This window comes from Peribacillus sp. NPDC096622 (assembly GCF_044762665.1).
GTDB lineage: Bacteria > Bacillota > Bacilli > Bacillales > DSM-1321 > Peribacillus > Peribacillus frigoritolerans_B.
The window spans coordinates 1-115,343 of record NZ_JBIWES010000008.1 but is presented as its reverse complement, the minus strand read 5'-3'; the positions used below and the strand labels follow the sequence as shown (position 1 = coordinate 115,343).

The 115,343-nt window shown below is 41.1% G+C and carries 110 protein-coding genes (1 of these 110 running past the window's edge); 106 read left to right on the top strand and 4 right to left on the bottom strand.

Annotation, left to right across the window (positions count from 1 at the left end):
* The 72 genes from trmFO to ACIQYG_RS15490 form a co-directional block, all read left to right on the top strand.
* Positions 1-1,107 carry the 3' portion of an FADH(2)-oxidizing methylenetetrahydrofolate--tRNA-(uracil(54)-C(5))-methyltransferase TrmFO gene (gene trmFO, locus ACIQYG_RS15845; RefSeq protein WP_063576889.1) on the top strand. Its footprint begins 201 nt before the window's first position, so only the last 1,107 of its 1,308 coding nucleotides appear in the window; its start codon lies off the left edge, out of view; it ends in the stop codon at positions 1,105-1,107.
* A gap of 59 nt (positions 1,108-1,166) precedes the next feature.
* On the top strand, positions 1,167-2,069 hold the full coding sequence (gene xerC, locus ACIQYG_RS15840) for a tyrosine recombinase XerC (protein ID WP_402839529.1): 903 nt from the start codon (positions 1,167-1,169) through the stop codon (positions 2,067-2,069).
* Positions 2,070-2,089: 20 nt separating this feature from the next.
* Positions 2,090-2,617, top strand: coding sequence for an HslVU peptidase proteolytic subunit (gene hslV / locus ACIQYG_RS15835; RefSeq protein WP_402839527.1), 528 nt, complete (start codon positions 2,090-2,092; stop codon positions 2,615-2,617).
* Positions 2,618-2,629: 12 nt separating this feature from the next.
* Positions 2,630-4,039 carry an ATP-dependent protease ATPase subunit HslU gene (hslU, locus tag ACIQYG_RS15830; RefSeq protein WP_402839525.1) on the top strand — a complete coding sequence of 470 codons (1,410 nt, stop codon included), beginning with the start codon at positions 2,630-2,632 and terminating at the stop codon, positions 4,037-4,039.
* 107 nt (positions 4,040-4,146) lie between these two features.
* Positions 4,147-4,926: a GTP-sensing pleiotropic transcriptional regulator CodY gene (gene codY / locus ACIQYG_RS15825; protein WP_034313657.1), complete on the top strand. Its 780-nt coding sequence runs from the start codon at positions 4,147-4,149 to the stop codon at positions 4,924-4,926.
* Between the two features lie 753 nt (positions 4,927-5,679).
* Positions 5,680-6,075: a flagellar basal body rod protein FlgB gene (gene flgB, locus ACIQYG_RS15820; protein WP_402839522.1), complete on the top strand. Its 396-nt coding sequence runs from the start codon at positions 5,680-5,682 to the stop codon at positions 6,073-6,075.
* Positions 6,075-6,533: a flagellar basal body rod protein FlgC gene (gene flgC, locus ACIQYG_RS15815; protein WP_402839520.1), complete on the top strand. Its 459-nt coding sequence runs from the start codon at positions 6,075-6,077 to the stop codon at positions 6,531-6,533. Before flgB ends, flgC begins: the two co-directional genes overlap by 1 nt.
* A 22-nt stretch (positions 6,534-6,555) precedes the next feature.
* A complete protein-coding gene (gene fliE, locus ACIQYG_RS15810; RefSeq protein ID WP_402839518.1) occupies positions 6,556-6,864 on the top strand; it encodes a flagellar hook-basal body complex protein FliE in 309 nt (102 codons plus the stop codon).
* A 92-nt stretch (positions 6,865-6,956) separates the two neighbouring features.
* Entirely contained in the window at positions 6,957-8,555 is a 1,599-nt protein-coding gene (fliF, locus tag ACIQYG_RS15805; protein WP_402839516.1) for a flagellar basal-body MS-ring/collar protein FliF, read from the top strand.
* Positions 8,556-8,585: 30 nt separating this feature from the next.
* A complete protein-coding gene (fliG, locus tag ACIQYG_RS15800; protein WP_402839762.1) occupies positions 8,586-9,587 on the top strand; it encodes a flagellar motor switch protein FliG in 1,002 nt (333 codons plus the stop codon).
* Positions 9,571-10,344 carry a flagellar assembly protein FliH gene (fliH, locus tag ACIQYG_RS15795; RefSeq protein ID WP_402839514.1) on the top strand — a complete coding sequence of 258 codons (774 nt, stop codon included), beginning with the start codon at positions 9,571-9,573 and terminating at the stop codon, positions 10,342-10,344. Before fliG ends, fliH begins: the two co-directional genes overlap by 17 nt.
* Before the next feature lie 2 nt (positions 10,345-10,346).
* Positions 10,347-11,666 carry a flagellar protein export ATPase FliI gene (gene fliI / locus ACIQYG_RS15790; RefSeq protein WP_402839512.1) on the top strand — a complete coding sequence of 440 codons (1,320 nt, stop codon included), beginning with the start codon at positions 10,347-10,349 and terminating at the stop codon, positions 11,664-11,666.
* A 2-nt stretch (positions 11,667-11,668) separates the two neighbouring features.
* The gene (gene fliJ / locus ACIQYG_RS15785) at positions 11,669-12,115 is read left to right on the top strand and encodes a flagellar export protein FliJ (protein ID WP_402839759.1); all 447 of its coding nucleotides are present in this window, start codon (positions 11,669-11,671) and stop codon (positions 12,113-12,115) included.
* Between the two features lie 4 nt (positions 12,116-12,119).
* On the top strand, positions 12,120-12,728 hold the full coding sequence (locus ACIQYG_RS15780) for a MotE family protein (protein WP_402839510.1): 609 nt from the start codon (positions 12,120-12,122) through the stop codon (positions 12,726-12,728).
* Positions 12,729-12,753: 25 nt separating this feature from the next.
* The gene (locus ACIQYG_RS15775; protein ID WP_402839508.1) at positions 12,754-14,058 is read left to right on the top strand and encodes a flagellar hook-length control protein FliK; all 1,305 of its coding nucleotides are present in this window, start codon (positions 12,754-12,756) and stop codon (positions 14,056-14,058) included.
* Between the two features lie 8 nt (positions 14,059-14,066).
* Positions 14,067-14,702 (top strand): flagellar hook assembly protein FlgD, encoded by a 636-nt coding sequence (flgD, locus tag ACIQYG_RS15770; RefSeq protein WP_402839506.1) that lies wholly within the window; start codon positions 14,067-14,069, stop codon positions 14,700-14,702.
* 10 nt (positions 14,703-14,712) lie between these two features.
* Positions 14,713-14,850 carry a hypothetical protein gene (locus ACIQYG_RS15765; protein WP_402839504.1) on the top strand — a complete coding sequence of 46 codons (138 nt, stop codon included), beginning with the start codon at positions 14,713-14,715 and terminating at the stop codon, positions 14,848-14,850.
* A gap of 123 nt (positions 14,851-14,973) precedes the next feature.
* Positions 14,974-15,087, top strand: coding sequence for a hypothetical protein (locus ACIQYG_RS15760; protein ID WP_402839502.1), 114 nt, complete (start codon positions 14,974-14,976; stop codon positions 15,085-15,087).
* A 72-nt stretch (positions 15,088-15,159) separates the two neighbouring features.
* The gene (locus ACIQYG_RS15755; RefSeq protein WP_402839500.1) at positions 15,160-16,425 is read left to right on the top strand and encodes a flagellar hook protein FlgE; all 1,266 of its coding nucleotides are present in this window, start codon (positions 15,160-15,162) and stop codon (positions 16,423-16,425) included.
* 26 nt (positions 16,426-16,451) lie between these two features.
* Positions 16,452-16,688: a flagellar FlbD family protein gene (locus tag ACIQYG_RS15750; RefSeq protein WP_402839498.1), complete on the top strand. Its 237-nt coding sequence runs from the start codon at positions 16,452-16,454 to the stop codon at positions 16,686-16,688.
* Positions 16,685-17,113 carry a flagellar basal body-associated protein FliL gene (gene fliL, locus ACIQYG_RS15745; protein WP_402839496.1) on the top strand — a complete coding sequence of 143 codons (429 nt, stop codon included), beginning with the start codon at positions 16,685-16,687 and terminating at the stop codon, positions 17,111-17,113. Before ACIQYG_RS15750 ends, fliL begins: the two co-directional genes overlap by 4 nt.
* A gap of 53 nt (positions 17,114-17,166) precedes the next feature.
* Positions 17,167-18,165 (top strand): flagellar motor switch protein FliM, encoded by a 999-nt coding sequence (gene fliM / locus ACIQYG_RS15740; protein WP_402839494.1) that lies wholly within the window; start codon positions 17,167-17,169, stop codon positions 18,163-18,165.
* Positions 18,155-19,369 carry a flagellar motor switch phosphatase FliY gene (gene fliY, locus ACIQYG_RS15735; protein WP_402839492.1) on the top strand — a complete coding sequence of 405 codons (1,215 nt, stop codon included), beginning with the start codon at positions 18,155-18,157 and terminating at the stop codon, positions 19,367-19,369. The genes fliM and fliY overlap by 11 nt, the downstream gene beginning before the upstream one ends.
* Before the next feature lie 21 nt (positions 19,370-19,390).
* On the top strand, positions 19,391-19,753 hold the full coding sequence (gene cheY, locus ACIQYG_RS15730; RefSeq protein WP_323598855.1) for a chemotaxis protein CheY: 363 nt from the start codon (positions 19,391-19,393) through the stop codon (positions 19,751-19,753).
* 15 nt (positions 19,754-19,768) lie between these two features.
* Positions 19,769-20,425: a flagellar biosynthetic protein FliO gene (locus ACIQYG_RS15725; RefSeq protein ID WP_402839490.1), complete on the top strand. Its 657-nt coding sequence runs from the start codon at positions 19,769-19,771 to the stop codon at positions 20,423-20,425.
* The gene (gene fliP / locus ACIQYG_RS15720) at positions 20,422-21,087 is read left to right on the top strand and encodes a flagellar type III secretion system pore protein FliP (RefSeq protein ID WP_063596265.1); all 666 of its coding nucleotides are present in this window, start codon (positions 20,422-20,424) and stop codon (positions 21,085-21,087) included. The genes ACIQYG_RS15725 and fliP overlap by 4 nt, the downstream gene beginning before the upstream one ends.
* A 14-nt stretch (positions 21,088-21,101) precedes the next feature.
* Positions 21,102-21,371, top strand: coding sequence for a flagellar biosynthesis protein FliQ (gene fliQ / locus ACIQYG_RS15715; RefSeq protein WP_101224658.1), 270 nt, complete (start codon positions 21,102-21,104; stop codon positions 21,369-21,371).
* Positions 21,372-21,374: 3 nt separating this feature from the next.
* Complete coding sequence (fliR, locus tag ACIQYG_RS15710; RefSeq protein ID WP_402839488.1) at positions 21,375-22,151, top strand: flagellar biosynthetic protein FliR; 777 nt, start codon at positions 21,375-21,377, stop codon at positions 22,149-22,151.
* A 1-nt stretch (position 22,152) separates the two neighbouring features.
* Positions 22,153-23,235: a flagellar biosynthesis protein FlhB gene (gene flhB / locus ACIQYG_RS15705; RefSeq protein WP_402839486.1), complete on the top strand. Its 1,083-nt coding sequence runs from the start codon at positions 22,153-22,155 to the stop codon at positions 23,233-23,235.
* Between the two features lie 41 nt (positions 23,236-23,276).
* Positions 23,277-25,313, top strand: coding sequence for a flagellar biosynthesis protein FlhA (gene flhA / locus ACIQYG_RS15700; protein WP_402839484.1), 2,037 nt, complete (start codon positions 23,277-23,279; stop codon positions 25,311-25,313).
* Positions 25,310-26,467 (top strand): flagellar biosynthesis GTPase FlhF, encoded by a 1,158-nt coding sequence (gene flhF, locus ACIQYG_RS15695; protein WP_402839482.1) that lies wholly within the window; start codon positions 25,310-25,312, stop codon positions 26,465-26,467. The genes flhA and flhF overlap by 4 nt, the downstream gene beginning before the upstream one ends.
* Positions 26,451-27,317, top strand: coding sequence for a MinD/ParA family protein (locus ACIQYG_RS15690; protein WP_402839480.1), 867 nt, complete (start codon positions 26,451-26,453; stop codon positions 27,315-27,317). The genes flhF and ACIQYG_RS15690 overlap by 17 nt, the downstream gene beginning before the upstream one ends.
* 10 nt (positions 27,318-27,327) lie before the next feature.
* Complete coding sequence (locus tag ACIQYG_RS15685; RefSeq protein ID WP_402839478.1) at positions 27,328-28,425, top strand: protein-glutamate methylesterase/protein-glutamine glutaminase; 1,098 nt, start codon at positions 27,328-27,330, stop codon at positions 28,423-28,425.
* Positions 28,426-28,446: 21 nt separating this feature from the next.
* Entirely contained in the window at positions 28,447-30,489 is a 2,043-nt protein-coding gene (locus ACIQYG_RS15680) for a chemotaxis protein CheW (RefSeq protein WP_402839476.1), read from the top strand.
* Between the two features lie 105 nt (positions 30,490-30,594).
* Positions 30,595-31,050: a chemotaxis protein CheW gene (locus tag ACIQYG_RS15675; protein WP_402839474.1), complete on the top strand. Its 456-nt coding sequence runs from the start codon at positions 30,595-30,597 to the stop codon at positions 31,048-31,050.
* 4 nt (positions 31,051-31,054) lie between these two features.
* Positions 31,055-31,687 (top strand): chemotaxis protein CheC, encoded by a 633-nt coding sequence (locus ACIQYG_RS15670; protein ID WP_402839472.1) that lies wholly within the window; start codon positions 31,055-31,057, stop codon positions 31,685-31,687.
* The gene (locus ACIQYG_RS15665; RefSeq protein ID WP_402839470.1) at positions 31,684-32,187 is read left to right on the top strand and encodes a chemotaxis protein CheD; all 504 of its coding nucleotides are present in this window, start codon (positions 31,684-31,686) and stop codon (positions 32,185-32,187) included. Before ACIQYG_RS15670 ends, ACIQYG_RS15665 begins: the two co-directional genes overlap by 4 nt.
* Before the next feature lie 110 nt (positions 32,188-32,297).
* Positions 32,298-33,062 carry a FliA/WhiG family RNA polymerase sigma factor gene (locus ACIQYG_RS15660; RefSeq protein ID WP_402839469.1) on the top strand — a complete coding sequence of 255 codons (765 nt, stop codon included), beginning with the start codon at positions 32,298-32,300 and terminating at the stop codon, positions 33,060-33,062.
* Between the two features lie 262 nt (positions 33,063-33,324).
* Positions 33,325-33,954: a DUF6115 domain-containing protein gene (locus ACIQYG_RS15655; RefSeq protein ID WP_402839467.1), complete on the top strand. Its 630-nt coding sequence runs from the start codon at positions 33,325-33,327 to the stop codon at positions 33,952-33,954.
* Positions 33,955-34,108: 154 nt separating this feature from the next.
* On the top strand, positions 34,109-34,822 hold the full coding sequence (gene rpsB, locus ACIQYG_RS15650) for a 30S ribosomal protein S2 (protein ID WP_034313644.1): 714 nt from the start codon (positions 34,109-34,111) through the stop codon (positions 34,820-34,822).
* Positions 34,823-35,130: 308 nt separating this feature from the next.
* Entirely contained in the window at positions 35,131-36,015 is an 885-nt protein-coding gene (gene tsf, locus ACIQYG_RS15645) for a translation elongation factor Ts (RefSeq protein WP_402839464.1), read from the top strand.
* 125 nt (positions 36,016-36,140) lie between these two features.
* Positions 36,141-36,863, top strand: a complete 723-nt coding sequence (pyrH, locus tag ACIQYG_RS15640; RefSeq protein WP_034313639.1) for a UMP kinase — start codon at positions 36,141-36,143, stop codon at positions 36,861-36,863.
* A gap of 3 nt (positions 36,864-36,866) precedes the next feature.
* Entirely contained in the window at positions 36,867-37,424 is a 558-nt protein-coding gene (gene frr, locus ACIQYG_RS15635; RefSeq protein WP_252280415.1) for a ribosome recycling factor, read from the top strand.
* Positions 37,425-37,823: 399 nt separating this feature from the next.
* On the top strand, positions 37,824-38,597 hold the full coding sequence (locus ACIQYG_RS15630; RefSeq protein ID WP_402839461.1) for an undecaprenyl pyrophosphate synthase: 774 nt from the start codon (positions 37,824-37,826) through the stop codon (positions 38,595-38,597).
* A 25-nt stretch (positions 38,598-38,622) separates the two neighbouring features.
* Positions 38,623-39,420 carry a phosphatidate cytidylyltransferase gene (locus tag ACIQYG_RS15625; protein ID WP_402839459.1) on the top strand — a complete coding sequence of 266 codons (798 nt, stop codon included), beginning with the start codon at positions 38,623-38,625 and terminating at the stop codon, positions 39,418-39,420.
* A 43-nt stretch (positions 39,421-39,463) separates the two neighbouring features.
* The gene (gene dxr / locus ACIQYG_RS15620; protein WP_402839457.1) at positions 39,464-40,624 is read left to right on the top strand and encodes a 1-deoxy-D-xylulose-5-phosphate reductoisomerase; all 1,161 of its coding nucleotides are present in this window, start codon (positions 39,464-39,466) and stop codon (positions 40,622-40,624) included.
* Positions 40,625-40,631: 7 nt separating this feature from the next.
* Entirely contained in the window at positions 40,632-41,900 is a 1,269-nt protein-coding gene (rseP, locus tag ACIQYG_RS15615) for an RIP metalloprotease RseP (RefSeq protein ID WP_034313629.1), read from the top strand.
* A 267-nt stretch (positions 41,901-42,167) separates the two neighbouring features.
* Complete coding sequence (locus ACIQYG_RS15610) at positions 42,168-43,868, top strand: proline--tRNA ligase (protein ID WP_402839454.1); 1,701 nt, start codon at positions 42,168-42,170, stop codon at positions 43,866-43,868.
* Positions 43,869-44,033: 165 nt separating this feature from the next.
* Positions 44,034-48,356, top strand: coding sequence for a PolC-type DNA polymerase III (locus ACIQYG_RS15605; RefSeq protein ID WP_402839452.1), 4,323 nt, complete (start codon positions 44,034-44,036; stop codon positions 48,354-48,356).
* Positions 48,357-48,549: 193 nt separating this feature from the next.
* Positions 48,550-49,023 carry a ribosome maturation factor RimP gene (gene rimP, locus ACIQYG_RS15600; protein ID WP_063231836.1) on the top strand — a complete coding sequence of 158 codons (474 nt, stop codon included), beginning with the start codon at positions 48,550-48,552 and terminating at the stop codon, positions 49,021-49,023.
* Positions 49,024-49,066: 43 nt separating this feature from the next.
* Positions 49,067-50,197, top strand: a complete 1,131-nt coding sequence (gene nusA, locus ACIQYG_RS15595) for a transcription termination factor NusA (RefSeq protein ID WP_048684764.1) — start codon at positions 49,067-49,069, stop codon at positions 50,195-50,197.
* Positions 50,198-50,213: 16 nt separating this feature from the next.
* On the top strand, positions 50,214-50,489 hold the full coding sequence (rnpM, locus tag ACIQYG_RS15590; protein WP_061462443.1) for an RNase P modulator RnpM: 276 nt from the start codon (positions 50,214-50,216) through the stop codon (positions 50,487-50,489).
* A 4-nt stretch (positions 50,490-50,493) separates the two neighbouring features.
* Entirely contained in the window at positions 50,494-50,799 is a 306-nt protein-coding gene (locus tag ACIQYG_RS15585) for a YlxQ family RNA-binding protein (protein ID WP_034313614.1), read from the top strand.
* 19 nt (positions 50,800-50,818) lie between these two features.
* Positions 50,819-52,969 (top strand): translation initiation factor IF-2, encoded by a 2,151-nt coding sequence (gene infB, locus ACIQYG_RS15580; protein WP_402839448.1) that lies wholly within the window; start codon positions 50,819-50,821, stop codon positions 52,967-52,969.
* A complete protein-coding gene (locus ACIQYG_RS15575; protein ID WP_034313609.1) occupies positions 52,966-53,247 on the top strand; it encodes a DUF503 domain-containing protein in 282 nt (93 codons plus the stop codon). The genes infB and ACIQYG_RS15575 overlap by 4 nt, the downstream gene beginning before the upstream one ends.
* A 17-nt stretch (positions 53,248-53,264) precedes the next feature.
* Positions 53,265-53,633, top strand: a complete 369-nt coding sequence (rbfA, locus tag ACIQYG_RS15570) for a 30S ribosome-binding factor RbfA (protein ID WP_034313607.1) — start codon at positions 53,265-53,267, stop codon at positions 53,631-53,633.
* Between the two features lie 154 nt (positions 53,634-53,787).
* Positions 53,788-54,708: a tRNA pseudouridine(55) synthase TruB gene (truB, locus tag ACIQYG_RS15565; RefSeq protein ID WP_402839446.1), complete on the top strand. Its 921-nt coding sequence runs from the start codon at positions 53,788-53,790 to the stop codon at positions 54,706-54,708.
* Positions 54,709-54,741: 33 nt separating this feature from the next.
* Entirely contained in the window at positions 54,742-55,692 is a 951-nt protein-coding gene (gene ribF, locus ACIQYG_RS15560; protein WP_402839444.1) for a bifunctional riboflavin kinase/FAD synthetase, read from the top strand.
* A 136-nt stretch (positions 55,693-55,828) separates the two neighbouring features.
* A complete protein-coding gene (gene rpsO / locus ACIQYG_RS15555) occupies positions 55,829-56,098 on the top strand; it encodes a 30S ribosomal protein S15 (protein WP_034313598.1) in 270 nt (89 codons plus the stop codon).
* 319 nt (positions 56,099-56,417) lie between these two features.
* On the top strand, positions 56,418-58,535 hold the full coding sequence (pnp, locus tag ACIQYG_RS15550; protein WP_402839442.1) for a polyribonucleotide nucleotidyltransferase: 2,118 nt from the start codon (positions 56,418-56,420) through the stop codon (positions 58,533-58,535).
* Between the two features lie 157 nt (positions 58,536-58,692).
* Positions 58,693-59,652, top strand: coding sequence for a polysaccharide deacetylase family protein (locus tag ACIQYG_RS15545; protein WP_402839441.1), 960 nt, complete (start codon positions 58,693-58,695; stop codon positions 59,650-59,652).
* A gap of 46 nt (positions 59,653-59,698) precedes the next feature.
* On the top strand, positions 59,699-60,925 hold the full coding sequence (locus tag ACIQYG_RS15540) for a M16 family metallopeptidase (RefSeq protein WP_402839439.1): 1,227 nt from the start codon (positions 59,699-59,701) through the stop codon (positions 60,923-60,925).
* 159 nt (positions 60,926-61,084) lie between these two features.
* Positions 61,085-61,354 (top strand): YlmC/YmxH family sporulation protein, encoded by a 270-nt coding sequence (locus ACIQYG_RS15535; protein ID WP_402839438.1) that lies wholly within the window; start codon positions 61,085-61,087, stop codon positions 61,352-61,354.
* Between the two features lie 226 nt (positions 61,355-61,580).
* Positions 61,581-62,483: a dipicolinic acid synthetase subunit A gene (gene dpaA / locus ACIQYG_RS15530; protein ID WP_402839756.1), complete on the top strand. Its 903-nt coding sequence runs from the start codon at positions 61,581-61,583 to the stop codon at positions 62,481-62,483.
* Entirely contained in the window at positions 62,480-63,082 is a 603-nt protein-coding gene (locus tag ACIQYG_RS15525; RefSeq protein ID WP_402839436.1) for a dipicolinate synthase subunit B, read from the top strand. Before dpaA ends, ACIQYG_RS15525 begins: the two co-directional genes overlap by 4 nt.
* Positions 63,083-63,294: 212 nt before the next feature.
* Positions 63,295-64,350: an aspartate-semialdehyde dehydrogenase gene (gene asd / locus ACIQYG_RS15520; RefSeq protein ID WP_402839434.1), complete on the top strand. Its 1,056-nt coding sequence runs from the start codon at positions 63,295-63,297 to the stop codon at positions 64,348-64,350.
* Between the two features lie 104 nt (positions 64,351-64,454).
* Positions 64,455-65,681: an aspartate kinase gene (dapG, locus tag ACIQYG_RS15515; protein WP_402839432.1), complete on the top strand. Its 1,227-nt coding sequence runs from the start codon at positions 64,455-64,457 to the stop codon at positions 65,679-65,681.
* A gap of 47 nt (positions 65,682-65,728) precedes the next feature.
* Positions 65,729-66,598, top strand: a complete 870-nt coding sequence (gene dapA, locus ACIQYG_RS15510) for a 4-hydroxy-tetrahydrodipicolinate synthase (protein WP_402839430.1) — start codon at positions 65,729-65,731, stop codon at positions 66,596-66,598.
* 281 nt (positions 66,599-66,879) lie between these two features.
* Positions 66,880-68,550, top strand: a complete 1,671-nt coding sequence (locus ACIQYG_RS15505) for a ribonuclease J (protein ID WP_402839428.1) — start codon at positions 66,880-66,882, stop codon at positions 68,548-68,550.
* A gap of 122 nt (positions 68,551-68,672) precedes the next feature.
* On the top strand, positions 68,673-69,419 hold the full coding sequence (locus ACIQYG_RS15500; RefSeq protein ID WP_034313566.1) for a ClpP family protease: 747 nt from the start codon (positions 68,673-68,675) through the stop codon (positions 69,417-69,419).
* Positions 69,416-69,643 (top strand): YlzJ-like family protein, encoded by a 228-nt coding sequence (locus ACIQYG_RS15495; protein WP_402839426.1) that lies wholly within the window; start codon positions 69,416-69,418, stop codon positions 69,641-69,643. The genes ACIQYG_RS15500 and ACIQYG_RS15495 overlap by 4 nt, the downstream gene beginning before the upstream one ends.
* 237 nt (positions 69,644-69,880) lie before the next feature.
* On the top strand, positions 69,881-72,211 hold the full coding sequence (locus tag ACIQYG_RS15490; RefSeq protein WP_402839424.1) for a DNA translocase FtsK: 2,331 nt from the start codon (positions 69,881-69,883) through the stop codon (positions 72,209-72,211).
* Positions 72,212-72,241: 30 nt separating this feature from the next.
* Here the strand turns inward: ACIQYG_RS15490 and ACIQYG_RS15485 are convergent, their stop codons facing one another.
* Entirely contained in the window at positions 72,242-72,541 is a 300-nt protein-coding gene (locus ACIQYG_RS15485) for a DUF6509 family protein (protein WP_402839422.1), read from the bottom strand.
* A gap of 303 nt (positions 72,542-72,844) precedes the next feature.
* Here ACIQYG_RS15485 and ACIQYG_RS15480 point away from each other — a divergent pair, with 303 nt between their 5' ends.
* The 26 genes from ACIQYG_RS15480 (at position 72,845) to mutL (ending at position 104,502) form a co-directional block, all read left to right on the top strand.
* Positions 72,845-73,570, top strand: a complete 726-nt coding sequence (locus ACIQYG_RS15480) for a GntR family transcriptional regulator (protein WP_402839420.1) — start codon at positions 72,845-72,847, stop codon at positions 73,568-73,570.
* Positions 73,571-73,727: 157 nt separating this feature from the next.
* Entirely contained in the window at positions 73,728-74,816 is a 1,089-nt protein-coding gene (locus ACIQYG_RS15475) for a BMP family lipoprotein (protein ID WP_402839418.1), read from the top strand.
* Between the two features lie 204 nt (positions 74,817-75,020).
* The gene (locus tag ACIQYG_RS15470) at positions 75,021-76,556 is read left to right on the top strand and encodes an ABC transporter ATP-binding protein (RefSeq protein ID WP_402839417.1); all 1,536 of its coding nucleotides are present in this window, start codon (positions 75,021-75,023) and stop codon (positions 76,554-76,556) included.
* Positions 76,549-77,592 carry an ABC transporter permease gene (locus tag ACIQYG_RS15465; protein ID WP_402839415.1) on the top strand — a complete coding sequence of 348 codons (1,044 nt, stop codon included), beginning with the start codon at positions 76,549-76,551 and terminating at the stop codon, positions 77,590-77,592. The genes ACIQYG_RS15470 and ACIQYG_RS15465 overlap by 8 nt, the downstream gene beginning before the upstream one ends.
* On the top strand, positions 77,593-78,552 hold the full coding sequence (locus ACIQYG_RS15460) for an ABC transporter permease (protein ID WP_402839413.1): 960 nt from the start codon (positions 77,593-77,595) through the stop codon (positions 78,550-78,552).
* A gap of 209 nt (positions 78,553-78,761) precedes the next feature.
* Positions 78,762-80,042 (top strand): EF-P 5-aminopentanol modification-associated protein YfmF, encoded by a 1,281-nt coding sequence (gene yfmF, locus ACIQYG_RS15455; protein WP_402839411.1) that lies wholly within the window; start codon positions 78,762-78,764, stop codon positions 80,040-80,042.
* The gene (gene yfmH / locus ACIQYG_RS15450) at positions 80,042-81,328 is read left to right on the top strand and encodes an EF-P 5-aminopentanol modification-associated protein YfmH (protein WP_402839409.1); all 1,287 of its coding nucleotides are present in this window, start codon (positions 80,042-80,044) and stop codon (positions 81,326-81,328) included. The genes yfmF and yfmH overlap by 1 nt, the downstream gene beginning before the upstream one ends.
* A gap of 19 nt (positions 81,329-81,347) precedes the next feature.
* A complete protein-coding gene (gene ymfI / locus ACIQYG_RS15445) occupies positions 81,348-82,073 on the top strand; it encodes an elongation factor P 5-aminopentanone reductase (RefSeq protein WP_048684725.1) in 726 nt (241 codons plus the stop codon).
* 82 nt (positions 82,074-82,155) lie between these two features.
* The gene (locus ACIQYG_RS15440) at positions 82,156-82,413 is read left to right on the top strand and encodes a DUF3243 domain-containing protein (protein ID WP_402839406.1); all 258 of its coding nucleotides are present in this window, start codon (positions 82,156-82,158) and stop codon (positions 82,411-82,413) included.
* Between the two features lie 242 nt (positions 82,414-82,655).
* Entirely contained in the window at positions 82,656-83,447 is a 792-nt protein-coding gene (locus ACIQYG_RS15435; protein ID WP_034313530.1) for a DUF3388 domain-containing protein, read from the top strand.
* An 8-nt stretch (positions 83,448-83,455) separates the two neighbouring features.
* Positions 83,456-84,364: a helix-turn-helix domain-containing protein gene (locus tag ACIQYG_RS15430; protein ID WP_402839404.1), complete on the top strand. Its 909-nt coding sequence runs from the start codon at positions 83,456-83,458 to the stop codon at positions 84,362-84,364.
* A gap of 165 nt (positions 84,365-84,529) precedes the next feature.
* On the top strand, positions 84,530-85,114 hold the full coding sequence (pgsA, locus tag ACIQYG_RS15425; protein WP_402839402.1) for a CDP-diacylglycerol--glycerol-3-phosphate 3-phosphatidyltransferase: 585 nt from the start codon (positions 84,530-84,532) through the stop codon (positions 85,112-85,114).
* A 22-nt stretch (positions 85,115-85,136) separates the two neighbouring features.
* A complete protein-coding gene (locus ACIQYG_RS15420) occupies positions 85,137-86,369 on the top strand; it encodes a competence/damage-inducible protein A (protein ID WP_402839400.1) in 1,233 nt (410 codons plus the stop codon).
* Positions 86,370-86,716: 347 nt separating this feature from the next.
* Complete coding sequence (gene recA / locus ACIQYG_RS15415) at positions 86,717-87,763, top strand: recombinase RecA (RefSeq protein WP_098370967.1); 1,047 nt, start codon at positions 86,717-86,719, stop codon at positions 87,761-87,763.
* 353 nt (positions 87,764-88,116) lie between these two features.
* Positions 88,117-89,676, top strand: coding sequence for a ribonuclease Y (rny, locus tag ACIQYG_RS15410; RefSeq protein WP_402839397.1), 1,560 nt, complete (start codon positions 88,117-88,119; stop codon positions 89,674-89,676).
* A gap of 152 nt (positions 89,677-89,828) precedes the next feature.
* Positions 89,829-90,626, top strand: a complete 798-nt coding sequence (locus ACIQYG_RS15405; RefSeq protein ID WP_402839395.1) for a TIGR00282 family metallophosphoesterase — start codon at positions 89,829-89,831, stop codon at positions 90,624-90,626.
* 174 nt (positions 90,627-90,800) lie between these two features.
* Complete coding sequence (gene spoVS, locus ACIQYG_RS15400) at positions 90,801-91,061, top strand: stage V sporulation protein SpoVS (protein ID WP_029281188.1); 261 nt, start codon at positions 90,801-90,803, stop codon at positions 91,059-91,061.
* 132 nt (positions 91,062-91,193) lie between these two features.
* On the top strand, positions 91,194-92,126 hold the full coding sequence (locus ACIQYG_RS15395) for a dipeptidase (protein ID WP_402839393.1): 933 nt from the start codon (positions 91,194-91,196) through the stop codon (positions 92,124-92,126).
* A 215-nt stretch (positions 92,127-92,341) separates the two neighbouring features.
* Complete coding sequence (locus ACIQYG_RS15390; protein ID WP_034313511.1) at positions 92,342-94,099, top strand: 2-oxoacid:acceptor oxidoreductase subunit alpha; 1,758 nt, start codon at positions 92,342-92,344, stop codon at positions 94,097-94,099.
* Complete coding sequence (locus tag ACIQYG_RS15385; protein ID WP_096338178.1) at positions 94,086-94,952, top strand: 2-oxoacid:ferredoxin oxidoreductase subunit beta; 867 nt, start codon at positions 94,086-94,088, stop codon at positions 94,950-94,952. The genes ACIQYG_RS15390 and ACIQYG_RS15385 overlap by 14 nt, the downstream gene beginning before the upstream one ends.
* A 680-nt stretch (positions 94,953-95,632) precedes the next feature.
* Positions 95,633-96,673 carry an L-threonine 3-dehydrogenase gene (tdh, locus tag ACIQYG_RS15380; RefSeq protein WP_402839753.1) on the top strand — a complete coding sequence of 347 codons (1,041 nt, stop codon included), beginning with the start codon at positions 95,633-95,635 and terminating at the stop codon, positions 96,671-96,673.
* Between the two features lie 308 nt (positions 96,674-96,981).
* A complete protein-coding gene (miaB, locus tag ACIQYG_RS15375; RefSeq protein ID WP_402839390.1) occupies positions 96,982-98,526 on the top strand; it encodes a tRNA (N6-isopentenyl adenosine(37)-C2)-methylthiotransferase MiaB in 1,545 nt (514 codons plus the stop codon).
* A 1-nt stretch (position 98,527) separates the two neighbouring features.
* A complete protein-coding gene (locus ACIQYG_RS15370) occupies positions 98,528-98,956 on the top strand; it encodes a YlbF/YmcA family competence regulator (protein WP_034313499.1) in 429 nt (142 codons plus the stop codon).
* Positions 98,957-99,169: 213 nt separating this feature from the next.
* Positions 99,170-99,709 (top strand): outer spore coat protein CotE, encoded by a 540-nt coding sequence (locus ACIQYG_RS15365; protein ID WP_034313495.1) that lies wholly within the window; start codon positions 99,170-99,172, stop codon positions 99,707-99,709.
* A gap of 217 nt (positions 99,710-99,926) precedes the next feature.
* Entirely contained in the window at positions 99,927-102,551 is a 2,625-nt protein-coding gene (gene mutS, locus ACIQYG_RS15360) for a DNA mismatch repair protein MutS (RefSeq protein WP_402839387.1), read from the top strand.
* Positions 102,552-102,573: 22 nt separating this feature from the next.
* Positions 102,574-104,502 carry a DNA mismatch repair endonuclease MutL gene (mutL, locus tag ACIQYG_RS15355; RefSeq protein ID WP_402839385.1) on the top strand — a complete coding sequence of 643 codons (1,929 nt, stop codon included), beginning with the start codon at positions 102,574-102,576 and terminating at the stop codon, positions 104,500-104,502.
* Between the two features lie 1,020 nt (positions 104,503-105,522).
* Here the strand turns inward: mutL and ACIQYG_RS15350 are convergent.
* Positions 105,523-106,176 (bottom strand): cupin domain-containing protein, encoded by a 654-nt coding sequence (locus ACIQYG_RS15350; RefSeq protein ID WP_402839383.1) that lies wholly within the window; start codon positions 106,174-106,176, stop codon positions 105,523-105,525.
* Positions 106,177-106,508: 332 nt separating this feature from the next.
* Here ACIQYG_RS15350 and ACIQYG_RS15345 point away from each other — a divergent pair, with 332 nt between their 5' ends.
* From ACIQYG_RS15345 to ACIQYG_RS15335, 3 genes are all read left to right on the top strand, one after another.
* On the top strand, positions 106,509-108,401 hold the full coding sequence (locus tag ACIQYG_RS15345; protein WP_402839381.1) for an OPT family oligopeptide transporter: 1,893 nt from the start codon (positions 106,509-106,511) through the stop codon (positions 108,399-108,401).
* The gene (locus ACIQYG_RS15340) at positions 108,391-108,750 is read left to right on the top strand and encodes a PqqD family protein (RefSeq protein ID WP_402839379.1); all 360 of its coding nucleotides are present in this window, start codon (positions 108,391-108,393) and stop codon (positions 108,748-108,750) included. Before ACIQYG_RS15345 ends, ACIQYG_RS15340 begins: the two co-directional genes overlap by 11 nt.
* Positions 108,751-109,059: 309 nt before the next feature.
* A complete protein-coding gene (locus ACIQYG_RS15335) occupies positions 109,060-109,668 on the top strand; it encodes a methyltransferase domain-containing protein (RefSeq protein WP_402839377.1) in 609 nt (202 codons plus the stop codon).
* Between the two features lie 405 nt (positions 109,669-110,073).
* On the opposite strand, the gene ACIQYG_RS15330 is transcribed toward ACIQYG_RS15335, so the two are convergent.
* Positions 110,074-110,790, bottom strand: a complete 717-nt coding sequence (locus tag ACIQYG_RS15330) for a GntR family transcriptional regulator (RefSeq protein ID WP_402839751.1) — start codon at positions 110,788-110,790, stop codon at positions 110,074-110,076.
* Between the two features lie 287 nt (positions 110,791-111,077).
* On the opposite strand from ACIQYG_RS15330, the gene ACIQYG_RS15325 reads away from it, so the two are divergent.
* Genes ACIQYG_RS15325 through chbG form a run of 5 tightly spaced genes read left to right on the top strand, consistent with a single transcriptional unit; the run spans position 111,078 to position 115,172 of the window.
* Positions 111,078-111,386 (top strand): PTS sugar transporter subunit IIB, encoded by a 309-nt coding sequence (locus tag ACIQYG_RS15325; RefSeq protein ID WP_402839375.1) that lies wholly within the window; start codon positions 111,078-111,080, stop codon positions 111,384-111,386.
* 4 nt (positions 111,387-111,390) lie between these two features.
* Entirely contained in the window at positions 111,391-112,740 is a 1,350-nt protein-coding gene (locus tag ACIQYG_RS15320) for a PTS sugar transporter subunit IIC (RefSeq protein ID WP_402839373.1), read from the top strand.
* Between the two features lie 16 nt (positions 112,741-112,756).
* On the top strand, positions 112,757-113,104 hold the full coding sequence (locus ACIQYG_RS15315) for a PTS sugar transporter subunit IIA (RefSeq protein WP_402839372.1): 348 nt from the start codon (positions 112,757-112,759) through the stop codon (positions 113,102-113,104).
* Positions 113,101-114,444 carry a 6-phospho-beta-glucosidase gene (locus tag ACIQYG_RS15310; protein ID WP_402839370.1) on the top strand — a complete coding sequence of 448 codons (1,344 nt, stop codon included), beginning with the start codon at positions 113,101-113,103 and terminating at the stop codon, positions 114,442-114,444. Before ACIQYG_RS15315 ends, ACIQYG_RS15310 begins: the two co-directional genes overlap by 4 nt.
* Positions 114,441-115,172, top strand: a complete 732-nt coding sequence (chbG, locus tag ACIQYG_RS15305) for a chitin disaccharide deacetylase (protein ID WP_402839369.1) — start codon at positions 114,441-114,443, stop codon at positions 115,170-115,172. Before ACIQYG_RS15310 ends, chbG begins: the two co-directional genes overlap by 4 nt.
* 78 nt (positions 115,173-115,250) lie before the next feature.
* Here chbG and ACIQYG_RS15300 read toward each other — a convergent pair.
* Positions 115,251-115,343, bottom strand: a 93-nt coding sequence (locus tag ACIQYG_RS15300) for a hypothetical protein (protein WP_225989706.1), incomplete at its 5' end; no start/stop codon positions are given.

Genomic DNA, 115,343 nt, shown 5'->3' with positions numbered 1-115,343 from the left:
GTATTAAAAGAAGAAATGCGTATACTGGATTCGGTCATCATGTCCGCAGCGGATGCTTGTGCTGTACCGGCTGGCGGTGCATTAGCTGTCGATCGTCATGAATTTGCCGGTCTTGTTACGGAAAGGGTCAAAAATCATCCTAATGTGACGGTTATAAATGAAGAAGTGACGGAAATTCCGGAAGGTCCTACCGTCATTGCAACCGGCCCGCTTACAAGTCAGTCACTATCTGATAGCTTAAAGCAAATCATGGATGAAGAATACTTGTACTTCTATGATGCTGCCGCACCAATTCTTGAAAAAGACAGCATCAACATGGATAAAGTATATTTGAAATCCCGTTATGATAAAGGTGAAGCAGCTTATTTAAACTGTCCGATGACGGAAGAAGAGTTTGACCGCTTTTATGATGCATTGATTGCTGCTGAAACAGTCCCGCTTAAAGAATTCGAAAAAGAAATCTTTTTTGAAGGCTGCATGCCGATTGAAGTGATGGCATCACGTGGGAAGAAAACGATGTTATTTGGTCCATTGAAGCCTGTTGGCTTAGAAGATCCAAAAACGGGAAAACGTCCTTTTGCCGTAGTTCAATTGCGTCAGGATGATGCAGCAGGAACACTTTACAATATTGTTGGTTTTCAGACACATTTGAAATGGGGGCCGCAAAAAGAAGTATTGCAGCTCATACCAGGATTGGAAAATGCAGAAATTGTCCGTTATGGGGTCATGCATCGAAACACTTTCATAAATTCACCTAATGTTTTGAAGCCAACGTACCAATTCAAGAATCGGGATGATTTATTCTTTGCCGGTCAGATGACTGGTGTCGAAGGGTATGTTGAATCGGCTGCATCGGGACTTGTTGCAGGTATCAATGCTGCAAGGATCGTCCAAGGTTTGGAGCCTATCATTTTCCCTGCGGAGACTACGATGGGCAGCATGGCAAGGTACATAACATCGACGAATGGTAAGAGCTTCCAACCGATGAATGCCAACTTTGGATTGCTTCCAGACCTAGAAGTGAGAATCAAATCCAAAAAAGAACGGAACGAAACGCATGCTAAACGCGCTTTGGACACAATTCAGAACTTTGTGAAAAATTTGTAAAATATTTGCCTGCTGTTTTAAAGTATGATACTATTTATTAGCCTTTGCGAGGTGTTTCCATGATTAATCAAAAAAAGGCATTATCATCCTTCATCGAATATTTGCAAATTGAAAAAAACAGTTCACAATACACCATTGAAAATTACAAACGTGATATACACGAATTTTTTCTGTTCCTTAATGAACAGGGCATTGAGGATATCACGTCCGTTGAATATTTTGATGTCCGGTTATATTTAACGAGTTTATATGAGAAAAAACTTTCTAAGCGCACTGTAGCAAGAAAAACTTCTTGCTTGCGGAGCCTTTATAAATTTTTACTGCGTGAAGGTGATGTGAAGGATAATCCTTTTTCTCTGGCTTCTTTACCTAAAAAGGATCAAAGACTGCCACGTTTTCTTTATGAGAAGGAAATGAATCAGTTGTTTTCTACTTTAAAGAAAGATTCACCGATAGGAATAAGGAACAATGCCTTACTGGAATTATTGTATGCTACAGGCATTCGCGTAAGCGAATGTTGTGAGATTAAACTTCAGGATATTGATCTTTCCTTAGGGACAGTACTGATCCATGGAAAAGGAAAAAAGGATCGCTACGTTCCGGTTGGTAGATATGCACAGGAAGCAATAGATTTATACATACGTACAGCCAGGATGGATTTGACTTCGTCTGAAGCCAAGGCGCATGTTTATTTATTTGTTAATTTTCGTGGAGACCCTTTGACACCTAGGGGAGTTCGCTATATATTGAATGAATTGATTAAAAAGTCAGCCGCAGATGGAAGTCTTCATCCCCATATGCTAAGGCATTCGTTTGCTACACACCTATTGAATAATGGGGCGGACATTCGCACGGTTCAGGAATTGCTTGGTCATTCTAAAATTTCATCAACGCAAGTGTATACGCATGTTACAAAAGACCAATTGAAAAAAGTCTATAATGCATCACATCCGCGGCCTTAAATGTTGAAAGGGGACACTTTATGACAACGATATTTGCAGTGCATCATAAAGGTGAATGTGCCATGTCCGGTGATGGGCAGGTTACTTTAGGAAATTCAGTAGTGATGAAGCATACAGCGAGGAAAGTAAGAAAAATCTTTAATGGTAATGTTCTTGCAGGTTTTGCTGGTTCCGTTGCAGATGCATTCACTTTATTTGAGATGTTTGAAGCCAAACTTGAGGAGTATAATGGCAATCTTCAGCGTGCTGCCGTCGAAATGGCAAAACAATGGAGAAGTGACAATGTATTGAGAAAGCTGGAAGCCATGCTAGTCGTGATGGATAAGAACCATTTGCTGCTCGTTTCCGGTACCGGCGAAGTAATTGAACCGGATGACGGAATTCTCGCCATAGGATCGGGAGGGAATTATGCACTGGCTGCCGGCAGGGCATTACTGCGGTTTTCCAGTGACCATTTAACGGCAAAGGAAATCGCTCAATCATCTTTACAAATTGCAGCGGAAATTTGTGTATTTACGAATACGAATATAATCGTGGAAGAGTTGTAAGGAGGAGCGCAAATGTCAAAAAAAGCTAATTTAACACCGAGGCAAATCGTTGAAAAACTGGATCAGTATATCGTTGGGCAGCGTGAGGCAAAACGGGCAGTGGCAGTGGCTCTTCGGAATCGCTACCGACGTTCCCTTCTCTCGGATCAACTTCGTGATGAAGTCGTTCCGAAGAATATATTAATGATTGGACCGACAGGTGTTGGGAAAACAGAAATAGCTCGGAGAATGGCTAAATTGGTAGGTGCTCCTTTTGTAAAAGTTGAAGCAACGAAATTTACGGAAGTCGGGTATGTCGGCCGGGATGTAGAGTCCATGGTTCGTGATTTGGTGGAGACTTCCGTCCGCCTCGTGAAGGAAGAAAAGATGGCCAGCGTAAAGGAACGGGCAGAAGAAAATGCAAATCGCCGCTTAATAGAGCTATTAGTGCCATCAACAAAAAAACAGAGTAATTTCAAGAATCCTCTTGAAGTCTTTTTTGGAGGCAATAACAATCAAGACGATCAGGATTCGGAAGAAAATTCCGAAGATTTAAGTTTGCAGGAAAAAAGAAAAATCGTCGCTGAAAAGCTGGCTAATGGTGAGTTGGAAAGTGAAATGATAACGGTCGAAGTGGAAGAACAGGCTGCTTCGATGTTTGATATGCTCCAAGGTTCGGGAATGGAACAAATGGGGATGAATATGCAGGACGCTTTAGGAAGCTTGATGCCGAAAAAAAGCAAGAAGCGCAAATTGAAAGTAAGTGAAGCGAGAACCGTTTTAACAAATGAAGAAGCGGCAAAACTGATTGATATGGATGAAGTAACTTCAGATGCAGTATACGGGGCTGAGCAAAATGGGATTATCTTCATAGATGAAATAGACAAAATTGCCAGTAAGCAATCTGGAAGTTCATCAGCGGATGTGTCGAGAGAGGGTGTCCAAAGGGATATTCTGCCAATAGTTGAAGGTTCAACAGTAGTGACTAAATATGGTTCAGTTAAAACGGATCATGTCCTATTCATTGCAGCAGGGGCCTTTCATATGGCTAAGCCATCCGACCTTATCCCTGAATTACAAGGTAGATTCCCAATTCGTGTAGAATTGAACAAACTGACCGTAGACGACTTTGTACGGATTCTTCATGAACCGGATAATGCCTTATTAAAACAATATGTTGCTTTATTGGAAACTGAAGGTATAGAAATTGAATTTTCTGACGATGCTGTTCGTAAGATAGCAGAAGTGGCCTTCGAAGTAAATCAAAACACAGACAATATTGGTGCAAGAAGACTTCATACCATTTTGGAACGGTTGCTTGAAGACTTATCTTTTGAAGCCCCGGAAATAACGATGGAGAAGATTACAATTACGCCCCAATATGTCGAAGGTAAGCTTGGTTCTATCGCCCGGAACAAAGATTTAAGCCAGTTTATCCTTTAATTAGAAACAATTTTGGCAATGATTTGCCTACGCAATGAACATAAAATTACGGAAATACAACTTCATAGTTATTGTGAACCATGGTATTTTTAGGAGGAACAAATCAAATGAACTTATTAGCAAAAACAAGAAAAATCAATGCAATGCTCCAAAAAGCAGCAGGTAAAGCAGTTAACTTCAAGGAAATGGCTGAGAGTTTAAGTGAAGTTATCGAAGCGAATGTATTCGTCGTCAGCCGCCGCGGGAAATTACTTGGCATAGCGGTAAGTCAGCAAATTGAAAACGAACGCATGTACAAAATGTTAGAAGATAAACAATTCCCTGAAGAGTACACAAAAAACCTGTTCAATATTCCTGAAACCTCTTCGAATCTTGATATCGAAAGCGAATATACTGCTTTCCCAGTCGAAAACAAAGAGCTTTTCTCAACTGGATTAACAACCATCGTACCGATTATGGGTGGGGGAGAACGTTTAGGAACATTGGTTCTTGCCCGTTTACAAGAAAAATTTCACGATGATGATTTAATTTTGGCTGAATATGGTGCCACTGTAGTCGGTATGGAAATCCTTCGTGAAAAATCAGAAGAGATAGAAGAGGAAGCTCGTAGTAAAGCTGTCGTACAAATGGCGATTTCCTCGTTATCTTACAGTGAATTGGAAGCAATAGAGCACATCTTTGAGGAGCTTAAAGGTAATGAAGGTCTGCTTGTAGCATCAAAAATTGCGGACCGTGTTGGCATCACCCGTTCAGTTATCGTAAATGCCCTAAGGAAACTGGAAAGTGCAGGAGTCATTGAATCACGCTCCCTTGGAATGAAAGGTACTTATATCAAAGTATTGAACGATAAATTCCTTCTTGAATTAGAGAAGCTTAAAAATAATTAACATATAGAAAGGCAGCCCTTGAAAAAGGGCTGCCTTTTTTGTGATATTTGGATGTGTTGCTGTCTGGGACTAACAGGCCAATGCGGGTGAATGACATGGGTATTAAGTGAAAAGAGGTAATTCGGATTAAATGGAATGTGAATATAGGCATGTTTTCTATTAGAAGCAGAAAAAATAGTTAAATATTTCTTGAAAAGGGTAATTATATTATTATAACTGTCGAAATGATGTAAATGAACGTTGTTGCAATTTTTTAATTTTTTAAAAGTCTATTGATAACCGTTTTCCCCACTGGAGAATTTTGTCGAAAGGTTCACCGCTTTGAAAAAAAACGTTTTTTTTAAAAAAAGAAAATAAGCAATTATCTGTTGTTTTCTTATGAATCCTTTATTTTAAAGGGTGAAATCAACTAAAATAAAATAAATATTTGAAAGTAAATTTGAAAATTAGTTCTAAAGTATCAGGTATATGGATTGGTTTTTCGGTATGATATAAAAGCTAATGGAAGTAAAATTTGGTTAATATGTAGAATATCATATTAAAATGTAAAATTACGTAATTTAATCCTATAATCATACTAAGAAAAGCGACAAATTTGAGCAATATGTGACAATTTTCGACGATAATAGGTCTAAAGTCTATGTATTGTTTATGGACATAGTTATAATGTTTCTTTAAAATTAAAACGTAAATGCACTGGGTTAATTTATTGATAAAGTGATTATCTGTTAATTATAGAAAGAGGTGATCGATGTGGAATTATTTTCAAATACTTTTCAATCACTAGAAAATGCCCTTGATTATTCTAATGCAAAACAAAAAGTCATTTCACAGAACATAGCCAATTCGGATACGCCTAATTATAAAGCTAAAGAGGTCGACAAAACACATTCCTTTAAGGCAGAGCTGGAATCTTCCCTCGAGTCATATCGTACCGATGAAAGACATTTTACCTTCAAATCAGAGGGGGGGCATGATTCTCACATCGTTACGCAGAAAAATGTCCGATATAACAACAATGGAAATAGCGTGGACGTTGATAAGGAAATGACGGATCTTGCTGCCAATCAGATTTATTATAATGCAGTGACCGACAGGCTTTCAGGTAAGTTTCAATCATTGCAGAATGTAATTAGAGGAGGTAAGTGATGGGAATCTTCCAAAGTATAAACATGACTGGATCTAGCCTGACGAGTCAAAGGGTAAGGATGGATGTAATCTCTGCTAATATGGCTAATGCCGATACGACCAGGGCGGAATATGACGCCGGATCGAAAACATGGAAGCCATACACAAGAAAATCGGTTGTGCTGCAAAGTAAGGAAAACGGTTTTTCGGGTTTCTTAAACGCAGCATCCGGAAAAACGAGAGAGGTAGGGAATGGAGTGAAGGTGACTGGAATCGTAAAAGATAAAACACCTTTTGAACTGGATTATAATCCCGAACATCCTGATGCCAATGAAGATGGTTATGTTGAAATGCCAAATGTCGACCCGCTTAGGGAAATGGTTGATTTAATGAGTGTCACACGTTCATACGAAGCGAATGTGACAGTTTTAAATGCATCAAAGGGAATGATGATGAAAGCTTTGGAAATCGGAAAATAAAATTTTGAAAGGAGATGTTGTTATGGAGGGGATTTCTCTTTCGGCAGTGACCAATGCAAATAATGTACTGAAAAAAGATCAAAGCAATACTAATACACCATACGAAGCACAGCGGAATTTTGCGTCGGTATTAAAAGAATCAATGAATAAAGTCAACGAAACACAAGTGGCATCTGATGACCTTACAACCAAATTGGTTAATGGAGAGGATGTTGAGCTACATTCGGTGATGATAGCTTCACAAAAAGCCAGTGTTACCATGCAGGCTACATTAGAGGTTCGGAATAAGGTTGTCGAAGCCTACCAGGAAATGATGAGAATGAGTATATAGCATTCATTTTTTAACCTCATAATATAGAGAAAAGTGACTAGGGGGAATAGAATCCCCCAATCATAAATTCAGAGACTGACCGGGGGATTTAAATGAATGAAGTACTAGTGAATTTTAAGAACAAGATAACTGCTTACTGGACAGGCCGCAGTAAAAACCAAAAAATCATGATGGTTGGTTCAGCGGCATTAATTATCATCATCATTACGGCAGTTTCAATTTTAACCACGCGTACGACGCTGGTGCCCTTATATTCCAACTTAACTCCATCGGAAACGGGGAGCATTAAAGAAAATTTAGACAGTCAAGGGATTATGAATGAAGTTTCTGAAAATGGAACGACCATAAAAGTTCCTGAAGAAAGACTGGATTCACTTAAAGTGGAACTGGCAGCTGAGGGAATTCCGGAATCAGGCAGTATTGACTATTCCTTTTTTAGTCAAAGTGCCGGTATCGGAATGACTGAAAATGAATTCAATGTCATTAAATTGGACTCGATGCAAACGGAATTGGCCAGTTTAATAAAAAAGATTGATGGTGTGGAAGATGCCAGTGTAATGATCACTCTTCCTGATGAAGGAGTTTTTGTCAGTGATTCAGTTGGGGAAGCGTCAGCATCCATTGTATTGAATACGAAACCCGGTTATAAATTTGAAGAAAGTCAAATCAATTCCCTTTATCATCTTGTCTCAAAAAGTGTTCCGAATCTCCCTACAGATAATATCGTCATTATGAACCAAGAGTTTGAGTACTTTGATCTTGAAAATCAAAATTCTTCTTTTGCGTCCGCATTTGCTACCCAAAACGAAATAAAAAAAGAAATAGAACGTGATATTCAAAGACAGGTACAAAATATGCTTGGAACGATAATGGGAAGAGACAAAGTTGTTGTTTCAGTCACGACAGACATTGATTTCACTCAAGAAAATCGGGAAGAGAATTTAGTTGAACCGGTCGATGAAGAAAATATGGCTGGGATTGAGATTTCTGCGCAAAGAATCAATGAATCGTATAGTGGTGACGCAGCAGGTGCAGGAGGCGTTCCGCAAAGTGAGGATTCCTCAGATTCATTGGGAACCCAATATGTTGAAGGCACAAACGGTTCCGGTGATTATGAAAAAGTGGATGAAACGATTAATAGTGAAGTAAACCGAATCAAGAAAGAAATAGTCGAAAGCCCATATAAAGTTAAAGATTTAGGTATTCAAGTCATGGTCGAACCGCCCACAGCTGACGATCCGAATTCTTTATCTCAACAGAGTGTGGATGATATTACACAAATCCTAGGTACGATAATACGCACGACAATCGAGAAAAAAGCTGAAGGGGAAGAACTGACGGAAGAGGAGCTTAATAATAAAATTGCGATTTCAGTTCAGCCGTTTAACGGAAAAATGAAGTTGCAAAAAGATGAAACGAATCCTTCTTTACCAATATGGGCATACATCGTCGGCGGAGTGCTGATACTTGCCATTATCATTCTATTAATCTTATTCCTCCGGTCCCGAAAACAAGCTGAAATGGAAGAGGAGTACGTGGTTGAAGAGGAAGAAGTCGTATTCGATGTTCCGGATTTGAACAAAGAGAAGGAAACGGAAGCATCTTTAAAAAGAAAACAATTGGAGAAGCTTGCAAAAGAAAAGCCGGATGAATTTGCAAAATTATTAAGAAGCTGGATAGCGGAAGACTAGGAGGCTTGGAAAGTGACAGAAAGAAAAAAAATGGCCGGATTGACTGGCAAACAGAAAGCTGCCATCCTCCTTATTTCCTTAGGCCCGGATGTTTCTGCATCCGTATATAAGCATCTTACTGAAGAGGAAATTGAGAGATTGACCCTTGAAATTTCTGGAGTGAGAAAAGTGGACTCCCATGATAAAGAAGAAATCCTGGAAGAATTCCATAATATTGCTTTGGCACAGGATTACATCTCGCAAGGCGGGATAGGATATGCGAAGCAGGTACTTGAAAAGGCATTAGGCAGTGATCAGGCAACCGCCATCATTAACCGTTTAACATCATCGTTACAGGTTCGTCCATTCGACTTTGCCCGAAAGGCAGACCCTGGACAAATCTTGAATTTCATCCAGAACGAGCATCCGCAGACCATTGCATTAATCCTGTCTTACCTTGATCCCACACAGGCTGGACAAATATTGTCTGAACTTCCGCAGGAGGTGCAGGCCGATATTGCAAGAAGGATTGCATTAATGGATAGCACTTCTCCGGAAATCATCAATGAAGTGGAGCAAATACTCGAAAGGAAACTTTCTGCGACCGTAACCCAAGATTATACACAGACTGGTGGAGTTGAAGCTGTTGTAGATGTGTTGAATGGTGTTGACCGTTCAACGGAAAGAACGATTTTGGACGCACTTGAAATCCAAGATCCGGAGCTTGCTGAGGAAATCAAGAAACGAATGTTTGTTTTTGAAGATATCGTGACCCTTGATGGCAGAGCGATTCAGCGAGTAGTCAGGGAATCTGATAACGAAGACCTTAAACTTTCCCTTAAAGTGGCTAGTGATGAAGTGAAGGAAATCGTTTTCCAAAACATGTCAAAACGTATGGTGGAAACGTTCCAGGAAGAAATGGAATATATGGGACCAGTACGTTTGCGTGATGTGGAAGAAGCACAATCAAGAATTGTCGCCGTCATCCGGAAACTGGAAGAAACTGGTGATATTGTGATTGCCCGCGGTGGAGGGGATGATATCATTGTCTAGGATTATCAAATCCCAGCAGGCTAACCAGGAGAAAAGCAAAAAGATTGCAATAAAAGTTCGCCCTTTCGACTTTCTTCAAAATGATGATGCAGATGAGCGGAAAAACCTTCATTATATTCAATCTGATGAATTTCTCAATGATGCTAAACAGGAAGCGGAAACGTTATTGCTCGAAGCTAAACAAAAAGCCCAAGCGATTGCTGCTGAAATCCAGCAAGACCGAGAAAAATGGGAGAATCAAGAAAAAGCGAAGTTTATCGAACAAGCTCAAAAAGAAGGCTATCAGCAGGGAGTCGAAGATGGGATTCAAAAGGGTTATAACGAGATTGCAGCGGAAATAGCCTTCGCAAAAGAAGTGGTAGAGTCTTCTAAAAAAGATTATCGGGACCACATTGAATCATCTGAAACGGTTATTTTGAATCTTGCCATGAAAGTGGCAGAGAAAATTATCGGGCAACAGCTTGAAAAAGATGAAGATTCTTTTTTATCCATAGTCAAAAGAGCCATCAAAGAGGTGAGGGATTACCGTGAAGTGCAATTACATATCCACCCGATCCAATATCAATCGATTCTTTCTCATAAAGATGAGTTGATGGCAATCTTTCCGAAAGATACCGAGTTGTATATCTTTCCGGATGATGATCTTGAAAAAAGCAGCTGTATCATTGAATCCGAAAACGGAAGGATGGAAGCCAGTGTCGACAGTCAGCTGCAGGAAATAAAAGTGAAACTAACTGAATTGCTGGAAGGGGAGTAAAGATGAAAACTAGAGACCTATTGCCCTTGGTTGATGAAGTTGATCCTTTCAAGCATTATGGACGGGTCAAACGTGTCGTGGGGTTAATGATAGAATCTCAAGGCCCTGAAAGCTCTGTAGGTGATGTTTGTTATATCTATACAGGTATACAAAAAAAGAAAAATCGAATCTTAGCTGAAGTTGTCGGATTCCGTGATGAAATGGTTATTTTAATGCCATTTACAGCAGTTAGTGATATTGCACCGGGGTGTATTGTGGAAGGGAGCGGACGGAGCCTTGAGATAAAGGTGGGAAGTGGGCTGATTGGCAAAGTAGTCGATCCAATGGGACATCCCATTGATGACTCAATGCTTCCCAAAGGTCTCGCGACAATTTCCGTGGATCAAGATCCGCCAAATCCGATGAAACGACCTCCCATTAATGAACCGATAGATGTAGGAGTTCGGGTGATTGATAGTTTATTAACAGTTGGAAAAGGACAACGTGTCGGTATCTTTGCAGGGAGCGGTGTCGGGAAAAGCACGTTGCTTGGTATGGTGGCAAGGAATACGACGGCGGACTTAAACGTAATCGGTCTTATTGGGGAACGTGGCCGTGAAGTTCGAGAATTCATTGAGAAAGACCTTGGACCAGAAGGGCTGGCACGATCAATCGTTGTAGTGGCGACATCTGACCAGCCAGCATTGATGAGGATAAAGGGTGCTTTGACGGCAACTGCCATCGCGGAATATTTTCGTGATAAAGGATTGAATGTGATGCTGATGATGGATTCTGTTACGAGGGTTGCGATGGCCCAAAGGGAAATTGGGCTTGCCATCGGGGAACCGCCGACGACCAAAGGGTATACGCCATCCGTTTTTGCCATCCTTCCAAGGTTACTCGAAAGAACGGGAACAAATCAGCTCGGTACCATTACAGCTTTTTATACGGTTCTCGTTGACGGTGATGACATGAATGAACCGATTGCTGATGCTGTCAGGGGAATTTTGGATGGTCACTTCATACTGGACCGCAACTTGGCCAATAAAGGACAGTTTCCAGCGCTCAATGTATTAAAGAGCATTAGTCGTGTCATGAACAATATTGTTGGTGAAAAGCATAAAAACGCCGCAGAAATATTGCGGGCAAGTTTATCAACCTATATGGAGTCGGAAGATTTGATAAATATAGGAGCTTATAAGAAGGGTTCTTCCAAACAAATTGATAACTCAATTACACGCTATCCAGAAATCATTTCATTTTTAAAGCAAGGAACCCATGAAAAGGCTTCTAAAGATAATAGTATCAACGCTCTTGTCGAATTGATGGAGAAAGGTGATTAATGATGATTTATCAATATAAATTCGAGAAGATCCTGTCCATCAAAGAAAAAGAAAAAACCGATGCACTAGCTAAATATAATGCTGCTTTAAAAAAATTTGAAGAAGTGGCAGAAAAATTATATAAGCTTTTAAAGAAAAAAGAAGAGTTGCTTGAGTTTCAACAGGAGAAGCTGCGAAATGGATTATCCGTTCAGGATATTCGTCATCATCAGTTATTTATGGACAACTTGGAAAAACTCATAACCCTCTGTCAAGAGGAAGTCATTGAAGCGCGATACAAGATGAATATTCAACGGGATATATTAATGGAAAGAAATATCGAGGTTAAAAAGTACGAGAAAATGAAAGAAAATGATTTTCTTGAATTTCTCGATGTCATTAAGGAAGCTGAGAACAAAGAAATGGATGAAATATCTATCCGGCAATTCTTAAGTAAAGGCGTAAGGTGATGGAATGCGTAAAAAAAGTGAATCTAATGGATTGGAAGAAAGGAAGATAAGTAAGTTTCAATGGTTTCTTGTCATCTTCATTCCATTAATCTTTGCGGTAACTGTAGCGTTGATCGTTTTTACAGTTGCAGGGGTGAATGTAGTGGAAAAGGCAAAGGAAATGTCTGCGAAAATACCCTTCATTGAATCGGATCAAAAGGATGAAGAGAATGGTAAACCAGCGAAGAATGATGAGAAAGTTTCCATGAAGCTCGAAAAATTAGAAACCGAGATTGAAAATAAGGAAAAAGAGATAGAAAAGCTTGAGGGCATCATTGATAAACGTGACAAGGCCATTGCGAAGGCAGAAGCGGAAAAACAGCAGTTTCAAACAGAAATGAATCAACTTAAGGATAGTCAGAATAATAGTAAACAAGCGTTCAAAGATATAATCCGTACTTATGAAACGATGGCTCCCAAGAGAGCTGCACCTATCATTACAGAAATGAATGATGAAGATGCAGTGGAAATTCTCTCAAGTATGAAAGCAGCCACTTTAGCTAAGGTTTTGGAGCAAATGACAACGGCTGATGCTGCAAGATTAACGAAGAAACTAACGGAACAAAGTTCTTAAGTGGAAAGAGTGAGGAGGTGGATATATGAATTCAGCCATTAATTCTTTACTTCCCTTGGCATCATTAAGTCTAAAGGTACCAAATAAGGCAAATCAGCCAACTAATTCAAGGTTCGGTTCCATCCTTCAGTCAGCCATGGGGGCAGAACCCTCCATTCCACCGGATATGACTGGCATCACTGAAGGAAGTGTGTCTGTAATAAAGGATTTGCTTGGTTTCTTGAAACTTGAAAGATTGAGTGACACAGGGGGAGATAGTGTTGAAGCTCTTACAGTAAACCAACAAGACAACAGCCTTATTTTACAGATCCTAACGAATGTAGCTGGAAATGATGAGGGTGCCCTTGCTGATTTCTTTGCGAGCATCGAGGAACTGGATTTAGAACAAGAAGTGGATGACTTCAGCCTGGATCCACAAAGCTTGTTATCAGCTAATGTCATGGAACTGTATACAATCCTGAAAAAAGTTACTGTTTTGAGCGAAGGAGAATGGCATGACCTCCCCTTATCTGGTGTGGTGAATCTTTTGAAACTGGTGAAAATTCAAGATCTTCTCTCGGAGAATAAGGATATGACACAAGATGAAGCGGCCATCCAGAAACAAATGAAACACCTGCTTGAAGGGATAACGGGAAAGCTGGAGAAATGGCTGTCCAATCAGTCAATATCAAAAACAGATGCTGACCGATCCACCACTTTGGAGAAAGGGCAAACCAAAGCGATAGAAATATTGAAAAGCGCATTCTCGACATTATCCGGGAGTGACAAGGTAAATAAAGACGGGACAATGGGCAGTGGTGTGACTTTGCAAAGTCCGGATAGCGGTACACATCAAGGGTCTGGTATGCCTTTACTCATGACAAAGCTGGAGCAATTCGTCTTGGCAGCTTCCAAAAGTGTGCAAACCGTCAATCAAGAAGAGTTTGTTAAGCAATTTGAAAATATTTTAAGTAAGGCTAACTTTAGCGGAACTAACGGTGTAAATAAACTGTTGATCAGATTGACTCCTGAACATTTAGGGTCCCTAAGAATCGAGTTGATTCAAAAGGATGGTATGCTGTCAGCCAAGATTCTGGCCACTACTGCCCAGGCCAAAGATATGCTGGAGAATCAGATTCATGGTTTAAAACAAGCCTTTAGCGGACAAAACATTCAAATTGAAAAAATTGAAATATCACAGGCCTTCAATGCTTTTAACTCTGAGAAATTCAGCCAGAAAGATGCGGATGAACATAATGAACAACAGGAGAGTAAGGAAGAGAGCAATGATGAGACGGAAAGCGAGTTTACGGGATCCCTTGTCGATGCTCTGTTAAATCTGGAAGTGTAGGTGAAAAAATGACGACCATCGATACGTCGCTATTATTATCAAAATCTCAAACTGAAAACAGAAAAACCGGGGATGCATTGGGAAAAGATGATTTCTTGAAATTGTTGCTTACCCAGCTTCAAAACCAAGATCCGTCAAGTCCGATGGACAATACGGAATTCATCGCCCAAATGGCCACTTTTTCTTCTCTGGAACAGATGATGAATATGGGAGCCCAAATGGAAGAGATAATCGGGATCAATCAACAAAATAGTTTAATGAACTATAACTCTTTTGTAGGGAAGGAAGTCACTTGGCACAAGTTGGATGAAGGCGATGATGACCTTGCGATAGAAGCAGGGACAGGCATCGTTAAATCCATTCAATATAAGGGTGATGGTGTTTATTTTCTTTTAGAAGATGGGACAAAGCTTGAACCCGCAAATATTTCGGCAATGAAACAAACAAGTTCCATGTCGAATAGCCTGACGGCGGCAAGTGAATTAATAGGCAAGCGCGTTTCCTGGATGGACGAAAAAAATGGGGAGTCGTCCGCAGTCGTAATCTCGGTATCCATGAATAATGGCAAGCTGCAAATTGAAGTGGATGATGAAAACAAAACCAAATTATCATCAGAGCAATTGATGAAAATCGCTGAAGCTTAAGGGGCAGGATATGAATAAACTTGATTTTCAAGCAAATTCCGCTCAGCTGATGTCACAAACCATATTTCCGTTTAGGCAAGGGCAGATTACCCAACGAGGCTTTCAACAGCATTTTCAAGCTGCTCTGTCTCCACAAATCAAAAATTGATCATTAGTAAACATGCTCAATTACAGATGAGTCATAGGAATATAGATATAGCACCGCAAACCTGGGGCAAAATAGCCCATAAAGCCAATGGGGCCAAAAAGATGGGTGTAACCGGTAGACAATGTGGCACTCATAGTAAGCACGGTAAACAACAAGGTCATCACGGTCATGGACAGGGATGAAGCAACATCACAAATTTTCACGAACATCAATGAAACCATAATTTTAGATAAATAGGCTGGACTTGTAAAAGGAAGCCTGGACTGTGGAATGACGGAAGCAGTCGTTATATGAAAGGGGAGCTTTTACATGCTTCGTTCAATGTATTCGGGAATAAGCGGATTGAAAAACTTACAAACAAAATTGGATGTTATCGGTAATAACGTTGCCAATGTCAATACATATGGTTTCAAAAAAAGCCGTGTGACATTCAGCGATGCGATGAACCAAACGGTATCTGGTGCAAGTGCAGCAACAGCCAATAAAGGCGGAACCAATTCTAAACAAATTGGATTAGGCTCCACGATTGCTACAATCGATACGATCCATACACAGTCAAGCCTGCAAACCACCGGCCGCGATCTTGATTTAGGAATATCCGGTGATGGCTATTTCGTCGTCAAGCAAGGTGATTCGCTTTCATATACACGTGCAGGTAACTTTTATCTGGATGATAATGGTACGCTTGTTAACGCGAATGGTTTGAAAGTACAGGCTTACAAGATTGATGAAAACGGGAAACGATCAAAAACGATTGGCGACGTTGCTGTTAACGTCAATGCGATTTTACCTGCCATTACCACTACTAAAATATCAGTAAGTGGAAATCTAGCTTCTGACGCAATTGATGGTACCGTATTTAGCCAGCAAATGAAAGTTGTGGATGAAAAAGGAAAGGAACAAACGGCAACTATCTATTTCCAAAAAAACGGAAATGATAAATGGGAGCTTTTTGATGAAGAACCTGCTGCTTTGGGGGATACATCAACAACTAAACCAAAACCGTTCACTTCGGTGAAGTTCGATGCTAATGGTCAGATAGTGGCAGCTGATAAAACCCAGGCAGGTCAAACCATAAACATTTCAAGCGGCAAAGAGGATGACTCGGATACAGCAGTTGATGAAAGCATTCAAAAAGTTAATTTGGATTTTGATTTCTCGAATCTTACTCAAGTTAAAGGTTCCACTACTGCTCTTGTCAATCCGGATGGTAATAAAGAAGGGAAACTGGAAAGCTTTAACATTGGTTCATCAGGAGAAATAAATGGCGTTTATTCCAACGGACTTATCACAACCTTAGGCCAGCTGGCCGTTGCCAAGTTTTCCAATGCATCAGGCTTGACGAAAACGGGTGGTAACACTTTTCAGGAATCAATCAATTCAGGTACTGCAAACATCAATATCGCAGGTGAAGGGCGCGGAGTGATTGCATCAGGTTCATTGGAAATGTCCAATGTGGATTTATCCGAAGAATTTACTGAAATGATCGTTGCTCAACGTGGTTTCCAGTCGAATTCAAGGATCATAACGACGTCGGATGAAATTTTACAGGAATTGGTTAACTTAAAACGATAGGTTAAGGGAGGGAGGAGCCAGGTCTTTTGCTCTGGCTCCTAAATATCATTATCAAAGTCAGAAGGCTCAATGGAAAATGCTTTCATATAAATGCATTGTACATAGACACAGTCGAGACATTGCCAGATACGACCATTACTTTTACAAATGGTAAGAAAATCGTTGTGCTAGAGAAGGAAGAGGAACTGGTTGAAGCCATTATACGATTTTATCGTACCGTTAATATTCTCGGTTTTCGTAAGGATGTGGAGGAAAGCTCATGAAAAAAAATCTATTGACTATAATGTTGATTATACTCGTGGCTATAACGCTTGTTGGTGTCATAGCGGTCGTGGTTGTGACAAAGTTATCTGATCCCATATCTGCCGAAGACAAACCTAGCATTGACGAAATTGTCAAATCATCAGTTGAGGTTCCTGAAATTACTACGAATCTTGCTGGCAATGATTATATTAAAATCTCATTTATGGTCCAAACAGAAAATAAAAAAGCAAAAGAAGAGTTGGGAAAAAGAAATTTTCAAGTGAAGAATATCATCATTACCGAACTATCCGAAATGAAAGCGGAAGAGTTAACCGGTAAAAAAGGCAAGGAAAAGCTTCAAGAAGCCTTAAAGACAAGAATGAATGAATTAATGGAAGAAGGAAAAGTTGAAAAGGTTTATATAACTTCCTCGATTCTGCAATAAGAACATCCTTGCTTCATTAAATAAGAAGGGGAAGCTTTTGGAGGTGAGTGTTAATGTCCGGGGAAATATTATCGCAAAATGAAATCGATGCTTTGTTATCGGCCATTTCCACAGGTGAAATGGATGCAGATGATTTAAAAAAAGAAGAATTAGAAAAAAGAGTGAAAGTATACGACTTTAAAAGGGCGCTTCGGTTTTCAAAGGATCAAATCCGGAGTTTGACTAGGATACACGAGAACTTTGCAAGGCTGCTGACCACATACTTTTCTGCTCAGCTTAGAACATATGTCCAAATTTCCGTTGCTTCGGCAGATCAAATACCATACGAAGAATTTATCCGATCGATTCCGAAAATGACCATCATGAATGTTTTTGAGGTACCGCCCTTGGATGGCCGAATCATTCTTGAGGTCAACCCGAATATCGCCTATTCCATGATGGATCGTGTTTTGGGCGGGCGGGGCATAAGCGCGAATAAGGTAGAAAGTTTAACGGAAATAGAAACGAAAATCATGTCGAATTTATTCGAGAAGGCTTTTGAAAATTTACAGGAGGCTTGGGGAACGATTGTTGAAATCGAACCGGTGATGACTGAGTTCGAGGTGAATCCACAATTCCTGCAACTGGTTTCGCCCAATGATACAGTTGTGGTCATTTCCTTGAATACACAAATAGGAGAAACGAGCGGAATGATTAATGTTTGCATTCCTCACGTCGTATTGGAACCGATCATACCAAAGTTGTCTGCTCATTATTGGATGGAGAATTCCCAAAAGGAAAAAATCCCAGAGGAAATCATGATTTTGGAAAAACGTATCCGAAACGCAGACCTTCCCATTATTTCCGAACTTGGTTCTACGGATATCACCATCCAGGATTTTTTGCTGCTTGATGTTGGCGATGTCATCGATTTAAATAAGGCAATCGATGAACCTTTGACGATTACAATTGGAGGGATCCCAAAATACAGTGGGCAGCCAGGAAAAGTAGGAAAAAAACATGCTATCCAGATTCTTGATATTTTGAAAGGGGGAGACGAAGATGGTAAGTGATGAAATGCTTTCACAAGACGAGATAGATGCCCTTTTAAAAGGTACAAGTGATATAGAAGATGAGGTGATCCCTCTCTCGATTGACGATTATTTATCAATGATGGAACTCGACACCCTCGGTGAAATTGGTAATATCTCCTTCGGAAGTTCGGCCACTGCCCTATCCACGTTGTTGAATCAGAAAGTGGATATCACTACCCCGACGGTTACTTTAATTGAAAGGGGACAGATTGCGGAAGAATTCCCGCATCCGTATGTAGCGATTCAAGTGCAATATACAGAAGGTTTTTCAGGTATAAATATGCTGGTAATCAAGCAGAGCGATGCAGCTATCATTGCAGATTTGATGCTTGGCGGAGATGGGGAGAATCCGTCTGACCTGCTTGGGGAAATTCAATTGAGTGCTGTCCAGGAAGCCATGAACCAAATGATGGGTTCTGCTGCGACATCGATGTCGACCATTTTCACTAAAAAAGTGGATATTTCACCACCCAGCGTAGATTTACTTAATTTTTTAAATGGTGTAGGTGAAAATGCAATACCTGACGAGGATTTATTTGCAAAAATCTCATTCCGCCTCCGTGTCGGCAACTTAATTGATTCCAACATTATGCAATTGTTGCCATTAGAGTTTGCTAAAGGGTTAGTTTCTGAATTATTAAGTGGGACGAGCGAAAGCCAACCTGCCGATATGAAAACCCAAATAGCACAAAGTGATCCAGTAATGAACATTCCAACTCACGAGCCGGCATACCAGAATAACCGGTCTGATCGTTCGGCAAGTGAAACTCATGGACAAGGCGGTCACCAAACCCAACCTACGAACCAAATACCGAATGTACCACAACATTTTGGAGTTTCATCCGTACCAACAGGACAGCCGGTTAATGTTCAGCCTGCCAGTTTCACTAGTTTTCAGCCTTATCAGCTTCAGGAGCCTGAAACGAAAAATCTCAGCATGCTGATGGATATCCCCTTGCAAGTGACTGTGGAACTTGGAAGAACGAAACGCTCCGTAAAGGATATTTTGGAGCTGTCCTCCGGATCGATCATCGAATTGGATAAATTAGCAGGAGAGCCAGTGGATATCCTTGTAAACAGCCGCTTGATAGCAAAAGGCGAGGTAGTGGTGATTGATGAGAACTTTGGGGTACGTGTTACGGATATCATGAGTCAAAGTGAACGATTAAATAAAATAAAATAAAATAATTTGGGGGACGAAAAAATGGCTAATAAAATTTTAATTGTGGACGATGCAGCATTTATGAGAATGATGATAAAGGATATCCTTTCTAAAAATGGTTTTGAAATAGTCGGGGAAGCAGCAGATGGCGCTCAAGCAGTGGAGAAATATAAAGAAACCCATCCGGATCTTGTAACGATGGATATTACCATGCCCGAAATGGATGGAATTACAGCGTTAAAGGAAATTAAAAAGATAAATCCTCAAGCTAAGGTCATCATGTGTTCAGCGATGGGGCAGCAAGCCATGGTCATCGATGCGATCCAGGCCGGTGCAAAAGACTTTATCGTGAAGCCATTCCAGGCAGACCGTGTTTTGGAAGCCATAAATAAAGCATTAAGTTAAGAGGGTGTCTTCATATTGTTAATTAAAAAATGGCTTCAGGTCTCACTGATGATAGCAATATTCTTCTCTGGGGCCATACAGGCCCATGCGGAAGATCTTGAAAAATCAGTGAAGGATGTTTATGAACAGCCAGATGATTTAAAGGTGGATAAAGGTGAATCAATAGACTCGAAATCTACCAAACAGGAAACGAATCCTGACAAAGTGGGGATAACCGTCTGGGAGTTTCTGAGGATGATATTTGCTACTATTTTTGTAGTGGCCCTTCTATATAGCCTATTAAAGTTCATCAATAAAAAAAGTAAATCGTATCAAAAGGCAAATTCAGTGGAGAATTTAGGCGGTACGGGCCTTGGTGCAAACCGTTCTGTTCAGCTTGTTAAAGTCGGCCGGCGAATATTGGTGATCGGGGTCGGCGAAAACATTCAGCTTTTGAAAGAAATAGATGATCCCGAGGAATATGAACAGCTTTTGAAAGATCACAACGATAAGATCGATCAAATGATTCAGCCTGGGGAACTTGCAATGAAGTTGAAAAATAAGTGGTTGAAGAAAAGCGGATCCGAAACCGGTAGTTTCTCTGCAGAGTTCAAAAATCAACTTGATCAAATGTCTGATAGCAGAAAAAAGCTGTTAAAGGAGCTTGATAGGAAAGGAAGAGACAATGAATGAATGAGTTCATGGAGTTTTTTAATAACAGTGATCCCACTAATGTCTCTACTTCCGTCAAACTTGTTCTTCTGATGACTGTCTTATCGTTGGCTCCAAGCATATTGATCTTGATGACCTGTTTTACAAGAATCATCATTGTCCTGAGCTTTGTGAGAACATCGCTAGCTACACAGCAGATGCCGCCGAATCAGGTGTTGGTCGGCTTGGCGCTTTTCATGACATTTTTCATAATGGCACCGACTTTTCAGGAAGTGAATGAAAAGGCATTAACCCCGTTATTTAATGAAGAGATAGATTTAGAAGAGGCATATGTACAGGCGTCGATACCATTCAAGGAATTCATGAGTGCCCATACGAGGCAAAAGGATCTGGCGTTATTTTTGGATTATGCCAAGGTGGATAAGCCTGAAACGATACAGGACATTCCCTTGACTGCCTTTGTACCTGCTTTTGCGATCAGTGAAATCAAAACAGCTTTTCAAATAGGTTTCATGATTTTCATTCCCTTTTTGGTTATTGATATGGTCGTTGCAAGTGTTCTGATGTCGATGGGGATGATGATGTTGCCGCCAGTCATGATTTCCCTGCCATTTAAAATCCTCCTTTTCATTCTTGTTGACGGGTGGTATTTAGTGGTGAAGTCTTTATTACAGAGTTTTTAAGCAGGTGAGAAAAAATGAGTGCAGATTTTGTTATTGATATAGCAGAAAAAGGAATTTATATGGTATTGATTATCGCTGGCCCATTGATGGTAATCGCTCTTATTGTAGGACTATTAGTAAGTATCTTTCAGGCGACTACACAGATACAGGAACAAACCTTGGCATTTGTTCCGAAAATCGTCGCAGTCTTATTGGGACTCATTTTATTGGCTCCATGGATGCTGAGCCACCTATTATCATATGCAAATGAAATATTCGGCAATCTGAATCGATTTGTAGGGTAGGGCATGGAGGAATTATTTCCGCACTTTCCAGCCTTTTTATTAATTGTTGTCCGGGTCACTACGTTTTTCGTGGCCATGCCGATTTTTTCGTACCGTTCAATACCGGTACAACATCGGGTCGGGCTTGGAATCTTCCTTGCCTGGATCATGTACTACACCATCGATGCTCCGGTTCTGGAATTGGATGTGACGTTTTATTTATTGATCATGAAGGAAGCGCTTGTTGGCCTTTTCATTGGGTTTGCAGCGTATATGATTTTGTCGGCCGTTCAAGTCGCTGGCGGATTGATTGATTTTCAAATGGGTTTTTCAATAGCGAATGTCATTGATCCCCAAACGGGTGCACAAAGCCCGTTGATGGGACAATACCTTTATACGGTCGCTTTATTATTCTTAATGAGCACTAACGGTCATCATTTGCTTTTGGATGGAATTTTTTATAGTTATCAGTTCATCCCAATTGACCAATTATTTGTACCATTCGGAGATCAGGCACTGATAGAATATTTGGCCAAAGCTTTCAGCAAAGCTTTCATGATTGCTTTTCAAATGTCCATACCTGTAGTGGGAAGTATTTTCTTAGTGGATGTCACGCTAGGGATCCTTGCCAGGACAGTCCCTCAATTAAATGTGTTCGTTGTCGGAATTCCAGTGAAAGTCATTGCCGGCTTAGCGGTTATCATACTGGTAATGGGGATGATGATGACAGTTGTCACCCGACTCTTCAATTTCTTGCTTTTGACCATGCGTCATCTAATGCAGTTGATTGGAGGCGTTTGATATGGAGAGATTTCAGTTGGATTTGCAGTTTTTCGCTGGTGAGAAGACCGAAAAGGCGACTCCCAAAAAACGCCAGGATTCGAAGAAAAAAGGTCAGTTGGCAAAGAGTCAGGATGTAAATAACTCTGTGAATTTACTTGTAGTGTTTTCAGTATTATTGCTTATGGGACCGTACATGTATAATCATCTGCTCGGTCTCATGAAAGAATATCTGCAACATTTTACCTTGACTGGATTCAATGAGGAAAATATGCAAATTATCATGATTGAGGTTTTAAAGGAGATGGGCCTTATCCTGGGACCCGTTTTCGCAGCAGCGCTAGTGGCTGGGATATTGGCTAATGTCATGCAAGTCGGATTTTTGTTTTCGACTGAATCCATTCAGTTCAAACTTGATAAATTGGATCCCATTAAAGGATTCAAGCGTATTTTTTCAATGAGGGCAATTGTTGAATTATTGAAATCCATTCTTAAAATATCATTTGTTGGTTTTGTTGCCTTTTATGTACTATGGCAGCGCATGGATGAGATTATGATTTTATCACAGATTTCTGTGGAAGAAGCGATGGCAACATTGGCGGATATTACGATTAAAGTAGGATATTATGCTGCCGTGGCTTTATTGTTCATTGCTCTATTAGACTATTTGTATCAAAAGTATGACTTTGAAAAAAACATCCGGATGTCCAAACAGGATATCAAGGATGAGTATAAAAATTCCGAAGGGGACCCGCTCATCAAATCCAAGATAAAGCAAAAGCAGAGGCAGATGGCCGCTCAAAGAATGATGCAGGAAATTCCCGATGCGGATGTCGTCATCACTAACCCGACGCATTTTGCTATTGCTTTAAAATATGATGAAGAAAAAGCTGAGGCTCCGTATGTAGTGGCAAAGGGCGTTGATTTTGTTGCTCAGAAAATTAAATTCATTGCTAAAGAAAACGATGTGATCATGGTGGAAAATCGGCCTTTGGCCAGGTCTTTATATGATCAAGCTGAATTAGGCCAGGCGATACCTGAAGAGTTCTTTAAAGCGGTCGCTGAAATACTGGCCTTTGTATATAAAACCAAAGGTAAACTGTAAAGAAGTAATAGGGTAACCCGCTAGTTAGGAGAGAAAAAAACATGCGAGCAAGAGATTTAGTTGTTATATCGAGCGTCATCATGATCGTTGCCATGTTGGTCATTCCATTGCCAACATGGTTGTTAAGCATTTTACTCCTTTTAAATATCTCTCTTGCGTTGCTGGTTCTATTGACTACGATGAATATGAAAGAACCTCTCGAATTTTCAATCTTTCCTTCCTTGCTCCTCTTACTGACATTGTTCAGGCTGGGGTTGAATGTTTCGACGACTCGTGCCATTTTGACCTATGGTGATGCTGGGGGAGTTGTAGAAACCTTTGGGTCATTTGTAGTCGGCGGTAACGTGCTTGTAGGATTAGTTGTATTCATCATTTTGGTCATCATCAATTTCATCGTCATCACGAAAGGTTCCGAACGGGTCTCGGAGGTAGCGGCAAGGTTTACGCTTGATGCGATGCCAGGGAAACAGATGGCCATCGATGCAGATTTAAATGCTGGGATGATCTCCGAAAATGAAGCACGTGCCAGAAGGGAAAAAATTAGTAACGAAGCAGACTTTTATGGATCCATGGATGGTGCGAGTAAGTTTGTTAAAGGGGACGCCATAGCGGGCATCATCATTGTCATCATTAACTTGATTTTCGGTATGATCATTGGCGTCATGCAATTGGACATGAGCTTTGGAGAAGCGGCCGTCCATTTTTCCATGTTGTCGGTTGGTGACGGTATCGTGAGTCAGGTACCTGCTTTATTGATTTCTACAGCTACGGGAATAGTCGTAACCCGGGCAGCCTCAAATGGAAACCTCGGAGCGGATATTGTTGAACAGTTATTTCAATTTCCCAAAATGCTTTACCTAACAGCAGCAACCATTTTCCTTTTAGGGTTATTCACTCCCATTTCTGACTTATTCACCATTCCGATTGCTGCTTTATTAGTCGTTGGAGGGTATACAATTTCAAGGATACCAAAGCAGGATGAAAGTGAAATACAAGAAATGGAAGAAGTGTTGGAAACCGATGAAATGAAAAGTCCAGAAAGCGTCGTTAACCTTTTAAGTGTCGATCCGATCGAATTTGAGTTTGGATATGGATTGATTCCGCTTGCGGATGCCAATCAAGGGGGAGACCTGCTGGACCGGGTCGTCATGATCCGCAGGCAGCTTGCAATTGAATTGGGACTCGTGATCCCTGTCGTCAGGATACGTGATAACATTCAGTTGAATCCCAATGAGTATCGGCTGAAGATTAAAGGAAATGTCATGGCAAAGGGGGAATTGCTTCTTAATCATTTCTTGGCCATGAGTCCAGGGATGGAGGATGATTCAATCGAAGGAATCGATACGATAGAACCGTCTTTCGGTTTACCGGCCAAGTGGATCACGGATGACATGAAAGAACATGCCGAGTTGTTGGGTTATACAGTTGTGGACCCGCCAAGTGTTGTATCCACTCATTTGACGGAAGTCATAAAGGCCAATGCGCAGGAATTATTGGGCAGGCAGGAAACGAAACAATTGATCGATCATCTTCACGAATCGGCACCTATACTAGTGGAGGAAGTCACACCGAATCCTTTGTCTATAGGAGATGTACAAAAGGTATTGGCAAAATTATTGAAGGAAAAAGTTTCAATAAGGAACTTACCGATCATTTTCGAAACACTTGCTGATTATGGCAAGTTATCGACAGACACCGATTTGCTTACTGAATATGTAAGGCAGAATTTAGCCAGACAAATAACGAATTCTTTTATTACGGATGAAAATAGAATTAAAGTCATAACATTATCGGGGAAAGTGGAAAAGACCATCGCGGATGGTGTACAGCAAACCGAACATGGTAATTTTTTATCATTGGATCCAACTATATCGCAATCCATATTGGAGGCGATTGCAGCCAAATTGGAAGAGTTGACCCTAATGGACCACCAACCGATCTTACTCTGCTCTCCAGCAGTAAGGATGTATGCACGGCAATTAACTGAACGTTATTTTCCTAATGTACCGATTCTTTCATACAATGAACTCGAATCGAATGTAGAAGTACAAAGTGTAGGGGTGGTGAATTTCGATTGAAGGTAAAGAAATATTTGGCACCATCATTGAACGAGGCAATGAAGCGAATAAGGGAGGAACTAGGCAGTGATGCGGTAATCTTAAGTTCAAAGGCTGTATATACTGGTGGTTTCTTAGGATTATTCAAGAAGAGGAATATTGAAGTCATTGCAGCCATAGACCCCGTGTCCCAGTCTATCCAAACCGTAACCAAACAAAAATCGAAGAAGTTGCCAGCAAAGCTGGAAATGGCAAGTCACGTCCTTGAACCTAATGAAGGCAATAGGGAAAGTGCTGACTTATTAAAAGAAATCGAAGGTTTGAAAGATATGATAAAGAGCTTGCAAATCTATTCACCTGATCGAAAATATCCTGGGAAACTGCAGAAGATCCACGAATACCTAACCGAGCAGGAAGTGGATATTTCACTTCGGTCCCAAATCATGGATGAGCTGTTTGAAAAATGGTTCGTTTTTAAACAACAATCCACTGATGAAGAGGTTCAAGTTTGGTTGGAAGAAGCCATGTTCGGGATTTTGGAAAAAGTCGAAAATGGAAAAACAGGGCTGCAAAAAAAGTATATTAATTTTGTTGGCCCTACAGGTGTGGGAAAGACGACGACCCTGGCAAAAGTGGCTGCAGAAACCATGTTGAAGCATGATAAAAAGGTGGCTTTCATTACGACGGATACGTACAGGATTGCTGCAATAGATCAACTTAAGACATACGCCAAGATCTTAAACGTTCCCATAGAAGTCGCTTATAATCTGGAAGACTTCAAAAGGGCGGCTGAACGCTTCTCCCATTATGATTTTGTTTTTATTGATACGGCCGGAAGGAATTTCCGTAACCCGCAATATGTTAAGGATCTTAATGAAATCATCCATTTTACAGATGAGATGGAAACCTATTTAGTGTTGTCATTGACTTCTAAACAGAAGGATATGGAAGATATTTATCGACAGTTTGCTGCCATACCGATTAAACAGGTCATTTTTACAAAAGCCGACGAAACTTCCACTTTCGGGCCGATATTCAATTTTATACACACTCATAAATTAGGAGCAGCCTATATAACAGATGGACAGAATGTACCGGACGATATTGAAATAGCTACATCATCACAGCTAATGAAAATGGCTTTTGGGGCTAAAAAATATGAAAGATCAAGCTGAGAATTTACGAAGGAGATTGGAAGCCCGCCAAAATCAATCAATGGCCAAAACGATTGCCGTTTTAAGTGGTAAAGGTGGAGTAGGAAAATCAAACTTTTCTTTGAATTTTTCCATTGCCTTATCCCAAAAGGGGAAAAAAGTACTGTTGTTCGACATGGATATCGGAATGGGGAATATTGATATTTTGATCGGGGAACACTCGCCCTGCAGTATTATTGATTTTTTTGAAAAAGAATGTAGTTTGAAGGATATCATCATGTCAGGACCAGGAAATATTTCAATCATTACAGGCGGAACAGGAGTGACGAATCTCTTTTCACTTGATGAAGATAAGTATACCCGCTTTAATGAAGAATTCAGTTTGTTGTTGGCGAATTACGATTATATCTTATTTGATATGGGTGCAGGCATCACTGAGGATTCCATGAAATTCCTGTTATGTGTGGATGAATTGGTCGTTATCACGACGCCTGAACCTACTTCTATCATGGATGCATATTCCGCAATGAAATATATTCATTCAGTAAACAAAGAGATTCCATTGTTCCTAGTCTGCAATCGTGTTTTCTCGAGTAAGGACGGCAAAGAAACGATTAAACGGCTCCAAAATGCGCTAGTGAAATTTTTGGGTCTGGAAACTGTAGCTCTAGGTTATTTGCCAGATGATAGAACCGTACCCAAATCCGTTACCAAACAAATGCCCTTTCTCCTTTTCGATTCCGAAGCCGATGTATCCAAAGCCATCATGGACATTGCTTCGAGATATGCAAATCATTCATTTGGGGAAGAATTGACTTTGCAAAAAAGCCGTTTCCTCCAAAATATGAAGAGATATTTTTTGGGAAAGTAGGTCTCCTTATATGGATAAAGTAAAAGTGCTGATAGTGGACGATTCTGCATTTATGAGGAAGTTAATTTCAGAGTTTTTAGCAGAAGATAGCAGGATGGAAGTCATCGGGACTGCCAGGAATGGAAGAGATGCCATAGACAAAATAAAGGCTTTAAAACCCGATGTCGTGACTTTGGATGTGGAAATGCCGATTATGGACGGATTGGAAGCATTAAACCGGATCATGAATGAATGTCCAACCGCTGTAGTCATGTTATCAAGCACAACGAAAAAAGGAACGGAAAATACATTTTCCGCTATGAACAGTGGAGCCTTTGATTTTGTGGCTAAACCTTCGGGAGCCATTTCATTGGACTTACATAAAATCAAGAAAGAACTCCATGAAAAAGTTATGGCTGCCAGCAGGGCAAATGTTCACAAACTAGAAAAAAATGCGATAAATATTGAAAGAAGCCCATCGGTTTGGAAAAAATATAGTAAAATAGAATCATTAGAATCATCAATAAACGAAAAAAAACAAAGTGTATGGTCCGAAGGATATAAGAAAATAATAGTCATCGGTACATCAACAGGAGGCCCGAGAGCTCTGCAGACCGTCTTGACAGGACTCCCAGAAGAAATTGATGCACCCATACTCATTGTCCAGCATATGCCCCCCGGTTTCACAAAATCGTTGGCTACACGCCTGAATTCATTATGCAAGATAAAAGTGAAGGAAGCTGAAGAGGGTGAACTGATTCAAAAAGGTGTCGCCTACATCGCACCTGGAGGCTTTCACTTGAAAGTGAGGAAAGTCGGAATGAGCTGGGCAATCCTTTTGGATCAATCCGAATTGCGTAATGGACATCGCCCGTCGGTTGATGTGCTAATTGAATCGGTAAGTGAAATGAATGATTATGCGAAAATAGCCGTTATCATGACCGGGATGGGGATGGACGGATCGAAGGGGCTTACCAAGCTTAAACAAAAGGGTCCTTTAAAAGCGATAGCCGAATCACAGGAAACTTCAATCGTTTTTGGTATGCCTAAGGCTGCAATCAATACCAAGTTAATAGATAGCATAGAGGATGTAGAAAAAATAGCTAGAGCGGTAATAAGCTATTGTTAACACATGGAGGTGTGAGATTGTATGGATATGAATCAGTATTTAGAGGTATTTATTGAAGAAAGTAAAGAACATCTTCAAACGTGCAGCGAACAGTTGCTGGTACTCGAAAAGAACCCGGAAGACCTCTCGATAGTAAATGAAATCTTTCGTTCCGCCCATACCTTAAAAGGGATGTCGGCAACTATGGGGTATGAGGACCTAGCCAATTTAACTCATAAAATGGAGAATGTGTTGGATGCGATCCGAAACAGTCAAATCGTTCTTTCACCTGAATTGTTTGACGTGATATTTTTAGCGGTGGATGATTTAGAAGCTATGGTCATGTCCATTGCTGAAGGTGGAGATGGAAAAAGAAATGTGATGGGGGTTGTCCATCAGCTGGAAATGATTGAAAAAGGGGAGTCGCCCGTTTCTTCAACCATTGCAGAAGTTGCAGCAGCTTCTGCGGTCCTTGAAAAGGAGGAAATGACTGTTGGAGAGTACGATGAATTTGAATGGACAGTACTTCAACAGTCAAAAGATCAAGGATTCAACAGCTTCGAAATTTCGATAGGGTTGCGTGAGGACTGTCTTTTAAAAGCTGCCCGGGTGTTTATGGTTTTTGAGGTGCTTGAAAAGTCAGGTGAAGTAATCAAGTCACACCCACCCGTCGAACTTCTGGAAGAAGAGCAATTCGATCAGCGATTTACAATTACGATGGTAACAACAGAATCGAGTGATGAGATAAAGAAAAAAATCATGAAGGTTTCCGAAGTGGATCAAGTTATTGTATATGCACTTGATTTCGAACGCTTGCGGTATGCATCCCTTTCTAAAGAGGATAAAGTTACTGAAACCCCAAAACACGAGACAAATAATGCCGCGCTTCCTACTGAATATGATGATAGGAAAAAACAGGCACCCGTTAAGACGGCATCAAGCAAGACCATTCGGGTGAACATTGAGCGGCTTGATATATTAATGAACTTATTCGAGGAACTGGTAATCGATAGAGGCAGGCTTGACCAAATATCCAGTGATTTGGATAATCAAGAATTGCATGAAACAGTAGAAAGAATGTCCCGTATAACCAGTGATTTACAAACAATCGTATTGAATATGCGGATGGTGCCCGTGGAAACTGTATTCAATCGTTTTCCTAAAATGGTACGTCAATTGGCAAGGGACTTAAACAAGAAAGTCAATTTGGAAATCAACGGTGCCGAAACGGAACTTGATCGTACAGTCATTGATGAAATCGGTGATCCTCTCGTCCATTTAATAAGGAATGCCATGGATCATGGAATTGAAACACCTGAAGAACGTTTGGCGAAAGGAAAGAATGAAGAAGGTAAAATCCTGTTAAAAGCATATCACAGCGGTAATCATGTTTTCATTGAAATCGAGGATGACGGCGCAGGAATCAATAAAGATCGAGTCTTGAACAAGGCGCTATCCAATGGGATATTAACTAAGGAAACTGCCTCGACCCTAACGGATAAGCAAATCTATGAATTGATATTCGCTTCTGGTTTCTCAACAGCGGAAACCATTTCAGATGTATCGGGACGCGGTGTGGGGCTGGATGTAGTTAAAAATACCATTGAGTCCCTCGGTGGATCTGTCACGATCGATTCCAAAGAGAATGAAGGATCCATCTTCCTTATTCAGCTTCCGCTTACATTGTCCATAATTTCTGTCATGCTGGTTGCAATCCAAAACGAAAAATATGCCATACCGCTTTCTTCCATTATAGAAACAGCAATCATAAAAAAATCAGATATCTTGAATGCCCATAATCAACAGGTCATTGACTTCAGGGGAAAGATTCTGCCGCTTCTGTTCTTGAAAGATATATTTGAAGTGCCTATCAGTCAGGAAGAAGAAGAGTCCCTCTCTGTGGTCATTGTAAGAAAAGGCGATAAATTAGCCGGATTAGTCGTTGATTCATTCATCGGGCAGCTGGAAATCGTTCTTAAATCACTGGGTAATTATTTAACTAGTGCATTTGCAATATCGGGGGCAACGATACTTGGTGATGGTCAAGTTGCTTTAATCATAGATTGCAACACATTGATTCATTGATGATAGATAAATGGGACACGTAATGGGACGTTGGTTCACCCGTGTCGATTCGGATTTCGTCAATACTACACACCAATGATGAGTTTATTAAAAGGAGGGGAATAGATGTCGGAGGATATGAAAGTGATCGTATTTCAAATTAAGGATAAAGAATATGCGATTCCAGTGGATAAGGTCAGCGGTATCGAAAAGCTACTGCATATTACCAGAGTTCCAAAGGCTGTGAAGTTTGTTAAGGGAGTCATAAATTTAAGGGGGGTAATCACCCCAATTATTGATTTACGGGTTCGCTTTGGTTTTGAAGAGGTGGAATACGATGAAGCAACAAGGATTATCATCGTCATTCTGGATGATATGGAGGTTGGGTTAATAGTGGACTCTGCCAATGATGTTTTGGATATTCCAGTGGAGAGTATCGAACCTCAGCCTGAAGTTGTGGGACATTTGGCTTCAGAATACATTAGCGGAGTGGCTAAAATTGAAAAGCGACTGCTCGTCCTAATTAATTTGGAGAAGGCCTTAAGTCTGGAAATGACTGAAAATATGTTAAGAGAAGGATAATCATATGTCGTTCATTGAGAAAATCAACCCTCTTCAACTCGATATTTTGAAGGAAATCGGTAATATAGGTGCAGGAAACGCAGCAACTGCGCTTTCTGCCATCCTTAATAGGAAAATTGATATGAATGTTCCTAATGTCCGAATCGTTTCCTTTGATGAAATGATGGAAATGGCTGGCGGGGCCGATCACGTCGTGGCCAGCGTTTTCCTTAGAATAGAAGGTGATGCTTCAGGGAGTATGTTTTTTATCCTTTCACTGCCTGTAGCCCAATACTTGATTCGTAAGATGACAGGTGATGAGACCTTTTTGATAGATTCAGCACCCTATACTGAATTGGCGCTCTCTTGCCTTCAGGAATTAGGGAATATTTTATCGGGATCTTATCTCTCTTCCCTTTCTGATTTCACCCGATTGAATATCCATCCATCCGTTCCATCCTTGAGCATCGATATGGTAGGGGCAACGATCAGTTATGGGTTATTGGAATTATCTCAAGTAAGTGACGCAGCCATCGTCATTGATACTGTACTTGAAAAGGACCAGCTTTTTGCTGACTCCATTAGTGGTCATTTCTTTCTATTACCTGATCCCGAATTTTTTGATATCATTTTTTCCGCTTTAGGAGTGTCACAATGACTGAATCGGTAAAGGTCCAGGTTGTTAAGGTTGGAATAGCGGATATGAATATAATAAAACCTCCCTATACGATTCGTACTTCCGGGTTGGGATCGTGTGTCGGTGTTGTGATTTATGATGAAAAAAAAGAAATTGCAGGTTTGGCCCATATCATGTTGCCTGACTCTTCACTCGCTAAATCGGGACAGATCAACGTTGCCAAATTTGCAGATACGGCGATAAAGGAATTAGTGCAGGTCTTAGTGAAAGAAGGCGCAAGAATGCCATTCCTAAAAGCGAAGCTTGCTGGCGGAGCACAAATGTTTCAATTTGCCTCCGGCGGGGATTTAATGAGAATCGGACCACGGAATGTGGAAGCTGTCCGGAAAGAGTTATCTGACTTGCGGATTAGAGTCGTTGCCGAAGATGTTGGCGGGAATAGCGGGAGAACGATTGAATTCAATTTAAATGATTGTTTGCTAAATATACGGACCGTTACAAAAGGGACTAAAAACATATAGGACGGATTCAAAAATATGACAGATGCATTTGCAGCCGAATTATTATTGCATTTATGGCTTTAAGGGCCGTTTTGATCACAAATCGTATAACAATGTTAGGAGGATGTCCAATGTCTCATCTGACCATCGAAGAAGAGCAGTTATGTTGGAAAAATTGGGTGGATTGCAGAGATCCGCAAGCCGGGGACATTTTGGTAAAGAAATACATACCTCTCGTATCGTACCATGTTCAACGTATTTCAGTAAGTCTTCCTAAAAATGTGAGCCGGGATGATATAAGGAGTTTAGGAATGATGGGGTTATTCGATGCCCTGGAACGTTTTGATACGAAGCGTGACCTCAAGTTTGACACATATGCATCATTTAGAATTCGTGGTGCCATTTTAGATGGATTAAGAAAAGAGGATTGGCTTCCACGGAGTGCAAGAGATAAAGCCAAGAAAATTGAATCTGCAATAGAGAGGCTGGAGCAGCGATACATGAGGAACCTTTCGCCAAATGAGATTGCCGCTGAATTGAATATACCGGAAGATGAAGTATATGCTGCATTAAATGAGAATTTCTTTGCCAATGTACTATCAATGGATGAAAATCCCCAAGAGGATGATAAAGAAAGCGCGAATTTTCATATTAAAGATGAAAAGGCGGATTTACCTGAGGAACATGTGTTAAGGGAAGAACTGTATGAGGAATTAGCTAAAGTCATAGAAACCCTAAATGAAAAGGAACAATTGGTTTTACAGCTTTTTTATAAAGAAGAACTGACCTTAACCGAAATCGGACAAGTGATGAGCCTATCTACGTCCCGGATATCCCAAATTCACTCGAAAGCGATTTATAAATTAAGAAACACGATGCAAGATCAAAAGATTTAATCATGATATTTTCATTGAAGAGGGCTGCGGGGTCTGGAAAGCATAAAGATCCCAATTGAACGAAGAAAGCACCTATAAATCAACTTGAAAGAATTCTTACGGATACCCACATCCGTAAATGTTTCGAAATCACAGAATGTTCGAACTGTACTTTGTCAAGAAGAGAATAGAGAAAGTAACCAAGAAAAAAACAACAGTGAAAAAAGATCCCCATCCGTATAAAGGTAATAGGATTGACTATTCCCGTTAATTAGGAGGCAACATGTCAGCATTTTTTATATTTCTGTTGTTTGTATTGAACATGTTCACCATTTTCGCCATCATCGTTTTATATCTTCGTCAAAATCGTTTAAGTAAGTTGGAAAAAGACCAAAAAGCCATCATTGGAGAAATGGAACAACTTTTGTCTGGTTATTTAATGGAGATGAAAGAAGACAACGAGACATTGGTAAAGGCAATCACCAATTCGGTGGCAATGAATCCAGAGCATGGACAAAAAGGACAAGAAAATGGTTCAATCAAAGAAACAAAGGAAGAAAAACAAGAACAAAACATTCTGCTAGAGTATAAAGTGGGAAGCCGTGCCGCGGCTAAAAAGCAGGCGATTAACGCTTATAAAATAATGCCTGAAGAAAATGAGGCAAATGCTTTACCCGTAAAAGTCGAGGACAAATTGGAGCTTGCATCGGCTGCCACTTCCCCTCAAAATCAGGGGAAGCCGGCTGGCATGGAATTTTCGGACATGCTGCAGGCTTCGTTAAATGAACGGTCATTAAATGAAAAAGTGGATATGTTAGCGGATCAAGGACTTTCAGTAGAGGAAATCGCCAAAAGGTTAGGTCGCGGTCAAACGGAGGTAGAGCTATTACTAAAGTTTCGCATGAATAGATAAACTTATCTCTTGATTGTGCAGAGTCATTATGATATATTATGAAATGGTGTTAATACACACGCCCCGTGATTCTTGCAGATGGTGCTGTTACGACAGTTTCTGTATGAAAATGATCGGTGCGGAGGAAAAACAAAACCATTTAGGAGGAACTAAAATGTCAGTCATTTCTATGAAACAATTGCTTGAAGCTGGTGTGCATTTCGGACACCAAACACGTCGCTGGAACCCGAAAATGAAGAAATATATCTTCACTGAGCGTAACGGCATCTACATCATCGACCTTCAAAAAACAGTTAAAAAGGTTGAAGAAGCTTATAACTTCGTGAAAGAACTAGCTGCTAACGGTGGTACTGTTCTTTTCGTCGGAACTAAAAAACAAGCTCAAGAATCTGTTAAAGAAGAAGCTATCCGTTCTGGTATGTACTATGTAAACCAACGTTGGTTAGGTGGAACTTTAACAAACTTTGAAACAATCCAAAAACGTATCGCTCGTCTTAAAGATATCGAAAAAATGGAAGAAAACGGAACTTTCGAAGTACTTCCTAAAAAAGAAGTTATCCAACTTAAAAAAGAATGGGATCGCTTAGAGAAATTCTTAGGCGGTATTAAAGATATGAAGACTCTTCCAGATGCGATCTTCGTTATCGACCCACGCAAAGAGCGTATCGCTGTTGCGGAAGCACACAAATTACACATTCCACTTGTTGGTATCGTTGATACAAACTGTGATCCGGATGAAATCGATGTAGTTATTCCTGCGAATGACGATGCAATCCGTGCTGTTAAATTATTAACAGGTAAAATGGCAGATGCTATCTTAGAAGCTAAACAAGGCGAAGAAACAGCAACTGAAACAACTACTGCTTAATAAGTAAAAAAGGTTGCTTATTCAGTAAGAAAAAAGGTGATAAGAGGATAATGCCTTTTATCCCTTTTTTTTGCACTAAATAAACATACATAAAATCACTGTACGGAATGTCTTTTTAAAAAGGTATGGGCGATTTTTAAGGGATGAAAATCATCAGCTGATTTAGTTCCGTCATATTGACTGAAAAAGTGGATGTTTATCAGAAATATTGTCAAGGCTCGTCATTTTCTTTGAAGGTAACAAGTATTTTTTGGCAATAATGGGTAAAGATTGAATAAACTGCATTTAATTTGAGGAGGATATATATTATGGCAATCACTGCACAATTAGTTAAAGAATTGCGTGAAAAAACTGGTGCCGGTATGATGGACTGTAAAAAGGCACTTGTACAAACAGAAGGCGATATGGAAAAGGCAATCGATTTCCTACGTGAAAAAGGAATTGCGAAAGCTGCTAATAAAGGCGACCGTATTGCTGCTGAAGGTTTAACTTCAATCGTTGTTGAAGGAAACCAAGCGGTTATTCTTGAAGTGAACTCTGAAACTGATTTCGTCGCTAAAAACGAAGGCTTCCAAATTCTTGTTAAAGAATTGGCTGGGTTCCTTCTTGCCAACAAACCTGAAAGCGTTGAAGCTGCTCTTGAGCAAACAATGGAAAATGGAGCAAAAGTTGCAGACCATATCAATGCTGCTGTTGCTAAAATCGGGGAAAAATTAACTCTTCGCCGTTTCCAAGTCGTTTCTAAAACAGATAACGACGCATTTGGTGCATACCTTCACATGGGTGGACGCATCAGCGTACTATCAGTTCTTGAAGGTACAACTGACGAAGAGGCAGCTAAAGGCGTTTCAATGCATATTGCTGCAATTAACCCTAAATATATCTCTCGCGACCAAGTGGATGCTAGCGAATTAGAACGCGAACGCGAAGTTCTTACGCAGCAAGCTCTTAATGAAGGAAAACCTGAAAAAATCGTTGCGAAAATGGTTGAAGGACGCATCAATAAATTCTACGAAGAAATCTGTGTTAACGAACAAGCTTTCGTTAAGAACCCTGATCAAAAAGTGGGACAATTCGTTGAATCAAAAGGCGGAAAAATCCAATCATTCGTTCGTTATGAAGTAGGGGAAGGTCTTGAAAAACGTCAAGAAAACTTTGCTGAAGAAGTAATGAACCAAGTTAAAAAAGACTAATTGTCAGATAGTTAATAATGGGGAACACTCTTGTGTTCCCTATTTTTTGAAATGTCATGAATTTTTGGCAGTATTGCAAGAAAGCATGATGAACGAATGAAAAGATTACATAGTTGGAGGTTCTCATGAGTAACGCTAAATATAAACGTGTCGTTCTAAAACTAAGTGGTGAAGCATTAGCCGGTGAAGAAGGATTTGGAATTAATCCTGCAGTAATTAAATCCATTGCTGAACAAGTCAAGGAAGTGGCAGAGCTTGATGTGGAAGTGGCTGTCGTTGTCGGAGGCGGAAACATTTGGCGCGGGAAAATAGGCAGTGAAATGGGCATGGATCGTGCTAATGCCGATTATATGGGTATGCTGGCTACAGTCATGAACTCATTGGCATTACAAGACAGCCTTGATCAGCTTGGAATTGAAACACGCGTTCAAACTTCCATTGAGATGAGACAAGTCGCAGAACCATACATTAGACGCCGTGCAATCAGGCATCTTGAGAAAAAGAGAGTGGTGATTTTTGCAGCTGGTACAGGTAATCCATACTTCTCAACGGATACCACTGCCGCCCTGCGTGCTGCAGAAATTGAAGCTGATGTTATCTTGATGGCGAAGAATAATGTGGATGGCGTATACAATGCAGATCCGGTTAAAGACAAAAATGCAGTGAAGTATGATAAACTTTCCTATCTTGATGTGATCAAAGAAGGGTTAGAAGTAATGGATTCAACTGCGTCCTCACTATGCATGGACAATGATATTCCATTGATCGTCTTCTCAATCATGGAAAAAGGTAATATTAAACGGGCCGTTTTAGGCGAAACGCTTGGAACTATTGTAAGGGGGAAATAAAAGATGCCGAAACAAGTTATTTCGAATGCGAAAACGAAAATGGAAAAAGCCATTGGAGCGTACACACGTGAATTAGCAAGCATCCGTGCCGGAAGAGCAAATGCCTCATTGCTTGATAGAATCTCGATTGATTATTATGGTTCGCCGACACCAGTAAATCAGGTGGCTGGTATTTCTGTCCCTGAAGCTAGGCTATTAGTCATTCAACCATATGATAAAACGGTATTGGGTGAAATCGAAAAGGCGATTTTGAAATCAGACTTAGGCTTAAATCCTTCAAATGATGGATCGGTCATCAGGATAGCCATCCCGGCGTTAACTGAAGAGCGCAGAAAAGAGCTTGTGAAAGTTGTGAAAAAAGAAGCGGAAGAGGCGAAAATAGCTGTCCGTAATGTGCGTCGCGATGCTAATGATGATTTGAAAAAGCTTGAAAAAAATGGTGAAATAACTGAAGATGATTTACGTGGCTATGCTGATGACATCCAAAAGATGACAGATGGCAATATCACGAAAATCGATGAAATTACAAAAGATAAAGAAAAAGAAATTTTGGAAGTATAATTTCCAATGAAGAATTGATTATATAAAGAGGGCCGAATCCATACTGGGTCATGTCTTGGTGCTAACATATAGGTGTGCTTAAAGGAGAAAACTGTTATAATAAGGTTTCTCCGATAATGATTACTCCTTGAGTTAGTATGTTGCATGCAAACGTTGGAGGTGGTCCTTTTTTGCATTTTTCATGGCAGTCATAACCGGTTTTAGAAAAAAAGAAGTAATGATTTCACTCTTTTAAGCTTCTAATGAAGAAATAAATTTCATAATAATAATATGAGAACCAGTTTTTTTTTGATATTATAATATAGATTCTTTTTAAGCGGCAGAAAGCTTGATATACATAGTGCACGAAAAACTTTGCCTTTGTAGAGAGATAAGTACAACCTGATGGGGGACTAACATATGTATTCACTTTGGAAGCGTTTCGTTAAAAAAGATGCTTCTTCCGATGTAACAAATAGGATTCAGCATATTAAACAGTTTGATGTTCCTCAGCATATCGCCATCATTATGGATGGGAACGGCCGTTGGGCCAAAAAGCGTGCATTGCCACGTGTGGCGGGTCATCATGAAGGAATGAAAACCGTTCGTAGAATTACGAAAGTTGCCAATAAATTAGGGGTCAAAACTTTGACGGTCTATGCGTTCTCCACTGAAAATTGGAAACGTCCGAAAAGTGAAGTCGACTTTTTGATGAAGCTTCCCCAGGAATTTCTTGGGACATTTTTACCCGAGCTCATTTCCGAAAATGTAAGAGTTGAAACGATTGGGGACTTGTCACTCATTCCGTCACATACTCAAAGTGCCGTTAAACGGGCAATGGAAGACACGAAAGACAATGATGGGATGATTCTGAATTTTGCCCTGAACTATGGAAGCCGTGGGGAGATTGTATCTGCAGTGAATAGCATCATTCAAGATGCTAAGAATGGTATAATAAAGGAAAATGTAACTGAGGAAATGCTATCCAATTACCTGATGACCAAACATTTGGCGGATCCTGATTTACTGATCCGTACAAGCGGTGAAATCCGTTTAAGTAATTTCATGCTTTGGCAGTCGGCTTATACGGAGCTGTGGTTTACTGAAGTGCTATGGCCGGATTTTAGTGAAGAGCATTTATTGCAGGCAGTTGAGGAGTATCAAAAGCGTTCACGAAGATTCGGTGGCGTTTAATGTAGAAGGCGAGGAAAATGGAATAATGAAACAACGAATTATTACGGCGGTCGTAGTTGCCGCTATCTTCATTCCACTAGTCATTTTAGGGGGCACTCCCTTTTTACTGACGGTTTATCTGTTAGCTTCAATTGGTTTGTATGAACTGATGAAAATGAAAAAGTTACGTGTACTATCTTTTGAAGCATTTCTTTCTCACATATTATTGTGGGTGCTTTTATTGCCTAATGAGCATACCGCTTTTTTGGCAGAAATAAATTACGATAAAGTTCAAGTCTTCTTAATCGGGGTTTTGCTGCTGTTACTTTATACAGTCGTTTCAAAAAACCGTTTTACCTTTGATGACGCAGGCTTTCTAGTGATTTCAATCCTATACTTGGGGATAGGTTTCTACTACCTATTTGAAACACGTGACTCTTTGGGGTTGGGGCTGATCTATATCCTGCTTACCCTATTTACGATCTGGGCAACCGATTCCGGAGCCTACTTCATTGGTAAATCACTTGGTAAAAGAAAGCTGTGGCCAGAAATAAGTCCAAACAAGACCGTGGAGGGATTCATCGGCGGGTTAATTTCCGCGATGGTAGTGGGTGTTCTGTTTTACGTCTTCTCCAGCCTTGTTTACACGTTATTACAATTATTATTGATTTCATTAATCATTGGGGTATTCGGCCAATTGGGTGATCTCGTCCAATCGGCGTATAAACGTCATTATGGCGTTAAGGATTCAGGGAAGCTTCTCCCTGGACATGGTGGAATTTTGGACAGGCTTGATAGTGTGATATTCATTTTACCGATTTTGCATTTATTGCATGTTTTATAATATAAATATAGGCAAGCGTTATATGAATTAGGAGATGAACAATTTGAAAAATATCAGCCTTTTGGGCGCGACAGGATCGATTGGTCAACAAACAGCGGATGTAGTTAGGTCCCATCCAGATCAATTCAAGATCGTGGCGCTTTCTGCTGGAAAGAATATAGAATTGGTCAGGACTTATATACAAGAGTTTGAACCGAAACTGGTTTCAGTCCAGACGGAAGAGGATTATCATGTTTTGAAAAGTGAATTCTCCAGCCGTAAAGATATCGAGTTCATGTATGGAGATGAGGGGTTGACTGCTGTTGCTGTTTATGATCAGGCGACGATATTGGTCAATGCCGTCATCGGAAGCGTGGGTCTTTATCCGACACTTCAAGCAATAAAGGCTAAAAAAGATATTGCTATCGCCAACAAGGAGACTTTGGTGACGGCAGGACATTTAGTCATAAGTGAAGCAAAAAAAGCGGGGGTCAGATTGTTGCCGGTTGACAGTGAGCATTCCGCTATTTTTCAGGCATTGCAAGGTGAAAAGGAAAAAAATATAGAACGTCTTGTCATTACTGCTTCAGGAGGCAGTTTTCGAGAACGGACCAGGGAAGAATTGAAGGATGTAACGGTGGAAGAGGCACTGAACCATCCAAACTGGTCAATGGGAGCTAAAATCACGATCGATTCAGCATCAATGATGAATAAAGGATTGGAAGTCATTGAGGCCCACTGGCTATTCGATCTTCCCTACGATAAAATTGATGTATTGCTACATAAGGAGAGCATCATCCATTCCATGGTTGAGTTTCATGACTCCAGCGTGATAGCACAACTGGGGACACCGGATATGCGGGTGCCGATACAATATGCACTTACTTATCCAGACCGCATTCCGCTAGCAGGTCGCAAACGACTTAACCTTGCTGAAGCAGGCAAACTGCATTTTAGGGATATGGATTTCACTAGATATCCTTGTTTGCAATTCGCTTATAAAGCAGGTAAAATGGGCGGAACGATGACTACTGTGTTGAATGCTGCCAATGAAGCCGCAGTCTCTGCATTCTTATATGGAAAGGTAACCTTCCTTGAAATAGAAACGTTAATTGAAAAAGCGCTGAATCAGCATTCCGTCATAGCCCTTCCAGATTTAGAAACAATTCAGGAAGTCGATATTATGACAAGGCAGTATATAGAATCTTTAGTGAAAGATAGGTGACCGGAACATGCAGACTTTAGAAACGATCATAGCGTTCATCATCATTTTTGGAGCTCTAGTATTTTTCCATGAGCTTGGGCACTTAGTGTTTGCAAAGCGAGCAGGAATTTTATGCCGTGAGTTCGCAATCGGTTTCGGGCCAAAAGTATTCACATATAAAAAGAAGGAAACCGTTTATACCATCCGATTGCTTCCTCTTGGCGGTTATGTGCGTATGGCTGGTGAAGACGCAGAGAATATAGAGTTGAAACCCGGCTATCGGGTGGGATTAATGTTTGATAATGATGAGAATGTTACAAAGATCATTTTGAATAATAAAGATAAATATCCTGATATTCGTCTTGTGGAAGTTGAAGTGATAGACCTGGATCATAAACTGATCCTTACTGGTTATGAAGAGGGCGAGGAAGATACGCTAAAAACGTTTGCCATTCATAAAGAAGCTGTGATCGTTGAAAATGGTGTAGAGAACCAGATTGCTCCTTTTGACCGGCAATTTGCCTCAAAGTCGCTTGGGCATCGTTTTCTGACGATTGTAGCTGGTCCGGCAATGAATTTCGTTTTGGCTTTTGTCATTTTTGTGTTGATCGGCCTGTTTCAAGGAGTCGTGGTGGATGAAGCGAAACTTGGTGAGTTGACTCCAGATGGTTCGGCTGTTAATGCCGGTTTAAAATCGGGGGATGTCATTCAATCCATAGAAGGGACGGAAGTCTCCACTTGGGGAGATGTTCAGGAAAGCATTCAAAAGAACCCTGGGCAAGAAATCGAGTTCGTCGTTGACAGGGACGGAAAAACATTAGAAGTACCGGTTGTTCCACAAGAAGTGGAAAGGGAAGGCAAGAAAATCGGGATTATCGGTGTATACCCGCCGGTTGAAAAAGCACCGATTAAAGCTATCCAATATGGTTTTACAGAAACTTATTTTTGGACAAAACAAATCTTCATCATCCTTGGTGACCTCGTAACGGGTGGGTTTACGATCGACAGTTTATCTGGTCCTGTAGGAATATATAAATCAACTGAGGAAGTGGCGAAACAAGGTTTATTCACGTTAATGAAATGGGCAGGGCTGCTCAGCATAAACCTGGGAATCATGAACCTGCTTCCGCTACCGGCATTGGATGGAGGAAGACTGTTATTCTTTGTGGTCGAATTCTTAAGAGGGAAACCGATTGATCGTCAAAAAGAAGGAATGGTCCACTTCATCGGCTTTGCTTTGCTGATGTTATTGATGATTGTCGTTACCTGGAATGATATCCAGCGATTCTTCCTGTAAATATGTTTGGATAATGCAAAAACAGGCCAGCAGAATTATCTGTTGGCCGTTTTCATATCCAAAGGGATTTCCTAGTTTTTTAACCGTTTTGGGGAAATTGTTTGTTTTCTAGGGAAATCGTAAGTATAATCGAGAATGAGTATATTAAATTAGCTTTTCTGAATAACGCGGAAAGTCTTTTTTGTATGAAATGACCGTATTAATGTTGCGGTGTCAAATTTACCGTAGCTGCAAGTAATTTAAAGGAAATATTGAAGAGGTGCAGATATGAAACAAAGTATGACGTTAATCCCTACATTGAGGGAAGTGCCTGCAGATGCTGAAATCAAAAGTCATCAGCTGCTATTACGTGCAGGATTTATGAGACAAAACTCCAGCGGGGTTTATAGTTTTATGCCGCTTGGAAAAAAGGTGCTTCAAAAGGTTGAGGCGATCGTTCGGGAAGAGATGGAAAATGCTGGTGCGGTAGAATTGTTGATGCCGGCTTTACAACAAGCCGAATTCTGGCAGGAATCTGGACGCTGGTATACCTATGGTCCAGAGTTGATGCGGCTTAAGGATCGCAACAACCGTGAATTTGCGCTTGGTGCCACACATGAAGAAGTGATAACCAGCTTAGTTCGCGATGAAGTGAAATCCTATAAGCGTCTCCCGTTGACGGTTTACCAAATCCAAACCAAATTCCGTGATGAAAAAAGACCGCGTTTCGGATTGTTGCGTGGACGGGAGTTCATCATGAAGGATGCTTATTCTTTCCATGCTAATCAAGAAAGCCTGGATGCTGTTTATAAAAATTTATACGCGGCATATTCGAATATATTTAGCCGTTGTGGGTTGAACTTCCGTGCTGTCATTGCCGATTCTGGGGCAATGGGTGGTAAGGATACACATGAATTCATGGTCCTGTCTGAAATAGGGGAGGATACCATCGCATATTCGGATACTTCCGATTATGCAGCCAATATTGAAATGGCACCTGTCAGTGTAAAATATGAAAAAAGCAGCGAAGAACAAATTGCACTTGAAAAAATTCATACACCAGGTCAAAAATCGATTGAAGAAGTTGCATCATTCTTGAATACTGATGCAGCGAAACTAATAAAATCATTATTGTTTAAAGTGGATGAAAAGTATGTGCTAGTTTTGGTACGAGGAGATCATGAAGTCAATGATATCAAGCTGAAGAATTTCTATAACGCTTCAATTGTTGATTTGGTCGATCCAAATGAGACGAAGGAAGTCTTAGGGTGTACAATTGGATCACTTGGACCAATAAAAGTCACTTCTGAAGTGGAAGTGATTGCGGATGTTGCCGTCGAAGTCATGGTTAATGGAGTTTGTGGTGCAAATGAGGAAGACCACCATTATGTGAACGTAAATCCCGCTCGTGATTTTAATGTGGCCAATTATATAGATCTTCGTTTCATCAAAGAGGGTGATCCATCACCGGACGGAAACGGAAAAATCAAATTTGCCAAAGGGATTGAGGTAGGCCACGTATTCAAACTGGGAACTAAATATTCCGAAGCTATGAATGCGACATTCCTAGATGAGAATGGACGGTCGCAGCCTATGATCATGGGATGTTATGGTATTGGGGTTTCCCGTACACTTGCAGCTGTTGCTGAACAATTCAACGATGAAAAAGGATTGGTCTGGCCAGCGAATTTAGCGCCATACCAAGTCCATTTGATTCCAATCAATATGAAAGATGGGGCTCAGGCTGCCCTGGCAGAAGATTTATATAATGATTTAAAGGCACAAGGCATGGAAGTTCTAATGGATGATCGTCAAGAACGTGCGGGTGTAAAATTCGCAGACTCTGACTTGATCGGTCTTCCTGTCAGGGTGACTGTTGGTAAAAAGGCATCCGACGGAATTGTCGAAGTGAAAATCCGTAAAACGGGTGAGGTTCTTGAACTCGAAAGAGCTGAACTAACTCAAAAGCTTCACGAAATACTGGGATAATTTAAAAATGGGGGAACTAGGCATCATTCAATAGGATGATGCCTTTCCTTTTCATGGATTTGGATACTAGTGAAACATTCATGATATGTTATAATAGCCTCTGATATCAAAACGAAAATGATAGTGAATAATATCTAAAGAGATAGTAGATAGGGGAGAGAGGGAATGGATCAAAATCCAAATAGCGGTAGAGAGAGATTTCAACTCTTGCTCCAGCAAATGGACTTGACCGAGGATGCCTTTGTGAATTATTTCATTGGTGCCGAAATTGATAAACTCTCAATCGAGAGGGAGTCCAAAACTTGGCATTTTGCCTTTAATATACCTGCTTTAATTCCTTGCAGTGTTCATACAAGACTTGCTACTCATCTAGCAAGTACGTTTTCCCATATTGCAAAGGTCACATTCAACTTGAATGTGGCCAATCCGCAAGTGACCGAACAATTGGTAAAAGAGTATTGGAAAAACTGCATTGGCGAGCTTGAAGGCATGTCTCCAGCACTGTTGTCGCTACTGAATGAACAAGTGCCAACGGTAAATGGATATAAGCTTATCGTAAGCGCCCGAAATGATACGGAGGCTGGTCAGTTAAAACGAAAATACTCTGGCATCATTTCTAATATCTACCAAACATTCGGTTTTCCTCCGTTGACACTTGAAGCGGAAGTGAAGGAAACGGTTTCGAATCCAGATTACCAAAAGTTTTTAGAAGAGAAACAAAAGGAAGACACGGAAAAGGGACTTGCTGCGCTAGTGGAAATGCAGAAGAAAGAATCGGATAAAGGCGGCGACGATGGCGTCTACGAAGGACCGGTTAAAATTGGCTATACGATTAAAGAAGATGCCGATTTCCGCAGAATAGAACAAATTATCGATGAAGAGCGCAGGATTGCTATCGAAGGCTTCGTATTTGATGCAGAAGTGCGTGAGTTACGGAGCGGACGAAGCCTGTTGACATTTAAAGTCACGGATTACACGAGCTCGATATTGGTCAAAATGTTTTCGCGTGATAAAGAAGATGCCGCCATACTTGCCCGAGTGAAAAAAGGGATGTGGGTACGTGCCCAAGGCAGCATCCAAAATGATACATTCGTACGTGACCTTGTAATGATCGCAAATGATATAAATGAGATTTCTAAACAAGGACGGCAGGATAAGGCCCCAGAAGGAGAAAAGCGTGTAGAACTGCATTTGCACACCCCAATGAGCCAGATGGATGCAGTGACGCCTACTTCAGCGCTTGTTGCCCAGGCTGCAAAGTGGGGGCATAAGGCTGTGGCCATTACAGATCATGCGGGAGCACAATCATTCCCTGAAGCTTATAGTGCCGGGAAAAAGAATGGTATTAAAATCCTCTATGGCGTCGAAGTGAATCTTGTGGATGATGGTGTACCCATCGTTTATAATGAGGCACATATCACTTTGGCAGATGCCACCTATGTTGTTTTTGACGTAGAGACGACAGGTCTGTCTGCCGTTTATGATACGATCATTGAATTTGCGGCAGTGAAAATTCGTGACGGTGACATCATTGATCGATTCGAGTCATTTGCTAATCCGCATCACCCACTATCCAATACGACGATAGAATTGACTGGAATCACTGATGATCTCGTAGAAAATGCTCCAGAGGTCTCGGAAGTGCTAGAAAAGTTCAAGGACTGGGCGGGCGATGCGATCCTGGTTGCCCACAACGCAGCCTTCGATATGGGGTTTTTGAATATAGGTTATAAAAACTTGGGTTATCCTAAAGCTTCCAATCCTGTTCTTGATACATTGGAACTTGCCCGTTTCTTATATCCGGAGTTTAAAAATCACCGTTTAAATACACTATGTAAGAAGTTCGATATTGATTTGACCCAGCATCATAGGGCCATTTATGATGCCGAAGCTACAGGTTACCTTATGCTGAAGATGCTGAAGGATGCAATGGAAAAGGAGATTACCCATCATGATCAACTTAATGACAATATGGGTAAAGGAAATGCTTATCAGCGTTCCCGGCCGTCCCATTGTACGCTGATCGCGCAAACACAGGCTGGCTTAAAAAACCTTTTTAAATTAATTTCAATTTCACACATCGATTATTTCTATCGTGTTCCGCGATTACCGCGCTCACAACTTAAAAAGTATCGTGAAGGAATCCTTGTCGGATCGGGATGCGATAAAGGCGAAGTTTTTGAAGGGATGATGCAGAAGGGTTTTGAGGAAGTCGTCGATATCGCCGAGTTCTACGATTATCTGGAAATCCATCCGAAGGAAGTGTATCAGCATTTAATCGAGCTTGAATATGTACGGGATGATAAATCATTAGAAACGATCATCTCCAATATCGTCAAGCTTGGTGAAAAATTGGATAAGCCAGTCGTTGCCACGGGAAATGTGCACTATTTGGATCCGAATGATAAAATTTACCGTAAAATCCTTGTGAATTCACAAGGCGGCGCTAATCCGCTCAATCGTCATAAGCTACCTGACGTACATTTTCGGACAACGGATGAAATGCTTCGGGAATTCTCTTTCCTAGGTTCTGAGAAGGCCAAAGAGGTCGTGGTGACCAACACGAATAAAATCGCGGATATGATTGAAGATATAAAGCCTATCAAGGATGAGTTATACACACCTAAAATTGAAGGTGCAGATGAAGAGATGCGTGAAATGAGTTATGGCATGGCAAGGAAGATTTATGGAGAAAACCTGCCGGAAATCGTGGAAGCCCGTCTTGAGAAAGAATTGAAAAGCATCATCGGCCACGGTTTTGCCGTTATTTATTTGATTTCTCACAAACTTGTTAAAAAATCATTGAATGATGGTTATCTAGTTGGCTCAAGGGGATCTGTTGGATCATCTTTCGTTGCCACCATGACTGAAATTACAGAAGTGAACCCTCTGCCGCCGCATTATGTATGTCCTGAATGCAAGAAATCCGAATTCTTCAATGACGGTTCTGTAGGTTCCGGGTTTGACCTGCCCGATAAAGACTGTCCCGATTGCGGCATCGCTTATACAAAAGACGGGCATGATATCCCGTTTGAAACTTTCCTTGGATTTAAAGGGGATAAGGTTCCGGATATTGACTTGAACTTCTCCGGTGAATATCAGCCGAAGGCCCATAACTATACGAAGGTCTTATTCGGTGAAGAATATGTATATCGTGCCGGAACGATTGGTACGGTCGCTGAAAAAACGGCTTATGGATATGTAAAAGGGTATTCCTCTGATAATAACATCCATATGCGAGGAGCCGAGACTGATCGCCTTGTTGCCGGTTGTACTGGTGTGAAAAGGACGACTGGACAGCACCCGGGCGGAATCATCGTTGTTCCGGATTATATGGATATCTATGATTTCACACCAATTCAGTTTCCTGCGGATGACCGGAATTCTGAGTGGAAAACAACTCACTTTGATTTCCATTCCATTCACGATAATATTTTGAAACTTGATATACTTGGACACGATGATCCGACTGTGATCCGGATGCTTCAAGATTTAAGTGGCATCGATCCAAAGACCGTTCCTACCGATGATCCGGAAGTAATGAAAATATTCAGCAGTACTGAATCTTTAGGAGTTACCGAAGAACAGATCATGTGTAAAACGGGTACGCTTGGCATCCCGGAATTTGGTACGCGTTTTGTCCGGCAGATGCTTGAAGATACGAAACCTACGACTTTTTCCGAGCTTGTTCAGATTTCAGGCCTTTCCCACGGTACGGATGTATGGCTGAGCAATGCACAGGAACTGATCCACAACCGGATTTGTACACTAAGTGAGGTTATAGGCTGCCGGGATGATATTATGGTCTATCTGATCTATCAAGGTCTCGATCCTTCCCTAGCGTTTAAAATCATGGAATCTGTACGTAAAGGGAAAGGGCTCTCGGAGGAATTCGAAGAGGAAATGAGGAAAAATGAGGTGCCGGAATGGTATATCGATTCTTGTAAGAAGATTAAATACATGTTCCCGAAAGCCCATGCTGCAGCTTACGTCTTAATGGCTGTCCGGATTGCCTATTTTAAAGTGCATCTGCCCTTATTATATTATGCAGCCTATTTCACAGTACGTGCCGATGATTTTGAAATCAACGCCATGACACGGGGGTCGCAAGCGATCAAAGCAAAAATGGAAGAAATCATGGTAAAGGGATTGGATGCATCCACAAAGGAAAAGAATACATTGACGGTTCTTGAACTAGCTTTGGAAATGTGTGAACGAGGATTTTCATTCGCTAAAGTCGACTTGTACAAATCCAGTGCAGATCAATTCTTAATTGAAGGGAACACTTTGATTCCACCTTTCAATTCGATACCAGGTCTTGGAACGAATGCGGCGATCAATATCGTCAACGCGCGGGAAAATGGTGAATTCCTCTCCAAAGAAGACCTTCAACAACGGGGTAAGGTTTCGAAGACCATCCTTGAATACCTTGATAAACAAGGCTGTCTGGAGTCATTGCCTGAACAAAATCAGTTATCTTTATTTTAAAGAGGAAACGGATTTCAAAAAGGAAGAAACAGACATGATATTTGCATAAATATCTTGATTATGGTATATTTTTATTGGAAATACTAAGAGGAACCAATGGCAAGAGTGGGGAAACCCACTCTTTCGTGTTGTATTGACCATTTAATTTTGAATCCGAAACCAAGCGCATACAACGCACGTATGGAGGAAACAAATGAGTAAAAAGGTAACGGAAGTCGTAGAGGAATTAGCATTACCAATTCTTGAGGAATTGCAGCTTGAATTAGTCGAAGTGGAGTATGTGAAGGAAGGTAAAAGCTGGTTCCTTCGAGTGTACATTGATAAAGAAACAGGCGTAGATATTGATGATTGCGGAAATGTGAGTGAAAAACTCAGTGAAAAGCTTGATGAGGTTGATCCGATTCCACAAAATTATTTTCTCGAAGTTTCATCACCCGGAGCTGAAAGGCCTCTGAAAAAAGAGAAGGATTTCCTTAATGCTATCGGTAAAAATGTTTACATAAAAACATACGAGCCCATTTTAGATGAAAAAGAATTCGAAGGAATCTTAACCAGTTTCGATGGTGAAGAAGTGACACTCGAAGTCAGAATCAAGACAAGAAAGAAAACGATCGTCATACCATTCGAAAAGGTAGCCAAAGCAAGATTGGCGATTACCTTCTCTTAATTCAAGCAAATCATTAATTTAAATATCCGTAAGGGGGATCACCATGGGCAATGAGTTATTGGATGCTCTCTATATTTTAGAAAACGAAAAAGGAATTTCCAGGGAGGTTTTGATCGACGCGATTGAATCTGCCCTTATATCGGCATATCGCCGTAACTTTAACCAAGCACAAAATGTACGTATCGACTTGAATCTTGGTAAAGGAACAATGCGTGTATTTGCCAGAAAAGACGTTGTTGACGAAGTGTTCGATTCACGTCTGGAAATTTCTGTTGAAGAAGCAAGAGCAATTGATCCCAACTATCAGTTAGAGGATGTTGTCGAAATGGAAGTAACACCTAAGGATTTCGGCCGTATTGCTGCACAAACAGCAAAACAAGTCGTCACTCAAAGGGTGCGTGAAGCGGAACGGGGCATCATTTATGCCGAATTCATCGATCGTGAAGAGGATATCATGACTGGTATCGTTCAACGACAGGACTCCCGATTCATTTATGTGAGCCTAGGTAAAATCGAGGCTTTGCTCCCGGTGAATGAGCAAATGCCGAATGAACAGTATAAACCTCATGACCGCATTAAAGTTTTCATCACTAAAGTTGAAAAGACTTCCAAGGGCCCGCAAATTTTTGTATCCCGTTCACATCCTGGCCTTTTAAAACGTCTATTCGAAATCGAAGTGCCTGAAATTTTCGATGGAACGGTAGAGATTAAGTCAGTTGCCCGCGAAGCAGGCGACCGTTCAAAAATCTCCGTGCACTCCGATAACGAAGAAGTCGATCCTGTCGGTTCCTGTGTAGGCCAAAAAGGCCAGCGTGTTCAGGCCATCGTCAACGAATTGAAAGGTGAAAAGATCGATATCGTCAAATGGTCGGAGAATCCGGTCATTTTCGTTGCGAATGCTTTAAGCCCTTCAAAAGTACTTGAGGTCATTGTTAAAGAAGAGGAAAAGGCCACGACTGTAATCGTTCCGGATTATCAACTCTCCCTGGCAATTGGCAAGCGTGGACAAAATGCCCGGTTAGCTGCCAAGCTTACAGGCTGGAAAATTGATATCAAGAGTGAAACGGAAGCCCGCGAAGCTGGTATATATCCTGTGGAAGAACAGGAATTCCTTTTGAGCAGAGATAGTTATGTTACTGAAGAGGAAACAGATTTCGAAGAGGATAACGAGTAATTCGAGGTGAAAAAAGATGAATAGCCGAAAAAAAATCCCGATGCGTAAATGTGTGGCAACAGGCGAAATGAAGCCGAAGAAAGAACTCATTCGCATCGTACGATCTAAAGAAGGGGAAGTCAGCCTGGATCCGACCGGTAAGAAATCTGGAAGGGGAGCTTATTTAACTCTTGATCGGGATGTTATCGAGCTGGCCAAAAAGAAAAATGTGCTGGCTAATCACCTTAGTACCCAAATCGATTCTTCCCTTTATGAACAATTGCTTGAATTAGTGAATAAGGAGAAAAACTAACACCATGACCCAACAACAACAATGGATGTCTCTATTAGGTTTGGCCAATCGAGCACGCAAGCTAATTTCGGGTGAAGAATTAGTGGTTAAAGAGATTAGAAGCGGTAATGCCAAAGTTGTTATTTTATCCGCGGACGCTTCAAAAAACACTGAAAAAAAAATATCTGATAAGTGCGCATTTTATCAGGTTCCTTTAAAAAGAGTCGAAAGCAGGTCATTGCTCGGCCATGCGATAGGTAAGGATGCTAGAGTTGCCGTCGCAGTTCTGGATGAAGGTTTTGCACAAAAACTCCGAACGCTGCTCGATTAAATTTTACGGGGGTGAACGTATGACAAAATTGCGTGTATATGAATATGCAAAACAAAAGAACGTTTCAAGCAAGGATGTAATAAATAAACTTAAAGAAATGAATATAGAGGTAACAAACCATATGACAGCATTAGACGATTCAACTGTAAATAAATTAAACGATTCAATCAAACCTAAAAACGAAGATAAAAGCCAAGAACCAAAAGCTAACGCTACGGTGGCGAAGTACGAAGCTGAAGCGGATGAAAAAAGCACAGTCAATAAAGAAAAACTGAAGAAGAAACCACCAGTTAAACCTGTTGGGACGAAAAAACCAACAGGTCAGTTCAACAAGAATCGCAATAACAAGAATAAAAATAATAAACAAAGACAACAAGCGCCTCAGGCACCTGTAACAAAACGTAAAGAAAGAGAACTTCCAGAGAAAATTACGTTTTATGAGTCTTTGACTGTTATGGAACTTGGGAAAAAACTGCACCGTGAACCTTCTGAAATCATTAAAAAGCTCTTTATGCTTGGTGTTATGGCAACAATCAACCAAACTTTGGATAAAGATGCAATTGAATTGATTTGTGCGGAATACGGTGTAGTGGCCGAAGAAGAGATTCGTGTCGACCTAACAGACCTTGAATCACTTGTCACTGAGGACGCTTCTGAAGATTTGATTGAACGTCCGGCTGTCGTGACGATCATGGGGCACGTTGACCATGGTAAAACGACATTGCTTGATTCCATACGCCATACAAAAGTTACCGAAGGCGAAGCGGGCGGAATCACTCAGCATATCGGTGCTTATCAAGTTAAAGTTAACGATAAGAAAATAACATTCCTGGATACACCAGGTCATGCTGCGTTTACAACAATGCGTGCCCGCGGTGCACAAGTTACCGATATCACCATTCTTGTCGTCGCTGCGGATGATGGCGTAATGCCTCAAACGATTGAAGCGATCAACCATGCTAAAGCGGCAGAAGTTCCAATTATCGTCGCTGTCAATAAGATGGATAAAGAAGCCGCAAATCCGGACCGTGTCATGCAAGAATTGACAGAACATGGTTTAGTTTCTGAAGCATGGGGCGGAGACACAATTTTCGTACCAATTTCAGCTAAGAACGGTGAGGGTATCGATAGCTTGCTTGAAATGATTCTTCTTGTCAGTGAAGTGGAGGAGTATAAAGCGAATCCAGCTCGTAAAGCAAATGGAACGGTTATCGAAGCACGTTTGGATAAAGGGCGCGGATCGGTTGCCACATTGCTAGTTCAAAACGGAACGTTGAAAATCGGTGATCCGATTGTTATCGGTAATACATTCGGACGTGTTCGTGCGATGGTTAACGATCTTGGACGCCGTGTTAAGGATGCTGGTCCTTCAACACCGGTTGAAATCACTGGATTGAACGAAGTGCCACAAGCCGGCGATCGTTTCATCGTCTTTGAAGATGAGAAAACGGCCCGTCAAGTTGGGGAAGTGCGTGCACAGAGACAACTTGCTTCACAACGCAATGAGAAATCCCGTGTAACCCTGGATACTTTGTTCGAACAAATGAAAGAAGGGGAAATTAAAGAATTGAACATCATTCTAAAAGCTGATGTTCAAGGTTCTGCGGAAGCAGTAGCCGCTTCCCTGAATAAAATAGAAGTGGAAGGCGCTAAAGTGAAAATCATTCACATTGGCGTTGGTGCCATTACAGAGTCTGACATCATCCTTGCTACAGCTTCGAATGCAATCGTCATCGGATTTAATGTCCGTCCTGACGTGAATGCGAAGCGTGCAGCAGAATCAGAAAATGTTGATGTCCGCCTTCACCGCATCATCTATAAAGCGATCGAAGAAATCGAGTCGGCTATGAAAGGGATGCTTGACCCTGAATTCGAAGAAAAAATTATCGGTCAGGCTGAAGTTCGTACGACTTTCAAAGTATCCAAGGTAGGTACGATTGCCGGTTCTTACGTTACAGAAGGAAAAATTACACGTGATAGCGGAATTCGCTTAATTCGTGAAGGTGTCGTCATTTACGAAGGTGAAATTGATGCATTGAAACGTTTTAAAGATGATGTTAAAGAAGTGGCAACGAACTATGAGTGTGGTATTACGATTAAAAATTACAACGACCTTAAAGAAGGCGATGTAATTGAAGCGTATGTAATGGAAGAGATCGAACGTAAATGATCGTTGGCTCTGTCCAATGTGAATGCATCATCCATGACACCCATTCTTTAAAAGAAAAAAGGGCCGTGCTTCAGCGTGTCATGACACGGCTTAAGCAGAAGTTTAACATTTCTGTAGCAGAGACCGATTTTCAGGATTTATGGCAGCGGACAAAGATTTCGATCGTAACCGTAACATCCTCAAGGAAGGCTACTGAACGGGAACTTCAAAATGCCCTTAAATTTCTAGATTCTTTTCCGGAACTAGAGCGAACAATAACAGATATAGACTGGCTTTAGGCTATCGAGGTGATATTATGAGCCTTCGTTCAAATCGTGTTGGCGAACAAATGAAAAAAGAGCTGAGTGAAATTATCGGCCGAAAAATTAAAGATCCAAGAATCGGGTTTGTTACAGTGACTGATGTCGCGGTTACAGGCGATTTACAACAGGCAACAGTTTATATTTCCGTTTTGGGTGACCAGGAACAAAGGGAGAAAACCCTGCAAGGTCTAGCTAAGGCAAAAGGATTCATGCGTTCAGAAATTGGGCAGCGAATCCGCCTGCGCAAAACCCCTGAGCTGTTTTTTGAATTTGATGAATCGGTCGATTATGGTAATCGTATCGAGTCGTTGATTTCCCAAATCAATTCAGAGGATAAACCGGCTGAAAAAGACGAGGAATAAGCAAGCAGTAAAAGGGAGGCCGACTCAATAAGTGCTTTGCACTTCTTGAAGTCGGTCTCTTTTTTTTGAAAACCGAATATGAAAAAAGGAAAAACACCTTTCGGAATGGGCTTCATAATAGTTTAAGGTGTTTTATAAAAGATGAGGTGAAAGCGTGAACGGTATTCTTCCATTATGGAAACCCAAGGGATTGACATCCCATGATTGTGTTTTTAAATTAAGAAAGATTTTAAAGACAAAAAAGGTTGGGCACACAGGTACTTTAGATCCTGATGTAACAGGGGTTTTACCTATTTGTATTGGCAGGGCAACAAAGATAGCTGAATATTTGACAGAAGCCGGTAAAGCGTATGAAGGGGAAGTGACCCTTGGTTTTTCAACAACGACTGAAGACGCAAGCGGTGAAAAAGTCGAAGAGAAAAAGATTGATCAAGTGATTCAGCGTAAACGGATTCTGGAAGTTCTTGAATCATTGACTGGGAAAATTGAACAGACCCCGCCGATGTTTTCAGCGGTAAAGGTAAACGGTAAGAAATTATATGAATATGCCCGTGCAGGGATAGAAGTGGAGAGGCCGACAAGGGAGGTCACCATCTATGATATCACCCTCCTCGATGATCGTTCTGAATTTAAAGGGGAAACCATATCTTTTCGTTTTCGCGTAAAATGCAGCAAAGGGACGTATATTCGGACGCTTGCAGTCATGATAGGTGAAGAACTGGGTTTTCCTGCCCATATGTCAGACTTGACACGTATTGAATCAGCAGGTTTTAAGCAGGAGGACTGTTTTACATTTGCTGAAGTGGAAGAGTTCATGGAAAGTGGTCAAACGGAAGAATTTCTGTTGCCTTTGGAGCGGGGATTATTTCATTTGCCCAAATTTCAGATTAGTGATAAAGTAGCAAAGAAAGTACTTAACGGCGCGGTATTGGAACAAACAAAGGATGTTGTTGTTGAAAAAGGAAAGCCTTTTGTGATGGTCGATCCAGCAGATAAGGCCATTGCCATTTATCAAATACACCCGACAAAAGAGGGATTAATTAAACCTGTAAAAGTATTGGCACAAGAAATATAGACCGTTTTACCGCCGGAAAGAGGAGATTGAAAGGTGAAAGTGATCGCAATAGAGCATCCTCATCAATTTAATTCGGATGATTTTCCCGAGCTTGTGATGGCGCTTGGATTTTTTGATGGTATACATAAAGGTCATCAGATTGTTATTCAAACCGCCAAGCAAAAAGCCGATGAAATGAATCTTAAGTCAGCAGTCATGACATTTGACCCGCATCCTTCAGCAGTACTGGGTAGGAAAACGGAAAATATCCGCTATATCACTCCACTTGAAGATAAGGTGGATATCATAGAGTCGATGGGGATCGATTATTTATTCATTGTCCATTTCAGCAAGGAATTTGCTTCGGTACTGCCGGAACGGTTCGTTGACGAATATATTGCCGGGCTGAATGTCCGTCATGTAGTTGCAGGCTTTGATTATTCATACGGTCGCTATGGTCAAGGGTCGATGGAAGATTTGCCTGTTTACGCACAGGGCAGATTTTCGCAGACAGTCGTTGAAAAACAGACACTTGAAGATGAAAAGGTTAGCTCGACAAGAATCAGGGAAACTCTCGGAAATGGCAACTTTTCCGACTTTTATCATTTGGCAGGCCGACGCTATTTAACGAAAGGTCATGTCGTTCACGGTGAAAAGCGGGGCAGGAAGCTGGGTTTCCCCACCGCTAATATTGAAGTAAGTGACGATTATATCTTCCCTGCTGCAGGCGTATATGCCGTCAGGATCAAAATAAGCGGTAAATGGTATAATGGAGTTTGCAATGTCGGTTACAAACCTACGTTCCACGACGAAAAACCTGAATATCCAACTGTAGAGGTTCATGCCTTGGAGTTCTCGGGGGATATTTATGGCAACCAGGTTTCGGTTGAATGGCATACAAGACTTCGGAGCGAGCAGAAATTTTCCGGACTTGAAGCATTGGTCGCTCAGATCGAAACGGATAAGCAAAATGCATTAGCCTATTTTGCAAAGCTTGAAGCTTAAAAAGACAAGACTTGCAATTTTAATGAAAAACATGTATTCTATTGTATGTATGAAAATAACCATTGCTTGGCTAGTCGAGACTCCGACGCTGGCTCGGTAATAGGTGATTTTACAGAATTTTAGGAGGAATATTAACATGGCAATTACACAAGTACGCAAAAACGAACTTATCGCTGAGTTCAGAACTCACGATACTGACACTGGATCTCCAGAAGTTCAAATCGCAGTATTAACAGAAGAAATCAACAACTTGAACGATCACTTACGCACACACAAAAAAGACCACCATTCACGTCGCGGTCTTCTAAAAATGGTAGGTAAACGTCGTAATCTTTTAACTTACCTACGTAACAAAGACGTTACTCGTTACCGTACACTAATTAACAAATTAGGTCTACGTAGATAATTTTTTCAGGAAGGCGGGAAATTTCCCGCTTTTTTGATGTTAATCAAATGATTTGGACGTTTTCTACTTAAGGCTGGGCCTTCGTCCTTGGGACTCGGCAGGAGCCGGGTCCTTTTCCATTTATAAATGATCAGGATATACATAATCAAATGAATGAAATTTTTATTCATTTTACTGTTAATGCTTGTTTTTTTCGTGCATAATAGGAATAGTTTGGTTTTAACTTGAGTTCAGTTACTTTCACATATAAATGATTTAATCCAATACAGGTTTAGGTAAACTAAGCCTCTAAGTGAAGATTCAGAGAGGGGTTTAATAAATGGGACAGGAAAAACATACGTATTCATTTGACTGGGCCGGCCGTAATGTAACGGTAGAGATAGGGCAATTAGCCAAACAAGCGAACGGGGCAGTTTTAGTCCGTTATGGAGAAACTGCTGTATTAAGTACCGCGACAGCTTCGAAAGAACCTAGAAATGTTGACTTCTTTCCTTTGACAGTCAACTACGAGGAAAGACTTTATGCAGTCGGTAAAATTCCGGGAGGCTTCATCAAACGTGAAGGGAGACCGAGTGAAAGGGCAATTCTTGCAAGCCGTTTAATCGATCGTCCAATCCGTCCGCTTTTCGCCGATGGCTTTAGGAACGATGTTCAGATCATCAGCATGGTCATGAGTGTCGATCAAGATTGCTCTACGGAAATGGCAGCCATGCTAGGTTCTTCCCTTGCACTTTCAGTTTCCGATATTCCGTTCGAAGGTCCGATTGCTGGAGTTGTAGTGGGGAGAATCAATAATGAATTCATTATTAACCCTACTGTTGACCAACTAGCTAAAAGTGACATCAATCTGACGGTTGCCGGCACTAAAGATGCTATCAACATGGTTGAAGCCGGAGCAAATGAAGTACCAGAGGAAACCATGCTTGAAGCAATCATGTTTGGACATGATGAAATCAAGAAAATCATTGCATTCCAAGAGAAAATCGTTGCTGAAATCGGCAAGGAAAAAATGCAGGTCACTTTATACCAAGTGGATGCGGTACTGGAAGCAGAAGTGAAAGGCCTATGTGAAGCAGACTTGAACAAAGCTGTACAAGTTCAGGAAAAACATGCTCGTGAAGACGCGATCAAAGAAGTAAAAGATCGTGTGTTGGTTCATTATGAAGAAGAAGCTGATGAAGAAAAATTAAAGCAAATCAAAGAAATCCTGAATAAATTGGTCAAATCCGAAGTCCGCCGTTTGATCACGGAAGAAAAAGTGCGCCCGGATGGCCGTAACCCTGACGAAATCAGACCATTATCATCTGAAGTCACCATTCTGCCCCGTACACATGGTTCCGGATTGTTCACGCGCGGACAAACCCAAGCGCTATCCATCTGTACATTAGGTGCACTTGGTGATGTGCAGATTCTGGACGGACTTGGAACCGAAGAGTCAAAACGTTTTATGCATCACTATAATTTCCCGCATTTCAGTGTAGGTGAAACCGGTCCTATCCGTGGGGCAGGACGCCGTGAAATCGGTCATGGTGCACTTGGAGAAAGAGCATTGGAGCCTGTCATTCCAAACGATAAAGACTTCCCATATACAATCAGACTTGTTTCGGAAGTCCTTGAATCGAACGGTTCAACTTCACAAGCAAGTATCTGTGCAAGCACTTTGGCAATGATGGATGCCGGTGTTCCATTGAAAGCTCCAGTTGCCGGTATTGCCATGGGACTTGTCAAAACAGGTGAGCACTATACAATCTTAACGGATATTCAAGGTATGGAAGATCATCTGGGAGACATGGACTTTAAAGTCGCAGGGACTTCAAAAGGTGTTACTGCCCTACAAATGGATATTAAGATTGAGGGACTTTCAAGAGAGATTCTTGAAGAAGCATTACTTCAAGCCAAACATGGCCGGATGCACATTTTGGAATCAATGATGTCAACAATCAATCAACCGCGTGAGCAGTTATCCAAATATGCCCCAAAAATCGTTACAATGTCCATCAATCCGGATAAGATCCGTGATGTCATTGGGCCGAGCGGAAAACATATCAACAAAATCATTGAAGAAACTGGGGTGAAAATCGACATCGAACAAGATGGAACGGTATTCATATCTTCTACTGATGAACCAATGATCCAAAAAGCGAAGAAAATCATTGAGGATATCGTACGTGAAGTCGTAGTGGGCGAACTATACTTAGGTAAAGTTAAACGTATCGAAAAGTTCGGTGCCTTCGTTGAAATCTTCAATGGTAAAGACGGTTTGGTACATATTTCTGAACTGGCTGAAGAAAGAGTCGGAAAAGTGGAAGATGTCGTTTCACTTGGCGATGAATTATTGGTCAAAGTTACTGAGATCGATAAGCAAGGAAGGGTAAACCTTTCCCGTAAAGCAGTCTTGAAAGAGCAAAAAGAGGCAGCAAACCCTTCTCAATCGTAATGAAATATGAAAATCCGGCATGCGATTCCTTGTGAATCTGCATGCTTTTTTTGTTTAAAGGTATTGGAATATCCATAGTACGAATGGCGTTAAAAGGATGTCATGTTCTACCTTGTCCGTTTTCTTCATACATTTTGGTATGAAGGGGGCGTAAAAAATGAATAATAAATGGAAGCAGATAGTTGCGATAAGTGCCATTGCAGGTATATCATGGTTATTAGTGCAAAATCCATATACACAAATTTATCTGACCCAATTAACCGATGATTCAGTTGCTTCAATGAAGCAAGAAGACGAGCTTCTTTTACAAATAAAAGAATCAACAAAAAAATATGAGATTGCACCACAGGATGCACGAATAGATTCTGTTTGGAAAACCGTTCCTGCATATAACGGCCTGAAAGTAAATATTGATGATTCGTATAAAGCCATGAAGAAGGAGGGCGTGTTCGATAAGGATAAGCTGGTATTTCAGCAGGTCCCTGCAAAGATACATATGGAGGATCTGGATCCGGCTCCCATTTACCGGGCCCATCCCGAAAAGCCAGTTGTTTCATTTTTAATCAATGTGGCCTGGGGGAATGAATACTTACAAGATATGTTGGCCGTGTTAAAAAAGAATAATGTCAAGGCCACTTTTTTCCTTGAAGGTAATTGGACCAAGAAAAATCCTGAATTGGCCAAGATGATTAAGGGTGGCGGGCATGAAATTGGAAATCATTCTTATTCACATCCAGATATGAAAAACATATCCGCACAAGCTACACGTGAGGAAATTCGCAAAACGAATGAAGTCATTGAAGCGGTGACAGGTTTGAAAATGAAATGGTTCGCACCGCCAAGTGGAAGCTACCGGGATGAAACGGTGAAAATCGCGGATTCTTTCGGTATGGAGACCGCCATGTGGAGTGTGGATACGATCGACTGGCAAAAGCCAAGCCCTGAAGTCCTTCAACAAAGAGTGCTTTCTAAGGTACACCCTGGAGCATTTATATTGATGCATCCGACTGAATCTACTGCAAAATCATTGGAAACGTTAATAATTGAAATAAAAAAGAAAGATTTAGATGTTGTTACCATTTCGGAAGCAGTAGATGAAGAGCGATCGAATCCATAATGTATTAGTAACGATAGCAGCATAGAATGATTGGGAGGAATGTTAGTTGATTAAGAAATACACGTGTCAAAATGGAGTTAGAATTGTATTGGAAAATATTCCAACTGTACGTTCAGCAGCAATTGGAGTATGGATCAAAACAGGTTCAAGAAATGAAACACCAGAATTGAATGGGGTTTCACATTTCCTGGAGCATATGTTCTTCAAAGGGACAACTACGAGAAATGCGCGTGAAATTGCCGAGTCGTTCGATAGTATTGGTGGACAGGTGAATGCATTCACTTCAAAAGAATATACATGCTATTATGCTAAAGTAATGGATAACCATGCAAGTTATGCGCTTGAAATCCTTGCTGATATGTTCTTCAACTCAACATTTGATGGGGAAGAATTGAAAAAAGAAAAAAATGTCGTCTATGAAGAAATCAAAATGTACGAAGACACACCCGATGACATTGTCCATGACCTTTTAAGCAAGGCGGTATATGAAAATCACCCCCTTGGTTATCCAATACTAGGGACGGAAAATACGCTTGAAACTTTCAATAGTGATACATTAAAAAAATACGTCCATGACATGTATACACCCGATAAAGTAGTCGTGTCCATTGCTGGGAATGTGGATGAAAAATTGATCAAGGAAGTCGAAAGCTACTTTGGCTCGTATCAAGGAGGGAAAGACCGTCTTGAATTGGTCAAACCTTCCTTCCATGAAAATAGGATCACCCGTAAAAAAGATACGGAACAAGCTCACTTATGCCTAGGTTATAACGGATTGGAAATCGGCAATGATAAAACATACAGCCTGATTACCTTGAATAATATTCTTGGAGGAAGCATGAGCAGCCGCCTATTCCAGGACGTCAGGGAGCAACGCGGCCTAGCCTATTCCGTTTACTCTTATCATTCCAGCTATCAAGATAGCGGTATGGTGACAGTATATGGGGGGACAGGCACAAATCAGCTTGACAGCCTGTATGAAACCATTCAGGAAACATTGGATACTTTAAAAAGGGATGGCATAACGGAAAAGGAATTACGGAATAGTAAAGAGCAGCTTAAAGGAAGCTTGATGCTCAGCCTTGAAAGCACGAATAGCCGCATGAGCCGGAACGGAAAAAATGAGCTTATGTTGGGTGAGCACCGTTCACTAGATGATATCATCATCAAGATTGACGAAGTGACAGAGGATACCGTCAATGAATTGGCTAATCAGATCTTTACGAAACATTCCTTGTCATTAGTGAGCCCGCTGGAAAACTGGGACAAATAATTACGAAAAAGTCTGGACCTTCCTTTTATTAAGGGGAGGTCAGGCTTTTTTTTGAAGGAGTGAGGGTCCAGTATCATGGACAATATTTGGATAAATGCCTTCTAAGTTTACCTTTTTCGGATATAGATTGAATAGAAGGCGAAAAAGGGGGAACCAAATTTGAGGTTAAGTGAACTGAGCGGTAAGGAAATAGTCGATGTGAATAGGGCGGAAAGATTAGGAATCCTTGGTCAGACGGATTTGGAAATAGATGAAACTGGACAAATTACCTCGTTGATCATCCCATCTGTCAAATGGTTCGGCCTTTTAAGGAATGGCAGTGAAATAAGAGTGCCATGGGAACATATAAAAAAAATCGGTGCTGATATGGTCATCATTGATTTTCAGGAAGGACTTTCACTTAAAGACGGAGAGCAAATGGACGGATAATGAAGCTCGTGCCATTCTCCATGGAACTTCTCGAAATGCACTCAAGCAAACGCCTTAGCTGGTTATAGCTATGGCGTTTTTTCTTTTCTTATCACCGTTTTTTAAGTAAAAACATAAGATGGCAGGGTAACTAGAGAATGTAGCAAAAACCGAATTGCTTCCTGAAGGAATTATCATGAGGCAAGGAATGTTTAGGATCTTTTATATAAAGAAGGTGACGGTTTTAATGCTCACAGGCATGCAAATCGCTGTAATTGGTGGAGATGCGCGTCAGCTTGAAGTTGTCCGTAAACTGACGGAGCTTGATGCAAAGCTATTATTGGTAGGTTTTGAACAGCTCGACCATGCTTTTACCGGAGCGGTTAAGGAAAAAATGGAAGATATAAACTTCAAGGAATTAGATTCAGTTATTTTACCTGTCCGGGGCACGGATTCAGATGGGAAAGTAGAAACGATCTTTTCCAGTGAAGAGGTTGTTTTGACTGAAGAAATGATAAAAAATACCCCGGCACATTGCACTTTTTATGCAGGAATCAGTAACGATTACCTTGATGAGATATTCAAGAAAGTGGATCGCAAACTCGTTTTATTGTTCGAACGTGATGATGTGGCTATTTATAATTCGATTCCCACTGTTGAGGGTGCAATCATGATGGCCATTCAACATACGGATTTTACTATCCATGGATCGAATGTAGCCGTTCTCGGGCTGGGAAGGGTCGGGATGAGTGTAGCCCGGTCATTCCATGCACTTGGAGCAAAAGTGAAGGTGGGGGCAAGAAAAAGCGAAGATATTGCGAGGATCAGTGAAATGGCATTAGCCCCTTTTCATTTAAATGACCTTGCTGCAGAAATGAAAGATGTTGATATATGCATCAATACGATCCCTTTTCCGATAATTACCGCAAAAGTCATAGCTAATATGCCCGTTCATACATTAATCATCGACCTTGCTTCAAAACCGGGGGGGACTGACTTTCGTTACGCTGAAAAAAGGGGAATCAAGGCGCTGTTGGCACCGAGCCTACCGGGCATAGTTGCCCCGAAAACAGCTGGTCAAATATTAGCGAATGCACTGGGACTATTGATTCAAGGCGAGTTCTTGAAAAGGAAGGGGAAAATGATATGAGTCTCATAGGTAAACGGATTGGCTTCGGATTAACCGGATCACACTGCACATATGATGAAGTTTTTCCGGAAATAGAAAAACTTGTAAATGAAGGTGCGGAAGTCATCCCAATCGTAACATCAACTGTACAAAACACGGAAACCCGTTTTGGAAAGGGCGAGGACTGGGTCGAAAGAATAGAAAAATTGACGGGGAACCATGTCGTTGATACAATCGTCAAAGCAGAGCCTTTAGGACCTAAATTGCCGCTTGATTGCATGGTGATCGCTCCTTTAACGGGTAACTCAATGAGTAAAATGGCAAATGCTCTTACCGATTCGCCAGTACTTATGGCTGCAAAGGCGACGATGAGAAATCACCGTCCAGTCGTGGTCGCAATATCAACAAATGATGCACTTGGGTTAAATGGTGTCAATCTAATGAGGCTGATGGCAGCTAAAGATATTTATTTCGTTCCATATGGCCAGGATAATCCCACAGGTAAACCAAGTTCCATGGTTGCAAGGATGAGCATGATAAGGGATACGATCATGGCGGCACTGGAAAGGGAACAAATTCAACCTGTCATCGTCGAAAGGTTCAAGGATGATTTAGCCTGAACAAGTATTTCTGACTCGATCCGCTTTCTATCGACTGACATATATGCATAAATTTGTAGGTTGAAGTTATAAAAACCCACTCCACTACCAGAATATTTTGTTAAAGTGCGACCCTTTGGAATGTTAATGTGATAAAATAAATGATATTCTGAACAAGAAGTAGTAAATCCAATAAATAACTAATTTAAGAGATAGAAAAGGAGTATGTATAAATGACTGAGACACAGGGATTGCATATTGCAGTTGTGGGAGCAACTGGAGCAGTAGGACAACAAATGATTTCAACACTCGAACAAAGGAACTTACCGATTAAGAAAATCATCTTTTTATCATCGGCTCGTTCCGCTGGAATCAAACTTACTTTTAAGGGCGAAGAAATCGAAGTGCAGGAAGCAAAACCTGAAAGCTTTGAGGGCATCGATATCGCTTTATTCAGTGCTGGAGGAAGCGTGTCTAAGGAATTGGCTCCAGAAGCAGTGAAACGCGGTGCGATAGTTGTCGATAATACGAGCGCATTCCGCATGGATGAAAATGTGCCGCTAGTCGTTCCTGAAGTAAATGAAGAAGACTTGAAGCAGCATAATGGGATCATTGCAAACCCGAATTGTTCAACTATCCAAATGGTTGTGGCATTAGAACCTGTCCGCAAGGCATACGGCTTATCAAAAATTGTTGTTTCTACCTATCAGGCTGTTTCGGGTGCAGGTGCAGCAGCGATAAATGAATTAAAGGAACAAGCTCGCGACTTGCTTGATGAAAAAGAAATCGATCCGAAAATTTTACCGGTAAAAGGAGACGAAAAGCATTATCAAATCGCTTTTAACGTCATTCCCCAAATTGATAAATTCCAAGATAACGGGTACACATTCGAAGAGATGAAAATGATTAATGAAACTAAGAAAATCATGCATATGCAAGACCTTCCAGTGGCTGCAACTTGCGTGAGGCTTCCTGTAGTAACAGGTCATTCGGAATCTGTATACATTGAAGTTGAAAAAGAAGGCATAGCGGCCTCTCAAATCAAGGAGTTAATGAGAAAAGCACCTGGAGTAGTGTTAGAAGATGAACCGGAACAACAAGTTTACCCAACACCTGCTTCATCCGTCGGCAAGAATGATGTATTCGTCGGTCGGATTCGCAAAGATTTGGATGAAGATAAAGGCTTCCATTTATGGGTGGTTTCCGATAATCTATTAAAAGGTGCAGCTTGGAATTCCGTTCAAATTGCTGAAAGCCTTTTGAAATTAGGTTTGGTTACCGTTAAGTAATAATTTATTCTTAATGAACTCAACAGAAAATTAATTCCAATAGGATAGAGAGTCTTTGTCAGCTTCCCGGATCGGGGAGCTGGCTTATATTTGGGGTGCATATTATGAAAATTATCGTCCAGAAATACGGTGGGACATCCGTTCGTGATGAGGAAAGCCGTTCATTTGCCAAGGGGCATATCGAAAAAGCCATTAAAGAAGGCTATAAAGTGGTGGTTGTGGTTTCAGCAATGGGAAGAAAAGGCGATCCTTATGCAACAGATACCTTACTTTCCCTTGTAAATGGAGCGAAAGCCAGCCTTTCAAAACGGGAACAGGATTTACTTATGTCTGTCGGAGAAACGATATCATCTGTCGTATTTACGAACATGCTCTTGGAACATGGTATTGATGCGGTCGCTTATACTGGAGCGCAAGCAGGATTCTTGACGAATACCGACTATTCCAGTGCGAAAATAATCGAAATGAAATGCGATCGCCTCATGAAAGAACTTGAGGTGAAGGATGTTGTCGTTGTAGCAGGTTTCCAGGGAGCTGCTAAAAATGGTGACATCACGACCATCGGCCGTGGTGGAAGTGATACTTCAGCAGCTGCATTAGGTGCCGCATTGCAGGCTGAACGGGTCGATATTTTTACGGATGTGGAAGGAATCATGACAGCAGATCCACGGATCGCCGATCAAGCTCGTCCATTATCAATCGTTTCATATACGGAAGTTTGCAATATGGCATATCAAGGGGCGAAGGTCATTCATCCGAGAGCTGTTGAAATTGCGATGCAGGCGAAAGTCCCGATTCGGATACGGTCAACATACAGCGAAGGTTTGGGAACCCTAGTTACAAGCATGAACAAGGGAAGCCAGGGTAGTGACATACGTGAAAGGCTTGTAACCGGGATTGCCCATGTACCAAAGATCACTCAAATCAAGGTCCGTGCGAAAAAAGATCAATATAATCTTCAGGCTGAAGTTTTCAAAGCGATGGCCAATGCCTCCATTTCAGTGGACTTTATAAATATATATCCAAGTGGTGTAGTTTATACCGTTTCGGAAGAGACGACAGAACTTGCCCTCTCGATTTTGGCCGAGCTTGGTCATGAACCGGTCATTGAAAGGAATTGTGCCAAGGTATCAGTAGTCGGTGCAGGCATTAATGGAGTACCAGGCGTTGCAGCGAAGATTGTCACAGCGCTTTCCGAAAAGGAAATTGCCATTCTCCAGTCAGCTGACAGCCATACGACAATTTGGGTACTCGTAAAAGAAGAAGATTTAATAGAAGCCGTTAATTCCCTGCACTATGCATTTCAATTGCATGAAAGGGAAGTCCAATAATCAGGTTTTTTAATAAATAAAGGTTTTAAAAATTAAAGAGGTGTTAGATGATGATATTTGGTAGAGTATCAACCGCGATGGTCACCCCTTTCGATAGCAAGGGAAATGTTGATTTTCAAAAGACGACTACATTGGTTAATTACTTATTAACCAATGGAACCGATTCGCTTGTGCTTTCGGGAACGACAGGGGAATCTCCAACTTTATCTTCGGAGGAGAAAATCGCGTTATTGCGTCATGTTTCTAAGGTTGTTGACAAACGTGTGCCCATCATCATGGGTACAGGAAGCAACAATACGTATGCTTCCATCGAGTTGACAAAAAAAGCGGAACAAAATGGGGCAGATGCGATAATGTTGGTTGCCCCGTATTATAGTAAAACGAATCAAGAAGGTCTGTACCAGCATTTTAAGGCTATTGCAGCCAGTACAACGCTTCCTGTAATGGTATATAATATCCCTGGGCGAGCTTCAGTTAACATTGAACCGGAAACGATCATCCGCCTTTCAAAAATTCCTAATATCGTAGCCGTTAAGGAAGCGAGCGGGGATTTAAATGCTATGACCCAAATCATAGCCGGAACGGATGAAGATTTTGCATTATATAGCGGGGACGACGCTTTAACACTCCCGGTATTGGCGATTGGTGGTGTGGGTGTAGTATCGGTTGCTTCACATATTGCTGGCAATGAGTTGCAGAAAATAGTGGAGGCCTTCATCAGTGGGGACTTGAAAGAGGCAGCCCGGCTGCATCAGGAACTGTTACCGATTATAAAAGGTTTGTTTGCAGCGCCAAGCCCTGCACCTGTCAAAACAGCGCTTCAGTTATATGGAATTGACGTCGGATCGGTGAGACTTCCAATCGTGCCATTGACCGAGCAGGAACGCCTGGCATTAACCAAGGTATTAAAAAAATAAAAAGACACGGAACAAGCTGATCGATGAAGATTGGCTTGTTTTTACATAATGATGTATATGAATGGGATATACTTTTCGATTTCGGGATGAAAATATTGAATTTTTTCATGATCAATCGAAACTGGTAAAAGTACAAAGGATCTCTTACATAATGGGTTGTTTTTTTGAATTAAATGAAAAAGTCCCTTTGAAAATGGTAAGTGTTGTCATGTTTTTTGAACATCGGTTATAATGAAATCATTGGGAAATTATGAACGGGATTTTTTAAGGAGGATATTCGATTGGGTAAAGATAAAAATAATGGAATAAAAGTGATTTCTCTTGGAGGACAAGGGGAGCTTGGTAAAAATATGTACGTCGTTGAGGTGAATGAGGACATCTATCTTCTTGATGCAGGTTTAATGTTGCCGGAAGACGAAATGCTCGGAATCGATGCAGTAATCCCTGATATTTCTTATTTGATGGATAATAAGGAACGGGTGCAGGGGATATTCATTACCCATGGTCATGAAGACCATATGGGAGCGCTTGCTTATGTCTTGAAATACTTACCAGTTCCTGTTTATGGAACAAAGCTTACACTTGCTTTAATCAAAACGAAATTAAAGGAAGATGGCTTTAACGGCAGGGCAACATTCACTGAAATCGATTCGGATTCCCTTTTAAGTTTCCCTCAAGCAGCCGTGTCTTTTTTCCGGACTAACCATAGTATTCCCGATTCCGTCGGAGTCGTGATCCACACTCGCGAAGGTGCAATTGTTTATACAGGGGATTTCAAATTCGACCAAGCAGCAACAGAACTATATAAACCGGAAATCGGTAAAATGGCCGGTATCGGCGAAGAAGGTGTCCTATGCTTGCTTTCGGATAGTACCGGTGCCGAGAGGCCAGGTTATACGACATCGGAAGCAGTTGTGGCCAAAGATATTACAGAGGCTTTCCACGCTGCCTCCGGAAGGATAATCGTTGCGTGCTTCGCTTCGAACATCAACCGGATTCAACATGTTTTCAATGCAGCGGCAGCAAGTCGCAGAAAAGTGGCAGTTGTAGGAAAAAGCCTGCAACGCGTGTATGAAACAGCCCTGAATCTTGGCTACTTAAAGGTCGAGGAAGAGCTGATAATCCCAATTAATGAAATTGGCCAGTATGAGGACCGTGAAATCGTCGTGTTATCGACAGGTCATCAGGGGGAACCAATTGCGGCACTTCAAAAAATGGCAAAACAGACCCACAAGCAGGTGACGATCAAAAAGGGAGACACAGTTTTGATCAGCGCATCACCCCTGCAGGGCGGTGAACTTATTTTATCCAAAACCGTCGATTTGCTATACAGGGTAGGTGCTGAAGTGGTATCTGCTAACAAATATAAAGTGCACGTAACAGGGCATGGCAGCCAGGAAGAACTTAAAATGATGATCAATTTGATGAATCCTAAATTCTTAATCCCTGTACATGGGGAATACCGCCATTTATATGCCCATCAAAAGGTTGGGATTGCTGCGGGAATAAAGCGTGAAAACATCATAATTGCCGAAAAAGGGGATGTCATCGAACTAAAGGGAAATAAAATGGGTCTTTCTGGAAAAGTTTCTGCAGGAAATATCCTGATAGATGGCAGCGGCGTTGGAGATGTGGGTAATATCGTTCTCCGTGATCGGCGCTTATTATCCCAGGATGGCATTTTGATTGTGGTTGTCACGTTGAACCGTCAGGATAAAAGCATTGCAGCGGGCCCTGAAATCATTTCAAGGGGCTTCGTATATGTTCGCGAATCAGAAAAAATGATTGCGGAAGCAACTGAAATAGTAAGTGAAATCGTAAAGAAAAATGGATCGCGCCAACCTTTTGATTGGTCCACGCTGAAGCAGGAAATGCGTGATGCGTTAAACCAATTCTTCTATGAAAAAACGAAACGCCGTCCAATGATTTTACCGATCATCATGGAATATTAAGTAAGGGACCCCTGATTTGAACAGTCAGGGGTTCTTTTTTGTGACTCTTATATCTTGAAGAATGAAGTCCGAGACTCGAGACATAATAAAGCTATAGGCTAAAAGAGAAAGGGGTTGGCATAGTGGATAATGCACCATTACCAAATGAAAATGAAGGCAAGCAGGAAGGTAAGAACTCAACTTTAATCGAAAAGATCCAGCAGCTGGGGGCTACTAATGTTCCGCAACTATCTCAAGACTCAAAAATCCATTGTTTGACGATCATTGGACAAATTGAAGGACATATGCAGCTGCCGCCTCAAAATAAAACGACCAAATATGAACATGTTATTCCACAAATTGTGGCAATTGAACAAAATCCCAATATAGAGGGGCTGCTTGTCATATTAAATACAGTCGGAGGGGATGTCGAAGCGGGACTGGCCATCGCCGAAATGCTGGCTTCCCTATCAAAGCCATCCGTCTCGATAGTACTTGGGGGAGGTCACTCGATCGGTGTGCCGATTGCGGTTTCGTGTGACCATAGCTATATAGCAGAGACAGCAACGATGACGATTCATCCAATTCGTTTGACAGGATTAGTCATTGGCGTGCCTCAAACCTTTGAATACCTGGATAAAATGCAGGAAAGAGTCATTAAATTTGTTACGCGCCACTCCAACGTTACGGAAGAAAGTTTTAAGGATTTAATGTTTGCTAAAGGAAACTTAACCCGTGATATCGGCACGAATGTAATCGGGGCCGAGGCAGTTGAAATCGGTATGATCGATGATGTAGGAGGAGTAGGCCAGGCCATGAGGAAGCTAAATAGCTTCATGGAAGAAAGAAGGCCAAAAATTGCCGGGGAAGAGGAGGGGCTTCTGCAATGACGCTTTATACGATCGTTCCTGAAGAAATAATTTTCCCTCATCACCATGAGAAGACGGCAAATTTAATAGAAATGATCTACAATGGTGTACATGTGATGGTTGAACATGACGGTGGCCGCACGTTTCGCATTGATCGAATCGTCAGCACGGACCCTGAAGATTATATGAATGTACACATTCAGCCGGGGGCTGTCATAAATGTGTTCGAACATATGAATCCTTAGTAAAAACGACTAACTGAGGTAAATTATGATATACTGGAATGAAAATCAGCAGCCGCTTGGCTGCTTTATTCATTATATGGGAAAAATGTCCCCTTAAGAATAAATGGTGTATATATCAAGGACAGGGTCATGTTTATTTGGTATAATCAGAGGCGAACGTTTGTTTCATGAAGGGAAATCATGTAGTGATGTTGAATAGGAAAGTTAGAATAGTTTCATGAAGAATCAGGTGATATTATGGCAAAGAAGAAACGCAGAAAAAAGAATGGTACAGAGAAGTTAAAACTAACGCTTAAATATGAATTGATTGGCCTCACTTTAATAGGTTTGGCCATCATTGCCATTGCCAAGCTTGGAGCAGTGGGAAACGGGACGGTCTTTTTAATCCGCTTTTTCATGGGGGAATGGTATATCCTCTTTTTGTTGGGAGCAATTGCAGCTGGGTTCTATTTGATGATAAAGAGGGAGGTCCCTTACCTGTTGAAACGGCAATTGGTCGGGATGTACTTCCTTGTCGCGAGCATGCTCCTATTAAGTCATGTGACACTGTTTAACATGCTTGCAGATGGAGGACCGTTCACGAAACCCAGCGTCATTTCGAATACATGGGAACTATTCTGGATGGAAGTGACCGGCAAGGCCAGCTCAAAGGACCTTGGGGGCGGCATGATTGGAGCGATATTATTTGCAGCCTCATACTTTTTATTCGACGAAGCCGGATCGAAAATCGTTTCATTCCTTTTTATCATTGTAGGTGCCGTCCTATTGACCGGGAAAACGTTAGGTGAAACCCTCGGGAAGTTTTTCATGGGTCTTGGCGGCTTTTTCAAAAAGCAATGGTCCGCATTCAGAGATGATATGAAAACGTGGAATGAAGACAAAAAAGAAAAGAAAAAGAATCCCGTGAAAAAGAAGAAACGGGAAAAAGAACCGGCGGAAGAAACGGATCAGCCCCTTCTTCACGAAGAGGAAACACAGCAAATGGCGACGGAGCGGATCATTTCCAGCTTTGCTGATAAAGCCTATAGCGACGAAGACGAAATAATTCCGGCCGTTACGGAACCTGCAGCAGATAGTGCAGAGGAACAGGATGATGCCGTTCCGCCTATGAATTTTACGGAAGTGGAGAATAAAGAATATCTTTTACCGCCTCTTTCTCTGTTATTGCAGCCCAAAAAAACGGACCAAAGCGGAGAATACCAATTGATCCACGAAAATGCGGCTAAGCTTGAGCGCACCTTTCATAGCTTTGGAGTGAAAGCGAGGGTCACCCAAGTTCACTTAGGCCCAGCCGTAACCAAATATGAAGTACATCCGGACGTAGGGGTGAAGGTAAGTAAAATTGTCAGCCTATCCGATGACTTGGCCCTTGCACTTGCCGCAAAGGATATTAGGATCGAAGCCCCGATTCCCGGAAAATCGGCAATCGGAATAGAAGTCCCTAACTCCGAAGTGGCGATGGTGTCATTAAGGGAAGTTTTAGAGGCCAAAGAAGTTGACAAGCCTGACGCAAAACTGCAAATAGGCTTAGGGCGAAATATTTCTGGTGAAGCGGTTAAGGCGGAGCTCAATAAAATGCCGCATTTACTAGTGGCTGGTGCTACTGGCAGCGGGAAATCCGTTTGTATCAATGGGATTATCACGAGTATTCTGATGCGGGCAAAACCGCATGAAGTGAAAATGATGATGATCGATCCAAAAATGGTGGAGCTGAATGTCTATAATGGAATTCCCCACTTACTCGCACCTGTAGTGACAAATCCAAAGAAAGCTGCACAGGCTTTGCAAAAAGTGGTCAGTGAAATGGAAAGGCGGTATGAGCTATTTTCCCATTCCGGTACGCGTAATATTGAAGGCTACAATGATTATATTAACCGGTATAACATCGAAGAAGATGCCAAACAACCGCTCTTGCCTTATATCGTAGTCATAGTCGATGAGCTGGCGGATTTGATGATGGTCGCCTCAAATGATGTAGAGGATGCCATCACACGGCTTGCACAAATGGCACGTGCCGCTGGCATACACTTGATAATTGCCACTCAGCGGCCATCAGTAGATGTAATTACAGGGGTCATTAAAGCGAACATCCCATCTCGGATTGCTTTTAGCGTCTCATCAATGACCGATTCGAGAACGATCCTCGACATGGGCGGAGCCGAAAAACTGTTAGGCCGGGGTGACATGCTCTTCCTGCCTTCAGGAGCTTCGAAACCGGTCCGCGTCCAAGGGGCCTTTTTATCCGACAATGAAGTCGAGGAAGTTGTCACATATGTCATTTCACAGCAAAAAGCACAATATAACGAAGAGATGATACCGGATGAAATTGCAGAAACTTCAAATGGTGAAGTCGAAGATGATTTATACGCGGATGCGGTGTCCTTGATCGTTGAAATGCAGACTGCATCTGTTTCCATGCTGCAGCGCCGCTTCCGGATTGGCTATACGCGGGCAGCGAGGTTGATTGATGAAATGGAAGCGAGGGGAATTGTCGGTCCATATGAAGGCAGTAAACCACGAAATGTATTGGTAACTAAAGATGAACAGGATGAGGCGCATTCATCATAGGTAAAAAAAACCGGGCAGCAGCCCGGTTTTTTAATTATTCATCGCCTCGTCTAAATGTTTAAGGCAGAAGTCGGTAATCATCGCTTCTTCATCTTCTTCCAAATCGAATTCGAGTGCGCCTTCGTTCCCTTTTTCAAAAATATCATATTTAATCAATTTGCCTATTTGCTCTTCCATAGCAAAAAGCACCCGGATATATAAACCATTTTCTGAAAAGAGCTCATCCTCTTCAGGCACTTCGATATCCAAGAACAACTCGTAACGCTCCCCGGACAAAATACCAAATGGATCATTCAATTTTTCAATCGTGTATTCTGTAATCTTTAACATCTTGTGTACATCCCTTCAAAGAAGATAAATCCTATTATACAGGAAAATAGCATCTTGAACATAGCTGCCGTCATTTGCATTTTCAAAAAAAAATTATTTGATTTAGGAGAATAATCGTACAAATTCCGCGGCCGCATCTAGATTGAAAGACACAGGGAAGGGTAATTTCTCCTAAATTCTTTTAAAGTAAATAGTAAAACACTATTTATTTATATCAAAAAAAATGTTATATTATTTTCGATTAGTAGGAATGATTCAACATCAGAGGTCTGATGTCTTAAGAAATTAGCTGGGGGAAACTGTATGTCAATAAAATCAGATAGTCGACATTTATATTTGCAGGTCATTGATTACCTGAAGCAGGATATTGAAGCAGGAGTCTATCAGGAAAATGAAAAATTCCCTTCAGAATTCGATCTTGCGAAAAAATTGGGAGTGAGTAGGGCGACACTTCGAGAAGCGCTGCGAATTTTGGAAGAAGAAAGCATCATCATTCGCCGCCATGGAGTTGGGACTTTCGTCAATCCGAAACCTCGGTTCACTTCAGGTATCGAGCAATTAAAAAGTGTCACGAACATGATTGAAGAGGCAGGAATGAAGCCGGGTACGATTTTCTTAAGCTCGACGGCCCAAGAACCTACAGAAGAGGATATACGCAGGTTTTCTTGTTCGACAGATGAACGCATCGTCATCATCGAGCGAGTAAGGACAGCGAATGGGGAGCCAGTTGTCTACTGTATTGACAAAATTCCTGAATCTATTCTATCAGAAAATTTTGACCGTAATGATGAGTCTCTTTTTGATATTTTGGAAAGAGATGCGCATCGAAAAATTACGCATGCCGTAGCGGAGATTGAGCCTATTGGATATCATGAGAAAGTTTCTCCTATCCTTAAATGCTCACCAGAAGCCGCACTACTCGTTCTAAAGCAGATGCATCTGGATGATTGGGACCAGCCTATCCTGTATTCTGTTAATTACTTCAAAGCCAATATGTTCAGCTTTCATGTTCTTCGTAAACGTGTGTAGGCCTTGATTCTGCATACGGGTGAATGCAAGCGTTTGTTTCGATTCCAAGTCGAATCAAACGTATGCAAAAAAAATTAACGAGAAGTGAAAACGCAAACATGAATGACTTTTCAGAACATTCCTGCTCAAAAAACTATGTAAATTAGGGGGATAAAAATTGAAAAAGCGCAAATTGGGTCTAGCTCTTTCACTTGTTCTTGCAGCCGGTACGCTATTGGGAGCATGTGGTAATTCAGAGAATGATGATAAAGAATCTTCAAATGGGAAAAACAAAGACAACTTCACTGTTGCGATGGTAACTGATACTGGCGGCGTGGATGACGAGTCATTCAACCAATCCGCTTGGAAGGGCATTCAGGAATTCGGTAAGGATAATGGGCTGGAAAAAGGTAAAGATGGCTACAACTACCTGCAATCTAAATCTGATGCCGATTACGCTAAGAACCTGAATACGCTTGTACGTGAAGATTACCAACTAATCTATGGTATCGGTTTTCTTTTAGCTGAAGCTGTTGGTGAAGTGGCTGACCAACGTCCCGATTCACACTTTGCCATCGTGGATACAGTCGTAGACAAAAAGAATGTAGCCAGCATTAATTTTAAAGAGCAGCAAGGTTCATTCCTTGTAGGTGTAATTGCCGGAATGCAAACGAAAACAAACAAAGTCGGGTTTATCGGCGGAGTTGAATCTGAATTAATCAAGAAATTCGAAGTTGGCTTTAAGGCTGGGGTTTTATCTGTAAATCCGGATGCAAAAGTAGAAGTTAAATATGCCGGAGATTTCAATAAAGCTGATATCGGTAAATCCACAGCAGGCTCCATGTATTCTTCAGGTATCGATATTATTTATCATGCTGCTGGCGGAACTGGAAAAGGTGTATTCACCGAAGCAGTCGAGCAAAAGCAAAAAGATCCTAAGAGAGAAATCTATGTTATCGGTGTAGATAGCGACCAAGCTAAATTAGGGGCAGTTCCTGGAACTGACGACAACATCACACTGACTTCCATGCTAAAACGTGTTGACGTGGCAGTTAAAGACCTTTCCGAGAAAGCGAAAGAAGGAAACTTCCCAGGCGGAAAAGTAATTGAGTACGGTATCGAAGAAAATGGTGTAGGCATTTCCGATACAAAAGATAACGTAACAGAAGAATCTTTAAAAGCGGTCGAAGAATGGACAGAAAAAATTAAATCAGGTGAATTCGTAGTTCCGGGTACTGATGAAGAATTCGAAAAACTTGGTTTATAAGCTGCAATACCAGAAAGAATAGGGAGGCAGGATTGCCCTCTATTCTTTCTTTTCCAAATCGCGCTTTGCAACTGAAAAATATCGAATGAAAAACTATGAAAGAATCGTAGTTTTTCATTTGGTTTTTTTTAAAAAATCAATAAGCTAGTAGAAGCACTTAAATGATTTAAGAATATTTACACTCATTTTAGGAGTTGATAATACGTGGAATATGTAATTGAGATGCTTAATATCCGTAAGGAATTCCCCGGCATCGTCGCAAATGATAACGTTACACTTCAGGTTAAAAAAGGGGAGATTCACGCATTATTAGGTGAAAATGGCGCGGGTAAATCCACTTTGATGAATGTTTTATTCGGCTTATACCAGCCTGAGCAAGGAGAAATCCGTGTGAATGGCAAGCCAGTCGAGATCACCAGTCCCAACATTGCCAATGATTTAGGGATTGGGATGGTCCATCAGCATTTCATGCTCGTTGACCCTTTTACAGTAACGGAAAATATCATTTTAGGAAAAGAACCTTCAAAAGCGGGTAAGATAGATTTAAAAGAAGCGAGCGAGGAAGTTAGGAAACTATCGGAACAATATCAGCTTCGTGTTGACCCCTATGCGAAAATTGCCGATATTTCAATAGGGATGCAACAGCGTGTCGAGATTCTTAAGACGCTTTACCGTGGAGCGGAAATATTGATTTTTGATGAACCGACCGCTGTATTGACTCCTCAAGAAATCAAGGAATTGATTTATATTATGAAAGCCCTTATCAAAGAGGGGAAATCTATCATTTTAATCACACACAAACTTAAGGAAATCATGGAGGTTTGTGACCGGGTAACGGTTATACGCAAAGGGCAAGGAATTGGTACAGTGAATGTCAACGAAACGAATCCTAACGAATTGGCAAGCTTAATGGTCGGTAGGGAAGTTCTATTCAAGACGGAAAAAACGGGAGCTACTCCTTCGGATGTAGTACTCGAGGTTCGGGAACTGGAAGTCAAGGATTCCCGGGGCGTTTCAGCTGTTCGGAACTTGGATTTAACTGTCCGTGCAGGAGAAATTGTCGGTATCGCCGGTGTAGATGGAAATGGTCAATCCGAACTAATTGAAGCATTGGCCGGCCTAAGGAAGACAACAGCAGGTTCGATAAAGCTAAATGGAAAAGAGATCAGGAACCTGAAGCCGCGTAAAATCACTGAAGCAGGTGTCGGCCATATTCCAGAAGACAGGCATAAGCATGGTTTGGTTCTCGATTACAGCATTGGGGAAAATATTGTCTTGCAAACCTACTATCAAAAGCCTTTTTCAAAAGCCGGTATCTTGAACTCAAAGAAAATATTTGAAAAAGCGCGTTCATTGATCAAAAGCTACGATGTTCGAACTCCTAGTGAATATACACCGGCAAGGGCTCTTTCTGGCGGGAATCAGCAAAAAGCGATCATTGGCCGGGAAGTTGATAGGAACCCGGATTTATTGATTGCCGCACAGCCAACACGGGGGCTCGATGTAGGAGCGATCGAGTTTATCCATAAACGTCTAATTGAACAGCGTGATGCAGGAAAAGCGGTACTTCTCATATCATTTGAATTGGAAGAAATCATGAATGTTAGCGATAGAATTGCCGTTATATATGAAGGGGAAATCGTCGCGATTGTCGATCCGAAAGAAACGACTGAACAGGAGCTTGGCCTTCTTATGGCCGGCAGTAAACGGACGGAAGCAGGTGGAAAACAAAATGTCTAAGTATTTATCTAAATTAACGAGTCCGTTAATAGCAGTTATCCTTGGCTTGGTCGTTGGGGCCATAATCATGTTAGTAAGCGGCTATGACCCAGTTGCCGGCTATGGCTCCATGATAAATGGAATTATTGGGGATTCTTATTATGTAGGGGAATCCGTCAGGACAATCATCCCTTATATCCTTGCTGGTTTGGCAGTGGCTTTTGCTTTTCGTACTGGCCTATTCAATATCGGTGTAGAAGGGCAATTAATTGTAGGCTGGCTGGCGGCAGTTTGGGTCGGAATCGCTTTTGATCTTCCAAGGATCATCCATTTGCCATTTGCCATCTTAGTTGGTGCAGCTGCTGGGGCATTGTGGGCATTTATCCCTGGTTATTTAAAAGCTAAGTTCCGTGTACATGAAGTAATCGTTTCTATCATGTTGAATTATACAGCTTTATATGTGACGAATTATTTAATTAGGAATGTAATGACTGACAAGCTGGATAAAACAGAAAGAATTGCTGATACTGCATCACTGCGGTCTCCTTTTTTTGAAAGCATTACGGATTTTTCCCGGATGCATTGGGGAATAGTGGTAGCGATTATTTGCGTAATCATCATGTGGTTCCTACTTGAAAGGACAAAAACCGGCTTTGAACTGAAAGCTGTAGGTTTCAATCAGCATGCATCCGAATATGCAGGGATGAGTGTCAATAAGAATATCATACTTTCCATGGTTATTTCAGGTGCTTTTGCAGGCCTTGCCGGTGCGATGGAAGGCCTTGGAACTTTCGGTTATGCAGCAGTCAAAGGCGGGTTCACAGGTATGGGCTTTGATGGGATTGCAGTAGCCTTACTAGGGGCGAACACGGCTATTGGTGTTGTGCTGGCAGCCTTATTATTTGGGGGACTGAAAGCCGGGGCCTTAAATATGCCGCTAGAAACCGGAATACCTAGTGAAATTGTAGATATTGTCATAGCATTGATCATTTTCTTCGTTGCTTCCAGTTATTTTATTCGTTGGATTGCCGCTCGATTTAAGAAAGGGGTGAAATAAGTGGATTTTTACCAAGTATTACAAATTATTATTCCATCTATGATAGCTCTAGCTGCACCACTTATTTTTACTTCACTCGGAGGAGTGTTTTCTGAACGGGCTGGTGTCATAAACATCGGTTTAGAAGGTTTGATGGTCATTGGTGCCTTTACAGGGATTGTATTTAACTTAATGTTTGCTGATGTATTTGGGGAATGGACTCCTTGGCTTGCTGTCTTGGCGGCAATGATTGCCGGCTTGCTGTTTTCCATTCTGCACGCTGTGGCATGCATCACGTTCAGGGCGGACCAAACGGTTAGTGGGGTAGCCATCAACTTGTTGGCAGTTGGTTTGACCATGTTTTTGGTGAAGTTGATTTTTGACAAAGGTCAAACTGATAGAATCACAGAAACATTCCCAAGGATTGATGTTCCGTTACTAAGTGATATTCCATTTATTGGACCCATCTTTTTCGCAAATGGTTATTACATCGTATATATAGCGGTTCTAATATCTTTTGTCGTTTGGTATGTACTTTATAAAACACCATTCGGGTTAAGGATCCGTGCAGTGGGTGAGCACCCCATGGCTGCTGATACGATGGGTGTCAATGTTACGAAAATCAGATACGCCGCCGTTTTATTATCAGGTGCATTTGGAGGTATCGGCGGAGCGATTTATGCTACCATCTTTTCGAATGAATTCAATCATGCGACAATTAATGGTCAAGGTTTCATGGCCATTGCCGCCATGATTTTTGGTAAGTGGCACCCGATCGGGGCAATGGGAGCAGCTTTATTCTTTGGTTTGGCTCAAAGTTTAAGTATCGTTGGCTCGAGCCTTCCCTTCTTCAAGGATATTCCATCCGTTTATCTCTTGATCGCTCCTTATGTTCTGACGATCATTGCTCTAACTGGTTTCATTGGACGTGCTGATGCTCCAAAAGCATCCGGACAGCCATACATCAAAGGGAAAAGATAAATGTCTAACCGGTCAGCAAACTGTGCTGGCCGGTTTTTTCTTTTGAGATTAGCCATAAGTGATGGTGAGCTGGTGAAAAACCAAAAAAAGTAGCTGTAACTTGCATGATTTTTCCTTTCACATGTATATTTTAAGTAGATGTTTAAAAGGGTTCCAATCTACAAACAATAAGCTAATAAAGGTGATTTATATAATGAGGAGGATTATTCATGTCTATTGCTTCCGATACAATAACGGAAAAAAGCGGCTACAAGCTTCATGTGGTCCGGACGGATAAATATAAAACGAATACTCTCGTGCTGAAGATGAAAGCTTCGTTGACAAAAGAGGACGTTACATATCGTGCATTGCTGCCATATGTGTTACAAAGCAATACAAGTAAATATCCTACAACACCCGAGCTTCGATCTTATCTTGATGATTTATATGGAGCAGGGTTTTATGTCGATGTAGCTAAAAAAGGAGAATATCAAATCATAAGTTTTACGATCGATATCGTAAATGAAAAATTCCTTAGTGATCCAACCCCCCTTCTCGAAAAGGCATTTGGGCTATTATCAGAGGTGATCTTTAATCCGAAGAAAAACGGCGAAGCCTTTGACTCTAAAACGGTTTCCAATGAAATCCGTTCTTTAAAACAGCGGATTCAATCCATTTCCGATGACAAAATGCGATATTCAGCTACACGCCTTGTAGAGGAAATGTGCAAAAACGAACCATATGCTTTAGAAGCGAGCGGTAATCTTCAAGACTTGGAAACGATAACACCAGAGTCCCTTTTCGCCTACTATAAAAAAATGCTGTCTGAGGATGAAATCGATTTATATGTAATCGGTGACATCGATGAATCGGAAGTGGAGGCACTAGCCGACAAGTATGTGTCGTTGCAAGAACGAGTGCCTGTGAGACTGCCAAGGGAGACGGGCAAGGTAGTGGAGAAGGAAAAAGAAATCATCGAGAATTCGGATGTGAAACAAGGGAAATTGAATATCGGTTATCGAACCCAAGTTGCATACGGTGATCCGGATTATTATGCTCTTCAGCTATTCAATGGGATTTTTGGCGGCTTTTCACATTCGAAACTTTTCATTAATGTCAGGGAGAAAGCCAGCCTTGCTTATTATGCAGCTTCAAGGCTCGAAAGTCATAAAGGACTACTGATGGTCATGGCCGGCATTGAAAATGCCAACTACAAGCAGGCATTGGATATTATTCATGCACAAATGAAGGAAATGAAGCAAGGGAACTTTTCCGATGAAGAACTGGCACAGACAAAGGCGGTCGTTAAGAACCAACTCCTTGAAACCATTGACGTTTCAAGAGGACTTGTGGAAATTTTATATCATAATGTGATTTCCGGGCAGGATATATCACTCGACGAGTGGTTTGCAAAAACAGAGCGGACGACAAAGGAAGAAATCATTGCAGTTGGTCAAAAGATTCAGCTTGATACGATTTATTTCCTAACGGAAGCGGAGGTGCAAGGGTAATGGAAAAAATAGCATTCACTCAATTGAAAGAAGAACTTTTCCATGAAAAAATGGAAAATGGTCTCGAAGTATATATTCTTCCGAAAAGCGGGTTCAATAAATCATTTGCTACTTTCACGACGAATTATGGTTCAATCGACAACCATTTCAAACCATTGAATGAAACTGAATTCTCTAAAGTACCCGATGGGATTGCCCATTTTCTTGAACATAAGCTATTTGAAAAGGAAGATGGTGATGTTTTTCAGCAATTTTCAAAGCAGGGAGCATCGGCAAATGCCTTTACTTCTTTCACCCGTACAGCTTATTTATTTTCGAGCACGTCCGATTTCGATAGGAATCTAACTACCTTAATTGACTTTGTCCAGGATCCTTACTTTTCAGAAAAGACGGTAGAGAAGGAAAAAGGAATCATTGGGCAGGAAATCAACATGTATGATGATAATTCAGACTGGCGGTTATATTTCGGGACCATTGCCAATATGTATCATCAGCATCCAGTGAAAATCGATATTGCCGGTACTGTGGAATCCATTGCAGATATTACGAAAGACATGCTTTATGAATGTTATAATACGTTTTACCATCCTAGTAACATGCTCCTGTTCGTTGTAGGACCGGTAGATGTCGAAAGTACCATGAAACTGATTCGGGACAATCAAAATGATAAAGGGTACAACGAACAACCAGCAGTGGAACGTAAATTTGACGAAGAGCCGGAAACCGTTGCCAAGGATAAAGAAGTCTTAAGGATGAATGTCCAGACACCAAAAGTGATGCTGGGCATCAAGGCCATCAATGTGCACCAATCCGGTTTACAGCTTTTGAAAAGGGAATTGGCTACCAATATTTATTTGGAAATGCTATTTGGCAAGAGTTCACCTTTGCATGAGGAACTATATGAGGAAGGGTTGATCGATCAAAGCTTTTCATATGATTATACACAGGAACAAGGTTTTGGGTTTGCGTTAATTGGCGGGGACAGTGCCAAACCTGATGAGTTGACGAAGTCTTTATTCGGTATCCTGCAAAAATCAAAAGCCGGAACCGGCCTGAATGAAGAAAGCCTGCAAAGGACAATCAAGAAAAAAATCGGTTCTTTCCTTCGTTCCCTGAATTCGCCGGAATATATAGCGAATCAATTCACCAGATATGCATTCAATGATATGAACTTGTTCGATGTTGTATCGGTATTGGAAAAGCTAACGATGGAAGATATCAGGGAGGTCGCCAAGGACTTAATATCCGATGAACGGATGACAGTCTGTCAGGTACTTCCTAAATAATATAAAAGGGGGCGGGAATGTGGGGAAACGTTTTGCCCTTATTACAGGAGCCAGTGGAGGAATCGGCAGGGAAATCGCTATAAAGCTCGCCGAGGAGAATTACTCACTTTATTTACATTATAACAGCAATGAAGAAGCGATACTTGCCCTGATTGAAGAACTGAAGCCTCATCAAGTCGAACTTATTCCGATTCAAGCGGATTTGGCTGCACCGGACGGCTACAAGAAATTGGCGGAAAATATTTTTGCCCTCCATGCAATCGTCCTTAATAGTGGCAATAGCTATTACGGGCTTATATCTGACATGGATGAGACAATCGTTACTGAAATGGTACAGCTGCATGTAACGAGCCCTTTCCAATTAACAAAGGAACTGCTTCCAAAGCTTATGTACCAAGAACAGGCTGCCATCGTTGCGGTCACATCGATTTGGGGGCAGACAGGTGCATCTTGTGAAGTATTATATTCAATGGTCAAGGGCAGTCAAAATGCTTTTATCAAGGCGCTTAGCAAAGAAGTATCGCTTAATGGGATTCGGGTGAATGCCGTTGCCCCCGGTGCGATTTCTACTTCCATGCTCGAATCCTTCAGTGCAGAAGATCTGGAAATCATCAAAGGCGACATCCCGATGGGCAGGATGGGGCATTCCAAAGAAGTCGCCGAGGCCGTATACTATTTGCTTTCCGACAAGTCGTCCTATATAACCGGGCAAATTTTAGGCGTAAATGGCGGATGGTATACATGATTTTTTTTTCTAGACATGTATAATTTCCTCGGTTCCTTCACAAAATATCTATGTACTATTTTGAAGGAAAGGGTGACCATTCATGTCTGTACTGGACAATTGGGATCAATGGAAAAACTTCTTAGGCGACAGATTACATCAAGGTGAACAACAAGGCTTGTCAGAAAGCGCTGTTAACAACTTGGCTTATGAAATCGGTGATTACCTGGCTAATCAGGTTGAGCCCCAGAATGATCAAGAGAAAGTGCTAGCTGATCTTTGGTCAGTGGCAAGCGATCAAGAAAAACATGCCATGGCAAGTGTCATGGTCAAGTTAGTCGAGAACAATGGAACGAAGTAAAATATCAATCCAAAAGGCCCTGTTATTAATTAACAGGGCCTTTTGGATTGAAGTGGATGGCTATTTGTCCTCTTATATAAAAATGAATACTTTTATAGGGTTTTTCCTTTTAACTTATCAAGAAATGCTATATTATAGAAGCTAGACAAATAATATTAAAGTGTTCAGACCTTGAAATTTACGATGGATAAGTTTTTTGCCAATGATTAGGGTAAAAGCTTTTAGGCTTAAGGAGTGTTATCGTGGATAATAAAGAATGGTATTTTGAATATGAAATCCAAGTCAACCGTCCTGGTTTATTAGGGGATATTTCATCCCTTCTGGGTATGCTTTCCATTAATATCATCACCATTAACGGGGTCGATGAAGGCAGGCGTGGGTTACTTTTGTTGGCGAAAGACAGCCGTAATATAGAAAGATTCGAGTCAATCCTCCGTACGATGGATACGATAAAGGTCATTAAGCTTAGGGAACCTAAATTACGGGATCGCCTCGCAGTCAGGCATGGACGCTATATTCAGCGCGATGCCGATGAGAAAAACACTTTTAGGTTTGTTCGTGATGAACTGGGCTTGCTTGTCGATTTCCTGGCCGAGCTATTTAAACAGGAAGGTCATAAATTGATCGGGATACGAGGGATGCCCCGTGTCGGGAAAACTGAATCTATCGTAGCCTCTAGTGTTTGTGCTAATAAGAGATGGTTGTTTGTGTCATCGACCCTTTTAAAGCAGACTATCCGCAGTCAGCTTATTGAGGATGAATATAATAATGATAATTTGTTCATTTTAGATGGAATTGTTTCCACTCGCCGTGCAAATGAGCGTCATTGGCAGTTGATTCGTGAAATAATGAGGCTTGATGCTGTCAAAGTAATCGAACATCCTGATGTTTTTGTGCAAAATACGGAGTATACCCTCGAAGACTTTGATTATATTATTGAATTGCGAAACAATCCTGAAGAAGAAATAACATATGAAGTTGTCGACCAAAAAGACCAGTTTTCAGGGTCCGATTTTGGTTCCTTTGACTTTTAAAATGGCAGGTGTTTTATTTGACTGAGTTAGGTAATCGATTAAAGGAAGCTAGGGAAGCCAAAGGTCTTAGCTTAGAAGATTTGCAGGAATTAACAAAGATTCAAAAGCGTTACCTCATTGGCATTGAAGAGGGAAACTACAGTATGATGCCTGGAAAGTTCTATGTACGGGCATTCATAAAGCAATATTGTGAAGCGGTCGGACTGGATTCAGAAGAGATTTTCGAACAATATAAGAGTGAAATACCATCGGTCTATAGTGAGGAATTGCCAGAACAGCTTTCACGGGTCCAATCCCGGAAAACTATACCGGCAGGGGATTCAAAGGTTGTAGAAATGTTACCGAAGATCTTGGCTGCCGTTTTAGTCATTGGTGCGGCCGTATTGATTTGGGTGCTGGTATTGAACTATATGAGTAATCCGGATAATGATGACAAAAAGGACGCAAAACAGAGCGATGTCGTTGATTACAATAAAAGTGAAGATTTCAACAAAGAAGAAAAGAATGCAGACCAAAAACAGAATGAAGAAAAATCAGATTCATCTGATAAGAAGACTGAAGATGATACAGCAGTCAAAGAAGAAAAGAAAGAGCAAAATCTTGCCGTCACCAGTTCCAACGGTAAAAATAGTACGTATGAATTAAAAAATACCGATACCTTTAAATTAAAGGTGACCTCCAAAGGCTCACCATGGGTCGGCATAAAAAATGGTGAAGGTAAATTACTTTTCCAGGGCACTATCGAAAAGGACAAAAGCCAGGAAATTGATTTCACCAATGAAAAAGAAGCTGTCATCAATATAGGCAGGGCATATGAAACTGAGATTTATGTGAATGATGAGAAGCTGGAGTATTCCATTTCACCGACTGAAGTGAATACGCAATTGGTTACGATACAATTTACGAAAGCCGAATAGTCATCTTATAGATGACTATTTTTGCTCTATATAATAGTAAGGCGGCGGGAGATGGTTTACCCGGCATATAAGATTGGATTTTGAGTTAAATTATACATATGAGCATTATTTTAGATCTAAGACGCTTTGCCCAAATGGCAGGCGTAAATTTTGGAGGTAAAAGTTTTGAATCTGCCTAATAAGATTACAGTAGCAAGAATCTGTTTAATACCAGTATTTTTAATCATCATGCTCGTTCCTTTTTCTTGGGGGACACTGACTTGGGGAGAATACAGTTTGCCAGTGGCGCACCTAGCTGGAGCCCTCCTCTTTATAATCGCTTCCACTACGGATTGGATCGATGGCCATTTTGCGAGAAAATATAATATGATTACTGATTTGGGAAAATTTTTAGATCCATTGGCAGATAAACTTCTGGTTTCGGCCGCCTTAATCGTTTTAGTTGATCTGGATCTAATGTACGGTCAATCTTGGATTGCCATCGTGATCATAAGTCGCGAGTTTGCAGTAACCGGATTGCGTTTGGTGTTAGCGGGTACAGGGGAAGTGGTTGCAGCGAACCAGCTTGGTAAAATTAAAACATGGGCACAAATTGTTTCTATTTCAGCTTTATTGCTGCATAACCTTCCATTTGCCCTCATTTCACTTCCATTTGCTAATATCGCATTATGGATTGCATTAATCTTTACAATCTGGTCAGGTTTGGATTATTTTATAAAAAACAAAGAAGTATTTGTTAATTCAAAGTAAAACGAATGGTGGTTTTGAAAAGATGGATGCAGAAATCATTGCAGTGGGCTCAGAGCTTCTTTTAGGTCAAATCAATAACACTAATGGAAGATTCTTATCGCAGCAGTTTGCGGAAATGGGGATAAACGTTTTTTACCATACTGTGGTCGGGGATAACGACCGCCGCTTACAACAAGCTATAGAAATCGCTGAATCGAGGGCGAACTTGATTGTTTTTACCGGTGGACTTGGTCCTACCAAAGATGATTTAACGAAAGAAACGATTGCTCGCCATATAGGGAAAAAGCTCGTTTTTAATGATGAAGCTTTGCAATCCATTGAAGCTTACTTCCAAAAACGGGAACGGCCGATGACGGAAAACAACAAAAAGCAGGCCCTTGTCTTAGAAGGCAGTGAAGTGTTGGCAAACGATCATGGCATGGCTCCGGGAATGGTCTTGTCCAAATCGGGGATTACATATATGCTTCTACCTGGTCCACCAAGTGAAATGGAGCCGATGTTTTTAAGTTATGGTTATGAAAAGATCATGAATAAATTGGAAAAGCATGAACGGATCGATTCCAAGGTTCTTCGGTTCTACGGTATAGGGGAAGCCGAACTGGAAACGGTGATTGAAGATCTCCTTGTCAATCAAACGAATCCGACAATTGCTCCGCTGGCAGCCGAAGGGGAAGTGACGTTAAGGATCACCGCCAAAGACTCTTCTAAAGAAAAATGCGAAGAACTTATTTTAGAAACGGAAAAAGAAATTCTTAGCAGGGTCGGTAAGTTTCATTATGGAAGTGATAATACTTCGCTAATAAAGGAACTTGTAAAAGAATTAACGGTCCGCAAGCTTTCAATCGCGGCAGCTGAAAGCTTGACCGGAGGGATGTTCCAAGAACAGCTGACAACCATACCGGGCGCCGGTAAAGTCTTTAAAGGCGGAATTGTCTGCTATACGAATGATGCGAAGTCCAATGTCCTCGGCGTCAGTGATGATACCATATCTGAGTATGGGGTGGTCAGCGGTGAGTGTGCAATGGAAATGGCCTCTAATGTCAGGAGTAAGCTCGATGCGGATGTAGGCATAAGCTTTACGGGTGTTGCAGGGCCGGATGAACAAGAAGGTAAGCCTGTTGGTACAGTATTTATTGGCATTTCCTATCGGGATGGAGACACTCATTTCAAGGAGTTGAATCTTTCCGGAAGCAGGGCGCAAAACCGTATTCGGAGTGTGAAGTACGGCTGTCATTACCTATTAAGGGATTTATAAACGCTATAAGCAGAGCTTTATTACAGCTCTGCTTTTTATTTGGTTTTGGAAGTTTGTTTCTTGAAAAATAGGGAAAAAAGAAAAAAGTTAATTCAACGAAATGTGTTTTTTTAGGGAGTAAGTGAAGCGAAATGGAGATTTCCTTAAGATAAAACGCTTTTTTACAAAGAATCTCCTGAAAGAAAAAAACGAATGAATGTTCGACTTTTTGCTTGGCAAAATAGTAAAAAGAGTATATAGTAAAGATAGGTTTTGAGACAGGGTCAAACCTTGATCTCAAATAATTGCTAACGTAAGTACACCTTTAATCGGGCAGCCGATTATTTGAATATAGAGGAGGAAATTGAGTGAGTGATCGTCAAGCGGCTTTAGATATGGCGTTAAAACAAATTGAAAAACAATTTGGTAAAGGTTCTATTATGAAACTTGGTGAACAGACTGATCGTAGGATTTCAACGATTTCAAGCGGTTCTTTAGCATTGGACGTAGCGTTGGGAGTGGGCGGATATCCAAGAGGCCGGGTCATTGAGATATATGGACCTGAAAGCTCCGGTAAAACGACTGTAGCATTACATGCTATTGCAGAAGTACAAAAGACTGGCGGCACGGCTGCATTCATTGATGCCGAGCATGCTTTAGATCCAGCATATTCAGAAAAACTTGGTGTGAATATCGATGAGTTACTGCTTTCACAGCCTGATACGGGTGAACAGGCCTTAGAGATCGCTGAAGCGTTAGTTCGAAGCGGAGCGGTAGATATCATTGTCATTGACTCGGTGGCAGCACTTGTTCCTAAAGCCGAAATCGAAGGCGAAATGGGAGATTCCCATATGGGTCTTCAAGCCCGGATGATGTCCCAGGCACTTAGAAAACTGTCTGGTTCCATTAATAAATCAAATACCATTGCCATTTTCATTAACCAAGTCCGTGAAAAAATCGGTGTTATGTTTGGGAATCCAGAAACGACTCCGGGAGGCCGGGCATTGAAGTTCTATTCAACTGTTCGTCTGGAAGTGCGCCGTGCGGAACAATTAAAACAAGGTAATGAAATCGTCGGTAATAAAACGAAAATCAAAGTTGTAAAGAACAAGGTTGCCCCACCATTCCGCCAAGCAGAAGTTGACATCATGTATGGTCAAGGGATTTCACAGGAAGGTGAAATCATCGATATGGGTGCAGATCTTGATATCGTCCTTAAAAGCGGCTCGTGGTATTCATACAATGAAGAGCGTGTCGGACAAGGCCGCGAAAATGCGAAGCTGTTCTTGAAAGAAAATCAGGATATCGCTCAGGAAATTTCTCAGAAAATCAGAGATCACTATAATCTTGATGGAGAGCATGAATTACCACCAGAAGAAAATGAACCAGAAGAGCATTTTGAATTGCTTGATTAATGATATTTGGAAAAGGCCTAAGCTTATTCGCTTAGGCCTTTTATGTATATTTTGAGAAAAATGCGGAATTTTCAGCGGATTAAATGGCATTGAAATCAGATTTACAGACTTCTTCCATAATGAATGCTGTACATTATGATGGTTGATATTAAGAAAACTTGAATAATCATTGATACATAAGGGACAAACGCTTGACAATAAAAATTCTCAACTATACAATTAATATGTATATTTTACAATTTTTCAAACTAAAATTTTGAAAATTAAGTGCTGTATATTGAATTTATGTGCAATGTACTTGCCGACAGTTCAACATTTTATGTAAAAAGTTCATAGCAAGGGGAGGTGAAACGATGGAACCCATGACAATCATCTTCACTTTGCTTGGCCTAATCGTCGGTGCAGTTGTTGGTTATTTTATTCACAAATCAAAATTTGAGAGTAGAATAGCAGGGGCAAAGGGCTCTGCAGAGCACATCCTTGAGGATGCAAAACGTGAAGCGGAAGCACTTAAGAAAGAAGCCTTGTTGGAAGCAAAAGATGAAATTCATAAAGTTCGTGCCGATTCGGATCGGGAAGTCCGTGAAAGAAGGAACGAATTACAAAAACAAGAAAATCGGTTATTGCAAAGAGAAGAGAATCTGGACCGTAAGGATGAAACGTTAGACAAACGTGAGAGCCTTTTGGAGAAAAAAGAAGATTCTCTAAACCAAAGACAACAGCATATTGAAGAGATGGAAAGCAAAGTGGAAGAGACGGTTCGTAAGCAGCAAACAGAGCTTGAACGTGTTTCCGGTTTAACTCGTGAAGAGGCTAAAGCAATCATTATAGACCGAATGGAAAACGAGCTTGCTCACGATGTAGCGCTTATGATTAAAGAAAGTGATACCCGTGCCAAAGAAGAAGCTGATAAAAAAGCAAAAGAAGTCCTTTCTCTTGCCATTCAGCGTTGTGCGGCTGATCATGTTGCAGAAACCACCGTTTCTGTAGTAAATCTTCCAAACGATGAAATGAAAGGGCGGATAATCGGACGTGAAGGACGAAATATCCGGACGTTAGAAACGCTAACAGGTATTGACCTTATTATTGATGATACTCCTGAAGCTGTCATTTTATCTGGATTCGATCCAATTAGACGGGAAACGGCACGCTTGGCTCTTGAGAAACTTGTTCAGGACGGACGGATCCATCCGGCCCGCATTGAAGAAATGGTTGACAAAGCAAGACGTGAGGTAGATGAACATATTCGTGAAATTGGTGAACAAACTACTTTTGAAGTTGGAGTTCACGGTCTCCATCCAGATCTCATCAAAATACTAGGACGTTTGAAATTCCGTACCAGTTATGGGCAAAACGTGCTTAAACATTCAATTGAAGTGGCCCAGCTTTCAGGTTTACTGGCCGCTGAGCTCGGTGAGGATGAAGTACTTGCCCGCCGTGCAGGTTTATTGCATGATATTGGGAAAGCGATCGATCATGAAGTGGAAGGCAGTCACGTTGAAATTGGCGTTGAATTAGCAACCAAATATAAAGAGCATCCAACTGTCATTAACAGCATCGCTTCACATCATGGCGATACGGAACCAACTTCCATCATTTCAGTGCTTGTGGCTGCCGCTGATGCGTTATCAGCTGCAAGACCGGGAGCTAGAAGTGAAACGCTTGAAAATTACATTAGAAGACTTGAAAAACTTGAGGAAATTTCCGAGTCCTATGATGGAGTGGAAAAATCTTTTGCGATTCAAGCCGGACGTGAAGTGCGGATTCTAGTGAAACCAGAACAAATCGATGATCTTTCGGCACATCGACTCGCACGTGATATCCGGAAAAGGATTGAAGAAGAGCTCGATTACCCAGGACATATAAAAGTCACGGTCATCCGTGAAACAAGAGCAGTCGAATACGCCAAATAATTGTTAATGAAAGACGAAGTGGTGCAAACCACTTCGTTTTTTCTTTTTCCGATATTAATCGTTAAGCGTAATTCTTATAATTACCCCAAATTATGTTACAATACATACTTGAATCATTCATATAATTAGGTGAATCCAGAAAGGGTTTTACAATGAAATTGCTATTTATTGGAGATGTAGTGGGGTCTCCAGGTCGTGACATGATCCAAGAATACCTTCCTAAGTTAAAAGAAAAGTATCGTCCGCATATCACGGTCATCAATGGCGAGAATGCCGCAAGTGGCCGGGGAATTACAGAAAAGATTTACCGCAGTTTTTTAGAGTGGGGAGCGCAGGCAGTGACCATGGGAAACCATACATGGGATAATCGTGATATTTTCAATTTTATTGATGAAGCGAAATATCTCGTCCGTCCAGCAAACTTTCCAGACGGGGTACCTGGAGAAGGTATGAAATTTTTAAAATTGAACCAGCATGAAATAGCGGTCATCAATTTGCAAGCGAGAACGTTCATGCCGGATTTGGATTGTCCGTTCAAAAAGGCGGAAGAACTAGTGGCGGAGGCTCGAAAAAAGACACCGATCATCTTTGTCGATTTTCATGGAGAAGCTACAAGTGAAAAGCAAGCTATGGGGTGGTTCCTGGATGGTAAGGTTACAGCCGTTGTTGGTACACACACACACGTCCAGACAGCCGATAACCGTATATTACCTGCAGGCACCGCTTACATATCGGATGTAGGCATGACAGGACCATATGATGGCATCCTTGGTATGGAAAGAGAGGCAGTCATCCATCGGTTCCTGACCAGCCTTCCTGTTCGTTTCGAAGTCCCAAAAGAGGGACGGACACTATTAAGTGGGGTTCTCCTAGAAATTGATGATAAAACTGGCAAGGCAAAGAAGATAGAAAGGATCCTGATTAACGAAGATCATCCCTTTTATCATTGATTCGAACGGATGGGCAGTCAAACTGGGCATCCGTTTTTCCATCCTTTAATAAATGGTGTACAATCCTGGTTTTCTTTGTCATACAAGTTTTACTTGATGAATATAGTAGCAGTGGAAAGTGTTATAACTATTTAGCCAAGTTAGAATCGGCAGGGAAAACAAGGAGGACTAGGAATGGAAATATTAAAAGTTTCAGCAAAATCTAATCCTAATTCTGTAGCAGGCGCACTAGCGGGAGTGCTCAGGGAAAGAGGAGCAGCCGAAATTCAAGCAATCGGTGCAGGTGCGTTAAATCAAGCCGTCAAGGCAGTAGCAATCGCAAGAGGGTTTGTCGCACCTAGTGGAGTTGACTTGATTTGTATTCCTGCCTTTACAGATATACTTATTGATGGCGAAGAGAGAACGGCAATAAAACTAATCATTGAACCAAGATAATTGCATGTTTGGGTGTCCTGTTTGTCGGATGGCGAGCAGGCTCTTTTTTGTCGTGAAATCCAAATGACGAAAGGCCCGTGTCGTTTATGATGGATCTATAATTATAAAAAAGGTACAGGAAGGGGGATTACATTGGAGATTTTTGATGCACATTGTGATGTGCTGATGAAGATGTTCATCGATCCGGATATTTCTTTTGCAAATAGTGATAAATTACATATAACAAAGCGGGGTTTATTGGATGAAGGGGGAAAAGTCCAATGTTTTGCCATATATATTCCTGAAAAAGTCCACCCTGATATGAGGTTTCAAGCAGCTTTAGCGATGGTGGATATTTTTCATGAAAAGATTTTATCAGAGCCGGAAATGAAATTTATAAAAACCAAGGCAGACATCGAATCTTTAAAAGAAAAGGAAATCGGTGCAATGCTAACTTTGGAGGGCTGCGATTGCATTGGGAATGATTTGTTGAAACTGAAAACCCTTATTCATCTTGGAGTGTCCTCCGTAGGTCTAACTTGGAATTATGCTAACTTGGTAGCGGATGGGGCATTAGAAACAAGAGGGGGTGGCTTGACAGGATTTGGAACGGAGGTGGTCGCGCTATTGAATGAGAAGTCAATTTGGTGTGATTTATCCCATTTATCTGAAGCTGGATTTTGGGACACCCTAAAGTTGGCGAAATTCCCAATCGCCTCCCATTCGAATGCTTATCAACTTTGTCCACATCCGAGAAATTTAAAGGACGGGCAGATAAAAGCCCTTTTACAGAAAAATGGGGTGATCGGCGTAACCTTTGTCCCGCAATTTCTAGCAAGTGGCTCGGCTACGATAAAGGATATCTTGAAACATATAGAGCATATATGCAGTTTGGGCGGAGAGAGACAAATTGGATTAGGGTCCGACTTCGATGGAATCGATCATATGGTAGAGAATTTAATGTCATATAAGGATTATCATAACTTAATAAATGAATTGAATAGGCTTTATTCCAGTGAGTTTATAAAAGGTCTCCTTTTTGATAATTTCACTCGTAATTTTCCGCTTGAAAAGGAAATATCTTAAGTGATTTTCAATTCTTACTATATAGATATGAATGAATATTCTGAAAATATAAAAAATAAAAGCAAAAAGGTTGCAATTTGATGATTTAACCGATAGAATTGAAAGCGTTTAGTACACCTTTCCTAAATTAGAACGATGATTATACATAGTGGAATGTTCTAAGAGAGGTGCGGTTAAATGCATTTATATACGAACGTCCTAAAGGAGTGTAAGACATGATCAATCAACTTTCATGGAAAGTTGGCGGACAACAAGGTGAAGGTATTGAAAGTACAGGAGAAATATTCTGTATTGCCCTCAATCGCTTAGGTTATTACTTGTATGGCTACCGTCATTTCTCATCCCGAATCAAGGGTGGACACACGAATAACAAAATTCGTGTAAGTACTACGGAAACTCGTGCTATCTCTGATGATTTAGACATCTTAGTTGCTTTTGACCAAGAAACAATTGACGTCAATTATAAAGAATTACATGAGGGTGGCATCATAATTGCAGATGCAAAATTCAAACCTGTCTGCCCAGAAGATACAAAGGCAGAATTATATATTGTTCCTTTTACGGAAATAGCAGCCGAATTAGGGACATCATTAATGAAAAATATGGTCGCCATCGGTGCGACATGTGCTGTTCTTGGAATGGAAATTTCCGTATTCAACGATGTGGTTGATGAAATATTCGGCCGTAAAGGTGAAGAGATCGTTAAGAAGAATATGGATGCCATTACTGCCGGCTATAAGGCAATGGAAGTGTTGCTTGGAGAAAAACTGGGCGCGATGGAGCTGGAAAAGGCAGACGGCCAAAAACGAATGTTCATGATCGGAAACGATGCTATCGCTTTAGGCGCAGTTGCAGGCGGTTGCCGCTTCATGGCAGCTTACCCGATTACTCCGGCCTCGGAAATTATGGAATACTTAATCAAGAAACTTCCTCAATTTGGCGGGACGGTCATACAGACTGAAGATGAAATCGCGGCAGCCACAATGGCAATCGGTGCCAACTATGGCGGTGTACGTGCCATCACAGCTTCAGCTGGACCTGGACTTTCCTTGAAAATGGAAGCGATTGGTTTAGCGGGCATTACCGAAACGCCAATTGTCATCGTCGATACTCAGCGTGGCGGTCCATCTACGGGACTTCCTACAAAACAGGAGCAATCCGATTTAATGGCCATGATTTATGGTACACATGGTGAAATACCTAAAATCGTCATGGCTCCGAGTACTGTTGAGGAAGCTTTTTATGATACGGCAGAAGCATTCAACCTTGCAGAGGAATATCAATGTCCAGTTATCGTTTTATCCGACTTACAGCTATCATTAGGTAAACAAACGGTTCAGCCGCTTGATTATGGCAAAGTGGAGATAAGACGCGGAAAATTGGTTGACTTTGAAATTGAAGAGCCTGAAAACAAATCTTACTTCAAGCGTTATGAAGTTACGGAAGACGGAGTCTCACCACGGGTAGTACCTGGTATGAAAAATGGAATTCACCATGTTACAGGTGTTGAACATGATGAAACGGGCAGACCTTCCGAGACGGCCTTGAATCGCAAATTGCAAATGGATAAACGGATGCGTAAGCTGAATAATTTAACTAACACATTCCAAACACCAGTATACAAAAACACACCGCATGAAGAAGCGGATTTATTAATTCTTGGTTTTAACTCAACACGCGGGACGATTGATGAAGCGATCGGCCGTTTAGAAACGGATGGAATGAAAGTGAATCATGCGCAAATCCGTTTGATTCATCCTTTCCCAGCTGATGAAGTCCTATCATTGGTGCAAAGTGCTAAGAAAGTAGTAGTTATTGAAAATAATGCGACTGGACAATTGGCTAATATTATCAAGATGAATGTCGGACATGTTAATAAAATTAAAAGCATCCTAAAATATGATGGCAACCCATTCCTCCCGCATGAAATTCACACACAATGCAAGGAGATGTTCGAATATGGCAACGTTTAAAGATTTTCGGAATGATGTAAAACCAAACTGGTGTCCTGGCTGCGGAGATTTCTCCGTTCAGGCTGCCATGCAGCGTGCGGCAGCCAATGTAGGATTGGAGCCGGAGAACTTGGCTGTTGTTTCCGGTATCGGCTGTTCAGGGCGTATATCCGGTTACATCAAGTCATATGGTTTCCACGGCATCCATGGCCGCTCACTGCCAATTGCCCAAGGAGTAAAAATGGCCAACCGTGAATTGACCGTTATAGCTTCAGGCGGTGACGGAGATGGTTTTGCAATCGGGATGGGACATACCATACATGCGATCCGCCGTAATATAGACATTACGTATATTGTCATGGATAACCAAATTTATGGATTGACAAAAGGCCAGACTTCACCTAGATCCGCTGCTGGATTTAAAACGAAATCAACTCCAGAAGGATCAATAGAACAGGCTGTTTCACCTATGGAATTAGCATTGTCAGCTGGCGCTACGTTTGTCGCTCAAAGCTTTTCCACTGATTTAAAGGACCTGACGGCGATCATTGAAGCAGGGATAAACCATAAAGGGTTCTCCTTTATCAATGTATTCTCTCCTTGCGTAACATACAATAAGATCAATACGTATGATTGGTTTAAACAAAACTTAACTAAATTGAATACGATTGAAGGCTATGATTCATCAAATAAAGAACAGGCCATGCAGACTTTGATGCAGCATGACAGCCTTGTGACAGGGATTATTTATCAAGACTCTTCACGCCCTTCGTACCAGGAATTAGTGCCAGGGTATGCTGAGAAAGCGTTAAACAAATCAGATCTGACACTGGATCAAGCGCACTTTGATAAGCTTGTTGCTGAATTTATGTAAAAATTAAAAGGTTCACCCCTTAGGATGGGGTGAACCTTTTTTGTGATTAATTGGAAAGCACAAGTAGAGAGAATCACTGTACTCTCTAAATTAGCTTACCAAAAACCGTTATTGCATCCGCAGCCGAATGAGAAGAGGTTGCAACGATTCCTTCTGCGACAATGGCGGTCCCGATCGCGATCACGGTCCCTATCACGATCCCGATCCCGATCGCGGTCGCGCCTATTACAGCCCCTTACAGCACGACAAAAATCATCTGCGATTCTATCGTTGTCCCGATCACGATCCCGATCACGATCCCGATCACGGTCCCGATCGTGGTGCCGGTCGCGGTCCCGATCGCGGTCGCGCCTATTACAGCCCCTCACAGCACGACAAAAATCATCTGCGATTCTGTCGTTATTATTGTTGTTATCATGATGATCGTGATTATTGCATCCACATGACATATAAGTCACTCCTTCATAATTTTGTTGTACAAGATATCTTATTCGAGAGCGGACAAGATGCTATAGAAACATGACCCATTTAACAAAAATGTACGGATGCCTAAAGTCATCATCATTAATCTGAAAAGGCCGGTACAACAGGGATTATGGTATTTTTGTGATTGATTTTTCATATCTTTACATATTAAGGTAGAGAAAAAGAACAGCCCTATTTCAGGGGGAATGTACATGTTGAGAGGTAAAATGAAAGCCATAGTCAAACACCATCGAGGTTATGGGGCACAATTACAAGTTGTCGATATACCGGATATTCGTGATGACGAGGTCTTGATCCGGGTGAAAATGACTTCGATCTGCGGAACGGATATTCATATTTTCACCTGGGATGAATGGTCACAAGGAAGAGTGAGTCCACCATACGTATTTGGGCACGAATTTGCTGGGGAAGTAATCGAGATAGGAGCAAGGGTCAGCAATGTTTCAGTTGGTGATTATGTATCTGCCGAAACGCATATAGTTTGCGGTACATGCAGGCAGTGCTTGACCGGTCAATTCCACATTTGTAAAAAAACGGACATTATCGGTGTTGATAAACAAGGTTGCTTTGCAGAGTATATAGCTCTGCCAGCCAAAAATTTATGGAAAAATCCAAGTGATATGCCACTAGATATAGCTACCATCCAAGAACCGATGGGTAATGCAGTCCATTCAGTGCTAGCTGGCGAGGTGCTGGGGAAAACGGTGGCAATAATCGGCTGTGGTCCAATTGGGCTTATGGCGATTGCTGTAGCAAAGGCCGCGGGTGCTGATAAAGTAATCGCTCTTGATATTAATGATTATCGACTTCAGCTTGCCAAAAAGATGGGTGCTACGGACCTCATTCATTCAATTAAACAGGATCCAGTGGAAATCACGAAAAGCCTCACAAGTGCGGAGGGGGTGGATGTTGTTTGTGAAATGAGCGGTAATCCTGCAGCTATCCAACAAGGGTTCAAGATGGCGACGAATGGTGGAAGAATATCTATTCTAAGTCTGCCTTCTAAGCCCGTCACGATTAATATAACAGAGGATATTGTATTCAAGGGTCTTACTGTCCAAGGGATAACTGGAAGGAAGATGTTTTCAACCTGGCAACAGGTTTCAAGTCTGCTAGAAAATGGCAAGGTTGATGTAAAACCAATGATTACCCACCGGTTTTCACTTAGCGATTTTGAAAAGGGATTTGAACTGATGATCAAAGGTCAGTGTGGTAAGGTTCTCCTTATACCTTGAACATCTGAAAAGGTGGAAATTGCATTGTCTGCATTTGAAAATTCTTGAGAGGCTAACTTCGTTTTAGCCTCTTATTTCATGTTTATTTTCAATATTTGTGAAAAATTTCTTACAATTGAAGAAGCCACGACAGAATGATTGTTTCTTGCTGTTAAAAGCTTTATACTATGATAATGTGGATATATCACACTTAATAGCTAATATTTACTGGAAATTCTTAAAAAGGAATCCGTATAAATCCATTTGAAGATAGGTCTTGAAATAGTTGGTGAAAGAAATAAACTAACTATTTTGAAAGGAGATTAACTATGAACGAGAAACAACGATTAGAATCACAACAAGTACAGGCTGAGAATCCAGCGGACAAAAAATCCGAAAAGGACTTCAGTAAGTATTTTCAAGCCGTTTATATTCCCCCTTCCTTAAAAGATGCGAAAAAACGAGGAAAAGAAGAAGTAGAATATCATGATGACTTTGCCATTCCTGAAGGTTTCCGCGGAATGGGAGAAGGTAAAAAGTTTTACATTCGTACTTACGGCTGTCAAATGAACGAACATGATACAGAAGTCATGGCGGGCATCTTTATGGCACTTGGTTATCAGGCGACAGACACGGTGGATGATGCTAACGTCATTTTACTTAACACTTGTGCGATTCGGGAAGGCGCAGAGAATAAAGTGTTCGGTGAATTGGGGCATTTAAAATCATTGAAATTAGAAAAGCCCGATCTATTGCTTGGGGTTTGCGGTTGTATGTCACAAGAGGAGTCAGTTGTAAAGCGGATTCTAGAGAAGCACCATTTTGTAGATATGATTTTCGGAACGCATAATATCCACCGCCTGCCGCAAATTCTTAATGAAGCTTATCTTTCCAAGGAAATGGTCATTGAGGTTTGGTCTAAAGAAGGTGATGTAATCGAGAACCTTCCGAAAGTGCGTAAAGGAAAAACGAAGGCATGGGTCAATATCATGTATGGCTGCGATAAGTTTTGTACATACTGCATCGTACCGTACACAAGAGGGAAAGAAAGAAGCCGCAGGCCTGGAGATATCATCCAAGAAGTCCGTCATTTAGCGGCACAGGGTTACAAGGAAATAACCTTGCTTGGACAGAATGTGAATGCTTACGGTAAAGATTTTACGGATATCGAATATCGTTTCGGCGATTTGATGGATGAAATCCGCAAAATCGACATTCCGCGTATTCGTTTTACGACAAGCCATCCCCGTGATTTTGATGATCACTTGATTGAAGTGCTGGCCAAAGGCGGAAATCTTGTTGACCATATCCATCTACCAGTTCAATCGGGAAGTACGGACACACTTAAAATCATGGCCCGTAAATATACACGCGAACAATATTTAGAGCTAGTAAAAAAGATCAAGGAAGCTATCCCAAGTGCATCGCTAACCACGGATATCATTGTAGGCTATCCGAATGAAACGGAAGAGCACTTTGAAGAAACGATGTCATTATACCGTGAAGTTGGTTTCGATGCAGCATATACTTACATCTATTCACCGCGTGAGGGAACACCGGCTGCGAAAATGCAGGATAATGTACCGATGGAAGTGAAAAAGGAACGTCTGCAACGCTTGAATGCCCTTGTCAATGAAACGTGCGCATTGAAAATGAAAGAGTATGATGGGCAGATTGTTGAAGTGCTCGTTGAAGGCGAAAGCAAGAAGAATGCGGAAGTATTAGCAGGTTATACAACGAAAAATAAGCTCGTGAACTTCAAAGGACCAAAATCCGCTATTGGCAAAATCGTAAAAGTGAAAATCACCGGAACGAAAACATGGTCATTAAATGGGGATATGGTTGAAGAAGCAACGGCGATTGAGGTGGAGTAATATGACTAAATATACTAAAGATGACATTCTGAACAAAGCGGCCGAGCTTGCTGAAATGATCGCCAGCACGGAAGAAGTCGATTTCTTTAAACGGGCAGAAGCTCACATCAATGAAAATCAAAAAATCCGTGAAATGATTGCCAGCATCAAGAGCTTGCAAAAACAGGCTGTAAACTTCCAACATTACGGCAAAGAGAAAGCATACAGCCAAGTTCAAGCAAAAATTGATGCACTGGAAAAACAATTGGATGAACTTCCAATCGTGCAAGAATTCAAACAATCCCAAGTGGATGTAAATGACCTTTTACAAATGGTTTCTTCACAGGTATCGAATAAGGTGACTGACCTGATTATTGAATCGACCGAAGGTGATGTCCTTCGCGGTGAGACAGGTTCACAGGTACAAGCAGGCGGCGGAAGCTGTTCATGAATATTAAAAAAGCCCTTCTGATTTCAGAAGGGCTTTTTTAATATGCGGAAATCCTTATACAGTGCCCATTCGTGACACATATCCCAAAACATGAGCATAAAATAACCTAGGTTTAAAACATTACAGCAGTTTTCAAACAATTAAAATTCTACGCACACTAGACTTTTACCACGCATAGGATGAATGGAAACTGTATGAGGAGGGTTCGCTAGCATGTCACAATATAGAGAGATAATTACTAAAGCGGTGGTGGCAAAAGGACGTAAATTCACAAAGTCCTCTCACACCATTTGCCCGGCTCATCATCCTTCTAGCATTCTAGGTTGTTGGATCATCAACCATAAATACGATGCAAAGAAAGTCGGCAAAAAGGTAGAAATTCACGGCAGCTACGAAATCAACGTCTGGTATTCTTATAACCAAAATTCGAAGACGGAAGTTGTAACTGAAAAAGTGCAATATACCGACGTTATTTCGCTGAAATACCGTGATCCCGATTGTCTTGATGACCATGAAATCGTTGCAAAAGCTGTCCAACAGCCGAATTGTTTAGAAGCTTGCATCTCCCCATGTGGACAAAAAATCATTGTTCATGTGGAAAGGGAATTCTTTGTGGAAGTCGTCGGCGAAACGAAAATTTGTGTCGCTGTAAGTCCAGATGGCCGCTGTGAGGATGACTGGGGCTCTGATTTCGATGATGAGGATTTCGAAGATTTAGATCCGGATTTCCTTGACGAATTCGAAGACGAATAGAATATAGAAATTAATACCGGATGACATTCCCTTCATCCGGTTTTATTTAATTTGAAGCGGGACAAGTACCTATGGCTTTACAAATACAGCTAGCTCACAATATAAAGGATAATTGATTTACCATGCAATTTCGAATACAGGCAATGTTGCTTTCCCGTATGTTATAATGAAGGACATAAAAGTGTAATAGATTTTAGTTTGGAAAGGTTTTGAAGGAATGGCTGGATATACTCCGATGATACAGCAATATTTAAAAATTAAGGCAGAGTATCAGGATGCCTTTTTATTTTTTCGTTTAGGCGATTTTTATGAAATGTTTTTTGACGATGCACTGAATGCATCACAAGAGCTCGAGATCACATTAACGAGCCGAGAAGGCGGTAGTGAAGAGCGAATTCCGATGTGCGGCATTCCGTATCACTCGGCAGCTAATTATATTGATATATTGATAGAAAAAGGATTTAAAGTAGCTATTTGTGAACAAACCGAAGATCCGAAGCAAGCCAAAGGTGTGGTTCGCAGGGAAGTTGTCCAGCTGATTACTCCGGGAACGAAAATGGATAGTAAGGGTCTTCGTGAAAAGGAAAATAATTATATTGCCACCATCACTTATTTTACGGATGGTCAGTTTGGCTTTGGATACAATGATTTATCGACAGGGGAAAATAAGGTTACATTGATTGAGAGTTTCGAGGAAGTTCTTAATGAATTTGCCATCCTTGGTGCGAGTGAAGTGGTCATTGCCGAGGATTTCAATGAAGAATGGAAAAAAAAGTTGCAAGAACGGGGCGCTGCCGCTCTATCCCTAGAGAGTAATTTGGTTCAAAGCGAGTCATTCGTTGCATTGCTTCATTTGCTAAAAGACCAGAAACTGGCGACAACAATCTCACGTTTATTGAATTATCTATACCGTACCCAAAAACGCAGCCTGGATCATTTACAGCCAGTGCTCGCATATGAAACATCACAATATATGAAAATTGATTATTATAGCAAACGCAATTTGGAATTAACTGAAACCATTCGTTCCAAAGGTAAAAAAGGCTCATTATTATGGCTGCTTGATGAAACAAAAACAGCCATGGGCGGAAGGATGTTGAAACAATGGATTGATAGACCGCTCATTAATAAAAAACAGATCGAGCGGAGACAAAGCCTTGTTGAAACCCTGAAAAATCAATACTTCGAACGGCAGGACTTACGTGAACGGCTGAAAGAAGTGTACGACTTGGAGCGGCTTGCCGGAAGGGTGGCCTTCGGGAATGTAAACGCCCGGGACCTGATTCAACTGAAACGTTCATTGCAACAGGTGCCGATCATTCGTGAAATCGTGAAGTCAATGGCTTCCAATCAGGATATTTCAATCCTGGCCGATAAATTGGATCCTTGCGAAGAAGTGACGGATCTGCTTGAAACGGCGCTAGTAGAAAACCCGCCATTGTCCGTGAAGGAAGGGAATATCATTCAGGACGGTTTCCATAAGGAGCTGGATACATACAGGGATGCCAGCAGAAACGGGAAAACTTGGATTGCACAGCTTGAACGCGAAGAGCGGGAACGCACCGGGATCAAATCCTTGAAAATCGGATATAATCGTGTATTTGGCTATTACATTGAAGTCACACGAGCAAATTTGCATCTGCTTGAAGAAGGCCGTTATGAACGGAAGCAAACTTTAACGAATGCCGAACGTTATATCACTCCTGAATTGAAAGAAAAGGAAGCTTTGATTTTACAAGCAGAAGAAAAAAGCATCAGTTTGGAGTATGACCTATTCCTCAATCTTCGTGAAGAGGTCAAAAGCTATATCCCTCGCCTACAGGATTTGGCCAAAGGCGTCAGTGAACTGGATGTCCTGCAGTGCTTTGCGACGATTAGTGAAGAACGCCATTATGTGAAGCCTGTCTTTTCCGGTGATCGAAGAATCGTACTGAAGGAAGGCAGGCATCCAGTGGTCGAGAAAGTTCTTCAATCACAGGAGTATGTCCCAAATGACTGCTTTATGGATGGAGACCGGGAGTTACTCTTGATCACAGGGCCCAATATGTCGGGTAAAAGTACGTATATGCGTCAAATTGCGCTAACATCGATTCTGGCGCAAATTGGATGCTTCGTATCCGCAAGTATAGCTGAATTACCTATTTTTGATAAGGTATTTACCAGGATTGGCGCTGCAGATGATTTGATTTCCGGGCAAAGTACATTCATGGTCGAGATGCTTGAAGCGAGAAATGCCATCATGAATGCGACAGAAAACAGTTTGATATTATTTGATGAAATAGGGCGGGGAACTTCAACTTATGATGGGATGGCGCTTGCTCAGGCCATCATTGAATATATTCATGAGGAAATTGGGGCAAAGACACTCTTTTCGACCCATTATCACGAATTGACTGTATTGGCAACGGAACTGCCAAAATTGAAAAATATCCATGTAAGTGCCATTGAGCAAAATGGAAATGTCGTTTTCCTTCATAAAATTAAAGAAGGGCCAGCAGATAAAAGCTATGGAATTCATGTGGCTAAGCTAGCTGATTTACCGGAGCAGTTAATTGAGCGGGCGGCCGCTATTTTAGCGCAGCTAGAGAATGAAAATGGACAGGCAAAGGCGATTCCTGAACAGCCTGCTGCTGAAAAAGCACCTATTGCCGAAGCTGACCCGGTAACACCCGTCAATGAGGCACAGCTTTCCTTCTTTGGGGAAGAAGCTCCTAAAGGAAGAGTGAATTCTTCACCAAAGGAAAAAAAGGTGCTGGATGACATAAAATCCCTGGATATCCTTGAAATGACGCCGCTTGAGGCAATGAATACCCTTTATAAATTACAAAAGAAACTTAAATGAGAATTAAAGTGAGGCGATAAAAATGGGGAAAATCATACAGCTTGATGAGGCTTTATCTAATAAAATCGCAGCTGGAGAAGTTGTTGAACGCCCAGCCTCAGTCGTTAAGGAACTAGTGGAAAACGCAATAGATGCAAACAGTACCATTATAGAGATTGAATTGGTGGAGGCTGGACTTGGTTCCATTAGGATCGTGGATAATGGCGATGGGATTTTGGCTGATGACATAGAAGCGGCATTTAAACGTCACGCCACTAGTAAAATAAAAGATGAAAATGATCTCTTCCGAATCCGAACACTTGGCTTCCGCGGTGAAGCGATGCCCAGTATTGCTTCAGTTTCCCGTTTTGAAATGAAAAGCAGCACTGGTGAAGGTGTAGGAACGCGCATACTTCTTGAAGGAGGAATGGTTAAGGAACTTGAGGCTTCATCCAGCCGTAAAGGAACGGATATCCTGGTTTCCGACTTGTTTTATAATACTCCTGCAAGGTTGAAATATATGAAAACCATTCATACCGAGCTAGGAAACATTACGGATGTCGCTAACAGGCTCGCACTTTCACATCCGGATGTTTCTATACGGTTAACGCACAATGAGAAGCGTATCCTGCATACGAATGGTAACGGTGATGTCAGGCAGGTGCTAGCCGCAATCTATGGTGCGAATATTGCCAAAAAGATGATTCCGGTTCAGGCAAGTTCCTTGGACTTCAAATTAACAGGATATATCGTCATGCCCGAGATCACCCGGGCTTCGAGGAATTACATTTCAACCATGATAAACGGCCGCTTCATCAAAAACTATGCGCTCGTGAAAGCAATCCTGGATGGCTACCATACACTTCTGCCGATTGGGCGTTTTCCAATTGCTTTGTTAAATATTGAAATGGATCCGATTCTTGTCGATGTCAATGTACATCCATCCAAAATGGAGGTAAGGCTCAGCAAGGAACAGGAATTGTACAGTTTTGTATCGGAAACGATCAAATCTTCGTTTAAAAGGATGTCTCTAATACCAAGCGGATATACACAAACAGCAAAGTCGGAACAGGTGAAAAGTGAGCAAACCACTCTGGAATTGGATCATGTTGTGGAAAACGGCAAGCGTGTTCTTGAAGAAGCCAAGAAAGAAGCTTCACTCTTGAAGGATACCCTGATTCGGGAAAAGCAGGAACAAAAGAGTAATGTGGATCATTTCAATCTTGACCCAATAAAGGAAATAATCTATAGCAATGAACAGCAGCAAATGGAAGATGTCTATGTACCGGTCTTACAAGATGATGAAAGCAAAAATTTCGAGTCGGCCGAAAAGTATACAACCTACACTGTCGAACAAGAGGAAGAAATCGAGGCGAAAGAACCGGACAGCCGAATCCCTCCGATGTACCCGATTGGGCAAATGCATGGAACATATATTTTCGCCCAAAACGAAAAGGGTTTGTATATCATAGACCAGCATGCTGCCCAGGAACGGATCAAATATGAATATTTTAAAGAAAAGGTCGGACGTGTTGAAAACGAGCTACAGGATATGCTTGTTCCCATCACCCTTGAATTTTCAACGGACCAGTGTATCCGGATAGATGAATATCGTCATGAGTTGGAAAAAGTCGGCGTCTATTTAGAAGAGTTTGGCTATAACGCCTATATTGTCCGATCGCATCCACAATGGTTCCCTAAAGGAATTGAACAGGAAATCCTTGAAGAAATGATAGAACAATTGCTATCGATGAAAAAGGTCGACATCAAAAAATTGCGCGAAGAAGCAGCCATCATGATGAGCTGTAAAGCCTCCATAAAGGCTAACCGTCATCTGCGCAATGATGAAATCCAAGCACTATTGGATGAACTGAGGCGGACAACAGATCCCTTCACATGCCCTCATGGAAGACCTATCATCATCTCGTATTCCATTTATGAAATGGAGAAAATGTTCAAACGGATCATGTAATTAAAAGCAATGGAGAACCCTTATGTAATGGGATTCTCCATTGCTTTTTTAGTTCAATGACCAAAAAAATGACCACTTTTATTGTTCCATGCTCTTTTTTATAATAGCTTTTGAAAAGTTTTCTGCCGAGGAGTCCTGTATATTCCGAGCTTTTTGAACGTCCTAATCTTTCTGATACCACTTTAGAACTTCTCCAATCTCCAACATTATAGTTGCATGTGTATGTCGTAAATAATTGAATCCTCTTCATTTCATCATGCATATTTAGAATGTATATAATTTTACCTCCCAGGATTATTACTTGATATTATCAATACTCATTTTTATTGTATCTTTGCAATATGCGAGTCAAATAAGTAAATATAATTGGGTATCATATTTGGTTAACCTATCGATAATAAATATAGTGTTAAATGTATATCACTAGTTGGCGAGTAGGTATATAGAATGATATTGTTTACATAAAAAAGGATGAGAAAACTTGGTTTTAACTATTTTGCTTTATAAGTAGGTGATTTTTTCAGGGTGAGATGAGTCGGGAGGTATATAGTGTTGGTATTTTTCTTCTTCGATAATCAAAATGAAAACGAAATGGAAACTGAGCAACTTAGAGAACTCATGTTAAAATGGAAAAACAAATTCCAGAAAGATGCAAAGAAGCGGACAATTGAATTTTATAGAACTGGATTTAGCACGTTCCTTTATTGATAAGAGAAGTTCTGAGCCAACCGGAAATAGAGTGAATAAACTGTTGCTATAGGGGCAATTTGAGAAACTCTTATATTATAAGAAGAAACTCGGTAGAATATTTAGATTGAATATGGATAATTATATTGGATGACCACCATAATGTAAGGTGTGGGTGAAGTAAATGTATCACTTTTAAACGGGTCATAAAAAGCAATGGAATCCCTATGTAATGGGGGCATCCATTGCTTTTTTCGATTCCGATTTATTAGCCGCAATCCATGAAGTTATAAAGGCCCTTGAACAGGGTTGATCAAGTTCCCTTACTTATCTTCAATAATAATAATACGGGGGATTGGGCTGGACTTGATAGTTGTATGCCGGGACAGTATACCTTTGGTTTTCATAATGAATATTATATTGCGGATATTGCTGCATGTCTTCTTCGGCTGCTCGATGGCAGTTGGCTGGCGGGCCGATGAATGTTGAGGGTTGAACGGGTGCAATTGCTTTTTTCCATTGGTTTTCATCCATGCAATAAGTATGTGCCATTATATTTGCAGGCGTCAATTTCAAGATATCCGAACCGAGGATAACCTCAGGTGTTGGTGCATTAAAAATGGCGAGCAGATGAGTATTATCCGCATTAGCCACTTCATAATGCCACCAACCTTGTGGGACGTTGGCTACTTGACCGGGTTTAATGGGGTAATTTTGAATTTGCTTTGTAAATGGATTCAGTAATGAAACGGTTGCCGCTCCAGAAATGCAATACACTAGCTCTGCTGCATTTTGGTGATAATGCGGTTCTACGACATTGTCTGTACTAAGGTAAATATCTAATAATGAAACATTTTCGAGGGTGTTTAATTGTTTAACACCTAATACATTAATATAGTTTTGCTTGTCTTTTTTCATGAAATTGCTTTTATTGACATCGAAAAAGAATTGTGTGGATGGTGAAGTATAGTCCATATAGGATACCATGAATTTATCATTCCTTTTTTAAGACTTGATTTTTCAGGATATGTTAAATCACATTCTAATGTGCAATAACCCAGTGCGTTATTTGCCTATGGAGCTGATAAGGGGTGCTGATGAACTGTCATTGAATGAATGATAGGCTGTGACTTCGTGTAACGTATCAGTCATTGTTATTATATCAATATTATTTTAAATGTTTTAAAACCGAAACTACTAATCTGATTATTGGATATAATCAATCTTTTAATAAGCAGCATTTCCCCATTGCGTAACTTTAAACTACAGTGATATAATGTTCTCTGTGATTTTAAAGTTTAACATAGGAAGTGGCTAAATTGTCGAACAATTCAAAAGAGAGTAAATTCGTCCCGTACGTCTCTGCATCTAAATCTCTACCGGAATTGACTGCAACTGCAATCATTCTAGGGATCATTCTTGCAATCGTATTCGGGGCGGCAAATGCATACTTAGGCCTACTTATTGGTTTAACTGTCTCTGCTTCTATACCCGCGGCGGTAATTTCAATGGCCATATTAAGAGGGGTTTTTCGCAGGGATTCAATATTAGAAAACAATATTGTGCAAACGATGACCACGGCAGGTGAGGCTATTGGTGCCGGTGCTGTATTTACCATTCCGGCATTATTCATGTGGGACATGGACGTGAGTCAAGCATTCATCATTTTCGTTGTATTAACTGGGGGGTTTTTAGGGGTCTTCATGATGGTTCCCCTTCGCCAGCTTTTGATTGTAAGGGAGCATGAAACATTACCTTATCCAGAAGGCACGGCATGTGCCGAGGTCCTGAAGTCAGGGGAAAAGGGCGGTACAAGCGCCAAGCTAATCGGAGCCGGTTTGGTTATCGGCGGGGTTGTTAAAGGGCTTGGTGATGGGTTTAAGCTTTTCAAGACAGAGGTTGAAACAGGGATCACGAATTTTAAAAATGCAGTGGTTGGTCTTGATGCCTTTCCTTCCCTTTTGGGTGTAGGTTATATTATTGGACCGCGTGTTGCAGGACAAATGCTAGGTGGGGGGTTATTGGCCTGGGTCGTTCTAATACCGGCCATCAGCTTTTTTGGCGGAAACAACGGAACAGCCATTTTCCCTTCAGATGTACCGATCGGTGAATTGGATGCATGGGGAATTTGGGATAATTATATACGCTATATTGGTGCTGGTGCCGTTGCAACTGGCGGATTGATCACTTTGATCAAAACATTACCAATACTTTTCAGTTCAGTTATTGATACTCTTAAAGGCGTAAAAGCAAATAAAGGACAACTAAAATCGGGTTCTATCCGTACAGAACAAGACATACCGGCTAAATACGTTTGGTTGGGAACGATCATCGTAATTTTAATCATTGCTTTCACACCTATAACAGATGTAGGAATCATCGGTGCGATTGCAATCGCGATTTTTGGATTTTTATTCGTGACAGTGGCTTCAAGGGTTGTTGGAATCGTCGGCAGTTCTTCCTCCCCTGTTTCTGGAATGACGATAGCCACTCTATTGATTGTAGCGATCGTCTATAAAGCAACTGGTTTTACTGGTACGACTGGAATGGTAGCCGCGTTAACCGTCGCTGCGATCATTTGTACAGCACTTGCGGTTTCAGGTGATGTTTCCCAAGATCTTAAAACAGGATATATCGTTGGCGGAACACCATGGAAACAACAAGTTGCCATGATGATCGGTGTTGTTGCGTCCGCTTCTGTCATTGGTTTTATCCTGGTTCTGATGGATCACGCATATACGATGGGTTCTGCAGAACTGCCTGCACCTAAAGCGGCGCTTATGAAAATACTTGCCGAAGGTGTTCTAGGTGGAGATTTACCTTGGACTCTAATCTTTATCGGTGCGGCTATTTCCATTACATTAGAGTTTTTCGGTCTGAATTCACTTGTTGTTGCTGTCGGCATTTACTTGCCTGTTCATACTAGTGCCCCAATCATGATCGGTGGATTTATCCGATTCTTCGTTGAGTTCTTCTCGAAAACTAAAGAAGCACTTAAAGCACGGGTTGATAGAGGTGTATTATTTGCCTCTGGTTTAATAGCAGGTGAATCATTGATTGGTGTTCTTATTGCGATATTGATCGCAGCAGGTGTCCAAGTTCCGGCTGCGGCTAAATTAGCCAGCAATTTGCTGCCTTTCTTACTATTCCTTGCTCTAGCTGGCTTGCTTTGGTTCGTATCCAGCAAAGGGAAAAAAGAAGATGCTTCGTAAACGCCAATCAAAAAAGAGGAACCTGTTAACCATGGTTCCCCTTTTGGAAAGTCGCGTCACAATGATACAAGAATCTTCGGAAGCAACTTATTTGGTCATTCAAAGGACCAATTTTGTGGAACGAATTACAATTCGTTTCTTTAAACAACCGTCAGTCCGTAAAATCAAGCTTGATAAGTTTGGGGCATATGCCATTAAACAGATGGAGTTCCAGAGCAATGTAAATCAGATTTCTGAAGCGATGAGTGAACATTTTGGTGAGGAAGCAGAACCAGCCTTACCTCGGTTGATGAAATTTCTGGAGATTCTTGAGACTCATGATTGGATCATATGGAATGATGAAGAATAAAAATGAAAAAAGCTGAAGCTCTTTTGGATGCTTCAGCTTTTTTCTGTTTTGAATATAGTAAACAAAATTATCATTAGGTTTACGACATTCTATTAAACTCGGACTGTAAGTATAGTTATTTGTAATGACTTTATATGTGTTGTATTCTTTTACTGTTAGTCATGATTAATGATTATGTAACTAAAGCAAAATCCAAATGATTGTCTGGACATTCATATAACAAAACCTTACCCTGGATAAGATAACCTTATCCGGGGTTTTAGTTAAGAAGCCCTATATTTAAAAAACATGAAGCAGGTGCATATAACAATGGAAGAAACGAATTATGATGAAATGCTGAACATCAGGACGGGAGGTGAACAAAAAAAATTCAATGATTCTTTGCATTATCACCGATACGAACCTACGCCATACAGCGCATTAGGACTTTTATTCAAAAAATATCCACTGAAAAGAAATGATCGCATTGTGGATTTTGGATGCGGTAAAGGACGCTTGAATTTTTTGATCCATCACTTATATCAATCATCTGTGGTTGGCGTGGAGATGAATGAAAATTTCTATAAAGAAGCGATCGAGAATCTGAATGGCTACATGAAGAAAAGGAAAAACAACAATAATAATATAGAATTCCACTGTTGCTTGGCAGAAGAATATGATATTGATACAAAAGACAATCGTTTTTATTTCTTTAATCCGTTCTCGGTACAGATTTTCATGAAAATCATCAATAACATTTTGCTTTCCTTTGAAAAAGAACCGCGCCAAATCGAACTGATATTATATTATGCTTCACAGGATTATATTTTTTTCCTCGAAAATCAAACCGCCTTCGAACTGAAAAACGAAGTGATGTTACCTGGCTTGACTGAATCGAATCCATTTGAGAAATTCGTCATATACCAACTGTCAAATTGAATGGATATTCGTTTTTTGGTGATAAACAAGTAAATATTAAAAGCACCCAAGCTTTCTTTCATTGATGCTTGGGTGCAAAGAGTGAAGCCAATAAAGGTGCTTAATTTAAAGCATATTGTGAATTCTTTCGGGGCTCATATTGTTTTTCTATATAAATTTGATGCCAAGTCATAAAAGTCAAAATGGTCCAGAGCTTCCTGATGTTGTCCGCTTTATTATTTACATGGTTTTCAAGTAATTTCATGATCTGCGCTTTGTTAAAAAGATAGTCAGTCAGGCTTTCCTGGATACGGAAAGCGAGTGCCTGGAGTGGAATTCAACGTTCCAATCTTACACCCCCCTAAAAAAAACATCGAGTATGTCTACAGTCTAGGATGCCTTTATTAATAAGGCATCCGTCTTATTTCAATAGTTCCGCTCGATGACAAAGTGAGCACGATCGCCTCTAAAGAGAGTTTTAGAGAATTCAATGACCGATCCATCATTTTCATATGTGTAAGTTTCCAATGAAAAACAAGGTGAACCGTTCGGTACCTCCAATTTATCAGAAATGGAATCGTCGGCAAGTGAAAATTCCAAGTGTTCGACCGTCTTTTTTACTTTTAAATCGAATTGTGTTTCAAGTACTTTAAAGAGTGATTTTTCACAGGCTTCGATATTAAGCCCAGGTGTTTTATACCAAGGGAGAAAGGCTATTTCATATTGAAGGGGGATGTCGTTAACGTAACGTATCCTTTCCAGTTTGTTTACGGGGTCTCCAATATTTTGTTTGAAAAGCTTGGCAAGGGTAGCATTTGCTTCAATCACTTTTAAGCTAATGACCTTTGTAGAAGGGTTTTTTCCTTGCATCGTGACTTGTTCAGAGAACTTTTCAACCGTGCTTGTAAGAAATTGCTTGACTTTATTTTCCGAAACGAAAGTACCTTTACCTTGGACACGGTAAATATAGCCTTCGACGTTCAACTGCTGTAAGGCCGTGCGAACTGTTGTCCTGCTTACTCCGTATATTTTACAAAATTCGGCCTCAGTCGGTAATTTTGTATTTGTTTGATATTCGCCATTTTTTATGAGATCGATAATCGATTCCTTGACTATGGAATGCAATGCCGCTTCTTTATTCATGGTCTCCACAGTGATTCCTCCTATGTTCATTCCCAATATATACATATAGATTATCTCGGATAAGTTCAATAATCAACTTTAATTCACAAATTTGTAGTAACAAATTTAAAATTGTGTTGATATTTTTTAAATTTGTTACTACAATGTATGTATGGAGGCAATAATACCCATTTCATATAGCCTTTCAAGGGAAGTGATAAAAAAGTAACATCGATTATTATAAAAATGCGGTTTAGTCTTTCTTGAAAATACTGAATAATCAATCATTAAAAAGGGGGGTAATTTCAATGAATATCTTATTATGTTGTTCTGCAGGGATGTCTACTAGTTTATTAGTTACCAAGATGGAGGAAAGCGCTAAAAAACAAGGGATAGAATGTCAGATATGGGCTGTGGGTTCTACAGAAGTGAACAATGAAATAGATAAGGCTGATGTGATTTTATTAGGTCCGCAGGTTAGATACCTTCTTTCCAAGTTACAGGAAGCGGGGAAAGAAAAGGGAATTCCAGTCGCAACCATCAATCCGATGTTCTATGGACTATGTAATGGTGAAGAAGTACTAAAACAAGCCACTGCTTTAATAAAAGGAGAATAAAGATATGATGACTTTTATTGATAAGTATATTATGCCTGGGGCGGTAAAGGTAGGAAATAACCGGCATTTGCTTGCGATTCGTGACGCATTGATTGGAATGATAGCGATTACAATGATCGGGTCATTCGCCGTCCTGTTTAATAATCTTGGGCAAGTCATCAAGCCTTACGGAAGAATGATGGAGGCCATCTTCGGACCTGCATGGAATACGCTGGGCGGTGATATTTGGTTTGGAACCTTTGCATTCATGACGGTATTCGCTGTATTCGGCATCTCTTATAAATTGGCACGATCATACGGTGACGATGGTTTTGAAGCGATGCTGGTTTCCGCAGCCTGTTTCTTTTTATTATTACCTCAAATCGGAAATGTCACTTTAACTATCGATGATAAGGATGTTACAGGGGGGGCATGGGGTTTTGTAAGCGTGAACTATTTTAATGCTACAGCTCTATTTACAGGAATTGTAGTTGCCTTAATAGCCACTGAAATCTTTGTTAGACTTTCCCGGGTGAAATATTTAGTCATCAAGCTTCCTGATGGAGTACCTCCAGCGGTAGCCCGTTCATTTGCAAAGTTAGTGCCAGGTATGGCAACGATCTTTATTGCTGGAGTATTCGGACTGCTATTCCGTAAAGCTACGGATGGGCAGGTACTGAATGACTGGCTGAGCAAAGTGATTGTATCTCCATTACAAAGTGCAGTAGATTCATTGCCATTCGCTATTTTACTAGTATTTCTTGTTCATTTATTATGGATGATCGGTTTGCATGGACCCAATATCCTTGGCGGGATAACGACACCGCTTTTTGAAAGTTCGGGAGTGAAAAATATCGATTTATATGCACAAGGCGTCAAAGACATGGACCAATACGGGGTATTGGCGGGTTCTTTCCTGGATGCATTTGTTTATTTAGGCGGATCTGGTGCAACATTGGGCCTGATCATTGCCATGATCATTGCCGGTCGGAAACGGTATAAACAGATGATTGCACTCGGAGGGGCGCCAGGAGTGTTCCAGATTAACGAACCCATTCTTTTCGGATTGCCTATCGTTCTGAATCCAATGTGGTTCATCCCATTTGTTCTCGGCCCGGTAATTACAACGGTGATATCTTATATCGCAGTAAGCAGCGGAATGGTTTTCCCGATCGTTGCTAAGATTCCATGGGTAACCCCTCCGATTGTGGGTGGATTCCTGGCCACAGGCGGGCATGTGTCTGGAGCGGTCCTGGCTGCAATCAACCTAGTCATTTCAACAGCGATTTATTTACCATTCGTTTATGCTCAAGTGAAGATAGACACCAAAAATAAAACAGAGCTTACAAAAGATTCAGAAACGCTAAACGTTTAAGAAAGTAGTGATGAAAATGGAAAAAGAAGAATTATACCAACTATCTTTTCAATTGATTTTATATAGCGGGAATGCGAGAAGCTTTGCAATGGAAGCGATGCAGGAAGCAAAGAAAAGGAATTTTGATTCTGCCCGGGTGAAAATAGCCGAAGCAGAAACGGAATTACTGCAAGCCCATAAATACCAAACCCAATTAATCCATGCTGAGGCAGGCGGGGACCATTTTGACCTTCCCATTATCCTGGTGCACGCACAAGATCATTTAATGACAGCGATGACTGTAAAGGATCTTGCAATTGAAATGATTGATCTACGCGAAGAATTCTTACATGCGGATGCCGTGAAGGAGAGGGCTGCTGAATGAGCAAGGGGTTGAAGATCGTCACGATTGGCGGAGGTTCGAGCTATACGCCTGAACTGATCGAAGGTTTCATCAAATATCATGAAGAACTTCCTGTGAGTGAAATTTGGCTCGTGGACATCGAAGCGGGAAAGGAAAAGCTTGAAATTGTCGGGAATTTGGCAAGAAGGATGATTGAAAAAGCTGGTGTGAATATTGAAGTCCATCTCACGCTAGATAGAAAGAAAGCGCTTAAAGGCGCTGATTATGTAACAACCCAGCTGCGGGTTGGCCAGCTCGCAGCTAGGGCTCTTGATGAAAAGATTCCATTGAAACACGGAGTGATCGGACAGGAGACGAATGGACCAGGCGGGCTTTTCAAGGCTTTTAGAACGATTCCCGTCATTCTGGATATTGCTCATGAGATGGAGGAATTATGTCCGGAAGCATGGCTGATTAACTTCACGAATCCTGCGGGAATGGTAACGGAAGCAGTTCTGCGTCACAGTAATATTTCCAAAATCATCGGACTTTGCAATGTGCCGATTGGGATGGAACGAGGTGTTGCGGATTTGATGGATGTAGAGCCATCCAGAGTCCGGATCGACTTTGCTGGCTTGAACCATATGGTTTACGGCTTGGATGTATTCGTTGATGGCAAGAGTGTCAAAGATCAAATCATCAATTTGATTACGGATCCAACTAAAGCTGTCACGATGAAGAATATCCATGCAATGGGCTGGGAGCCGGAATTCCTTAGAGCGTTGAACCTGTTTCCGTGTCCATACCACAACTACTATTATAAAACGGGAGATGTGCTGGCCCAAGAATTGAAGGATGCGGAAAAAGGGGAAACACGTGCAGAGGTCGTTCAAAGACTTGAAGCAGGTTTATTCGAACTATACAAAGACCAAGATCTGGCCATCAAGCCGCCTCAGCTTGAAGAGCGTGGAGGTGCGTACTACAGTGATGCGGCTGTACGGTTGATTTGCTCGATGTATACGGATAAGCGAGATATTCAAGCGGTAAATACGGTCAACCATGGGGCGATTGAAGGCATCCCTTACGGATCGGCGATTGAAACCAGTTGCGTAATAACTAAGGATGGTCCTAAACCAATCAATGTAGGAGAGCTTCCTGTCGCTGTCCGCGGGTTAATTCAGCAAATTAAATCCTTTGAAAGGGTGGCCATCGAAGCTGCAATTTCGGGAGATTATGATACTGCGTTGCTTGCCATGACGATCAATCCACTCGTTCCAAGTGACCGGGTTGCAAAACAGATCTTAGACGAAATGCTGGAGGCACATAAAGATTATCTGCCGCAGTTTTTTGAAAAAAAGGAGTTGCAGGATAATTTATCATGATTGAAGTCCTAGTAAATGCAGATGATTTCGGGTTAACTAAAGCGGTGAATTATGGGATTTTGGATAGCCACAAATATGGAATTGTCAATTCGGCAACGATCATGATGAATGCAAAAGCAACGGAGCATGCGATTGAAATCGCCAAGAAGACAGCATCGTTGAAGGTAGGTATTCACTTAGTGCTGACATGGGGTAAACCTTTGTTGAGTGATGTTCCGAGTTTGGTTGACGAATCTGGTTTCTTTAAGAAGCAAGGTGCGGTATATGGGGATCCTGCCGGTATTTCCTTGAGCGAATTGGAGAGGGAGTGGTCAGCACAAATCGAAAGATTCTTGGAATTTGGTCTATTCCCGACTCATTTCGACAGCCACCATCATGTACATGGAATCAAAGCATTTCTACCGGTTATTAAAAAGCTGTCAGATAAATATGGGTTGCCGGTGCGTAATGCCGGAAGGCACTTTGCTGGGATTCAAACCGTTACAGATGTATTCCTGGATAATTTTTATGGAGAAATGGTGGTAGAAGATTACTTTCAAAACTTGAAGGGGAGGGTAATGGATGGGGAGAGTGTGGAGATAATGACCCATCCTGCTTATATGGATGAAGAATTGAAGGAAGTCTCCTCTTATAATGATAAACGCTTAAAAGAAACCAGGATTTTGACAAATGCAAAATTACCTGAGGGATTTTCCCTTAGATTCAGCATCAACCAAGTAAAGATTTGATTTCTTTAATTACAAAAAAGGGCCATTCATCACAAGATGAATGGTCCTTTTAAATTCTATGAGTGCTTTATCTTATAATTAATAAGCTAGGCTGAATAGGGCTTTGATGTGTGATAGGTAGCGAACATTACTTGCTTCTTTCATCAATGTAGCCGGCAGGCCTTTAAGTGA

Coding starts and splice junctions, on each gene's coding strand:
- ACIQYG_RS15495 (WP_402839426.1), top strand. CDS start 69,416: ATGACGCTTTATACGATCGTTCCTGAAGAAATAATTTTCCCTCATCAC.
- dpaA (WP_402839756.1), top strand. CDS start 61,581: ATGCTCACAGGCATGCAAATCGCTGTAATTGGTGGAGATGCGCGTCAG.
- ACIQYG_RS15325 (WP_402839375.1), top strand. CDS start 111,078: ATGAATATCTTATTATGTTGTTCTGCAGGGATGTCTACTAGTTTATTA.
- frr (WP_252280415.1), top strand. CDS start 36,867: ATGCCGAAACAAGTTATTTCGAATGCGAAAACGAAAATGGAAAAAGCC.
- codY (WP_034313657.1), top strand. CDS start 4,147: ATGAACTTATTAGCAAAAACAAGAAAAATCAATGCAATGCTCCAAAAA.
- ACIQYG_RS15370 (WP_034313499.1), top strand. CDS start 98,528: ATGACTAAATATACTAAAGATGACATTCTGAACAAAGCGGCCGAGCTT.
- asd (WP_402839434.1), top strand. CDS start 63,295: ATGACTGAGACACAGGGATTGCATATTGCAGTTGTGGGAGCAACTGGA.
- fliH (WP_402839514.1), top strand. CDS start 9,571: ATGATATCATTGTCTAGGATTATCAAATCCCAGCAGGCTAACCAGGAG.
- flgD (WP_402839506.1), top strand. CDS start 14,067: ATGACGACCATCGATACGTCGCTATTATTATCAAAATCTCAAACTGAA.
- yfmH (WP_402839409.1), top strand. CDS start 80,042: ATGGAAAAAATAGCATTCACTCAATTGAAAGAAGAACTTTTCCATGAA.
- tsf (WP_402839464.1), top strand. CDS start 35,131: ATGGCAATCACTGCACAATTAGTTAAAGAATTGCGTGAAAAAACTGGT.
- fliR (WP_402839488.1), top strand. CDS start 21,375: ATGGAGGAATTATTTCCGCACTTTCCAGCCTTTTTATTAATTGTTGTC.
- ACIQYG_RS15405 (WP_402839395.1), top strand. CDS start 89,829: ATGAAATTGCTATTTATTGGAGATGTAGTGGGGTCTCCAGGTCGTGAC.
- hslU (WP_402839525.1), top strand. CDS start 2,630: ATGTCAAAAAAAGCTAATTTAACACCGAGGCAAATCGTTGAAAAACTG.
- cheY (WP_323598855.1), top strand. CDS start 19,391: ATGGCTAATAAAATTTTAATTGTGGACGATGCAGCATTTATGAGAATG.
- rseP (WP_034313629.1), top strand. CDS start 40,632: ATGCAGACTTTAGAAACGATCATAGCGTTCATCATCATTTTTGGAGCT.
- ACIQYG_RS15690 (WP_402839480.1), top strand. CDS start 26,451: ATGAAAGATCAAGCTGAGAATTTACGAAGGAGATTGGAAGCCCGCCAA.
- rimP (WP_063231836.1), top strand. CDS start 48,550: ATGAGTAAAAAGGTAACGGAAGTCGTAGAGGAATTAGCATTACCAATT.
- flhA (WP_402839484.1), top strand. CDS start 23,277: ATGCGAGCAAGAGATTTAGTTGTTATATCGAGCGTCATCATGATCGTT.
- ACIQYG_RS15420 (WP_402839400.1), top strand. CDS start 85,137: ATGGATGCAGAAATCATTGCAGTGGGCTCAGAGCTTCTTTTAGGTCAA.
- ACIQYG_RS15680 (WP_402839476.1), top strand. CDS start 28,447: ATGGATATGAATCAGTATTTAGAGGTATTTATTGAAGAAAGTAAAGAA.
- fliF (WP_402839516.1), top strand. CDS start 6,957: ATGAATGAAGTACTAGTGAATTTTAAGAACAAGATAACTGCTTACTGG.
- pyrH (WP_034313639.1), top strand. CDS start 36,141: ATGAGTAACGCTAAATATAAACGTGTCGTTCTAAAACTAAGTGGTGAA.
- mutS (WP_402839387.1), top strand. CDS start 99,927: ATGGCTGGATATACTCCGATGATACAGCAATATTTAAAAATTAAGGCA.
- xerC (WP_402839529.1), top strand. CDS start 1,167: ATGATTAATCAAAAAAAGGCATTATCATCCTTCATCGAATATTTGCAA.
- ACIQYG_RS15775 (WP_402839508.1), top strand. CDS start 12,754: ATGAATTCAGCCATTAATTCTTTACTTCCCTTGGCATCATTAAGTCTA.
- hslV (WP_402839527.1), top strand. CDS start 2,090: ATGACAACGATATTTGCAGTGCATCATAAAGGTGAATGTGCCATGTCC.
- ACIQYG_RS15670 (WP_402839472.1), top strand. CDS start 31,055: ATGTCGTTCATTGAGAAAATCAACCCTCTTCAACTCGATATTTTGAAG.
- ACIQYG_RS15660 (WP_402839469.1), top strand. CDS start 32,298: ATGTCTCATCTGACCATCGAAGAAGAGCAGTTATGTTGGAAAAATTGG.
- ACIQYG_RS15765 (WP_402839504.1), top strand. CDS start 14,713: ATGAATAAACTTGATTTTCAAGCAAATTCCGCTCAGCTGATGTCACAA.
- ACIQYG_RS15315 (WP_402839372.1), top strand. CDS start 112,757: ATGGAAAAAGAAGAATTATACCAACTATCTTTTCAATTGATTTTATAT.
- ACIQYG_RS15545 (WP_402839441.1), top strand. CDS start 58,693: ATGAATAATAAATGGAAGCAGATAGTTGCGATAAGTGCCATTGCAGGT.
- dapG (WP_402839432.1), top strand. CDS start 64,455: ATGAAAATTATCGTCCAGAAATACGGTGGGACATCCGTTCGTGATGAG.
- dapA (WP_402839430.1), top strand. CDS start 65,729: ATGATGATATTTGGTAGAGTATCAACCGCGATGGTCACCCCTTTCGAT.
- flhB (WP_402839486.1), top strand. CDS start 22,153: ATGGAGAGATTTCAGTTGGATTTGCAGTTTTTCGCTGGTGAGAAGACC.
- ACIQYG_RS15525 (WP_402839436.1), top strand. CDS start 62,480: ATGAGTCTCATAGGTAAACGGATTGGCTTCGGATTAACCGGATCACAC.
- ACIQYG_RS15605 (WP_402839452.1), top strand. CDS start 44,034: ATGGATCAAAATCCAAATAGCGGTAGAGAGAGATTTCAACTCTTGCTC.
- chbG (WP_402839369.1), top strand. CDS start 114,441: ATGATTGAAGTCCTAGTAAATGCAGATGATTTCGGGTTAACTAAAGCG.
- rny (WP_402839397.1), top strand. CDS start 88,117: ATGGAACCCATGACAATCATCTTCACTTTGCTTGGCCTAATCGTCGGT.
- ACIQYG_RS15655 (WP_402839467.1), top strand. CDS start 33,325: ATGTCAGCATTTTTTATATTTCTGTTGTTTGTATTGAACATGTTCACC.
- ACIQYG_RS15385 (WP_096338178.1), top strand. CDS start 94,086: ATGGCAACGTTTAAAGATTTTCGGAATGATGTAAAACCAAACTGGTGT.
- fliE (WP_402839518.1), top strand. CDS start 6,556: ATGGAGGGGATTTCTCTTTCGGCAGTGACCAATGCAAATAATGTACTG.
- fliL (WP_402839496.1), top strand. CDS start 16,685: ATGAAAAAAAATCTATTGACTATAATGTTGATTATACTCGTGGCTATA.
- yfmF (WP_402839411.1), top strand. CDS start 78,762: ATGTCTATTGCTTCCGATACAATAACGGAAAAAAGCGGCTACAAGCTT.
- ACIQYG_RS15630 (WP_402839461.1), top strand. CDS start 37,824: ATGTATTCACTTTGGAAGCGTTTCGTTAAAAAAGATGCTTCTTCCGAT.
- mutL (WP_402839385.1), top strand. CDS start 102,574: ATGGGGAAAATCATACAGCTTGATGAGGCTTTATCTAATAAAATCGCA.
- rpsB (WP_034313644.1), top strand. CDS start 34,109: ATGTCAGTCATTTCTATGAAACAATTGCTTGAAGCTGGTGTGCATTTC.
- ACIQYG_RS15365 (WP_034313495.1), top strand. CDS start 99,170: ATGTCACAATATAGAGAGATAATTACTAAAGCGGTGGTGGCAAAAGGA.
- rbfA (WP_034313607.1), top strand. CDS start 53,265: ATGAGCCTTCGTTCAAATCGTGTTGGCGAACAAATGAAAAAAGAGCTG.
- nusA (WP_048684764.1), top strand. CDS start 49,067: ATGGGCAATGAGTTATTGGATGCTCTCTATATTTTAGAAAACGAAAAA.
- ACIQYG_RS15465 (WP_402839415.1), top strand. CDS start 76,549: ATGTCTAAGTATTTATCTAAATTAACGAGTCCGTTAATAGCAGTTATC.
- fliJ (WP_402839759.1), top strand. CDS start 11,669: ATGATTTATCAATATAAATTCGAGAAGATCCTGTCCATCAAAGAAAAA.
- ACIQYG_RS15350 (WP_402839383.1), bottom strand. CDS start 106,176: ATGGTATCCTATATGGACTATACTTCACCATCCACACAATTCTTTTTC.
- spoVS (WP_029281188.1), top strand. CDS start 90,801: ATGGAAATATTAAAAGTTTCAGCAAAATCTAATCCTAATTCTGTAGCA.
- fliP (WP_063596265.1), top strand. CDS start 20,422: ATGAATGAGTTCATGGAGTTTTTTAATAACAGTGATCCCACTAATGTC.
- infB (WP_402839448.1), top strand. CDS start 50,819: ATGACAAAATTGCGTGTATATGAATATGCAAAACAAAAGAACGTTTCA.
- rnpM (WP_061462443.1), top strand. CDS start 50,214: ATGAATAGCCGAAAAAAAATCCCGATGCGTAAATGTGTGGCAACAGGC.
- ACIQYG_RS15490 (WP_402839424.1), top strand. CDS start 69,881: ATGGCAAAGAAGAAACGCAGAAAAAAGAATGGTACAGAGAAGTTAAAA.
- fliQ (WP_101224658.1), top strand. CDS start 21,102: ATGAGTGCAGATTTTGTTATTGATATAGCAGAAAAAGGAATTTATATG.
- ACIQYG_RS15585 (WP_034313614.1), top strand. CDS start 50,494: ATGACCCAACAACAACAATGGATGTCTCTATTAGGTTTGGCCAATCGA.
- ACIQYG_RS15675 (WP_402839474.1), top strand. CDS start 30,595: ATGTCGGAGGATATGAAAGTGATCGTATTTCAAATTAAGGATAAAGAA.
- fliY (WP_402839492.1), top strand. CDS start 18,155: ATGGTAAGTGATGAAATGCTTTCACAAGACGAGATAGATGCCCTTTTA.
- ACIQYG_RS15685 (WP_402839478.1), top strand. CDS start 27,328: ATGGATAAAGTAAAAGTGCTGATAGTGGACGATTCTGCATTTATGAGG.
- ACIQYG_RS15480 (WP_402839420.1), top strand. CDS start 72,845: ATGTCAATAAAATCAGATAGTCGACATTTATATTTGCAGGTCATTGAT.
- ACIQYG_RS15485 (WP_402839422.1), bottom strand. CDS start 72,541: ATGTTAAAGATTACAGAATACACGATTGAAAAATTGAATGATCCATTT.
- ACIQYG_RS15340 (WP_402839379.1), top strand. CDS start 108,391: ATGCTTCGTAAACGCCAATCAAAAAAGAGGAACCTGTTAACCATGGTT.
- ACIQYG_RS15320 (WP_402839373.1), top strand. CDS start 111,391: ATGATGACTTTTATTGATAAGTATATTATGCCTGGGGCGGTAAAGGTA.
- ACIQYG_RS15335 (WP_402839377.1), top strand. CDS start 109,060: ATGGAAGAAACGAATTATGATGAAATGCTGAACATCAGGACGGGAGGT.
- ACIQYG_RS15575 (WP_034313609.1), top strand. CDS start 52,966: ATGATCGTTGGCTCTGTCCAATGTGAATGCATCATCCATGACACCCAT.
- ACIQYG_RS15755 (WP_402839500.1), top strand. CDS start 15,160: ATGCTTCGTTCAATGTATTCGGGAATAAGCGGATTGAAAAACTTACAA.
- ACIQYG_RS15665 (WP_402839470.1), top strand. CDS start 31,684: ATGACTGAATCGGTAAAGGTCCAGGTTGTTAAGGTTGGAATAGCGGAT.
- ACIQYG_RS15780 (WP_402839510.1), top strand. CDS start 12,120: ATGCGTAAAAAAAGTGAATCTAATGGATTGGAAGAAAGGAAGATAAGT.
- ACIQYG_RS15330 (WP_402839751.1), bottom strand. CDS start 110,790: ATGAATAAAGAAGCGGCATTGCATTCCATAGTCAAGGAATCGATTATC.
- ACIQYG_RS15610 (WP_402839454.1), top strand. CDS start 42,168: ATGAAACAAAGTATGACGTTAATCCCTACATTGAGGGAAGTGCCTGCA.
- miaB (WP_402839390.1), top strand. CDS start 96,982: ATGAACGAGAAACAACGATTAGAATCACAACAAGTACAGGCTGAGAAT.
- fliI (WP_402839512.1), top strand. CDS start 10,347: ATGAAAACTAGAGACCTATTGCCCTTGGTTGATGAAGTTGATCCTTTC.
- fliM (WP_402839494.1), top strand. CDS start 17,167: ATGTCCGGGGAAATATTATCGCAAAATGAAATCGATGCTTTGTTATCG.
- ACIQYG_RS15390 (WP_034313511.1), top strand. CDS start 92,342: ATGATCAATCAACTTTCATGGAAAGTTGGCGGACAACAAGGTGAAGGT.
- ACIQYG_RS15440 (WP_402839406.1), top strand. CDS start 82,156: ATGTCTGTACTGGACAATTGGGATCAATGGAAAAACTTCTTAGGCGAC.
- rpsO (WP_034313598.1), top strand. CDS start 55,829: ATGGCAATTACACAAGTACGCAAAAACGAACTTATCGCTGAGTTCAGA.
- flgC (WP_402839520.1), top strand. CDS start 6,075: ATGGGAATCTTCCAAAGTATAAACATGACTGGATCTAGCCTGACGAGT.
- ACIQYG_RS15310 (WP_402839370.1), top strand. CDS start 113,101: ATGAGCAAGGGGTTGAAGATCGTCACGATTGGCGGAGGTTCGAGCTAT.
- pnp (WP_402839442.1), top strand. CDS start 56,418: ATGGGACAGGAAAAACATACGTATTCATTTGACTGGGCCGGCCGTAAT.
- ACIQYG_RS15625 (WP_402839459.1), top strand. CDS start 38,623: ATGAAACAACGAATTATTACGGCGGTCGTAGTTGCCGCTATCTTCATT.
- fliG (WP_402839762.1), top strand. CDS start 8,586: ATGGCCGGATTGACTGGCAAACAGAAAGCTGCCATCCTCCTTATTTCC.